The organism is Microbacterium sp. NPDC007973 (genome assembly GCF_042958465.1).
Classification (GTDB): Bacteria; Actinomycetota; Actinomycetes; order Actinomycetales; family Microbacteriaceae; genus Microbacterium; species Microbacterium galbum.
On the sequence record NZ_JBIBJJ010000001.1, the window covers coordinates 1 to 111,113 of the forward strand.

At 70.7% G+C, this 111,113-nt stretch carries 115 protein-coding genes (1 of these 115 running past the window's edge); 37 read left to right on the plus strand and 78 right to left on the minus strand.

Going from position 1 to position 111,113, the window contains the following annotated elements; all coding sequences use genetic code 11:
- Positions 1 to 536: 536 nt before the first annotated feature.
- Together ACFZA2_RS00005 and rpsA are read right to left on the minus strand one after the other, a co-directional pair.
- Positions 537 to 713 (minus strand): hypothetical protein, encoded by a 177-nt coding sequence (locus ACFZA2_RS00005; RefSeq protein WP_315992893.1) that lies wholly within the window; start codon positions 711 to 713, stop codon positions 537 to 539.
- 120 nt (positions 714 to 833) lie between these two features.
- Positions 834 to 2,288 carry a 30S ribosomal protein S1 gene (gene rpsA / locus ACFZA2_RS00010; RefSeq protein ID WP_315992894.1) on the minus strand — a complete coding sequence of 485 codons (1,455 nt, stop codon included), beginning with the start codon at positions 2,286 to 2,288 and terminating at the stop codon, positions 834 to 836.
- 537 nt (positions 2,289 to 2,825) lie between these two features.
- On the opposite strand from rpsA, the gene ACFZA2_RS00015 reads away from it, so the two are divergent.
- Positions 2,826 to 3,758, plus strand: coding sequence for a lytic transglycosylase domain-containing protein (locus ACFZA2_RS00015; RefSeq protein WP_391399005.1), 933 nt, complete (start codon positions 2,826 to 2,828; stop codon positions 3,756 to 3,758).
- A 28-nt stretch (positions 3,759 to 3,786) separates the two neighbouring features.
- Here ACFZA2_RS00015 and ACFZA2_RS00020 read toward each other — a convergent pair whose 3' ends face one another.
- The gene (locus ACFZA2_RS00020; protein WP_391399008.1) at positions 3,787 to 6,747 is read right to left on the minus strand and encodes a hypothetical protein; all 2,961 of its coding nucleotides are present in this window, start codon (positions 6,745 to 6,747) and stop codon (positions 3,787 to 3,789) included.
- A gap of 64 nt (positions 6,748 to 6,811) precedes the next feature.
- On the opposite strand from ACFZA2_RS00020, the gene ACFZA2_RS00025 reads away from it, so the two are divergent.
- Positions 6,812 to 7,930: a hypothetical protein gene (locus tag ACFZA2_RS00025; RefSeq protein ID WP_391399011.1), complete on the plus strand. Its 1,119-nt coding sequence runs from the start codon at positions 6,812 to 6,814 to the stop codon at positions 7,928 to 7,930.
- 9 nt (positions 7,931 to 7,939) lie between these two features.
- Here ACFZA2_RS00025 and ACFZA2_RS00030 read toward each other — a convergent pair whose 3' ends face one another.
- The 9 genes from ACFZA2_RS00030 to ACFZA2_RS00070 all read right to left on the minus strand — a co-directional run bounded on the left by ACFZA2_RS00030 (position 7,940) and on the right by ACFZA2_RS00070 (position 16,679).
- Positions 7,940 to 9,637 carry an ABC1 kinase family protein gene (locus tag ACFZA2_RS00030; RefSeq protein ID WP_391399014.1) on the minus strand — a complete coding sequence of 566 codons (1,698 nt, stop codon included), beginning with the start codon at positions 9,635 to 9,637 and terminating at the stop codon, positions 7,940 to 7,942.
- 53 nt (positions 9,638 to 9,690) lie between these two features.
- Positions 9,691 to 10,269, minus strand: a complete 579-nt coding sequence (locus ACFZA2_RS00035; protein ID WP_315992899.1) for a PadR family transcriptional regulator — start codon at positions 10,267 to 10,269, stop codon at positions 9,691 to 9,693.
- A gap of 90 nt (positions 10,270 to 10,359) precedes the next feature.
- The gene (locus ACFZA2_RS00040) at positions 10,360 to 11,268 is read right to left on the minus strand and encodes a phospholipase (RefSeq protein WP_391399016.1); all 909 of its coding nucleotides are present in this window, start codon (positions 11,266 to 11,268) and stop codon (positions 10,360 to 10,362) included.
- Positions 11,269 to 11,681: 413 nt separating this feature from the next.
- Complete coding sequence (gene pgi, locus ACFZA2_RS00045; protein WP_391399019.1) at positions 11,682 to 13,361, minus strand: glucose-6-phosphate isomerase; 1,680 nt, start codon at positions 13,359 to 13,361, stop codon at positions 11,682 to 11,684.
- 63 nt (positions 13,362 to 13,424) lie between these two features.
- Entirely contained in the window at positions 13,425 to 14,141 is a 717-nt protein-coding gene (locus ACFZA2_RS00050; protein WP_391399022.1) for an NUDIX hydrolase, read from the minus strand.
- Between the two features lie 9 nt (positions 14,142 to 14,150).
- On the minus strand, positions 14,151 to 14,639 hold the full coding sequence (locus ACFZA2_RS00055; RefSeq protein WP_391399025.1) for a Sec-independent protein translocase TatB: 489 nt from the start codon (positions 14,637 to 14,639) through the stop codon (positions 14,151 to 14,153).
- Positions 14,627 to 15,445 (minus strand): twin-arginine translocase subunit TatC, encoded by an 819-nt coding sequence (gene tatC / locus ACFZA2_RS00060; RefSeq protein WP_391399028.1) that lies wholly within the window; start codon positions 15,443 to 15,445, stop codon positions 14,627 to 14,629. The genes ACFZA2_RS00055 and tatC overlap by 13 nt, the downstream gene beginning before the upstream one ends.
- Positions 15,442 to 15,678, minus strand: a complete 237-nt coding sequence (locus ACFZA2_RS00065; RefSeq protein ID WP_391399031.1) for a twin-arginine translocase TatA/TatE family subunit — start codon at positions 15,676 to 15,678, stop codon at positions 15,442 to 15,444. The genes tatC and ACFZA2_RS00065 overlap by 4 nt, the downstream gene beginning before the upstream one ends.
- A gap of 17 nt (positions 15,679 to 15,695) precedes the next feature.
- Positions 15,696 to 16,679, minus strand: a complete 984-nt coding sequence (locus ACFZA2_RS00070; protein ID WP_391399034.1) for a 3,4-dioxygenase subunit beta — start codon at positions 16,677 to 16,679, stop codon at positions 15,696 to 15,698.
- 167 nt (positions 16,680 to 16,846) lie between these two features.
- Here ACFZA2_RS00070 and ACFZA2_RS00075 point away from each other — a divergent pair, with 167 nt between their 5' ends.
- From ACFZA2_RS00075 to ACFZA2_RS00085, 3 genes are read left to right on the plus strand one after another with little or no spacing between them, the layout of a single operon-like run.
- Positions 16,847 to 17,158, plus strand: coding sequence for a hypothetical protein (locus tag ACFZA2_RS00075; protein ID WP_315992908.1), 312 nt, complete (start codon positions 16,847 to 16,849; stop codon positions 17,156 to 17,158).
- Positions 17,122 to 17,835 carry a response regulator transcription factor gene (locus tag ACFZA2_RS00080; protein WP_391399037.1) on the plus strand — a complete coding sequence of 238 codons (714 nt, stop codon included), beginning with the start codon at positions 17,122 to 17,124 and terminating at the stop codon, positions 17,833 to 17,835. Before ACFZA2_RS00075 ends, ACFZA2_RS00080 begins: the two co-directional genes overlap by 37 nt.
- Positions 17,832 to 18,800, plus strand: a complete 969-nt coding sequence (locus tag ACFZA2_RS00085) for a sensor histidine kinase (protein WP_391399040.1) — start codon at positions 17,832 to 17,834, stop codon at positions 18,798 to 18,800. Before ACFZA2_RS00080 ends, ACFZA2_RS00085 begins: the two co-directional genes overlap by 4 nt.
- A gap of 9 nt (positions 18,801 to 18,809) precedes the next feature.
- Here ACFZA2_RS00085 and ACFZA2_RS00090 read toward each other — a convergent pair whose 3' ends face one another.
- From ACFZA2_RS00090 to ACFZA2_RS00120, 7 genes are all read right to left on the minus strand, one after another.
- On the minus strand, positions 18,810 to 19,562 hold the full coding sequence (locus ACFZA2_RS00090; protein WP_391399043.1) for an FAD:protein FMN transferase: 753 nt from the start codon (positions 19,560 to 19,562) through the stop codon (positions 18,810 to 18,812).
- A 32-nt stretch (positions 19,563 to 19,594) separates the two neighbouring features.
- Entirely contained in the window at positions 19,595 to 20,146 is a 552-nt protein-coding gene (locus ACFZA2_RS00095; protein ID WP_391399046.1) for an FMN-binding protein, read from the minus strand.
- A 10-nt stretch (positions 20,147 to 20,156) separates the two neighbouring features.
- Complete coding sequence (locus ACFZA2_RS00100) at positions 20,157 to 21,581, minus strand: ferric reductase-like transmembrane domain-containing protein (protein ID WP_391399048.1); 1,425 nt, start codon at positions 21,579 to 21,581, stop codon at positions 20,157 to 20,159.
- A gap of 201 nt (positions 21,582 to 21,782) precedes the next feature.
- Entirely contained in the window at positions 21,783 to 22,442 is a 660-nt protein-coding gene (locus ACFZA2_RS00105) for an NAD(P)-dependent oxidoreductase (RefSeq protein WP_391399051.1), read from the minus strand.
- On the minus strand, positions 22,439 to 23,143 hold the full coding sequence (locus ACFZA2_RS00110; protein ID WP_391399054.1) for a DsbA family protein: 705 nt from the start codon (positions 23,141 to 23,143) through the stop codon (positions 22,439 to 22,441). The genes ACFZA2_RS00105 and ACFZA2_RS00110 overlap by 4 nt, the downstream gene beginning before the upstream one ends.
- A 128-nt stretch (positions 23,144 to 23,271) precedes the next feature.
- Complete coding sequence (locus ACFZA2_RS00115) at positions 23,272 to 23,700, minus strand: winged helix-turn-helix transcriptional regulator (protein ID WP_391399057.1); 429 nt, start codon at positions 23,698 to 23,700, stop codon at positions 23,272 to 23,274.
- Between the two features lie 93 nt (positions 23,701 to 23,793).
- Entirely contained in the window at positions 23,794 to 24,621 is an 828-nt protein-coding gene (locus ACFZA2_RS00120; protein ID WP_391399060.1) for an SDR family NAD(P)-dependent oxidoreductase, read from the minus strand.
- Between the two features lie 191 nt (positions 24,622 to 24,812).
- Here ACFZA2_RS00120 and msrB point away from each other — a divergent pair, with 191 nt between their 5' ends.
- The 3 genes from msrB to ACFZA2_RS00135 all read left to right on the plus strand — a co-directional run bounded on the left by msrB (position 24,813) and on the right by ACFZA2_RS00135 (position 27,296).
- The gene (msrB, locus tag ACFZA2_RS00125; RefSeq protein ID WP_391399062.1) at positions 24,813 to 25,271 is read left to right on the plus strand and encodes a peptide-methionine (R)-S-oxide reductase MsrB; all 459 of its coding nucleotides are present in this window, start codon (positions 24,813 to 24,815) and stop codon (positions 25,269 to 25,271) included.
- A 44-nt stretch (positions 25,272 to 25,315) separates the two neighbouring features.
- Positions 25,316 to 25,870: a peptide-methionine (S)-S-oxide reductase MsrA gene (msrA, locus tag ACFZA2_RS00130; protein WP_315992919.1), complete on the plus strand. Its 555-nt coding sequence runs from the start codon at positions 25,316 to 25,318 to the stop codon at positions 25,868 to 25,870.
- A 190-nt stretch (positions 25,871 to 26,060) separates the two neighbouring features.
- Positions 26,061 to 27,296 (plus strand): NAD(P)/FAD-dependent oxidoreductase, encoded by a 1,236-nt coding sequence (locus ACFZA2_RS00135; protein WP_391399065.1) that lies wholly within the window; start codon positions 26,061 to 26,063, stop codon positions 27,294 to 27,296.
- A gap of 49 nt (positions 27,297 to 27,345) precedes the next feature.
- On the opposite strand, the gene ACFZA2_RS00140 is transcribed toward ACFZA2_RS00135, so the two are convergent.
- Genes ACFZA2_RS00140 through ACFZA2_RS00150 form a run of 3 tightly spaced genes read right to left on the minus strand, consistent with a single transcriptional unit; the run spans position 27,346 to position 29,541 of the window.
- Positions 27,346 to 27,846, minus strand: a complete 501-nt coding sequence (locus tag ACFZA2_RS00140) for a GNAT family N-acetyltransferase (RefSeq protein WP_391399069.1) — start codon at positions 27,844 to 27,846, stop codon at positions 27,346 to 27,348.
- Entirely contained in the window at positions 27,843 to 28,796 is a 954-nt protein-coding gene (locus ACFZA2_RS00145; RefSeq protein ID WP_391399073.1) for a dipeptidase, read from the minus strand. Before ACFZA2_RS00145 ends, ACFZA2_RS00140 begins: the two co-directional genes overlap by 4 nt.
- Before the next feature lies 1 nt (position 28,797).
- A complete protein-coding gene (locus ACFZA2_RS00150; RefSeq protein WP_391399075.1) occupies positions 28,798 to 29,541 on the minus strand; it encodes a sulfurtransferase in 744 nt (247 codons plus the stop codon).
- Positions 29,542 to 29,658: 117 nt separating this feature from the next.
- Between ACFZA2_RS00150 and ACFZA2_RS00155 the strand changes: the two genes are divergently transcribed.
- From ACFZA2_RS00155 to ACFZA2_RS00165, 3 genes are read left to right on the plus strand one after another with little or no spacing between them, the layout of a single operon-like run.
- Positions 29,659 to 30,432 carry a glycosyltransferase family 2 protein gene (locus ACFZA2_RS00155; protein WP_391399078.1) on the plus strand — a complete coding sequence of 258 codons (774 nt, stop codon included), beginning with the start codon at positions 29,659 to 29,661 and terminating at the stop codon, positions 30,430 to 30,432.
- A complete protein-coding gene (locus ACFZA2_RS00160; RefSeq protein WP_391399081.1) occupies positions 30,432 to 31,265 on the plus strand; it encodes an endonuclease/exonuclease/phosphatase family protein in 834 nt (277 codons plus the stop codon). The genes ACFZA2_RS00155 and ACFZA2_RS00160 overlap by 1 nt, the downstream gene beginning before the upstream one ends.
- Positions 31,262 to 31,891: a hypothetical protein gene (locus ACFZA2_RS00165; protein WP_391399084.1), complete on the plus strand. Its 630-nt coding sequence runs from the start codon at positions 31,262 to 31,264 to the stop codon at positions 31,889 to 31,891. Before ACFZA2_RS00160 ends, ACFZA2_RS00165 begins: the two co-directional genes overlap by 4 nt.
- A gap of 82 nt (positions 31,892 to 31,973) precedes the next feature.
- Here ACFZA2_RS00165 and ACFZA2_RS00170 read toward each other — a convergent pair whose 3' ends face one another.
- Positions 31,974 to 33,503, minus strand: coding sequence for a catalase (locus ACFZA2_RS00170; RefSeq protein ID WP_391399087.1), 1,530 nt, complete (start codon positions 33,501 to 33,503; stop codon positions 31,974 to 31,976).
- 182 nt (positions 33,504 to 33,685) lie between these two features.
- On the opposite strand from ACFZA2_RS00170, the gene ACFZA2_RS00175 reads away from it, so the two are divergent.
- Entirely contained in the window at positions 33,686 to 33,901 is a 216-nt protein-coding gene (locus ACFZA2_RS00175; RefSeq protein WP_315992928.1) for a DUF2945 domain-containing protein, read from the plus strand.
- 172 nt (positions 33,902 to 34,073) lie between these two features.
- Here ACFZA2_RS00175 and ACFZA2_RS00180 read toward each other — a convergent pair whose 3' ends face one another.
- Entirely contained in the window at positions 34,074 to 35,513 is a 1,440-nt protein-coding gene (locus ACFZA2_RS00180; protein ID WP_391399091.1) for a cryptochrome/photolyase family protein, read from the minus strand.
- Positions 35,510 to 35,665 (minus strand): DUF2256 domain-containing protein, encoded by a 156-nt coding sequence (locus ACFZA2_RS00185; protein ID WP_315992930.1) that lies wholly within the window; start codon positions 35,663 to 35,665, stop codon positions 35,510 to 35,512. Before ACFZA2_RS00185 ends, ACFZA2_RS00180 begins: the two co-directional genes overlap by 4 nt.
- Positions 35,666 to 35,776: 111 nt before the next feature.
- On the opposite strand from ACFZA2_RS00185, the gene ACFZA2_RS00190 reads away from it, so the two are divergent.
- The gene (locus tag ACFZA2_RS00190) at positions 35,777 to 35,905 is read left to right on the plus strand and encodes a hypothetical protein (RefSeq protein WP_315992931.1); all 129 of its coding nucleotides are present in this window, start codon (positions 35,777 to 35,779) and stop codon (positions 35,903 to 35,905) included.
- A gap of 67 nt (positions 35,906 to 35,972) precedes the next feature.
- Here the strand turns inward: ACFZA2_RS00190 and ACFZA2_RS00195 are convergent, their stop codons facing one another.
- The gene (locus ACFZA2_RS00195) at positions 35,973 to 36,464 is read right to left on the minus strand and encodes a pyridoxamine 5'-phosphate oxidase family protein (RefSeq protein ID WP_363392363.1); all 492 of its coding nucleotides are present in this window, start codon (positions 36,462 to 36,464) and stop codon (positions 35,973 to 35,975) included.
- Between the two features lie 52 nt (positions 36,465 to 36,516).
- Positions 36,517 to 36,867, minus strand: a complete 351-nt coding sequence (locus ACFZA2_RS00200; RefSeq protein ID WP_391399096.1) for a biopolymer transporter Tol — start codon at positions 36,865 to 36,867, stop codon at positions 36,517 to 36,519.
- Between the two features lie 229 nt (positions 36,868 to 37,096).
- Here ACFZA2_RS00200 and ACFZA2_RS00205 point away from each other — a divergent pair, with 229 nt between their 5' ends.
- The 3 genes from ACFZA2_RS00205 to ACFZA2_RS00215 all read left to right on the plus strand — a co-directional run bounded on the left by ACFZA2_RS00205 (position 37,097) and on the right by ACFZA2_RS00215 (position 38,962).
- Entirely contained in the window at positions 37,097 to 37,381 is a 285-nt protein-coding gene (locus ACFZA2_RS00205; protein WP_391399099.1) for a hypothetical protein, read from the plus strand.
- Between the two features lie 16 nt (positions 37,382 to 37,397).
- A complete protein-coding gene (locus ACFZA2_RS00210; protein ID WP_013583139.1) occupies positions 37,398 to 37,601 on the plus strand; it encodes a cold-shock protein in 204 nt (67 codons plus the stop codon).
- Between the two features lie 245 nt (positions 37,602 to 37,846).
- On the plus strand, positions 37,847 to 38,962 hold the full coding sequence (locus tag ACFZA2_RS00215; protein ID WP_391401454.1) for a fatty acid desaturase family protein: 1,116 nt from the start codon (positions 37,847 to 37,849) through the stop codon (positions 38,960 to 38,962).
- Between the two features lie 143 nt (positions 38,963 to 39,105).
- Here the strand turns inward: ACFZA2_RS00215 and ACFZA2_RS00220 are convergent, their stop codons facing one another.
- Together ACFZA2_RS00220 and ACFZA2_RS00225 are read right to left on the minus strand one after the other, a co-directional pair.
- Positions 39,106 to 39,708, minus strand: coding sequence for a M15 family metallopeptidase (locus ACFZA2_RS00220; protein WP_391399102.1), 603 nt, complete (start codon positions 39,706 to 39,708; stop codon positions 39,106 to 39,108).
- A gap of 84 nt (positions 39,709 to 39,792) precedes the next feature.
- Complete coding sequence (locus ACFZA2_RS00225) at positions 39,793 to 40,296, minus strand: metallophosphoesterase family protein (protein WP_315992936.1); 504 nt, start codon at positions 40,294 to 40,296, stop codon at positions 39,793 to 39,795.
- A gap of 57 nt (positions 40,297 to 40,353) precedes the next feature.
- Between ACFZA2_RS00225 and ACFZA2_RS00230 the strand changes: the two genes are divergently transcribed.
- Positions 40,354 to 41,022 carry a response regulator transcription factor gene (locus tag ACFZA2_RS00230; RefSeq protein WP_315992937.1) on the plus strand — a complete coding sequence of 223 codons (669 nt, stop codon included), beginning with the start codon at positions 40,354 to 40,356 and terminating at the stop codon, positions 41,020 to 41,022.
- Positions 41,015 to 42,097: a sensor histidine kinase gene (locus tag ACFZA2_RS00235; protein ID WP_391399107.1), complete on the plus strand. Its 1,083-nt coding sequence runs from the start codon at positions 41,015 to 41,017 to the stop codon at positions 42,095 to 42,097. The genes ACFZA2_RS00230 and ACFZA2_RS00235 overlap by 8 nt, the downstream gene beginning before the upstream one ends.
- 23 nt (positions 42,098 to 42,120) lie before the next feature.
- On the opposite strand, the gene ACFZA2_RS00240 is transcribed toward ACFZA2_RS00235, so the two are convergent.
- Positions 42,121 to 42,546 (minus strand): VanZ family protein, encoded by a 426-nt coding sequence (locus tag ACFZA2_RS00240; protein ID WP_391399110.1) that lies wholly within the window; start codon positions 42,544 to 42,546, stop codon positions 42,121 to 42,123.
- Between the two features lie 113 nt (positions 42,547 to 42,659).
- Here ACFZA2_RS00240 and ACFZA2_RS00245 point away from each other — a divergent pair, with 113 nt between their 5' ends.
- Entirely contained in the window at positions 42,660 to 43,061 is a 402-nt protein-coding gene (locus ACFZA2_RS00245; RefSeq protein WP_391399112.1) for a DUF3054 domain-containing protein, read from the plus strand.
- A gap of 87 nt (positions 43,062 to 43,148) precedes the next feature.
- Here the strand turns inward: ACFZA2_RS00245 and ACFZA2_RS00250 are convergent, their stop codons facing one another.
- Entirely contained in the window at positions 43,149 to 43,670 is a 522-nt protein-coding gene (locus tag ACFZA2_RS00250) for a glycine cleavage system protein R (RefSeq protein ID WP_391399115.1), read from the minus strand.
- A gap of 63 nt (positions 43,671 to 43,733) precedes the next feature.
- On the opposite strand from ACFZA2_RS00250, the gene ACFZA2_RS00255 reads away from it, so the two are divergent.
- A complete protein-coding gene (locus tag ACFZA2_RS00255; protein ID WP_391399118.1) occupies positions 43,734 to 44,012 on the plus strand; it encodes a DUF6412 domain-containing protein in 279 nt (92 codons plus the stop codon).
- 187 nt (positions 44,013 to 44,199) lie between these two features.
- Entirely contained in the window at positions 44,200 to 44,889 is a 690-nt protein-coding gene (locus ACFZA2_RS00260) for a YidC/Oxa1 family membrane protein insertase (protein ID WP_391399121.1), read from the plus strand.
- Positions 44,890 to 44,908: 19 nt separating this feature from the next.
- On the opposite strand, the gene ACFZA2_RS00265 is transcribed toward ACFZA2_RS00260, so the two are convergent.
- The 3 genes from ACFZA2_RS00265 to ACFZA2_RS00275 form a co-directional block, all read right to left on the minus strand.
- On the minus strand, positions 44,909 to 46,147 hold the full coding sequence (locus ACFZA2_RS00265; RefSeq protein WP_391399124.1) for an MFS transporter: 1,239 nt from the start codon (positions 46,145 to 46,147) through the stop codon (positions 44,909 to 44,911).
- Positions 46,148 to 46,262: 115 nt separating this feature from the next.
- The gene (locus ACFZA2_RS00270; RefSeq protein WP_315992945.1) at positions 46,263 to 46,478 is read right to left on the minus strand and encodes an SCO4848 family membrane protein; all 216 of its coding nucleotides are present in this window, start codon (positions 46,476 to 46,478) and stop codon (positions 46,263 to 46,265) included.
- Between the two features lie 43 nt (positions 46,479 to 46,521).
- Positions 46,522 to 46,863, minus strand: a complete 342-nt coding sequence (locus ACFZA2_RS00275) for a TraR/DksA C4-type zinc finger protein (protein ID WP_315992946.1) — start codon at positions 46,861 to 46,863, stop codon at positions 46,522 to 46,524.
- Between the two features lie 52 nt (positions 46,864 to 46,915).
- Between ACFZA2_RS00275 and ACFZA2_RS00280 the strand changes: the two genes are divergently transcribed.
- Entirely contained in the window at positions 46,916 to 47,260 is a 345-nt protein-coding gene (locus ACFZA2_RS00280; RefSeq protein WP_363392379.1) for a DUF2834 domain-containing protein, read from the plus strand.
- Between the two features lie 71 nt (positions 47,261 to 47,331).
- Here the strand turns inward: ACFZA2_RS00280 and ACFZA2_RS00285 are convergent, their stop codons facing one another.
- Complete coding sequence (locus ACFZA2_RS00285) at positions 47,332 to 48,192, minus strand: SDR family oxidoreductase (protein ID WP_391399128.1); 861 nt, start codon at positions 48,190 to 48,192, stop codon at positions 47,332 to 47,334.
- 93 nt (positions 48,193 to 48,285) lie between these two features.
- Here ACFZA2_RS00285 and ACFZA2_RS00290 point away from each other — a divergent pair, with 93 nt between their 5' ends.
- From ACFZA2_RS00290 to ACFZA2_RS00300, 3 genes are all read left to right on the plus strand, one after another.
- Positions 48,286 to 48,654 (plus strand): winged helix-turn-helix transcriptional regulator, encoded by a 369-nt coding sequence (locus ACFZA2_RS00290; protein ID WP_391399131.1) that lies wholly within the window; start codon positions 48,286 to 48,288, stop codon positions 48,652 to 48,654.
- Between the two features lie 3 nt (positions 48,655 to 48,657).
- Positions 48,658 to 49,713 carry an aromatic acid exporter family protein gene (locus ACFZA2_RS00295; RefSeq protein ID WP_391399134.1) on the plus strand — a complete coding sequence of 352 codons (1,056 nt, stop codon included), beginning with the start codon at positions 48,658 to 48,660 and terminating at the stop codon, positions 49,711 to 49,713.
- A 90-nt stretch (positions 49,714 to 49,803) separates the two neighbouring features.
- Positions 49,804 to 50,451 carry an LON peptidase substrate-binding domain-containing protein gene (locus ACFZA2_RS00300; RefSeq protein WP_315992951.1) on the plus strand — a complete coding sequence of 216 codons (648 nt, stop codon included), beginning with the start codon at positions 49,804 to 49,806 and terminating at the stop codon, positions 50,449 to 50,451.
- 87 nt (positions 50,452 to 50,538) lie between these two features.
- On the opposite strand, the gene ACFZA2_RS00305 is transcribed toward ACFZA2_RS00300, so the two are convergent.
- From ACFZA2_RS00305 to ACFZA2_RS00320, 4 genes are all read right to left on the minus strand, one after another.
- Entirely contained in the window at positions 50,539 to 51,315 is a 777-nt protein-coding gene (locus ACFZA2_RS00305; RefSeq protein ID WP_391399138.1) for an isocitrate lyase/phosphoenolpyruvate mutase family protein, read from the minus strand.
- Complete coding sequence (locus tag ACFZA2_RS00310; protein ID WP_391399141.1) at positions 51,312 to 51,977, minus strand: SDR family oxidoreductase; 666 nt, start codon at positions 51,975 to 51,977, stop codon at positions 51,312 to 51,314. The genes ACFZA2_RS00305 and ACFZA2_RS00310 overlap by 4 nt, the downstream gene beginning before the upstream one ends.
- Before the next feature lies 1 nt (position 51,978).
- The gene (locus ACFZA2_RS00315; RefSeq protein ID WP_391399144.1) at positions 51,979 to 52,362 is read right to left on the minus strand and encodes a PPOX class F420-dependent oxidoreductase; all 384 of its coding nucleotides are present in this window, start codon (positions 52,360 to 52,362) and stop codon (positions 51,979 to 51,981) included.
- Between the two features lie 86 nt (positions 52,363 to 52,448).
- Positions 52,449 to 52,847 (minus strand): YchJ family protein, encoded by a 399-nt coding sequence (locus tag ACFZA2_RS00320; RefSeq protein WP_391399146.1) that lies wholly within the window; start codon positions 52,845 to 52,847, stop codon positions 52,449 to 52,451.
- A gap of 94 nt (positions 52,848 to 52,941) precedes the next feature.
- Between ACFZA2_RS00320 and ACFZA2_RS00325 the strand changes: the two genes are divergently transcribed.
- Positions 52,942 to 53,853, plus strand: coding sequence for a 5'-3' exonuclease H3TH domain-containing protein (locus ACFZA2_RS00325; RefSeq protein ID WP_391399149.1), 912 nt, complete (start codon positions 52,942 to 52,944; stop codon positions 53,851 to 53,853).
- A gap of 1 nt (position 53,854) precedes the next feature.
- Here the strand turns inward: ACFZA2_RS00325 and ACFZA2_RS00330 are convergent, their stop codons facing one another.
- Both ACFZA2_RS00330 and trpD read right to left on the minus strand, forming a co-directional pair.
- Positions 53,855 to 54,847, minus strand: coding sequence for a PHP domain-containing protein (locus ACFZA2_RS00330; protein ID WP_391399151.1), 993 nt, complete (start codon positions 54,845 to 54,847; stop codon positions 53,855 to 53,857).
- A 3-nt stretch (positions 54,848 to 54,850) separates the two neighbouring features.
- Positions 54,851 to 55,912 (minus strand): anthranilate phosphoribosyltransferase, encoded by a 1,062-nt coding sequence (trpD, locus tag ACFZA2_RS00335; RefSeq protein WP_391399154.1) that lies wholly within the window; start codon positions 55,910 to 55,912, stop codon positions 54,851 to 54,853.
- Between the two features lie 133 nt (positions 55,913 to 56,045).
- Here trpD and ACFZA2_RS00340 point away from each other — a divergent pair, with 133 nt between their 5' ends.
- The 6 genes from ACFZA2_RS00340 (at position 56,046) to ACFZA2_RS00365 (ending at position 62,304) form a co-directional block, all read left to right on the plus strand.
- The gene (locus tag ACFZA2_RS00340) at positions 56,046 to 56,717 is read left to right on the plus strand and encodes a heme-copper oxidase subunit III (protein ID WP_391399157.1); all 672 of its coding nucleotides are present in this window, start codon (positions 56,046 to 56,048) and stop codon (positions 56,715 to 56,717) included.
- A 14-nt stretch (positions 56,718 to 56,731) separates the two neighbouring features.
- Complete coding sequence (locus ACFZA2_RS00345) at positions 56,732 to 57,544, plus strand: c-type cytochrome (RefSeq protein WP_298875568.1); 813 nt, start codon at positions 56,732 to 56,734, stop codon at positions 57,542 to 57,544.
- Between the two features lie 44 nt (positions 57,545 to 57,588).
- Positions 57,589 to 58,647 carry a ubiquinol-cytochrome c reductase iron-sulfur subunit gene (locus tag ACFZA2_RS00350; RefSeq protein ID WP_076674933.1) on the plus strand — a complete coding sequence of 353 codons (1,059 nt, stop codon included), beginning with the start codon at positions 57,589 to 57,591 and terminating at the stop codon, positions 58,645 to 58,647.
- Positions 58,644 to 60,488, plus strand: coding sequence for a cytochrome bc complex cytochrome b subunit (locus tag ACFZA2_RS00355; protein WP_391399162.1), 1,845 nt, complete (start codon positions 58,644 to 58,646; stop codon positions 60,486 to 60,488). The genes ACFZA2_RS00350 and ACFZA2_RS00355 overlap by 4 nt, the downstream gene beginning before the upstream one ends.
- 252 nt (positions 60,489 to 60,740) lie before the next feature.
- Positions 60,741 to 61,148, plus strand: a complete 408-nt coding sequence (locus tag ACFZA2_RS00360) for a rhodanese-like domain-containing protein (protein ID WP_391399164.1) — start codon at positions 60,741 to 60,743, stop codon at positions 61,146 to 61,148.
- A 187-nt stretch (positions 61,149 to 61,335) separates the two neighbouring features.
- Entirely contained in the window at positions 61,336 to 62,304 is a 969-nt protein-coding gene (locus tag ACFZA2_RS00365; protein WP_391399167.1) for an alpha/beta fold hydrolase, read from the plus strand.
- Between the two features lie 51 nt (positions 62,305 to 62,355).
- On the opposite strand, the gene ACFZA2_RS00370 is transcribed toward ACFZA2_RS00365, so the two are convergent.
- The 6 genes from ACFZA2_RS00370 to ACFZA2_RS00395 form a co-directional block, all read right to left on the minus strand.
- Positions 62,356 to 63,147 (minus strand): protein phosphatase 2C domain-containing protein, encoded by a 792-nt coding sequence (locus ACFZA2_RS00370; RefSeq protein WP_315992964.1) that lies wholly within the window; start codon positions 63,145 to 63,147, stop codon positions 62,356 to 62,358.
- Between the two features lie 4 nt (positions 63,148 to 63,151).
- Positions 63,152 to 63,568, minus strand: coding sequence for a cytochrome c oxidase subunit 4 (locus ACFZA2_RS00375; protein WP_315992965.1), 417 nt, complete (start codon positions 63,566 to 63,568; stop codon positions 63,152 to 63,154).
- Positions 63,569 to 63,571: 3 nt separating this feature from the next.
- The gene (ctaD, locus tag ACFZA2_RS00380) at positions 63,572 to 65,335 is read right to left on the minus strand and encodes a cytochrome c oxidase subunit I (protein WP_315992966.1); all 1,764 of its coding nucleotides are present in this window, start codon (positions 65,333 to 65,335) and stop codon (positions 63,572 to 63,574) included.
- 2 nt (positions 65,336 to 65,337) lie between these two features.
- Positions 65,338 to 66,216, minus strand: a complete 879-nt coding sequence (gene coxB, locus ACFZA2_RS00385; RefSeq protein WP_315992967.1) for a cytochrome c oxidase subunit II — start codon at positions 66,214 to 66,216, stop codon at positions 65,338 to 65,340.
- 166 nt (positions 66,217 to 66,382) lie between these two features.
- Entirely contained in the window at positions 66,383 to 66,748 is a 366-nt protein-coding gene (gene erpA, locus ACFZA2_RS00390; protein ID WP_056227791.1) for an iron-sulfur cluster insertion protein ErpA, read from the minus strand.
- A 71-nt stretch (positions 66,749 to 66,819) separates the two neighbouring features.
- A complete protein-coding gene (locus tag ACFZA2_RS00395) occupies positions 66,820 to 68,214 on the minus strand; it encodes a dipeptidase (RefSeq protein WP_391399174.1) in 1,395 nt (464 codons plus the stop codon).
- A 46-nt stretch (positions 68,215 to 68,260) separates the two neighbouring features.
- On the opposite strand from ACFZA2_RS00395, the gene ACFZA2_RS00400 reads away from it, so the two are divergent.
- The gene (locus tag ACFZA2_RS00400; RefSeq protein WP_298875542.1) at positions 68,261 to 68,833 is read left to right on the plus strand and encodes a DUF3043 domain-containing protein; all 573 of its coding nucleotides are present in this window, start codon (positions 68,261 to 68,263) and stop codon (positions 68,831 to 68,833) included.
- A 400-nt stretch (positions 68,834 to 69,233) separates the two neighbouring features.
- Here ACFZA2_RS00400 and ACFZA2_RS00405 read toward each other — a convergent pair whose 3' ends face one another.
- From ACFZA2_RS00405 to ACFZA2_RS00520, 24 genes are all read right to left on the minus strand, one after another.
- A complete protein-coding gene (locus ACFZA2_RS00405; RefSeq protein ID WP_391399177.1) occupies positions 69,234 to 70,259 on the minus strand; it encodes a quinone-dependent dihydroorotate dehydrogenase in 1,026 nt (341 codons plus the stop codon).
- A gap of 10 nt (positions 70,260 to 70,269) precedes the next feature.
- Entirely contained in the window at positions 70,270 to 70,755 is a 486-nt protein-coding gene (gene nrdR / locus ACFZA2_RS00410) for a transcriptional regulator NrdR (RefSeq protein ID WP_391399180.1), read from the minus strand.
- A 10-nt stretch (positions 70,756 to 70,765) separates the two neighbouring features.
- Positions 70,766 to 72,067: a histidinol dehydrogenase gene (gene hisD / locus ACFZA2_RS00415; protein ID WP_391399183.1), complete on the minus strand. Its 1,302-nt coding sequence runs from the start codon at positions 72,065 to 72,067 to the stop codon at positions 70,766 to 70,768.
- 166 nt (positions 72,068 to 72,233) lie between these two features.
- Positions 72,234 to 73,475, minus strand: coding sequence for a hypothetical protein (locus tag ACFZA2_RS00420; protein WP_391399186.1), 1,242 nt, complete (start codon positions 73,473 to 73,475; stop codon positions 72,234 to 72,236).
- A gap of 108 nt (positions 73,476 to 73,583) precedes the next feature.
- Positions 73,584 to 77,048: a DNA polymerase III subunit alpha gene (gene dnaE, locus ACFZA2_RS00425; protein WP_391401457.1), complete on the minus strand. Its 3,465-nt coding sequence runs from the start codon at positions 77,046 to 77,048 to the stop codon at positions 73,584 to 73,586.
- A 283-nt stretch (positions 77,049 to 77,331) separates the two neighbouring features.
- Positions 77,332 to 78,255, minus strand: coding sequence for an RluA family pseudouridine synthase (locus ACFZA2_RS00430; RefSeq protein ID WP_391399188.1), 924 nt, complete (start codon positions 78,253 to 78,255; stop codon positions 77,332 to 77,334).
- A gap of 1 nt (position 78,256) precedes the next feature.
- The gene (gene lspA / locus ACFZA2_RS00435) at positions 78,257 to 78,841 is read right to left on the minus strand and encodes a signal peptidase II (protein WP_391399191.1); all 585 of its coding nucleotides are present in this window, start codon (positions 78,839 to 78,841) and stop codon (positions 78,257 to 78,259) included.
- 13 nt (positions 78,842 to 78,854) lie between these two features.
- Positions 78,855 to 79,475 (minus strand): DivIVA domain-containing protein, encoded by a 621-nt coding sequence (locus ACFZA2_RS00440; RefSeq protein WP_391399194.1) that lies wholly within the window; start codon positions 79,473 to 79,475, stop codon positions 78,855 to 78,857.
- A gap of 133 nt (positions 79,476 to 79,608) precedes the next feature.
- A complete protein-coding gene (locus tag ACFZA2_RS00445) occupies positions 79,609 to 79,911 on the minus strand; it encodes a YggT family protein (RefSeq protein WP_391399197.1) in 303 nt (100 codons plus the stop codon).
- Positions 79,912 to 79,917: 6 nt separating this feature from the next.
- Positions 79,918 to 80,391 carry a cell division protein SepF gene (locus ACFZA2_RS00450; RefSeq protein WP_363392409.1) on the minus strand — a complete coding sequence of 158 codons (474 nt, stop codon included), beginning with the start codon at positions 80,389 to 80,391 and terminating at the stop codon, positions 79,918 to 79,920.
- A gap of 31 nt (positions 80,392 to 80,422) precedes the next feature.
- The gene (locus ACFZA2_RS00455; protein WP_315992978.1) at positions 80,423 to 81,106 is read right to left on the minus strand and encodes a YggS family pyridoxal phosphate-dependent enzyme; all 684 of its coding nucleotides are present in this window, start codon (positions 81,104 to 81,106) and stop codon (positions 80,423 to 80,425) included.
- A 67-nt stretch (positions 81,107 to 81,173) separates the two neighbouring features.
- On the minus strand, positions 81,174 to 82,361 hold the full coding sequence (ftsZ, locus tag ACFZA2_RS00460) for a cell division protein FtsZ (protein ID WP_391399202.1): 1,188 nt from the start codon (positions 82,359 to 82,361) through the stop codon (positions 81,174 to 81,176).
- A 151-nt stretch (positions 82,362 to 82,512) separates the two neighbouring features.
- Positions 82,513 to 83,547: an FtsQ-type POTRA domain-containing protein gene (locus ACFZA2_RS00465; protein ID WP_391399205.1), complete on the minus strand. Its 1,035-nt coding sequence runs from the start codon at positions 83,545 to 83,547 to the stop codon at positions 82,513 to 82,515.
- 2 nt (positions 83,548 to 83,549) lie between these two features.
- Positions 83,550 to 84,962, minus strand: coding sequence for a UDP-N-acetylmuramate--L-alanine ligase (gene murC, locus ACFZA2_RS00470; protein WP_391399208.1), 1,413 nt, complete (start codon positions 84,960 to 84,962; stop codon positions 83,550 to 83,552).
- 157 nt (positions 84,963 to 85,119) lie between these two features.
- Positions 85,120 to 86,193: a glycosyltransferase gene (locus ACFZA2_RS00475; RefSeq protein WP_391399210.1), complete on the minus strand. Its 1,074-nt coding sequence runs from the start codon at positions 86,191 to 86,193 to the stop codon at positions 85,120 to 85,122.
- A 96-nt stretch (positions 86,194 to 86,289) separates the two neighbouring features.
- Positions 86,290 to 87,546 (minus strand): putative lipid II flippase FtsW, encoded by a 1,257-nt coding sequence (gene ftsW, locus ACFZA2_RS00480; protein WP_391399213.1) that lies wholly within the window; start codon positions 87,544 to 87,546, stop codon positions 86,290 to 86,292.
- An 11-nt stretch (positions 87,547 to 87,557) separates the two neighbouring features.
- Entirely contained in the window at positions 87,558 to 89,078 is a 1,521-nt protein-coding gene (murD, locus tag ACFZA2_RS00485) for a UDP-N-acetylmuramoyl-L-alanine--D-glutamate ligase (RefSeq protein ID WP_391399216.1), read from the minus strand.
- Positions 89,075 to 90,181, minus strand: coding sequence for a phospho-N-acetylmuramoyl-pentapeptide-transferase (mraY, locus tag ACFZA2_RS00490; protein WP_315992983.1), 1,107 nt, complete (start codon positions 90,179 to 90,181; stop codon positions 89,075 to 89,077). The genes murD and mraY overlap by 4 nt, the downstream gene beginning before the upstream one ends.
- Entirely contained in the window at positions 90,178 to 91,590 is a 1,413-nt protein-coding gene (murF, locus tag ACFZA2_RS00495) for a UDP-N-acetylmuramoyl-tripeptide--D-alanyl-D-alanine ligase (RefSeq protein WP_391399219.1), read from the minus strand. The genes mraY and murF overlap by 4 nt, the downstream gene beginning before the upstream one ends.
- Before the next feature lie 64 nt (positions 91,591 to 91,654).
- Positions 91,655 to 93,457, minus strand: a complete 1,803-nt coding sequence (locus ACFZA2_RS00500; RefSeq protein ID WP_391399222.1) for a peptidoglycan D,D-transpeptidase FtsI family protein — start codon at positions 93,455 to 93,457, stop codon at positions 91,655 to 91,657.
- Positions 93,458 to 93,462: 5 nt separating this feature from the next.
- Positions 93,463 to 94,077: a hypothetical protein gene (locus ACFZA2_RS00505; protein WP_391399225.1), complete on the minus strand. Its 615-nt coding sequence runs from the start codon at positions 94,075 to 94,077 to the stop codon at positions 93,463 to 93,465.
- Entirely contained in the window at positions 94,074 to 95,027 is a 954-nt protein-coding gene (gene rsmH / locus ACFZA2_RS00510) for a 16S rRNA (cytosine(1402)-N(4))-methyltransferase RsmH (RefSeq protein WP_391399228.1), read from the minus strand. Before rsmH ends, ACFZA2_RS00505 begins: the two co-directional genes overlap by 4 nt.
- A 99-nt stretch (positions 95,028 to 95,126) precedes the next feature.
- Entirely contained in the window at positions 95,127 to 95,558 is a 432-nt protein-coding gene (mraZ, locus tag ACFZA2_RS00515; RefSeq protein WP_391401459.1) for a division/cell wall cluster transcriptional repressor MraZ, read from the minus strand.
- 441 nt (positions 95,559 to 95,999) lie between these two features.
- A complete protein-coding gene (locus ACFZA2_RS00520) occupies positions 96,000 to 96,380 on the minus strand; it encodes a DUF3040 domain-containing protein (protein WP_391399231.1) in 381 nt (126 codons plus the stop codon).
- 64 nt (positions 96,381 to 96,444) lie between these two features.
- Here ACFZA2_RS00520 and ACFZA2_RS00525 point away from each other — a divergent pair, with 64 nt between their 5' ends.
- Positions 96,445 to 97,524 carry a polyprenyl synthetase family protein gene (locus ACFZA2_RS00525; protein WP_391399233.1) on the plus strand — a complete coding sequence of 360 codons (1,080 nt, stop codon included), beginning with the start codon at positions 96,445 to 96,447 and terminating at the stop codon, positions 97,522 to 97,524.
- Between the two features lie 84 nt (positions 97,525 to 97,608).
- Here the strand turns inward: ACFZA2_RS00525 and ACFZA2_RS00530 are convergent, their stop codons facing one another.
- Entirely contained in the window at positions 97,609 to 97,953 is a 345-nt protein-coding gene (locus ACFZA2_RS00530) for an Rv2175c family DNA-binding protein (protein WP_391399236.1), read from the minus strand.
- Positions 97,954 to 98,099: 146 nt separating this feature from the next.
- On the opposite strand from ACFZA2_RS00530, the gene ACFZA2_RS00535 reads away from it, so the two are divergent.
- Entirely contained in the window at positions 98,100 to 99,128 is a 1,029-nt protein-coding gene (locus ACFZA2_RS00535) for a LysM peptidoglycan-binding domain-containing protein (protein ID WP_391399239.1), read from the plus strand.
- A gap of 54 nt (positions 99,129 to 99,182) precedes the next feature.
- Positions 99,183 to 101,135: a Stk1 family PASTA domain-containing Ser/Thr kinase gene (pknB, locus tag ACFZA2_RS00540; protein ID WP_391399242.1), complete on the plus strand. Its 1,953-nt coding sequence runs from the start codon at positions 99,183 to 99,185 to the stop codon at positions 101,133 to 101,135.
- A gap of 265 nt (positions 101,136 to 101,400) precedes the next feature.
- Here pknB and ACFZA2_RS00545 read toward each other — a convergent pair whose 3' ends face one another.
- The 3 genes from ACFZA2_RS00545 to ACFZA2_RS00555 are packed head-to-tail and all read right to left on the minus strand — an operon-like array spanning position 101,401 to position 104,399.
- A complete protein-coding gene (locus ACFZA2_RS00545; RefSeq protein WP_391399245.1) occupies positions 101,401 to 102,738 on the minus strand; it encodes a class II 3-deoxy-7-phosphoheptulonate synthase in 1,338 nt (445 codons plus the stop codon).
- A 9-nt stretch (positions 102,739 to 102,747) separates the two neighbouring features.
- The gene (locus ACFZA2_RS00550; protein ID WP_076674869.1) at positions 102,748 to 103,461 is read right to left on the minus strand and encodes a 1-acyl-sn-glycerol-3-phosphate acyltransferase; all 714 of its coding nucleotides are present in this window, start codon (positions 103,459 to 103,461) and stop codon (positions 102,748 to 102,750) included.
- 2 nt (positions 103,462 to 103,463) lie between these two features.
- A complete protein-coding gene (locus tag ACFZA2_RS00555) occupies positions 103,464 to 104,399 on the minus strand; it encodes an ROK family glucokinase (protein ID WP_391399249.1) in 936 nt (311 codons plus the stop codon).
- Between the two features lie 153 nt (positions 104,400 to 104,552).
- On the opposite strand from ACFZA2_RS00555, the gene ACFZA2_RS00560 reads away from it, so the two are divergent.
- Positions 104,553 to 106,379, plus strand: coding sequence for an AMP-dependent synthetase/ligase (locus ACFZA2_RS00560; RefSeq protein ID WP_315992994.1), 1,827 nt, complete (start codon positions 104,553 to 104,555; stop codon positions 106,377 to 106,379).
- A gap of 147 nt (positions 106,380 to 106,526) precedes the next feature.
- On the opposite strand, the gene def is transcribed toward ACFZA2_RS00560, so the two are convergent.
- The 3 genes in view from def to ACFZA2_RS00575 are tightly spaced (at most 46 nt apart) and all read right to left on the minus strand, a layout consistent with a single transcriptional unit that may run on beyond the window.
- The gene (def, locus tag ACFZA2_RS00565; RefSeq protein WP_315992995.1) at positions 106,527 to 107,018 is read right to left on the minus strand and encodes a peptide deformylase; all 492 of its coding nucleotides are present in this window, start codon (positions 107,016 to 107,018) and stop codon (positions 106,527 to 106,529) included.
- Positions 107,015 to 109,567: a hypothetical protein gene (locus tag ACFZA2_RS00570; protein ID WP_391399254.1), complete on the minus strand. Its 2,553-nt coding sequence runs from the start codon at positions 109,565 to 109,567 to the stop codon at positions 107,015 to 107,017. Before ACFZA2_RS00570 ends, def begins: the two co-directional genes overlap by 4 nt.
- Before the next feature lie 46 nt (positions 109,568 to 109,613).
- Positions 109,614 to 111,113, minus strand: partial view of a pyruvate carboxylase gene (locus ACFZA2_RS00575; protein ID WP_391399257.1) — the end only. 1,908 nt of this gene lie beyond the right edge of the window; 1,500 of the gene's 3,408 nt are visible here — the last part of the coding sequence; the start codon falls outside the window, past its right edge; its stop codon occupies positions 109,614 to 109,616.

The window sequence follows — 111,113 nt, forward strand, 5'->3', positions numbered from 1 at the left end:
GAAACTGACCAAAGAGAAACATCATTACTGACGTATCCATACGCCAACCCCCGAAGAGGCTGGTCTTTGATCCAAAGGAATTTCTCGCAATCCAACAAAAGTCAGATCGACGAGGAATAAATTGGCATTTGACAAGTGCACGCTGTTGAGTTCTCAAGGAACGGACGCACCCACAGAAACGATCTCCCGACCTACCCGTGAGGCAGTTCACTACCTTCACTGACCCCGAACTCCGGAACCACAGTGGGACCTCACGAAGAGATCAACCTCGGGCGCCGGCTCGCGGGCCAGAACCAAAATCCTACACCATCCAGCGGAGGATTTGGGATGTTCACCACTTGAGAGGACGCGGGGCCTTTCGGCCGCTCCGCTCTCCCCTGTGGGGCGAACAAGTAATAAGTTACGCCGGATCGACCACTCCGTCGAATCGACACCCCGCCCCGGGCGTGTCGTTGCCGATTTTTCCCTCGACCATCAGGAAAAACCCGGAGATGCGCCCGGACTTCGGGCCGGAGGTGATCGAGGGTGTCCCGCGATCACGCAGCGAGATGCAGGACGGCCGGCGCGCCCGCGGCAGCATCCATCGAACCGCCGGTGAACTCGATGCCGCCGAAGAACATCGCGCCGATGACGAGAGCGAACACGAACAAGATCGCGAGGAAAAGCACGGCGACGCCGGCGAGCGTGATCAAGAGCGGGAGTCGAGAAGCCATGACCCCATCCTGCCGTCGGCGGGACCATCGTGCCCGGGGCTTGCGGACGGCCCGGAAAGATCCCCGCAATGACCGAAGGCCGGCACCCCAGAGGGGTACCGGCCTTCGATGCGGGACCGATCAGCGACCGGAGAGCTTCTCGCGAAGCGCAGCCAGCGACTCGTCGTCGGCGAGGGTGCCCTGGGCGGGCGACTCCGACGAGAAGGACCCACCGAACGAACCGGAGTCCGTCGGGTTGGCAGCCTCGGCCTCGATGGCCTTCGCGACAGCGGCCTTGTGGGCCTCCCAGCGACCCTGGGCAGCGGCGTACTCCTGCTCCCACTGCTCGCGCTGAGCGTCGAAGCCCTCGAGCCAGGCACCCGACTCGGGGTCGAAGCCCTCGGGGTACTTGTACTCGCCGCGCTCGTCGTACTCGGTGGCCATGCCGTACAGCGCGGGGTCGAACTCGGTGCCGTTGGGGTCGACCGACTCGTTGGCCTGCTTGAGCGACAGCGAGATGCGGCGACGCTCGAGGTCGATGTCGATGATCTTGACGAAGACCTCTTCGCCGACCGACACGACCTGCTCGGCGAGCTCGACGTGCTTGCCCGACAGCTCGGAGATGTGCACGAGGCCCTCGATGCCGTCGGCCACGCGGACGAACGCACCGAACGGAACGAGCTTGGTGACCTTGCCCGGCGCGATCTGACCGATCGCGTGGGTACGGGCGAACACCTGCCACGGGTCTTCCTGCGTCGCCTTGAGCGAGAGCGACACGCGCTCACGGTCGAGGTCGACCTCGAGGATCTCGACGGTGACTTCCTGGCCCACCTCGACGACCTCGGAGGCGTGCTCGATGTGCTTCCAGGAGAGCTCGGAGACGTGGACGAGGCCGTCGACGCCGCCCAGGTCGACGAACGCACCGAAGTTGACGATCGACGAGACCGTGCCCTTGCGGACCTGGCCCTTGTGCAGGTTGTTGAGGAACGTGGTGCGCGACTCGGACTGCGTCTGCTCGAGCAGGGCGCGGCGCGAGAGCACGACGTTGTTGCGGTTCTTATCGAGCTCGAGGATCTTGGCCTCGATCTCCTGGCCGAGGTACGGCGTCAGGTCGCGGACGCGACGCAGCTCGATGAGCGACGCCGGGAGGAAGCCGCGGAGGCCGATGTCGACGATGAGACCACCCTTGACGACCTCGATCACGGAACCGGTGACGACACCGTCGTTCTCCTTGATCTTCTCGACGTCGCCCCACGCGCGCTCGTACTGCGCACGCTTCTTGGACAGGATGAGGCGGCCTTCCTTGTCCTCCTTCTGGAGGACGAGGGCCTCGACGTGGTCGCCCACGTTGACGACCTCGTTGGGGTCGACGTCGTGCTTGATCGAGAGCTCGCGGGAGGGGATGACGCCTTCGGTCTTGTATCCGACGTCGAGGAGGACCTCGTCGCGGTCGATCTTGACCACGGTGCCCTCGATGAGGTCGCCGTCGTTGAAGAACTTGAGCGTCTTCTCGACAGCGGCCAGGAAGTCTTCGGCCGAGCCGATGTCGTTGATCGCGACCTGCTTGGTAGCGGGAGCGGTCGTTGCGGTAGTCATGTAGTGGGTTGTCCTAGTTGGGTGGGTGTCGGGCTCCGACTCCTGCGCCCGTCGGTCCGGCGGACCGGGGCCGTCGGCATCCGCACGCCCGAGGGCGAACGCATGCCACGAGTCGAAGCGAAGCGGATTTGTTCGTGCGATGTCACGGGTCCGCCCGAAGAATCGGGTGAAGCCCCACGAGTGACACTCCAGTCTAGCGCACGCTCCCGCCACCGCGGAGACGGCCTCGGCGCCGCACGTATTCGACGTCGCCCATCGAGGCTTCCGGAGCGCCGCGTGACGACCCGGCGGAGGGGAAGGACATCGGCGATTCGCCTCGGATCGGCGCTTTTCGCGGGGGCATCGGAGGGTTTGCGCCCAGGTGCCGTCCAGATTGGCGTGCCAGGCTCCCGGTTTCGTGCCCGCCGAACGCGGGTCGGACGGTGACACCCGCACCGCCCTCCCTCACGTGAAACCGGTTCTATGCGCTCTGATTCGACGTCCCTCTCCAATCGTCGCTCCCGTCGCCAAGCCGCCCGCCGCTCCCGCCGTCGTCCTGTGACGACCGCGGGCGCTCTGGTGCTCGGCGTCGTGGCGGCCGCGGCTCTCACCGGCACGGTGCCCGCCGCCACGGCCTCTCCCGCCGATCTGTCGACCGCGACCTTCTCGCTCGCGTCGACGACCACCCCCACCGCTCTTTCTGCCGCCCGAGGACCGGAAGCCCAGGAGGCACGCGCCGCGACCACCGCCGCGACCGCCTCGATGCAGGCCGTCACGTCGGTGCAGAACGACATCGCCGCGTCGGGTCTGGACATCGGCCAGCCCGCCGACGTCGACACTGCCGCGCTCGAGAAGGCGACCGAGCGTCTCGAGGCGGCATCCGCTCTTCCCGACACCTTCCTGCCGAACCTCTCCGACGACGTGACCGCGGCGACCACCGCCGTCGACCAGCGCGTCGCCGAGCTGCGCGGCGGCCTCGACGCCGCCGTGGCGAAGAAGGCCGAAGAGGAGGCCGCCGAGAAGGCCCGCCAGGAGGCCGAGGCGGCTGCTGCGGCGAAGGCCGCCGCAGAGAAGGCCGCGGCCGAGGAGGCCGCCTCGAACAGCGGCAGCGGCTCCGGCAGCGGGAGCAGCGGCGGCGGCTCGTCGTGGACTCCCCCGGCGTCCGGCGGCGGCTCGGGCGACAACAGCCCGGGCGGTGCTCAGGCGACCGCGCGCGGCATGCTCGCCGGCTACGGCTGGGGTGACGACCAGTTCTCGTGCCTCGTCTCGCTGTGGAACAAGGAGTCGGGCTGGAACTACCAGGCCTACAACTCCGGAAGCGGCGCCTTCGGTATCCCCCAGGCTCTGCCCGGAAGCAAGATGTCGTCCGCCGGTGCCGACTGGGCCTCCAACGCGGGTACGCAGATCGCGTGGGGTCTCGGCTACATCTCGGGTCGCTACGGCAGCCCGTGCGGCGCCTGGGGCCACTCGCAGTCGGTCGGCTGGTACTGAGCTGACCGGTGACCGGCTCGCGAACCGGTCACCGCCACTGCCACATCGAGCGCGTCGCGCCGGAGAACCCTCCGGCGCGGCGCGCTTCGCTCATCAGCGCGAGGTTCTCGGGGCCGGAGAACTCGTGCAGCACCGCCGGTCCGACGTGCACCTGCCAGGCACCGTGGAACCGCACAGCGTCGTCGCGACGGCGGCCGATGGCATCCGGGACCGAGAGGAACTGGCGCGCTCGGCCCCGGCCCGCGTGCTCCAGGACCCGGCGCACCCACCACGGCCCTCCCCCGCGGTCGATCTCCAGAACGAAACGGGGCGAGCGGACGGGTCCGCACAGCTGCTCGACGGCGTCGGCGAAGGTGCGCTGATCATCGAGTCCGGCCCGCGGCATCCGGACCTCGACGCGGATCCCGTCGCCGCCTGCACCCGTGACCTCGACCGTCGGTGAGGTGGGGCGGGCGGCGACCCTGCCGCTCTCGGACAGCGCGGTCCACACCACCCTCGCGATGCGCATGAGGGTGGCCGGGGCGTCGCGGCTCTGCCGTCGCGTGCGACGCCAGGCACGGCCGAACGAGACGGACAGGAGCACCCCCGTCACGGCCGCGACCGCGGCGAGCGGAGCACCCACCGCCGTCGGCAGGAAGAACGCCAGGACGACGACGGCGGCCGGCAGCACCACGGAGCCTCCGAGCCAGCGGCCCAGCACGCGAGTGGCGTCGACGGAGGTCGAGAAGGCCGGAGCGCGATGCGGGCGTTCGACGACCACAGCGGCCTCCTCCGTGTCCGCGTAGGGGGTGCCGACGCACCACGCGGCGCGGGTGTCGGCGCGTGGAGGGACGCCGGCGAGGGCATCGACGGCACGCACGGACGAGCCGGGGTCCTTCGCGAGGACGGCGTCGAGAGCCGCGCGACGATCGCGATCGAGCGCCGCACCGAGACCGCGCACGACGGAGCCGGGACGATCGGCGTCGAGACCCCAGAGACGGGCGTGCTTGCGACGGAGGCGGGCGGCATCCGGTTGCGCGGAGAGAGAGGACGTGGGCGGCAGGATCGCGGTCACGGTCCAGTTGTGGGCCACCTTCTCCGGCCACTGCGGGTCGAGGCGCAAGGTGCGTCCGCGCAGCTGCTGCGTCGCGGACGCCGTCGCCACCGCGGTGAGGTCGACGAGCGTGTTGACCGCGGGGCAGTCCCAGCCTTCGCCGAAGAGTCCGCGCGTTCCCACCACCACCTCGATCTGTCCCGCGGCGAGCAGGCGCGACGCCGCGCCGGTGACCCCGGTTCCCGTCGTCCCGCGCACCTCGACGGCGGACGGGTCGTCGGCGCAGGGGATGGTCTCGAGCTCGGCGCCGAGCTCACGGGCGAGGGCGAGAAGGATGACGGGCGCGTGGCGGGTGGAGACGCGCACGGTCGAGGACGTGATGAGGACCGCCCGCAACGCGGCGGTGGCGGCATCCGTCGAGAGGACGGAGAAGGTGCGCACCGCTCCGGCGGACCCGAGCAGGCCGCCGTGCACGTTCCCGTGCGTGACGAAGTCGGTCACGACGAGGGCGCGCAGACGGTCGCCGAGCTGCGCACGCTCGACGGCGAGGATGTCGCAGGCGCCGCGATCCTTGGCGAGAGACGAGGCCAGCACGGTGTCGATGGGGTCGCGGGTGCGCCGCACGCCGCGGTCGGTGAGGGCGTAACCGAAATCGGCGAGGAGGCGGCGCAGACGTCTCCAGTCGGCCTGACGATCGGGGTCGGGAAGTACCCGATCGAGGGCGTAGCGGCCGAGCAGACGCACGGTCTCGTCGGTGGTGGGTGACCGACGGGCCACCGCGGGGAGCCTCGCCACCAGGGGATCGTCGGGGGCGATCATCGAGAACATCGCCGCGGCGGCTTCGGCTCGCGCGAAGTCCGCCGAGAACGCCTCGGCCAGGCCCTTGTCGATCCGAGCGAGGTCGGCGCCCACGGACGTCGAGGTGCGGACATCACGCGGCGGGGACGGCGGAGCCAGCGGATCGGCGATGGGGGCGGTGGCAGCGGCGGGCGGCTGCAGCGCGTCGCGGAGGTATGCGCGTCCCGCTCCGACCGCGAACGTCGTGCGCAGCGCCTCGTCGAGGGCCGCGGCGTGCGCGGAGAGGAAGGCGCGTTCCTCGTCGGTCGGCTCGACCGCGTGCACCAGCTCGCGATAGGGAGCGAGATCGCCCTCGCGCACGACCGCGGGCACGGGCACCTCGAGGTCTACCTCTCCGAGGAGGGACACGTAGTTGTCGTACTCGTTCGCGTCGTCGGGTGACGGCAGCGTCGCCGTCAGGCCCACCACGAGCGGCTCCCGGCCCTCCGCACGGATCCGGGCGACGAGAGCCGCCACGACGAGAGCCCAGTGGTCGAGCAGGTGGTGGCACTCGTCGAGGACGATCGTCTCGACACCGGCCTCGACGAGGCGGTCCATGAGGTCACGGGCGCGCGGGTGCAGCGCCGACGTGAGGGCGGCGGCATCCTGTCGGGCGAGCGTGCGCCGCACGGACCGTGACCGAGAGCGGATGCCACGCCGGTACGCCGCGGGATTCTTCTCGTTCAGGGCGTGGAGCCAGTCGTGCGCCTGATCGGGCGTGCGCTCGTCGCCGACGAGTTCGTCGGCCCACCGGGCGCGGGCGAGGGCGGTGAACGGCTGGGCGGTGTCGAGCACGCTCACCGCCTGATACGTCAGGGCGGTGAGGTCGGCGGGCCGGAACGGGTCGTCGGAGACGGTCGCGTCGTCGTGGGCGAGTCCCCGGGCGGCCGCGACCCACTGGGCGCGGATGGCCGTGGTGGGCGCGAACACCACCGCGGGGCGACCGCGACGTGCGGCGAGAAGGAGCCCCAGAAGCGTCTTCCCGGCTCCGGGAGGGGCGACCAGATGGACGGGCCCGCCGGAATCCACGTCCACACGGTCGAGGGCGTCCGCCTGGTAGGCGCGCAGCGTACCGTCGAAGCGCCACGCCGACAGAGGACGGCGCGGTTCGGTCGACACCGCGCCAGTCTAGGGAGGCGTCCGGCGCTCACCGGCGGACCGACACCCCCGGAAAGGACGACGCGTGGATCTTCGCTGGCTGGACGCGCCCGCCGAGGAGGTCGCCGCCGCGCTCGCGGTCGCGGGCGACCGCCCACGTCCGTCGTGGGTGCCGACGCGCCGTCAGGTGCTGCTGCATGTCAACAACGCCCTCGTGCTGTGGTTCGCCTCGATCGCGCTCGTCAGCATCGGCGTGCAGGTGGACGGCGTGCAGGACGGCCGGGTCACCGGGAACGACGTCGTCGCCTTCGTCGTGGTGCTCGGCGTACTCGTGGTATGGCTCGTCGGGGCGTTCTTGCTCTGGCGCTGGGCGCAGCGGCCGGTCGCGACGCGCACGCGACTGCGCCATGCGCGGCGGGACCTCACCGCCCTTGCGAACGGCTTCCTCCCCCGCCCGAGCGCGGCCGCCACGTTCTCGTCGCTCGTCACGGACCACAGCGTGGGTGTGCGCGAACATCCGCGTTTCGCCAGCGGCGACACCGAGTTCGGGACCGTGCGCGCCCGCGCGTCCCGTGCCCGGGCCTGGCAGTACGTGAGTGTGCGCCTCGCCTCGGCCGTGCCCCACCTCGTCCTCGATTCCCGGACGAACGGGCGCGGCGGTGAGCTGCCGGCATCCATCGACCGCGGCCAGCGTCTGCGACTCGAGGGGGACTTCGACCGCTCGTTTCACACCTACGCGCCGTCGGGGTACGGACCCGATGCGCTCTATGTGCTGACGCCGGACGTGATGGCGGCGCTGGTGGACCACTCCCCCGGGTTCGATGTCGAGATGCGCGACGACCGCCTCGTCTTCTTCCGTGGGGCCGACGCCGACTACACGACCGCCGCGGACTGGGAACGGGTGGATGCCGTGCTCCGCCACGTCGTCCCGCGGATCGCCGCGCACGCCGAGCGCTACGTCGACGAGCGCGTGAGTGGCCAGGGGGCCGTGGAGCGCGTCGCCCGCACGCGGGATGCCGACGCGTGGCGCCCGCCGCATCCGCTCATCGCCGCGGACGGTCGGAGACTGCAGGCCCGGACCCCGCAGACGGGACTCGGCCCCGTCGTGGCGCGGCTCGCCTGGTTCGTCTTCCGCGGCGCGCTCTACCTGGTTCCGCTGGTCTTCGCCTTCGCCGGATTCATGTCGATCGTCGACGGTCGATGACCGCCCGGCTCACAGGCCGTTGCGACGGGCGACGACGCCCGCGAGCAGCGCGTGCGAGAGCGGGGCGATCGAGGCGATCATCAGGAGCGTGCCGAACACGGCCTGCTCGGCCTGCAACAGGATGCCGCCGATCAGCAGGCCGGTGAACAGCACGGCCGACACCACCCGGCGCACCATGCGTTCGAGCTCGCGGACACGACGTTCGATGCGGGGCGTCTGCACCGACACGGACCCGTCCTCGAAACGCTCGATAAGGTTGTCGACACGGCGCGGGAGACGCGCGGTGACTGCGGCGACCGCTCCCACCTCGCGCACGAACGCCTGCACGGTGTTCCCGCTCTCCTCGCGGATCAGGCGCTGGGCGTAGGGCTCGACGGCATCCCAGATGTTGAAGGCGGGGTCGAGGGCGCTGCACATGCCGCTGGTGAGCGACATGGCGCGCACGATCAGCAGGAAGTTCTCGGGGAGCTGGAAGGGCAGCGCGCGCACGACATCGCCGAACTCGATCGCGAAAGCGCGGAACTCCCGGGGGTCGACCTCCTGCAGTTCGGCGAAGCCCATGCCGCCGAACCGCGAGAACAGCTGCGTCATGGCGCGCTCGAGCTGCACGGTGTCGGCGGAGGGCAGCAGCACGCCGACGTCGCGGATGCCGTCCACCAGCCCCTTGCCGTCGCGCGAGGCCGCGGCGATGAGCACGCGACGAAGGCCGCGGCGCAGACCCGGGGGCACCTCGCCCATCATCCCGAAATCGATGAAGGTGAAGCGCCAGGCCGGTGTGCCGGCGGCGGTCGTGCCCCCGGTCGGAGTGACGAACACGTTGCCCGGGTGGGGATCGGCGTGGAAGAAACCGTCGTCGAAGAGCTGGTCGAACATGACGGCGGCGAAGCGGGCGGCGACCTCGACGGGGTCGATCCCCGCGGCGCGGAGCGCATCGACGTCGTTGATCTTGATGGCGGTGACGTCCTGCAGGGTGAGGACGCGCCGCGTCGTGCGCTCCCATACGACCTCCGGCACCGCGACCCCCTCTTCGCCACCGAAATCCGCGGCGAAGCGCTCGGAATTGGCCGCCTCGTGCAGGTAGTCGATCTCCTCGAGGCTCGTCACCGCGAACTCCTCGACGAGCGAGGGCATGTCGACGCGGTCCCGCACGAGGGAGACTTTGCTGAGCCAGATGCCGACCTTGCGCAGGGCACGCAGGTCGACGTCGACGATGCGGTCGATCCCGGGCCGCTGGATCTTCAGGACCACGGCTCGCAGGCCGGTCTCGTCCGCGAGGGAGTCGGTCAGGACAGCACGATGGGCCTGACCGAGCGACGCCGCCGCGAGGGGACGCTCGTCGACCGAGGCGAAGGCGCGCTCCAGCGGCATCCCGAGCTCAGCTTCGGAGCGAGCGCGCATCTGCGCGAACGGGACCGCGGGCACCTCGTCTTGCAGGCCCTCGAGCTCCCTCGTGATCTCGGGGGGCAGGACGTCGAGGCGCGACGACATGAACTGGCCGACCTTGATCATGAGGCCGCCGAGATCGACCGCGAGCACGTGAAAGCGCTGCGCGATGCGCTGGAGCCGACGGGTGCGGCCCCGGGCGGAGATCCACCCGAGGCCGAACCGCGGCAGGAACAGCTCGTACCACCACGCCTGGACGAGATAGCGCGCGGCGAACCGCGTGATGCGGCGGTAGCGGGCCTTCATGAGGGCGTCGTCGGTCATCGATCCTCCTGGATGCCGACGTGCGCCCCGCACGCGTCGAGCTCGGGCAAGCCTCAGCCCTGGGCGAGGATGGAGTAGAGCTTACGACGGGCCTCGTCGAGGATCTCGACCGCTTGCGCGACCTGCTCCTTGTCACCCGTGCGCGCGACCTGCGCCGCTGCCTGGGCGAGCTCGACGCCCGCCTTGGGCAGCGCCGTCATGCGACCGCTGTCGCGCGAGGTCGCGGACTCCCAGGGCGCGGTGCGCTCGGTCGTCTCGTCTCCCGCGGCCGCGCGGCCCTCGGGCGTGAGCGAATAGGTCTTGCGCCCGTTCGACTCCTCGGACTGCACGAGGCCCTCGTCGGTGAGCAGCTGCAGGGTGGGGTACACCGAGCCGGGGCTCGGCTTCCACGATCCGCCGCTGCGGTCCTCGATCTCGCGGATGATCTGGTAGCCGTGCATCGGCTGCTCGAGCAGCAACGACAGCACCGCGGAGCGCACGTCGCCCTTGTTCATGCGCGGCGACGAGCTGGTCTTCTGCTCGAACTGCGTCCGCAGCTGCTCGAGACCCTCGAGGATGTTGGACATCGGCCACCCGGGGGTGTTGTTGCCGCCGCGTCCGCCGAACGCGTCTCCCAGGAATGAACCACTCATGACGACCTCCTTCGCGCGGACCCGATCTGAGTCAGCGATACATAACGATATATCGCTGAGGGGTCGCGCGGGCGGCCGCGGAGGAGATTCTCAGTACCAGTTCACGGACTGCGAGTGGCTCCACGCGCTGCAGGGGGTGCCGTAGCCGCGCGAGATGTAGTCGAGCCCCCACGCGATCTGGGTCGCCGCATTGGTCTGCCAATCGGAGCCGAAGCTCGCCATCTTGCTGCCGGGCAGGGCCTGCGGGATGCCGGTGGCTCCACCGTCGTCGTTGTAGGCCTGGTAGTTCCAGCCCGACTCCTTGGTCCACAGCGACGACAGGCACGAGAACTGGTCGCTCCCCCACCCGTACTTCTCCGCGGCGAGCTGCGCGGCGTACGCCTTGGCGCCATCCGGCGTGTTCACTCGAGCGAGGGCCTCGGCGGCCTCCTGCTGCCGCTGCGCCTCCGCGGCGGCAGCGGCTTCGGCCTGGCGCTGCGCCTCGGCAGCCGCGTCGGCGGCGGCCTTTTCAGCCTTGGCCTGGTCGAGGCTCGTGCGCACCTCGGCGACTCGCGCGGTGACGCGGTCGGCCTCGGTCTGGGCGTTCTGACTGAGCGCGGGAACGAGGAGCACGGGGAGGAGATCGCGGGAACCGAGGCGGTCGACGGCGTCGCTGAGCGCTGCGGTGTCGACGGTGGCGTCACCGATCGACAGGGGCAGACCGGTTGCGGCGACGTCGGCCTGCACCGCGTCGGCGTCGGTCAGAGCCGCCTGCGCGTCGCCGAGAGCCGTGTCGGCGCCGACGGTCACGGCATCCAGCGTCGGGGCCGACGAGACCGGCAGGGCGGAACCGGGCGACGCGAAGGATGCGGCCGAGGCATCCGGCAGCGACACGGGAGCGGCGACCGCGAGTCCGGTCGTGGCGACGAGGCCGAGAGCAAGGCCGGCGCAGGTGGCGGCGGTGACGAGGGTGCGACGGGCGCGGTTGACGTGGACGAGCTTCAGATCGGAACGCAGCAAGGAAGGAACTTTCGTCGGGGGCACGCTCGTCGGGATCGAGCGCGGGCTCGTGTCGTCGGGTCGACACAAGTCCCCGAGTGTGGGGGCCGGTTCTGAGCGTTATCTCTTCGTTACCTGAATGGACCGTGGGAGCGCGGGTTCTCCCGACGAGCCGCCGGCGCCCGCGGACGCGACAGGATGAACCCCGCTGAGGCGGAGGCGCGCCGTGGCCCGCTTTGTGACGCTGATCGGGGGTATTTCCGGAAGCCTCGAGCCGCCGAGCGCGTAGAAGCACGACGTCACCGACCGGCCTGCATCAATCCGCCAGCGGGCCGCCGGAGAAATCGCGAAAAACTTCCCGAACGGCCCGCTCTTGCGGAGTGAACTGCTGCCGTCGGCCGGGCGCGGGCCCGCACGGCCGCGCCGGGCGCGCGTCAGCTGCGGTGGGCGCGGTAGTAGTCGAGCAGCGAGCGCGTCGATGCGTCCTGTGCGGCGAGGGCGTCGTCGTCGCCTTCGATCGCCGGCGCGATCTGCAGGGCGAGCTGCTTGCCGAGCTCGACGCCCCACTGGTCGAACGAGTTGATGCCCCAGATCGTGCCTTGCGTGAAGACGATGTGCTCGTACAGCGCGATCAGCTGCCCCAGCACGGAGGGCGTCAGGGCGGGGGCGAAGATCGAGGTCGTGGGTCGGTTGCCCGGGAAGGTGCGTGCGGCCACGAGCGCACCGGTGGTGCCCTCGGCCTCGACCTCTTCGGCCGTCTTGCCGAAGGCCAAAGCCTTGGTCTGGGCCAGGAAGTTCGCGAGGAACAGCCCGTGCACGTCGCGTCCGTCGTCGGCGAGGGGGTACGCCGGGTTGACGAAGGCGATGAAGTCGGCGGGGATCAGACGCGTTCCCTGGTGGATCAACTGATAGAACGCGTGCTGACCGTTGGTACCCGGCTCACCCCAGAACACCTCGCCGGTGTCGGTGGTGACCGGCGAGCCGTCCCAGCGCACGGACTTGCCGTTCGACTCCATCGTGAGCTGCTGCAGGTACGCCGCGAAGCGGTGGAGCTGCTGCGCGTAGGGAAGCACGGCGTGCGACTGCGCGCCGAGGAAGTTCGTGTACCAGACGTTGAGCAGGCCCATGAGGACCGGGACGTTCTCGGCGAGGGGCGTGGATGCCACGTGCTCGTCGACGAGGTGGAACCCGGCGAGGAGCTCGCGGAAGGTGTCGGGGCCGAGGGCGATCGCGAGCGACAGACCGATGGCCGAATCAACGGAGTAGCGCCCGCCCACCCAGTCCCAGAATCCGAAGGCGTTGGCGGGGTCGATGCCGAAGGCGGCGACCTTGTCGAGAGCGGTGGACACCGCGACGAAGTGGTGCGCCACGGCGTCGGTGCGGGCGGCATCCGTGTCGTGGATCGCGCCGGACGCCGCGAGCGTCTCCCAGAGCCAGTCGCGCGCCAGGCGCGCGTTGGTGAGCGTCTCGAGGGTGGTGAACGTCTTGCTCGCCACGATGAACAGCGTCGTCTCGGGGTCGAGGTCGGCGGTCTTCTGGGCGATGTCGGTGGGGTCGATGTTGGACACGAAGCGGGCGTGGATGCCGGCGTCGGCGTACGGGAGCAGGGCCTCGTAGACCATGACCGGGCCGAGGTCGCTGCCACCGATGCCGATGTTGACCACGTGCGTGACCTTCTTGCCGGTGACGCCGCGCCACTCACCCGAGCGGACGCGGTCGGCGAAAGCGCCGAGGCGGTCGAGCACCTCGTGCACATCGTGGTCGACCTGCTGGCCGTCGACGACCAGGGCGGGCTCGGCCCTTGCAGGGCGGCGGAGGGCCGTGTGCAGCACGGCGCGGTCTTCGCTGGTGTTGAGGTGCGCCCCGCGCAGCATGTCGGCGAAGCGCTCGCGCACGCCGGTCTCGTCAGCCAGCGACAGGAGGGCGTCGAGCACCTCGGCGGTGACGAGGTTCTTCGACAGGTCGACGTGCAGATCGCCCATCGTGCGCGACAGGGTACGGGCTCGGTCGTCGTCGGCGGCGAACCAGCCGCGCAGGTCGGGCTGGAACTCGTCGCGCAGGGCGGAGAGGCGGGACCAGGCGGCGGTGGTGGTGGGGTCGATAGGCGCAGTCACGGATCCCACGCTAGCGACCCGCGCGGCCCCGCACAGCGAGGATGACGAATGCCGGGGAAGGCGCTACGACGCGGCGGGGTGGGGAGGAGGGGTGAGGCTCACGGTCGGCAGCGCGATCTCGCGCGCGGCATCCCAGGTCTCGGTCCATCCGAGACGGTCGAACAGCCCGTCCAGCAGCATCGCGGTGAACCCCCACACGATCTGCGGGCCCCCCGCGGTGTCGACGGCGAATGCGGGGCCGCGCCATTCCCGCCCGTCACGACGGATCACCGTCGAGCCCCGCCGCGCCGGGTCGAGGAGATCGGCGACGGGAGCACGGAAGACCGCGGCGGATTCCGCCCGATCGACCGCGTGCACGGGAGTCGGCCGCGCCCACCAGGCGAGCACCGGGGTCACCTCGTGCCGGGAGAACGCGAGGGGGACGGGCGGAAGCGTGCCCAGCACCTGCACGCCCGCCGGGTCGAGTCCGGTCTCCTCGCGCGCTTCGCGCAGCGATGCGCTCACGGCATCCTCATCGTCCGGGTCGACGCGGCCTCCGGGGAAGGCGACCTGGCCCGGGTGGGCGCGAAGGGTGCTCGCACGGGCGAGGAGGAGCACGTCGAGGTCGCTCGGCACATGAGCGGCCCGACGTCTGCTCGGGATGCCGTCGAGCACCCCGAACAGGATGAGCACGGCGGCGGCCCGGACCTCCCCCTCGACCGGCGACGCGCGCAGAGCCGGGGAGATGTCGCCGAGACCACGTGCGAGGAGGTCTTCGAGCTGGGCGCGGGGCGAGGGCATGCGTCGAGGCTATGCCGTGACGGGGGCGCCCGCTGTCGCGTCCTCCGCCGCGGACGTTGCAGGGTCGCTTTCGGAGGGGACGGCGACCTCGATCCAGCGCGGGTGCGCCGAGGTCCCGACCCGGACGCGCCGCATCGGCACGCTCGCCGGCGCGACGACGGGGTCGAGGGACGCCGTGTCTGCGGCATCCGAATTCGTCGTGATGACCGACGCCGTGGCACCGGCCGGGACGGTTGCCTCGACCGACGGCGCCGCGAGCGCCTCGGCGACGATGCGGCGGGGGTCGTACCGACGCGGATCCAGGGCGCGCCACTGCGGGGCGTCGACGGGGACGCCGATCTCCTCGGCCGCGCGCACGCGGGCGGCATCCACCGTTCGACGCAGGTCCCTCACCAGGGCCGCCGCGCGGCCGACGACGACGGGGAGGCGCTGCGGGCCCAGGACGACCGCGGCGATGAGGCCCACGAGCACGAGCTTCTCGAACGTCAGACCGAACACGTCGGTTCCTCTTCCCTCGTGGAGGCCGTCCCGCGGGCGAGCCTCCGGTCGTGCAGGGCGGCGATGAGCAGCGCGGTCGCGTACAGCGCGGACATCGGGACGGCGACGAGGAACATCGACAGCACGTCGGCGGATGGCGTGGCCATCGCGCTGAACAGCACGATCGCGACCAGGGCGTACCGCCAGCTGCGGACCAGGGTGACGGCGGACAGGAGGCCGGCGAGGTTCAGCACCACCAGCACGACGGGCAGCACGAAGGCGACGCCGGTGGCGACCATGATCTTCAGGACGAAGTCGACGTAGGCGCCGGCGTCGAGGATCGTGGAGTCCTCGCTCGCGGCGAATCCCGTGAGTACCGACACCATGTGCGGGAACAGCAGCACCCCTGTGGCGCACCCGGCGGCGAACAGCGGCACCGCGGCTCCGACCGATCCGAGCACGTAGCGCCGCTCGCGACGGGTGAGCCCCGGCAGCACGAACGCGAACACCTGGTACAGCCAGACGGGGCTGGCGAGCACGACGCCCGTCACCAACGCGGACCGCAGGCGCAGGTCGAACGCCCCCGTGACGCTGTCGAAGTTGAGGCTCGCGTCACGCTCGGCGGCGATCTGCGCGATCGGGGCACGGAGCAGCTCCATCAGGGGGTCGTAGAGGAACCAGCCGACGAGGGCCCCGATCGCGACGGCGACCACCGCCCGCATCGCGCGGCGGGTGGCCTCGTCGAGGTGGGCGGCGACGGGCATGGGCGCCGACCGCGGCGCCTCGGGTCGAGGCGCCGCAGCGGCGGGGGCGGCGACGGTGGTCATGTCGTGCTCGGCGGGGAGCTGACGGGCACGGCCGTGGTCAGCGGGATACGGTCGTCGGCCCGGTCGGCCGGGACGGCACCGGTGTCGGCCCCGGAGTCGCCGACCTCGGTCTTGAGGATGCGCACGGACTGCCCGAGGCTGCGGGCGAGGGCCGGCAGCTTCGCGGCGCCGAAGATGAGCACGATGACGGCGAGCACGATGAGGGCGTGCCAGCCGGTGAGGTTCTGCAGCATGGGAGGGTCCTTCCGGGTCAGCGGCCGCCGGGCATGGCGCCCGCGGTCGGGGTGGTGGTGGTGTCGACGCGGACGCCGAGCGAGACGGTCCAGCCGGTCGCGTTGTCGCCCGAGGTCGTGGCGAGCTCGAGCACTCCCCCGTCGTCGCCGAAGACGTTGTCGCTGTCGAGCGAGACACGGGAGAGGTTGGATGCCGAGGACGGGTACGTGGCGGTGTCGGCGTAGACCGTCTCGCAGGTGGCCTGCGGCAGGGCGACCTGCGAGGTGGCGATGGCGTTGGATGCATCGGTGATGGCATCCACGTTCGGATAGACCTCGAAGTGGATGTGGGGCCAGCGACCGTCGTAGCAGCCGGGGAAGATCGAGGTGAAGGAGACGACGCCGTCGTCACCGACCACCTGCACCCCGCGGAGATAGGTCTCGTTCTCGATGCCGGAGGAGTACATCGAGTAGTTCCCCTCGGTGTCGCAGTGCCAGACGTACACGGCGGCTCCGGCGAAGGGCACATCGCCGCCCGCGGTATCGAAGATCGTGAGGTTCAGCGTCATGGGGACGCCGGTGGCCGTGGCTCCGCCGTCGAGGCTGGAGCGCAGATCGCTGCGCACGATCCCGGACTGCTCGAGCACGTCGACGCCGTTCGAGCCGTCGCCGGGGTAGGGCCCGGCGGTCTCGTCGGGGATCTCTCCAGCGGGCAGTGCCGCAGCGGTCGTCGTCGCGGATGCGGAGGGCGTGGGGGTCGCCGACGGGGTCGTGGTCGCCGTCGGCGTCGCCGTGGGCGTCGCGGTCGTCGCCGTGGACCCGGTCGCCGCCGGCGTGCACGCGGCGAGAGTCGCCGCCCCCGCGCCCAGCACGACCAGCCCCAGGATGCCGCGCCGGGAGACGAGCGTGCGGATGTCGAACGGCGCTCCCTGGTCGACGACGGGCTCGTCGGCCCGGTCGAGCAACCGCCCCTCGTAGGTCGGGCCCTCGGGGGTCATCTGGGTCTCGGGGATCCTGCTCACGGTCGCCTCCCGGCTCTCGGTGGGTGTGTCGTCGGATCGAGGATGCGCGGGGCACCCTGCGCGGGCCCTGCGCATTCCTATGAGCCTGCTTTGCGTCGATCGACGCCTTCGATCCACCGGCCCGCCGCCCGCGACGGCGTGTCAGGATGAAGGTCGGGAGGACCGTGATGACGCCGCAGCTGCACGCCGTGACCCTCGTCGTGAACATGCCGATCACCAAGATCGACGCCCTCGACGCCATCGCCTTCGCGGCGGACGGGAACGTCGAGGATGCCGGTACCGCACGGCCGCGCGTGTGGCTCGCCCCGCACGCGTGGGCCGAGGTCGAGATCCCCAAGTTCGCCGACCCGCCACCGTTCGCGATCGACGTCTACTCCGACACCTCGGGCGCGATCGCGTGGGCGCAGGCACGCCGACTGCACGCCGCGCTCGAGCGCTTCGGATGGACCGTGCACCCGCCCGTGGCCGGGGCGCGGTGACCACGGCTGCTCCCGCGCCGCGCGCGCGGCTGCTCTACGTCGAGGACGACGCCGAGATCGCGGCCATGACGCTCGAGGTGCTGCGTGAGGTCTACGACGTCACCCATGAGAGCGACGGGCTCGCCGGCCGCGAGCGCGCGCTGCGCGACCGTTTCGACGTCGTCGTGCTCGACCGGCGCCTTCCCGGCTGCGACGGGGCCGAGATCGTGCGCTCCCTGCGCGCCGCGCACATCACGACGCCGGTGCTCATGCTGACGGCCCTGGGCGCGGTGTCCGACCGGGTGGACGGCCTGGATGCCGGCGCGAACGACTACCTGCTCAAGCCCTTCGACTTCGACGAACTGCTCGCGCGGCTCCGCGCGCTCCTTCGCGCCTTCCGGGCGGAGGGACGTCGGCGCGAGGTGTCCGACTGGACCTACCTCCCCGATACCGGCGTCGCGTACGGCCCGAGCGGGGCGCGCGTGGCCCTGACGGCGACCGAGAACGCCGTCCTCGACCTGCTCAGCCGCAGCCCCGATCACGTCTTCTCGCGCGAGGAGATCGCGGGCGCCGTGTTCAGTTCGCCCGATGCGGTGACCACCGTCGACACCTACGTCCATTACGTGCGCCGCAAGACCGCCACGGAGGTCATCGAGACGGTGCGTGGACGCGGCTACCGCGCGGGGACCGCTCGGTGAGCGCGGAGGACGACCGTCGGGTCGTCCGACGCGCCGCCCTGCGCGTCGGGGCGCTCGTGGCCGGGGCCTCCGTCGTCGCGATCGCGGGGGGCGTCGGCATCCTGGTCTGGGTGCTCGTGTCGGGCGCGCGCGAGGAGGGGGGTGGGCACCGCCCGGGGTTCGGGCCCCCCGGCGGCGACCGCTTCGTCGTCGATCTCGACGACGTGCTGCCGCGGGTCATCGGGCTCGGACTGGTGGGGGTCGTGGTGCTCGGGCTCGTGGGCTGGGCCGCCGCGCGCTGGTCGGTGGGTCCGCTCGACGACGCGCTCCGCCGCCAGCGCGCCTTCGTGTCGGACGCGAGTCACGAGTTGCGCACCCCGCTCACCGCGTTGACCAGTCGTATCCAGATCGTCCAGCGGCGCCTGCAGCGCGCCGAACCCGCCGACGAGCCGGTCGCGCAGCTGCGTCGTGATGCGCAGGTGCTCGACGACGTGCTCACCGACATGCTGCTCACCGCCGAAGGGGCGGCCCAGACCGGCACCTCTTCGATCGCGGCCAGCGTGCGCGCGGCCGTCGCCGGCCTCGATGCGCTCGCCGACGACGCAGGGGTGAATGTGCGCACCGGCGCCCTCGCCGATGTCGTCGTCGCCGTCCCCGCGGTCACGGTGGTGCGCATGTGCACCGCGCTGCTCGACAACGCCGTCGGTCACACGCCCGCCGCCGGGACGGTGACGGTCACGGCCCGCGACGAGGGCGACGACGTCGTGATCCGGGTGGCCGACGAGGGGCACGGGATCGCGGATGCCGACCTCCCCCGCATCTTCGAACGCTTCGCGCGCGGCGCCGAGTCGGGCCGGCGTCGCGGCTTCGGTCTCGGGCTCTCGCTGGTGCGCGAGGCCGCGGCGCGCGCCGGCGGACGGATCGAGGTGGAGAGCACGTCACCGGCGGGCACGGTGTTCGCGCTGCGTCTGCCGCGCGCCCGCTGAGAAGCGCGGTCAGCCCGCCACGGCGGAGCGGAACGCCGTCACCTCGACGCCGCCCGCGAAGCGTCTGACGTCACCGTGCTCCCACACCACCCCGGATGCCACGGGTGCCGCCGGCATCCATGCGAAGTCGTCGACGCCGGCGATCGCCGCGACCGTCGCCCACGCGTCGGCGGTGGCGAGGTCGTCCGCCAGCACCGTCGCGCTGACCGGGCCCGCGCGGCGCTCGCCGGTGCGCGGATCGACGAGGTGGGCTCCGCGCTCGGCGGTGCCCGAGGTCGCAACGGCCCCGTCGACGATCTCGACCGTCGCGAGCAGGACGCCCGCGTGCACGGGGTGGGCGATTCCGACCGTCCACGCGTGGTCGCTCCCGGGGGCCGTGCGCAGGCGCATGTCTCCCCCGACGTTGAGGCCGACCGCTTCGACGACCCCGTCCGCGAGCAGTTCGTCGAACGCCGCGGCCGCGGCATCCACCGACCACCCCTTCACATACCCGGTCGGATCGAACCAGCCCTGCCAGTGCGCGTCGAAACGACCGCCCGACGCGAGGCGCAGATCGCGGCATCGCTCCGCGACCTCGGCGACCCGCGCATCGAGCTCGCCGAGTTCGAGGCCCTCGTCGCGCAGGCGCGAGACGTCGGAGTCCACGCGATAGGTCGAGAACACGCGCTCGTCGTCGCGCAGGCGGGCGAGGGCCGCGGCGATCGCCGTCTCGACGGCGACGGTGCGGGCGCCCTTGACCGCCAGCGAGGCGACGGTCCCCATCACGGGCTCGGTCACCGTGAACGCCGGCGCCGTCACGATCGGGCCTGGTCGAGGGCGGACTGCAGCGAGGTGCGGTACCCGGTGCTCGTATACGTGGCACCGGAGACCATGTCGACCTGCGCGCTCTGCGCCTGGATCGTCTCCTGCATCAAGGTGGGCAGCGCGCGCGAGTTGATCTGCTGGTCGCGTCCGTTCGACGAGGGGTACTCGGGCACCTGCACGTCGGTGATCGAGCCGCCCGACACCGTGATCTGCACCTGCACGGGTCCGTACCGGGTGTTCGCGGACGAGCCGGTGTACGTGCCGTCGCGGAGTCCGCGGGAGGTGGTCTGACCGGCCGCGCCGGACGGCGAGGACCCGGATGCCGAGGAGCTCGACGACGACGACGCGGACGGAGTCAGGGAGCTCGACGACGACGACGACGCGGACGGGGTCGGGGCGGGGGCGGCCGCCGTCGTTCCCGTGGACACGGGAGCGACGTCCGACAGCGCGCCGGCAGAATCCGGGGCGACCGAGGTGCGGTAGCTGAGGAGCAGCACGAGGCCCGTCACCGTGGCCATGACGGCGTAGACGATTCGTTTCATCGGGTCCTCCTCAGACGGTGAAGGCTTCGAGATGGATCTGAGCCGACGGGACGCCGGCACGGCGGAGGTCGGTGCGCACGGCGTCCATCCAGAGTCGGGGGCCGCAGAGATAGACGTCGGTGTCGGCGGGACGAGGAGCCACGTACCGCACGAGATCGGCACCCGCCCACGCAGCGTGCGACTGCGGGAGCCACGGCGAGGCGGTGGCCGCGCGCGGGCCGGGCAGCGCCGCGTGCCGAAGGCCCCGCTCCCGCTCGAGGCGCTGGATCGCGTCGACGCGGAGCGCGTCGCCCGCGGTATGGTCGCGCACGAGCAGCGTCGCCTCGCCGGGGGCCCAGCGGGCCTCCTGGAGCAGGGCGACGAGCGGGGCGACGCCCGCCCCGGCGCCGATCATCAGCAGCTCGCGCCCGCGCCGCTCGTCGGTCGTGAGCGTGCCGTAGGGCCCCTCGATCAGCACGCGCGTGCCGGGACGCAGGGCGGCGAGTCGGTGCGTGCCGTCGCCCACCAGGCGGGCGGAGATCACGAGCTCGCGGCCGTCGGGGGCCGCGGCGAGCGAGAAGGGGTGCCCGCGCGTCCAGCCGTATCCGTCGAGGAAGCGCCAGACGAAGAACTGCCCGCCCCGGGCGTTCAACGCCCCGAGCCGGCGGCCCGTCAGGCGCACCGACACCCCGCGGTCGCCGTCGCGTTCGACGGCGCTCACCCGGATGCCGTGACGGAGCGACCGGGTCAACGGCATCCCGAGCCGGAACACGATCACCGCGGCGGCCGTGAGAGCCCACATCGTCCACCAGTACACGGTCGCGACGGGGTTGGCGGTGAAGTCCGCGCCCGTCCACAGCATGTGCGGGATCGCGAGGCCGACCCCGAGGTAGCCGTAGAGATGCAGCAGATGCCACGACTCGTACCGCAGACGACGGCGGGCCCTGCGCACCGAGGTCACCACGACGAGCAGCAGCAGGCCGGTGCCCGCGGTCGCCAACAGCATGCCCGGGTAGTCCCACACGAACTCCCACGCCTGCACCAGCGGGTTGAGCCCCGCCGAGACCGCGTACCCGAGGATCTGCAGGGCGATGTGCGCGGTGAACAGAGCGAACGACCAGAAGCCGACGATCCGGTGCATGCGGGTGATCCCGTCACGACCGAAGCCGCGCTCGAACAGCGGCACGCGCGCCATGAGAAGCACCTGGTAGAAGAGGAGGTTGGCGGATGCCAGGCCCGCTGCCCGGCCGAGGGCGTTGAGGGTGTCGCCTCCCCCCGCGAGCAGCGCCTGCACCTCGCCGCCGGCGACCCACACCGCCACCACGATCAGGCTCGTCGCCCACACGACCGTGACGGCTGCGAGGTTCCAGGCGGCCCGGTTGCTCGTGCGCGGCCGTACCGCGCGGCGCGTGGGCACGGCTGCGGGCGGGGCGGTGAGGACGGGTGCTGCGGTCATGCGCTCAGCGTGCCCGCGCGCTCCCCAGACGGCTCCAAGAAAGCGGGCGGGTGGGCGGATGCATAGGTATTACGTAGGTTCAGCGTCGGTACCCGGCGCCAGGGCGCGGCGGGCTCTCTCGTGAGAGGAGCGCGCGGGAGGCTTCCACCCGAGGCGCGACGGGGACGGCCGGGCGGAGAAGCAGCGCCGACGAGAGCAGGATCAGCGGTCGTTCCAGATCAGCGGCGCCTGTCGGAGCCAGGTGTCGTCTTCGAGGGAGTCGAGGAGGAAGCGGGCGACGTCGGCGCGGCTGATGCTGAACCCCGGCTTCTCCGTGCCTACGAGCGCGGCGCGCGCGGTTCCGCGGGAGGGCGCGTCGGAGAGGGCGACCGAGCGGGCCATCACCCATTCCACGTCGGACGCGCGGACCACCGCATCGACGCCGTGGTGATCGGTGTACCCGTGGCGGATTCCGGAGGTCTTGATGAGCCCCTTCATCAGGGGGTTCAACGCGGGCCAGGAGTCGCCGGCGCCCTGCGTGGAGGCGACGGCGATCCGGCGGATGCCGTTCTCCGTCATGACCGTGAGGGTGTCGCGGGTCGCGTCGGTCATGAACGCGGGCGGGCTGACGGGTGTGGCCCAGGGGTTGTCGCTGGCGCGCGAGTTGTTCAACGCGCTGACCACCGCGTCGACGCCTTCCGCGGCGCGGCGGATGTCGTCGATGCGAGCGGGCGTTCCGGCGACGAGCTCGACGCCATCGGGTGCCACGACGGCGTCGGGGTTGCGAACGAGCGCGCGAACGCGATGACCGCGTTCGACTGCCTGGGACAGGACATGGACGCCGGTGCGTCCGCTGCCGCCGAGAACGAGGAGGGTGGTCATGGGCGTTCCGTTCCCGTCGGCGGCGTCGGTTCTGAAGGGGCGGAGGCGATGGTCTGCGCGAGGGCCTGCGCGTAGCCATTCACGGACTGAGCCCCGGACGCGGCCCGTCGACGGTCGAAGACCGCGAACGGCACACCCTGCACGCCCAGACGCCGGCCCTCCTCGATGTCTTCACGGACCGCATCGGCGTACTCGTCTCCGGCGAGCACCTCGCGGACCCGGTCTGCGGAGAGGCCCACCTCGGCGCCGGCCGCCGAGAGAGCATCCGCGGCGAACGGGTTGAGGTCGCCCGCGAAGAACCGGTCCTGCACGAGCGAGAAGAACTCGAGACCGACGCCCTGGTCCTGCGCGGCCTGGTAGACGCGGTGGAAGTCGAAGGTGTTCGCGTTCAATCGGTCGACCGAGAACGGCAGTCCCTCGCTCTGTGCGAGAGCCTGGATGTGCCGCTCCGCCTGGACGACGATCTGCGCGTCGCCGCCGTGCGAGCGGATGAAAGCGCTCTCGATCGTCTCAGGGGTCGTCGGGGCACCCGGGTTCAGCTCGAAGGAGCGCAGACGCAGCTCGAATCGGTCTCCGTCGGTGCGCCCGGCGATCGCCTCCTGGAGCCGGTGCTTGCCGACGTAGCACCAGGGGCACCCCAGGTCGCTCCAGACCTCGATCACGACGGGTCGGGACGTCTCAGACGGGCTGTCATCAGTCATGTCGCTTACCTCACTTGTAGTGCGTAGCAACATCATCCGACTGTGGAAGATCGTTCACAAAAGGCACTTTCGCGTGCCCGACGAAGGCGCAGGTGCGCGTGCGAGACCGGCGTGGCCCCGCCGCCGCCTCAGCCGACGGAGGCTGACGTCTCGGCGCGAGAGCCGGCTCGGCCCACACCGATCCGCTCGTGCACGGCTCTGTTCGCCGCCACCGTCGCGTGGTTCTCCACCGCCCACTGCGAGAGTTGCAGGACGGCTTGCTGCAAAGACCTGCCCAGAGGGGTCACCCGATACTCGACCCTCGGTGGGACTTCCGCGTAGGCCCGTCGCTCCACGAGCCCGTCGCGTTCGAGCGCCTTCAGGGTGACCGTCAGCATGCGCTGCGAGACGCCCGGGATGCTCGCCATCAGATCGGAGTAGCGCAGCGTCCGTTCACCGAGGGTGCTGAGCACCAGGACGGTCCACTTGTCGCCGATGCGATCCAGTACTTCCCTGATGAAGGCGCTGTCCTCGGGCCACATGGCGCAGGGACCCACCGCTTTCCTCTCCGTGGCCATCTCCCGCCTCCTCAACCGACTCACCGTAGCAAGCGGGTGCCCACGCAGGCTTCCGCCTCCCGATCCCCCGGCACACTGGCCCGGGTTCTCGCGTCAGCCGGCGAGATCCGCGAGCGCCGCGCTGCGCTCCCACAGCTGCTTCGCGAGCGCGGGGTCGTCGGCGAGACGGTTGGTCGACGCCGGCTTGTTGTTCGCGTAGAAGCCGCCCGGCTCCCAGTCGACGCCGGGCTTGCCGAGTGCGAGCCAGGTCAACCGCGCCCCGCCCACCGACGTCGAGGTCATCAGGCGCTGCGCCAACGGCCCGCCGTACAGGAACTTCCACGGGCCATTGCTGGAGGCCCCGAAGTTCGACGCGATCACCCCGGGGTGGAAGGCCACCGCCGACAGGCCCTGATCGCCGAACCGGCGGTTCAGCTCCTTGGTGAACAGGACGTTCGCGAGCTTGGCGTTGCCATAGGCGTTCGTGGAGGAGTAGCGGCGAGCGCCCTGCAGGTCGTCGATGTCGAAGCGCGGGAAGAGCTTCGCCGCGGCGCTGGAGGTCTGGATCACCGAGGCGTCGGAGTCGATGAGGCGCTCGAGCAGCAGGTTCGTCAGCAGGAACGGTGCGAGGTGGTTCACCTGGAACGTCGTCTCGTATCCGTCCGTGGTGAGCGTGCGCTCGCCGAACACGCCCCCGGCGTTGTTGGCGAGCACGTCGATGCGCGGGTACCGCTCGAGGAGGGATGCCGCGAGCTCGCGCACCTGGGCCAGATCGCTGAAGTCGGCCACGAACGAGTCCACGCCGAGCGTCCGCGCGACGCGCGCGGTCTTGTCGGGATTGCGCCCCACCACCACGACCTCCTCGCCGAGCTGCGCGAGCTGCTTCGCGGAGGCGGCGCCGATGCCGTCGCTCGCGCCGGTGATGACGATGGTGCGGGTCATGGGTGCCTCCTGGGTCGTGATGCAGCCACGCTAACGGCGGCCTCGACGTCGACGGCGGGGCTTGCCCCCGGCATCCGGAGTCGTCACAGAACTCACAGGCCGCTCCCAGCCCGGCGGGACCAAATCCGGCACGGTCGACGTTCTCTTCTGTGACGGCCGACACCGGTCGCCATGACGAAGGGACACGAACCGTGAGCACGGAGTACCGGAAGACGTCGGAGGCGCTGAGCCGCCTCACCGACCGCCAGTTCGCCGTCACGCAGGACGACGCGACCGAACCGCCGTTCCGCAACGAGTACTGGGACAACCACGAGGACGGCATCTACGTCGACGTCGTGTCGGGGCAGCCCCTGTTCTCCTCGACCGACAAGTTCGAGAGCGGCTCGGGGTGGCCGAGCTTCACCCGGCCCATCGACGAGACCGCCGTCGTGGAGAAGACCGACCGCAGCCTGTGGATGACACGCACCGAGGTGCGCTCGGCCGGCGCCGACAGTCACCTCGGGCATCTGTTCGATGACGGCCCGCGCGATGCCGGCGGCCTGAGATACTGCATGAACTCGGCCGCTCTGCGCTTCGTCCCCGTCGCGGAGCTCGAGGCGCAGGGCTACGGCGCCTACCTCCCCCTGTTCCGCGAGAGCCGGGCCTCATGAACCTCTTCACCCTCTTCACCCGTGACCGCAAAAGGAGCACCAGCATGACCAGCGGACCTTCCGACACCGGCGAGATCACCCGCCGCCCCGGCACCGAGACCGCCGTCCTCGCGGGCGGCTGCTTCTGGGGCGTCGAAGACCTCATCCGTCGCCAGCCGGGCGTTCTCGACACGCGCGTCGGCTACACCGGCGGGCAGAACGACCACGCGACCTATCGCAACCACCCCGGCCACGCCGAGGCGGTCGAGATCGTCTTCGACCCCGCGAAGACCACGTACCGCGACATCCTGGCGTTCTTCTTCCAGATCCACGACCCGTCGACCCTGAACCGCCAGGGCAACGACATCGGTACGAGCTACCGCTCGGCGATCTTCCCGCTCTCGTCCGAGCAGGAGAAGGTCGCGCGCGACACGATCGCCGATGTCGACGCCTCGGGGATCTGGCCGGCGAAGGTGGTCACCACGATCGAGCCGGAGGCGCCCTTCTGGGAGGCCGAGCCCGAGCACCAGGACTACCTGATCCGCATCCCGAACGGCTACACGTGCCACTTCGTGCGCCCCGGCTGGGTGCTGCCCAAGCGCGAGGAAGCCTCCGCGTAACGAATCGAGAGGGCCCGGAGGCCACGGCATCCGGGCCCTTTCGCGTCCCCCGCGATGGCCTGCAGGCCGTCGAGCGTCAGGGACACGCCGCACGCCCTCACGCGATGCGGCGCGTTCCGGACACTCGAGGATCCGTCGCCGCGCGCGCAAGCCCGACGGCCGTGACGACGGCGCTTCGTAGGCTCTCGGCATGAGCGAGTACGACGTCATCGTGGTCGGTGCGGGCCTCGCGGGGCTGCGCGCGGCGACCCGCCTCGCCGAGGCCGGACGCGACGTCGTCGTGCTCGAGGCCGGGGACGCCGTGGGAGGGCGGGAGCGCACCGACGTCGTCGACGGGTTCCGCCTCGACCTCGGCTTCCACGTGCTGAACCCCGCCTATCCCGCGATCCGGCGTTGGGTCGACGTCGACGCGCTGGCGCTGCGGCGTTTCCCCGTGGCGGTCGGCGTGCGGCTCGACGACCGGGTGGCGCGGCTCGCGCACCCGCTGCGGCATCCGTCGTCGGTGGCCGAGACGCTGGCGAGCGGACTCGTGCGGCCGACGGATGTCCTCGCCCTGGCTCGGTGGGCGGGTCCGACCGTCCTGACCGCCCGGGCGGCGAAGACCGGCGACGACCGCGCTCTCGCCGAGGCGTGGGACCGGGCGGGCCTGCGCGGACCCCTGCGGGAGGCCGTGCTCGAACCCTTCCTGGCCGGCGTGCTCGCCGACGACCGGCAGGAGACCTCCGACGCGTTCGTCCGCCTGCTCATCCGCAGCTTCGCGCTCGGGCGCCCGGGCGTTCCCGCCGCGGGCATCGGCGCCCTCCCCGCGCAGCTCGCCGACGCCGCCCGGCGAGCGGGAGCCGGCATCCGCCTGTCGCACCGCGTGGTCTCGACCCGGCGGCGAGCGCACGGCTGGCACGTGGGCATCGAGGGTCAGGATGCCGTGACCGCCCGCGCCGTGATCCTCGCCACCGGTCTCGACCCGGCCGTGGACGTGCCGCTCCCCGCGCCGCGGGGCCTGCAGACGTGGTGGTTCGCCGCCGACGAGGCACCGACGACCGACGGCGCGCTGCGGGTTGACGGCCGTCGTCGCGGCCCGGTGGTGAACACCGCGGTGATGACGAACACCGCCCCGACCTACGCGCCGCGGGGGCAGCACCTCATCCAGGCGACGTGCGTGTTGCCCTCCGACGCGTCGGAGAGCGGCATCCGTCGCCAGCTCGCCGAGATCTGGGATGCCGACACCCGCCTCTGGCGCCTGCTGCGTCGCGACGACATCGCCCGAGCCCTCCCCGTGCAGGATCCACCGCTGCGACGGCGTCGTCCCGTGCGCCTCGGCGACGGCCGTTACGTCGCCGGGGATCACCGCGACACGGCGTCGATCCAGGGGGCGCTCGTGTCGGGTCAGCGGGCCGCGGAGGCGGTACGGGCCGACCTCGGGCGGTGAACCGGCGTGGCCCCGGTCAGCCGGGGCACGGTTCGACGTGGACGCTGCGTCATCCCCGCTGAGCCAGCGTCTGCAGCGCTTCGCCGGTCACCCGGCGCGTCGTCCACTCCTCCATCGCCTCGGCGCCGAGGGCACGGTAGAAGCCGATGGCCGGCTCGTTCCAGTCCAGCACCGTCCATTCCAGGCGCGAATACCCGCGCCGCACGCACTCTTCGGCGAGCGCCGAGAGCAGAGCGACCCCGTAGCCGTGCGAGCGGTACTGCTCGTGCACGTAGAGGTCCTCGAGCCAGATGCCGTGCCTGCCCGTCCACGTGGAGTAGGTGAGGAACCAGATCGCGATAGCGCGGACATCGTCGTCGGGGCCCGCCACGACGAACGCGAACGCGCGCGGCTCGTCGCCGAACAGCGTCGCGGTGATCATCGCGGCGGTGTTCTCGACGGCATCCGGCTCCTTCTCGTAGTCGGCGAGGGCCTGGATGCAGGCGAGGATGCCGTCCTCGTCACCGGGTCGCGCACGGCGCAGCACGGCGTCGTCGGGGAATGCGGTCATGCGTGAGCCTCCCAGCTCTCGAGGGCGACGCGGCGGAAGTTCCCGCCGAGCACCGCGGCGATGTCGGCGTCGGCCCAGCCGCGCGCCGCGAGGGCGCCGCCGAGCCGAACGAAGGTCTCCGGCGGCATCCATTCGACCGGTCCCCACGCGGTGTAGCTGGCGTCGTAGAGCTCGGGGCTCGTCGCCAGCACGTCGCGGAAGGTCTCCCAGTCGAACGAGAAGTCCGTGCTGACGCCCACGTGCGCGATACCGACGACTCCGACGGCGTATTCGATGTGGCGCACCATCGCCTCGAGCGTCGGAGTGTTGGGCCCGAGGAAGATGCCGACGCCGGTCACGCCCACCACTCCCCCGGTGTCGGCGACGGCGCGGGCCTGATCGTCGGTGATGTTGCGCGGGTGATCCCACACGGCACGCAGGTTGGAGTGGCTGAAGACGACCGGTCGGGTCGACACCGCGCACATGTCGAAGGTGGTGCGCGCCCCCACGTGCGAGCCGTCGGGCACCATGCCGCGAACGTTCATCTCGGCGACGAGATCGCGACCCCACGCGGTGAGGCCGTCGTCGACCGCGTCGAGGCACCCGCCGCCGGCGGCGTTGGCGTGGTTGTAGACCGGCCCGAGGGTGCGCACTCCCAGGGCCGTGAGAGAGGCCACCGCGCCGAGGTCTCCCCCGAGGGGGGCGACGTCTTCGAGGTCGAACACCACCGCGGTGTCCCCGGCGGCGGCGATGCGGTCGACGTCCTCGATGGATGCCGCCAGCGCGAGCCCCTCGATCGCCTCGACTTGCGCACGGAAGGAGTGAAGGACGGATGCCGCGACCTCGGGGCCGTGCGGCGCGAAGCCGACGTTCAGCGACACCAGTCCGCCCCCGCCGCCGCGATAGCGGTGCAGCTCGGTCAGGTCGGCGGTCTCGACGAGCTCGGCGCACGCATGCTGGTCCCAGATCACGTCAGGCCCCCACCCGCGCGGCGAGCGCGGGGTCGAGCGCCTCGCGCTCGTCGAACACGAAGCAGTCGCCGCTCCAGTGCGCCGCGCCCTGCGCGTCGAACCACCCGAGGATGCCGCCGTCGAGCTGGTACGCCTCGACGCCCTCGTCCCGCAGGTACAGCGCCGCCTTCTCGCAGCGGATGCCGCCGGTGCAGAAGCTCACGACCGTCTTGCCGACGAGCTCGTCGCGGTGCGCGCTCGCGGCAGCCGGGAACTGGGTGAACCGGTCGATGCGCCAGTCCAGCGCCCCGGCGAAGGTGCCGTGGTCGACCTCGAAAGCGTTGCGCGTGTCGACGAGCACCACCTCGCGTCCGTCGTCGTCGCTGCCACGGTCGAGCCACCGGCGCAGGGTCTCCGGGCTCACGGCGGGTGCCCGGCCGTCCTGCGGGCGCACCTCGGGGCGATCCATGCGGATGATCTCGCGCTTCACCTTCACCCGCAGCGCGCCGAAGGGCACGGCATCCGACCAGCTCTCCTTCGTCTGCAGGGCCGCGAAACGCGCATCGGTCCGGAGATCGTCGACGAAACCGCGCACCTCGTCGGCGGACCCCGCCAGGAAGAGGTTGATCCCCTCCTCGGCCAGCAGGATCGTCCCGCGCAGCCCCCGCGCCCCGGCCTGCTCGCGCAGTGCCTCCCGGAGGGCTGCCGGGTCGTCGAGCGGCGTGAACAGGTACGCCGACACGTTCAGGGTGGATGCGGATGCCATGACCTCCACCCTACGAAAGCCCGCACGTGCGCGTGTCATCGTGCGACGCCGGCGTCAAGCCGGGAAACGCCCCGCGTCGATCGCCTAGCGTGGGAGGACTCGTCCCCGGGAGGAAGCGTGCCCCTTGGCCCCGTGCCGTCGACCGTGACCGTCTCCGTGGTCATCCCCGTCCGCGACGACTCCGCGCACCTCCGGCGGTGCCTGGGAGCGCTCGCCGCGCAGACCCTCGCCCCCGACGAGATCGTCGTCGTCGACAACGACTCCCGCGACGACAGCGCCGCCGTCGCGCGCGGCGCGGGGGCGCGCGTGGTCTTCTGCGGCGAGCGCGGCATCCCTGCCGCTGCGGCCGCGGGCTACGACGCCGCGCGGGGCGACCTCATCCTCCGGCTCGACGCCGACAGCATCCCCGAAGCGACCTGGGTGGCGAGCATGGTCGAGGCGCTGAACGACACGGGCGTGGATGCCGTCACCGGCGGTGCCGTGTTCCATGACGGCCCGGCTGCCGGGCGCGTGGCGATGGCCCGGGCCTTCCTCGGCACCTACACCGCCTTCGCCGTTCCCGCCCTCGGTCACGCGCCCCTCTGGGGGTCGAACATGGCGTTCCGGCGGCGGGCGTGGGAGGACGTGCGAGCCGAGGTGCACCTCGACCCCGAGCTGCACGACGACCTCGACTTGGCGTACCACCTCGGCGAGCGGCACCGCATCCGCCACGTCTCGGGGCATCACATGCGCGTGTCGTCGCGGACCGTCGAGCCGGGGCGGTTCGCGCGGTGCTTCCGCCGCGGCGCGGGCACGGTGTTCGCGCACTGGCCGCGGGACTTCCCGGTCGCCCGGTGGGTGCGGGTGGCCCGCCGGCGTGCCGTGCGACCTCTGCCTGAGGGGGCGCGCTGATGGCCGGCATCCTGTTCCCCGACGTCGAGGCTCCCGACCTGCACGTGATGAGCTTCAACATCCGCCGACGCTTCGACCGCATCACCTGGCCGCCCGCCGACCGCTGGCCGATGCGCAAGCAGCGGTTGCGCACGTTCCTCGGCGCGAACCGTCCGCACCTCCTCGGCTCGCAGGAGGCGATGCCCGACCAGGCGCAGTGGGTGCAGGACTCCCTGGGCTCGAGCTACGGGCGCCTCGGTCTCGGGCGCGGCAAGGACCGCGGCGGCGAGGGCACTCCCCTGTTCTACGACCGCGACCGCATCGGGGTGGAGGATTGGCGCCAGGTCGCCCTCTCCGACACCCCCGAGGTGCCCGGATCGACCGGGTGGGGCAACACGATCCCGCGTATCGCCGTGATCGCGCAGCTGCGCGACCTCGCCACCGGCGCGGGCTTCACCTTCGTCAACACCCACTTCGACGCCTTCTCGCGGCGCGCGCGGCGGCGGTCGGCGGCCTGGCTGCACGACCTGGTCGCCGCCGAGGCGGGACCGTTGCTGTTCACGGCCGACGTGAACGCCCACGTGCGCTCGGGCGAGCTCGCCGGCATGTTCGCCGACGGACTGCTCGTCGACACCTGGTCGTACGCCCCCGCGCGGCGGTCGGCCGAGTGGGGCACGTTCAACAACTACGCGACCCCGCGGGTCGGCGCTCGGCGCATCGACGCGCTGCTGGCCACCCCCGAGGTCGGGGTGCGCGCCGTGGGCATCGACCCCCGCCCCACCGGGACGCAGTGGCCGAGCGACCACCTCCCCGTGCAGGCCGTGGTGCGCATCCCCGTCGGGAGCACACGGTGACCGCTCACCGCGCGCCGTCCGAAGAGCAGCGGATGCCGCTGCTCTCGGCGATGTACGCCAACCTCAAGCGCCCGCCGCGCAGCGTCACCGACTGGCTCGCCGACGCGGTGCGCGCGGCGGCGATCGTGATCGTGATCGTCTCGCTGTTCGCCCTGCCGTTCACGGACTTCGCCGTGCTGTCGATGTCGCTGCCGGCGGTGATGCTGTCGCGCATGATCGGCCTGCGCTCCGGACTCGACCTCGTCACGTGCGTCACCGTGTTCGTCGCGGCCGGCAGCAACGTCATCGACCTGTACCGTGCGTGGACGGGATGGGATCTGATCGTCCACGCCGTGTGCACGGGAGTGCTGGCCGCCGTCGCGCTCGTGCTCCTCGACGACGCTCGGGTGATCGAGCCGACCGGCCGACGCCGAACGCCGATCCTCGTCGCCACGACGGCGGGGCTCGCGCTCAGCGCCGTGTGGGAGATGGTCGAGTGGTTCGGCTACCGCTTCATCACCGACGCCATCTTCGTCACGTACGACGACACCATCGGCGACATGATCGCGGGGGGCGCGGGAGCGCTGATCGCCGGAGTGCTGGCCTCCCGCTGGCGCCTCACGCGCACGGATCGCGCCGCTCTCTGACGCCCCGCCCCGGCGGGACCGCACGGACGCCAACGCGCCGGCCCCCGAGGGGACCGGCGCGTTCGCCGTCGACGGTACCGACTCAGATGGTGCCGGCGACGTCCGTTCCCACGAGGTCGCCGTCGGGGTTCGGCTCGCTCAGCTGCTCGCCGGGAGCGGTCGAGTCCTCGAGCGGCGGAAGGCCCGCCTCGACGCGCGATCCGGTCTCGGCATCCACGTTCTTCCAGTACTGCACGGCACGATCGCGGACGTCCTTGCGGGTCACTCCCCCGACGTGCCCGACAATCGTCTCGACAAGGCGGTCGCGCTCCTCGGCCGACATGACTTCGCGCACGAGGGCACCCGCCTGACCCCAGTCGTCGTCCTCGGGGTGCAGCGTCGCCGCCGACCGCACGAGTTCGCCGTCGCTGTGCCAGCCGCCGTCGCCGGCGCGTCGCGGGTCGGCCGCGGGTCCGCCCACCGAGTTCGGCGCGTAGACGGGCACCTCGGGCGGGTTGTACTCGTAGCGCATCGCGCCCTCCTTCGAGTACGAATGCACCTCGGTGTGCGGACGGTTCACCGGCAGCTGCTGGTAGTTGGTGCCGACGCGGTAGCGGTGCGCGTCGGCGTAGCTGAAGATGCGCGCCTGCAGCATCTTGTCGGGGCTGCCGTCGATGCCGGGCACGAAGTTCGACGGCTCGAAGGCCGCCTGCTCGATCTCGGCGAAGTAGTTGCCCGGGTTGCGGTTCAGCTCCATCGTGCCGACCTCGATCTCGGGGTAGTCGCTGTGCGGCCACACCTTGGTCAGGTCGAACGGGTTGAAGCGGTAGGTCTTGGCATCCTCGTAGGGCATGATCTGCACCTTCAGCGTCCACGTGGGGAACTCGCCCCGCTCGATCGCCGCGTACAGGTCGCGGATGTGGAAGTCGGCGTCCTGGCCCGCGATCTGATCCGCCTCGTCTTGCGTGAGCGTCTTGTGGCCGAGGTCGGTGTGGAAGTGGTACTTCACCCAGAACCGTTCGCCGTCGGCATTGATCCACTGGTAGGTGTGCGAGCCGTAGCCGTTCATGTGCCGCCAGGACGCCGGGATGCCGCGGTCGCCCATGAGCCACGTGACCTGGTGGGCGCTCTCGGGTGAGAGCGTCCAGAAATCCCACTGCATGGTGTTGTCGCGCAGGTGGCTGCCGGGGAGGCGCTTCTGCGACCGGATGAAGTCGGGGAACTTGATGCCGTCCTTGACGAAGAAGACGGGGGTGTTGTTGCCGACGAGGTCGTAATTGCCCTCGGTCGTGTAGAACTTCAGCGAGAAACCGCGGGGGTCGCGCCACGTGTCGGGGCTGCCCTGCTCGCCGGCGACCGACGAGAAGCGCGCCAGCATCTCGGTCTCGACGCCGGGCTGGAACAACGCAGCCCGGGTGTAGGCCGAGACGTCGCCGGTCGTGCGGAAGGTGCCGAACGCTCCGCCGCCCTTTGCGTGCACGACGCGCTCGGGGACACGCTCGCGATTGAACTGCGCGAGCTTCTCGATCAGGTAGTGGTCGGTCAGCGCGATCGAGCCATCGGCTCCGACGCTCTGCGAATGCTCGTCACTGGCGACGGGTGCGCCGCCGTTCGTGGTGGTCGGCTCGGTCATGGCTCTCCTCACGTCGTGGGCCGCGAAACGAAAGGCCCACGCCGACGCTACGCACCCCCTCCGACATCGAGGGGGTGTTGCGCTTCGCGCGCGAAGCACCTACTGTCCGGGGGCTGTCAATCCCCCGCGGACGTCGCCGCGGCCTCGAAACCATGGCCCCACACGAACCGAAGGGACATGACATGTCGAAGGATCTGTCGAAGGGCGATCGCGTCAGCTGGGACACCCCGCAGGGCAAGACCCAGGGCGAGGTCGTCGAGAAGAAGACGAAGGACTTCCAGCACGACGGCCAGAAGTTCACGGCGTCCGAGGACGACCCGGCCTACATCGTGAAGTCGGAGAAGTCGGGCTCGACCGCGGCGCACAAGGGCTCGTCGCTGAACAAGCTCAAGAGCTGATCGCGCGGTCGCGACGGCGGGCTCAGCGACCACCCCGGTCCTGAGCCCGCCGAAGGGCCGCGGCAGAGGTCCCTGAGCCTGTCGAAGGGACCGGGCCCGACACGGCACCCGGTGGCTCCGACAGGCTCAGCCACCTCCGCTCCGCGAGCCCGTCGAGGACCGGCACCCCTCGCTACTGCTTCGCGTCGCGCCGCTTCCTCATCTGCGCCAGCGCGAGCCCCAGCCGGTGGTTGCCGGCCAGCACGTCTTCGTGCCGCTCGAGGAAGTCCCAGTACGCCTCGGTGAACGCCGAGTCCTTGGCATCCTGCGCCGACGGCCACCACGAGCCCATCTTCTGCAGGTACGCCCCGCCCGAGACGTAGGGCTTGGTGGCGACGAACCCGCCGTCGGCGAATTGGCTCATGCCCATGACGTTGGGCACCATCACCCAGTCGTACGCGTCAACGAACAGCGCGAGGAACCACGCGTTCACCTGCCGCGGCGCGTAGCCTTGGAGCAGGAACCAGTTGCCCAGCACCATCAGCCGCTCGATGTGGTGCGCATACCCCCACCGGTGCACGCGCTCCAGCACCGTGCGCACCGGGATCGGCAGGTCCTTCGGCATCCGCTCCCCCGAATACCAGTACTTCTGGATCCGCTGCTCGAGGTGCAGCGCGTTCACGTGCTCGAGCTTCGGGTGTGCCCGGTACATGCCGCGCATGTACTCGCGCCATCCGATCACCTGGCGGATGAACCCCTCGACGGATGCCAACGGGGCGTCCGTGCGGGTGGCTGCGGCGACCACCTCCTCGACCGTCAGAAGCCCGATGTTCAGCATCGGCGAGATGATCGCGTGGAAGAGGAACGGCTCGTCGGCCTTCATCGCGTCCTCGTAGCGGCCGAAGTCGTGCAGTCGCTCGGCGACGAAGACGTCGAGCCAGTCGCGGGAGTCCTCGGGCGTCACGGGGAGCCAGAACTCCTCCGCCGCGCCCGGGTGCTCGGGGAAGAGTTCGTCGACCTCCGCGATCACCGCGCGGGTGAGCTCGTCATGCTCGAGTTGCGGCAGGGGCGGGATCTCGACGCCCTTCTTCGGCAGGGCCTTACGGTTGTCGGCATCGAAGTTCCAGCGACGCCCCGCGGGCTTCCCGCCGTCCATCAGGATGCCGGTGCGCCGGCGCTGCCAGTGGTAGAAGTCCTCCATGAGCGGCGTGGGGTGTTCCGCGAACCAGCCGTCCACGTCCTCCTCGGGCGTGAGGAAGAGCCCGTCCGGGAGCACGTCCGTGTCGACGTCGTGGTCGGCGCAGATCCGCGCGATGCGCTCGTCGACGGGACGGTTCGGGTCGCTCATCCAGGTCAACCGCGACACGTGGTGCTTCTTCAGCAGGCGTTCGAGGCCCGCCTTGAACGTCAGGTCATCGTCGAGGGTGATGCGCCGCACGGTCCGGCCCTCGGCCTCCAGCCGCGCCGCGGTGTGCCGCATGGCCGACACCAGCAGCACGATCTTGTGCCGGTGGTACGGCAGCTTCGCGAACCGCGGTGCCGACTCGATGAAGAAGAACTCCTCGACCTCGTCGTCGACGTACGCCGGGTGCTCGGCGAACTGCTGGGTCGCCAGGATCAGCGCGGCCTTCATGCGCTGCGCCTCTGAGCTGCGGCCTTCGACCGGCATCCGCGCGAGCAGTACAGCACCTGGTCCCACTGATCGCGTCCGCTCCAGCGCTTGCGGTCGCTGAACGGGCGGCCGCAATACGCGCAGGGCTTGGAACGCACTTCGGGTCGTGACATGCCGTCATCGTCGCAAAGCGCCGGGGCCCGACTCGGGGGCTTGCGCTCTCACGATGAACCGTTGCGCGCAAGGCCCGTGCGCCTGGATCGGACGAGTGGTCGGGTGCCGTCATGGACACCTTCGCCGAACGCACCCCCGACACCGCCGACGAGCCCGACGAGCTCGAGACCGCCGACGCTCCGTCGGTTCCCACGACCGACGACGACGACACCCCCGTCGACAACCCCTCCGGCGGCTGAGGCCGCCTCTCCCCGCACCCGCGGGTCGGGGCGGTGCCGGTGGATCGGCACCGCCCCGGTCGGGTCGTCAGTCGGTCAGGTCGAACGTCTCGTTCTCGCCGCCGCGCGGGCGGTCACCCGTCACCTTCGACGTCACGAGCGCGATCGCCGTCGCGATGCGCCCACCCGCGCTGCCCCAGTACTCCCCCGTCAAGGTCGAGACCTTCAGCAGCGTCACGCCCGGCGCTTCGGGGCCGTCCGGGAACCACGCCTCGACGCTCGTCGACCACAGCTCCTTGAGCTTGGCGAGGTCGTCGACGACCTCGGCCTCCCCCGCGAGCGACAGCCACGTGCCGTCGGTGCTGAACGACAACCCCACCTTCGGGTCCCGACGCACGTGCTCGACGGCGGAGGCGTGCGTCCCGACGATGAACCAGAGGTCTCCGTCGGACTCGGTCTCCTGCACGGTGAGAGGGTGAGCGTGCAGGTCGCCGTTCTCGGCCCGCGTGGTGACCATGGCGAAGCGGAACTTCTTCAGCAGTTCGTTGAGCTTCTCCAGCTCGGAAACAGTGGATGACATGACTCTCCCTCGATCGTGGAGGTCCCAGCCCAGCGGTTCGATCCTCGACGCGCTACGTGTTGACGGCAGGCGCACCGTCTGCTCTCGGAGGGGCGAGGCGGTCGAGCTCGGCCAGAGCCTCGCGCGCCCGCGACAGCCGCGCCGCGACCTCGTCGTCCCACCAGGTCGGCCCCCGTTCGCCCAAGCCGGCCTTGGCCAGCCCCACGCGACGGCGGGCGTCGGCCGTGGCGTCGTCATCGCCGTCGCGTTTCGCCACGCGCACCGCGGCACGCGCCCTCCCCAGGTGGGAGCGCAGGGCCGCAGCGAGATCCTCCGGAAGCGACGGGTCCGTCCGACGCCACCGCCTGCCGTCGATGACCAGCCAGCGCTCGTCGTCGGACGCGGCCGGATCGGTGGATGCCATGCCCCCAGTGCAGCGCACCGCGCCGGCCGCCGAAACTTCCCGGGCGCCGTTCGGGCATCCGTGCTAGCGTGAAGGTATTCGTTCTGGGACTTGCTTCATCGACGCCCGCCTCATCGCTGAGATGCCGGGCGCACGGCGCCGAGCCGTTTCCGACAGCACTCCCTCCCTCACCCATCGCGTGCCTCGCTCGACGGCCTCGGTCCTCGCGTCGCACTCGCGGAAAGTTCCCGTGTCTCTGCTTCACCCCTCGCCACTGTCGTGGCGCCAGGCCGACCTCGACGTCTACGTCGCGACGGCCGGATCCGACTACGCCGGTTTCGTCGGCGCGGCCACCTCGGGCTACGAAGCCCAAGGTCCGCTCGGCGAGAACCTCGGCGTCCATGCGTCCGTCGGCGCGGCTCAGGCCGCGGTCGATGGGCACCGCGTCCGCGTCACCGATTCGGTGCCGCGGCGTCCCCGTCCGCTCCGCACGCGTCGGAGCGGCACCCACGGCCGCACCTGCGGCCCAACATGAATAAAGGAAGAACACGATGGCCACTGGCACCGTGAAATGGTTCAACTCCGAAAAGGGCTACGGCTTCATCGCTCCCGATGACGGCTCGGCCGACCTGTTCGCGCACTTCAGCGCGATCCAGGGCAACGGCTTCAAGGAGCTCACCGAGGCCCAGAAGGTCGAGTTCGACGCTGAGCAGGGCCCCAAGGGCATGCAGGCGGCGAACATCCGCCCCCTCTGAGCTCCGCTCCTCCGCGCGAAAGCCGGGCGCGTCGCCGACGCGACGCCCCGGCTTTCGTCGTTCCCGGGCAAGCGGTGGCCCGGCCGTCACGGGCGCACTCGCACGCGCGGATGTTTCCGTTTCCCGTGAGGCTCCTGCACATGTGGATGTATTCCGGGGCCTTTATACGGCGACCCGTAATGTGAACCACGGGTCGGGAAGCCGTCGGCCCGACTCCCGCAGAACGCACACCCGAGGAGCAGCAGATCGCTACCCCCGTCGCCGAGTCCCGCCTCGGCCCCGTACGTCAGACCTATTCCGGAACCAAGGAATTCCCCCCGATCACCAAGGCCTACACGGAGCTGTCGCAGGTCGTCCGCGAGAGCGGGCTGCTCGTCCGCACCCCGCGGTTCTACGCGGGTGTCGCCGCGGCGATCGTGCTCGGTTTCGCCGGGTGCATCACCGGGTTCATCCTCCTCGGCGACAGCTGGTTCCAGCTCATCATCGCCGCGGTCCTCGGCATCCTGTTCACGCAGGTCGCCTTCCTCGCGCACGAGGCCGCCCACCGGCAGATCTTCGCCTCCGGCCCCGCCAACGACCGCCTCGGCCTCTTCATCGGCAACGGCATCGTCGGCATGAGCCGCTCGTGGTGGGCATCGAAGCACACCCGGCATCACGCCAACCCGAACCGCGTCGGCAAAGACCCCGACATCGAGATCGACACGATCTCGTTCCTCGACGTCGACGCCGCCAAGGCGCGCGGCGTGCAGCGCTGGATCACGCAGCGCCAGGGCTATCTCTTCTTCCCGCTGCTGGCCTTCGAGGGCATCAATCTCTACGTCCTGGCGCTCCGCCACCTGCTCTCGCGCGGCGAGAACAAGGACCGCTGGAAGGAGCTCGGCCTGCTCGCCCTGCGCCACACGATCTTCATCGCCCCGATCTTCGTCTTCCTGCCGGTGGGCCTCGCGTTCGCGTTCTTCGGCGTCTCGGTCGCCGTATTCGGCATCTACATGGGCGCGTCCTTCGCGCCCAACCACAAGGGGATGCCGGTCATCGAGCCCGGCGCGAAGCTCGACTTCTTCAGCAAGCAGGTGCGCACCTCGCGCAACGTCTCTGGCGGCTGGTGGGCCACGTGGCTCATGGGCGGCCTCAACTACCAGATCGAGCACCACCTGTTCCCGAACATGCCGCGCCCGCACCTCAGCCGCGCCCGCGTCATCGTGCGCGAGCACTGCGCGACGCTGGACGTGCCCTACGTCGAGACGACGCTGTTCCAGTCCTACGGGATCGTCATCCGCTACCTCAACCGGGTGGGCCTCGCTGCCCGCGACCCGTTCGAATGCCCGATGACCTCGGCGGCGCGCCACCTCAACGCGGAGTGATCCCCGTCGAACGACGGCGCCGTGTCCTCCAGGGCGCGGCGCCGTCGTGATCCGCGGCCGGGCTTGTTCGAGAGCGCGGTGAGCGAGGGCGGTGAGAAGGCCAACCCCTCGACGCACGCGGGTGCACCTTCGGGCGGGCGCCGTCACCCGCGCGCATCCGCGAGCGGCGGCGGACACTCGCCGCCGTCCGTCGTCGCCCGTTCGAAATGCCACCTCTCGTTCGCATAGGTCTGGCAGAGGCCCCATTCGCGGCCGTGCTCGATGATCCACAGCTGGGCGTCCAGCGATCCGATGTCGACCGCGTGCCCGGTCACGTGGCTGGACTGCTCGGGAGTCGCGACGAATTCGCGAGCCACCTCCTCGCTGCCGTAGGTGCGGATCGCCTCCTGCAGGAGCCAGCGCTGATAGGCCTCACTTCGCCATCCGCTGGTGATGTCGAACGAGATCCCGTCGTCGTCGGCCACCTCCGCCGCGGCCCGCAACGCCTCGAGAAGCTCGGCGTCGAGGCGTCCCACTGCCGGACGCCCGTCATCGGCCGGCGTCAGCCGCTCGGCATCCGGGATCATGCCGTCGGCCTCGGTCGGCGGGAACGGAACCGCAGCGCTGATCCCGGCGACGAACGACGACGCGGTCATCGACGACAGGACGACGAGGGCGACGATGAGCACGACGATCGCCCCGCCGGCGCCGACGAGCAGCACGAGGAGGCGACGACGGACGGGGCGTGGAGACCGGGACGAACGCATGCCGCCAGTCGATCGCGACGACCGTTGCCGGGGCGTATGCCGCCGGGCATACGACGGCGATAGTCCCGTCCGGACCGGTCACGGTCAGTCGCGCGAGACCTCGTGCAGGAGGACATCGCGGACGGCGCCGTCCGACAGCGTCGCCGTCATGACCGTGCACGCCGGTTGGCGGCGCCGATCGGTGGGCGAGCCGGGGTTGAGCAGCCGCAGTCCCGCGGGGGTCAGCGAGTCCCACGGGATATGGCTGTGCCCGAACACGAGTACGTCCGTGTCGGGGTAGGCGGCATCCATCCGCTTCTCCCGCCCCGCGGCGGCGCCCGTCTCGTGCACCACGGCGAGGCGCACCCCGTCGATCTCGGCACGGGCCACCTCGGGCAGGCGCGTCCGCAGGCCGTCCCCGTCGTTGTTGCCCCAGACCCCCAGCACGGGTCCGATCGCCGACAGATCGTCGAGCACGCTCTCCTCGACCCAGTCGCCGGCGTGCACGATGAGATCGGCCCGGGATGCCATCCGCCGCACCGCCGTGGGGAGAGCCCGGGCCCTCTTCGGCACGTGCGTGTCGGCGAGGAGCAGAAGTCGCGTCGGCATGCGTCCACGCTACCGACGCATACGTCGGCGATATCCCCGCCCGCCTACGATGACGGGATGCGCGTGCTGATCGTCGAGGACGAACCCTTCCTCGCCGAGGCGATCCGCGACGGCCTCCGGCTCGAGGCGATCGCCGCGGATATCGCCGGCGACGGCGACACCGCTCTCGAACTGCTCGGCTACACCGCGTACGACGTCGTGGTGCTCGACCGCGACATCCCGGGCCCGAACGGCGACGAGATCGCGCGGGACCTGGCTGCTCGCGCAACCGCGCCCCGCGTCCTGATGCTGACCGCGGCCGACCGCCTCGACGACAAGGCGTCGGGGTTCGAGAGCGGCGCCGACGACTACCTGACCAAACCCTTCGTGCTGCGCGAGCTCGTGCTGCGCCTCCGGGCTCTCGCCCGACGCCCTGCGGCCTCCGCCCCACCGGTGCTCGACCAGGACGGCATCCGCCTCGACCCGTTCCGCCGCGAGGTATACCGCGACGGTCGATACGTCTCGCTGACGCGGAAGCAGTTCGCGGTGCTGGAGGTGCTGATGACCGCGAGGGGCGGGGTCGTCAGCGCCGAGGCGCTGCTGGAGCGCGCGTGGGACGAGAACGCCGACCCGTTCACGAACGCCGTGCGCATCACCATCTCCACGCTCCGCAAGCGCCTCGGCGAGCCCTGGCTCATTCAGACGGTTCCGGGCGTCGGCTACCGCATGGGTCCGCTCGATGGGTGAGCGCGCACCCGGCCTGTCGGTGCGCGTCAAGCTCACGCTGAGCTACGCCGCGTTCGTCGTGATCGTCGGTGTCGCCGTCTTCTCGCTCGGATTCCTCGTGCTGCGCTTCCTGCCGGAGGGGAACCTCTTCTCCGACAGCGGCGCGTTCACCCCCGCGCGCGGAGACTTGACGGAGGCCTTCGTGCGATACGCCTGGTACACGGTGGCGGGCCTCGCTGTCGTCGGCCTCGGCGGCGGGTGGGTCGTGTCGGGCATCATGCTGCGGCCTCTCACCCGCATCACCGACACCGCCCGCGCCGTGCAGGGCGGCGATCTGGAACGGCGCGTCGCCCAGCCCGGCCGACGCGACGAGCTCACCGATCTGGCCGACACCTTCGACGCGATGCTCGAACGTGTCGGCGAGACCCTCCGCGAGCAGAAGCGGTTCGCCGCGAACGCGTCGCACGAGCTGCGCACGCCCCACGCGACGATGCGCACCCTGCTGGAGGTGGCGCGTGCCGATCCGGCCGGGGTCGACATCGACACGCTCCTCGACCGGCTCGACACCACCAACGAACGTGCGATCCGACTCACCGAAGCGCTGCTCCTGCTGTCGCGCGCCGGCAGCACGACGCCTCTGCCGCGCGGCTCCGTCGATGTCGGCTCCGTCGTCGGGGCGGCCGTCGTCGAGGCGCAGCCCAGCGCTCACGACGCCGGTGTCGCGCTGACGGCGCAGACCGCCTCGGAGGTGACGGCCCATGGCGACGAGACGCTCCTCGCCCAAGCGGTGACCAACCTCGTGCGCAACGCCGTCGTGCACAACGCCCCGGGCGGCTGGGTGCGCGTGGGCGTGCACAGCGATGCCGCCGAGGTGTTCGTGGACGTCGCCAACACCGGGGCTGCGCTCACGGACGCCCTCGTCGCCACGCTCCCGGAGCCGTTCGTGCGCGGCGCCGGCCGGACGCGCGGGCGTGGGGACGGCACGGGGCTGGGCCTCGCGATCGTCGCCTCGGTCGCGCGTGCGCATGACGGAGTGCTCGAACTCTGGCCGCGCGAGGGCGGGGGCCTTCACGCGCGGCTTCGTCTGCCGCGCTGATCGCGGCGCGAGCGGCGCGCGCGTCACCGACGTGCGAGCAGCCGGCCCCCGACGACCACGACCGTTCCGATCAGTGCTCCGGCGGTGTTGGCCACGACATCGCTCGAGTCCGGCACGCGCCCGGGGACGACGGTCTGCGCGATCTCGATCGTGGCCGACACCGCCGCCCCCAGGACCACGGATGCCGGCGCCCACCGCAGCGGGAGCAGCAGCGCGACCGCCGCACCGAGGGGGATGAAGAATCCGACGTTCAAGGCCACGTCGATCCCCCCGCCGAAGAGCGCCTCGGTCCACACCGGCGGGAGCCGGTCGAGCACATCGAGGGCGAGGGAGCGCGCCGGCCACGCGATCGAGCGCGGCGCGAGCGTGAGCGCGGCCGTCACGGCCAAGACCCCCGTGGCGCCCAGCACGCGGGCGGGGGTGAGCAGCGGTGCGCGGCGATCTGTCATGAGAACCTCCGGGTCGACGAAGCACCAGCCCATCGCGCGGCGTGTTGCCCCGGCGTCTGCGGGAGTCGATACGTCGTCGATAGGCGGGCCCGCGAGAGGGCGAGAATGGAGGCGTGCCATCGACCCGCCGCTCCCCCGCCGCCCTCGCTCTCCTCGTGGACGCCATCCTCGTGACCGTCTTCGCCGCCATCGGGCGGGCGACCCATGACGGCGACGTGCTCGGGCCGTTCGGTTCGGGGCTCGCGACGACGGTCTGGCCCTTCCTCGTCGCCCTCCTCGTCGGCTGGCTGGTGTCACGGGCGTGGCGCGGCCCGGTCGCGCTCGTCCGCACGGGGCTGCCCGTCTGGGCCGTCACGGTGATCCTCGGCATGGTGCTGCGTGCCGTCAGCGGTCAGGGCGTCGCGATGGCGTTCGTCATCGTCGCGGCCGTCACGCTCGCGCTGTTCCTGCTCGGGTGGCGCGGGATCGCGCGCCTCATCGGACGGGGACGACGGACCGCGACGCGACCGCTCTGAGCCCCACCCGGTCGCTTCGCGTCGGCGCCCCGGTCCTGGCACCCGACATCCGGAACGTACGCGCCACCGGGATGCCGCACCGAGAGGTCAGGCTTCGTCGGACAGGGTGACGTCGACCTGGATCTCCGTCGCCAACCTCTCCAGCTCCGCCACCAGGTCGTCGATGACGACGGTCGCAGCGAGCGTCGCCGTGATCGAGGCCTCGAACAGGCGTCCGCCGGCCATCGCGGCATCCGTCGTCTGCGTCGACATGCGTTCGATACTCGCGCCCTGCGCGCTCAGTGCGGTCGACAGCTCGCGCACGATACCGGGGCGGTCGTTTCCGACCACGTCGAACGTCACCGTGCGCGCGGCCGCGGCTGAGGCGGCGGCGGCAGCTCCGGCGTGCACCGTGACGGCGAGCGTTCCGGCCAGCCCCTCGAGAGCGGCACGCAGGGCGTCGGCGCCGTCGGCGGCGATCGAGACCTCGACGATGCCGGCGAAAGCTCCCGCCAGTTCGGCGAGCTCGCTGTTCTCCCAGTTGCCGCCGTGGGCGTCCACGATGTCGGCGACGGAGGACACGAGCCCGGCGCGATCGTCGCCGACGATGGTGAGGACGAGGGTGGTCATGGCGACAGCGTAGCGAGCGGCCCGCTGCTACCGTGGGACCACGAGACTTCCGGGGGTGAGCGTGTGATCGCATCGATGATCGCCGCGCTCAACCTCGTGCTCGCCTCCGCCGAGCTGGCAGTGACACCCGGAGGGGGGACACCGCTGCTGGCGGTCGTCCTGGCCGCGGCGGTCGTCGTCACCGCCGTGATCGTGCTCGTCGTCCTCCCGGCGCTCCTGGCCGCCACGGCGCCGCCGAGTCCCCGGCCCGCCGATCCCTCGGCACCGATCGCCCAGAGCGATCCCGATGCCGCCGGCCACCCGCGCCCGCGGGCGCCGGGGCGCACGATCCGCGTCGCCTGATCCCGACCGCCCTGCCGCGTCCCGCGGCATCCTCCGGCGTTCTCCGCGGACTGCGACGCCGGTCGCCCGCGCCCGCCCGGCTCCTGCCGTCGACCGCGCCCCGCGACCGATCCCCGCCGTGATCGACGCACCGATTGGACGCCCCGTGGACCTCTTCGCCCTTCCTCCCCTCGCTTTCCTCCTCGACATGACCACCCGCGCTCTGCTCGCGCTCGCCGCCGTCTTCGACCCGCTCGTGCCGGGCGCCGCCGCCGCCCTCGCGGTCGTCGCCGTGACCGTGATCGTGCGGATGCTCCTCATCCCCGTGGGCGTGTCGCAGGCGCGCGCCGAGCAGACACGCGCGCGCCTCGCCCCGCAGCTGCGCGCCCTGCAGGAGCGGTGGCGGAAGAACCCGGAACGTCTGCAGAGTGAGACGATGCAGCTCTACCGCGACGAGGGTGCCTCCCCGTTCGGCGGCTGCCTGCCCCTGCTCGCGCAGGCTCCGGTGGTGGGGCTGCTGTACGCGGTGTTCCTGCATCCCGTCGTCGGCGGACACGCGAACCTCCTCCTCGCGCACGACCTCTGGGGTGTCCCCCTCGGACGCAGCCTGGTCTCCGCCCTCTCGACGGGAACGGTGGATGCCGCCACGGCCACCGTGATCGGCGGGATCGTCGTCGTGATCGCCGGGGTCGCCGAGCTCACCCGACGCCTGCTCCGGCCCGCGGTCGACCCCTCCGCGCCGGCCTGGACGGGCGCGATGGTCGGCGCGCTGCAGTTCACCACGGCTGTGGTGGCGGTGTTCGTGCCTCTGGCCGCCGGCCTCTATCTCGCGGTGACCACCGTGTGGACGCTCGCGCAGAGGCTGATCCTGCGCCGTCGCTACCCGCTCCCGGCGTGAGGTCCGGGCGGACGCGGGCTCACACGGTGAGCGGGGCGGCGTCCCACCGCGGCGCAGACGACGCATTGACCGCCGCCATGGCGAGCACGAGCAGCGCCGCGCCCGCGGGGAGAAGCATCGCCGTGGCCACCGAGACGTCCTCGGCGATCGCGCCGGTCACCGCCGACGACACCGCTTGGGCGAGGGTCAGCGCGGAGGCGAGCAGGGTCATGGTCGAGGCGGTTCGTCCGCGCGGGGAGCGGTGACCGGCGAGGCTGAACAGCGTCACGAGCGAGGGCCCGACGCCGATGCCCATGAGGCACAGCACGATCGTGACGGTGACCACGGATCCGCCGACCGTGTACGCCCCCGCGGACGCGGTGAGGATCGCCGCGAACAGCACCAGGCGCCAGCGCAGCGCGAAGCGCGCGGGCAGGGCCGCGACGGCCAGGGCCAAGACGGCCGAGCCGACGCCCATCACGCCGTAGAGCAGCGCCCCCGCCTCGGGTGCGCCCTGGGCCTCCATGAACGCGGTCAGCGAGGTCAGCGTGGAACCGAAGAACAGTCCGACGCCGAAGACGGCCGCGATCAGCACGAGCATGCGGGGGTGCAGCACGTCACGGAAGGGCGCCATCTCCTCGCGCTCCGACCGTTCGGGTACGGCCCGTCCGGTCGGGTGCAGCGCGAACGCGGTGACGAAGACGAAGCTCAGCACCGCGGCGCCGATGATGGGCGCCCAGGGGGCGACGAGCGCGGCGAGGACGCCGACGACGAAGGGGCCGATGACGAAGGCGGTCTCGTCTGCGGCCGACTCGTACGCCATCGCACGCGAGAAGGTGCGCTCACGGCGCTCGGGGCGCACCCGGTCGCCGATGAGGGCCATCACGCGGCTCCGCGACATCGCGGCGGTCTGCGGGCCGGTGAGACCGATCGCCGTCGCGACGATGAGCAGCAGCGCCTCACCGGGGGCCGATGCCACCACGAGCGGGAAGAGCGCGAGCAGGATGCCGTTGGCCACCCCCACCGGGACGAGCACGCGCCGCTGGCCGTGACGGTCGGCGAGGTCGCCGAGCACGGGGCCCGCGACGACGACGCCGAGGCCGACGGCGGCGGAGGTGAGCCCGCCGAGCGCCACGGAGCCGCGCAGGGCGACGACGAGGGCGAGGACGCCGACGGTCATCATCGCGAACGGCAGTCGAGCGACGAACGCGACCGGGAAGTACCAGAATCCGGTGTGGTGGATCAACGGTCGGTCGACGACGGGGGCGGGGTGGTGCATGAGGATCTCCGGGGCGTGGGGCAGTGCCGCCTTGCCGGTCCGGTAGGTAGATGCACGAGGTGCGGCGGGCGAACCCGCGCGGCCAGTCTACCGAAAGGCCTCAACCGGGGCCCGGTCAGCTCACGATCGCGGCGATCGCGGCGAGCACGGACGCGAGGGCGAGCACGAGGGCGACCGCGATGAGCACGGTGTGCACGATGAGGAACGCCGTCGGCTTGCCCGCGGCATCCCGCGCCCGGGGGTCCTTCGCGATGCGCGGGTAGAAGCGCGGCCAGACGACGGCGTTGAAGACGGCGTTGGCGAACAGCAGCACGATCAGCAGGGGTTCCACACGTCGAGCCTAGGCGCCCCCGTCCGCCCGTCGCGCCGCGCGACTACCGCGCGCAGTCGATGCACCGCCGCGCGAACGGCCGCGCCTCCAGGCGGGCGTCCGCGATGGGCCGGCCGCACCGCTCGCACACCCCGAAGGTCCCGGATGCCACGCGCTCGCGCGCAGCGCGGATCTCGGCGCGTTCGGCCTCGGCTCCGCGACGCAGCGCGTCGACCTGGGCCCACTCCCCCGACAGCGTCGATCCCTCGGGGTCGTGCTCATCGTCGGCTGTTGCGTCGGCGCGGTCGTGACGAAGACTCTCCTCGTCGTCGTGCAGGCGGGAGAGGCGGTGAGCGATCTCCCGCTCCCGTTCCTCCAGCACGCGCCGTGCGGTGTCGGCATCCATGCCTCGACGCTAGCCCCCTCCGCCGACACCGGCGCTGGGGCAGGATCGCGACATGAGCGAAATCCGACGCCACTGGTCGCCGACCGCGGTCGCGTTCCTCGTCCTGTCCGTCGCCGGTCTGGTCGGCACCTGGACCTTCAACGCCTTCGCCATCGTGCAGATGCGCGACTTCATCGGGGATCTCGTCACGAGCGGACCCGCGGTGTCGTCGATCACGATCGACCTGCTCGTCGTGGCGATCGCCGGGAGCGTCTTCGTGATCGTCGAGGCGCGGCGGCTCGGCATGCGCTTCGCGTGGCTGTACATCGTGCTCTCCGGCGTGACGGCGTTCGCCTTCACGTTCCCGCTCTTCCTGGCGATGCGCCAGCGCCGCCTGACCGCCCTCGAGAACGCGTGAACCGCCGAGAACCGTCGCCTCCACAGGCGCAGAAGCGACGAATCCCGGCGACTCACGCGAGGGACGAGGGGCTAGCGGGCGGCGAGGCCCTCGCGGAGTCCGTCGACCAGCGGGGTGGTCGGGCGACCGATCAGCTCCGACAGCGTGCCGTCGGTCTGCGAGAGCGCACCGCGCGCGATGGCGTCGTCGATCCCCGCGACGAACGCCGCCGTCCCGGCATCCAGGCCCGCCGCCTGCAGGCCGGCCTCCAGCTGCTCGAGCGTCACCGCCGTGTACGTCACCGGACGGCCGAGCACCTCGCTCGCGGCCGCGGCGAGGTCGTCGTAGGTCCACGCCACATCTCCGCCGACCTCGAGGGTGCGTCCGGCGAGCTCGTCGGTGGTCAGGGCGATCGCCGCCGCCGCCGCGTAGTCGCGACGGCTCGCGCTGGCGACACGCGCGTCGCCGACGGCCGCGACGATCTCGCCGGTGTCGGACGCGCGGGCCACGGCATCCAGGTAGTTCTCGGTATACCAGTTGTGACGCAGGACCGTCGCCGACAGGCCCGACGCGGCGATCGCCTCCTCGGTGGCCTTGTGATCGGCGCCGAGCGCGTAATCGACCTGGTCGACGCGCGGAGCGCTGGTGTAGACGAGGCGCTCCACGCCGGCCGCGCGCGCCGCGTCGATGACATTGCGGTGCCCGGTCACGCGGTCGGCGTCGGTCCCGGAGATCAGCAGCACGCGGTCGACGCCCGCGAAGGCTGCGGCGAGGGTCTCGGGGCGGGAGTAGTCGAGCTCGACGACGCCGACGCCGCGCGCGGCGAGGTCGTCCACCTTCGCGGGCGTGCGGACGCCGGCGACGATGTCGGATGCCGCGACGCCGCGCTCGAGGAGAGCGTCGACGACGAGACGGCCGAGGTGTCCGGAGGCGGCGGTGACGAGGAGAGTCATGGGAGTGTCCTTTCGATCGGTACGCCTCGTGCAACGGCGGCCGCGCGCCTGCATTCCGGAATGCAGGTACCCACTTTCCGGTTAGGTACTCACATGAGCGTCAGTCTTGCCGATCTGCGCGGCCGCAACCCAGAAATCTTCACCGACGGCTGCCCCACCCGCACCGTGCTCGATCACGTGATGGGCAAGTGGGGCATCCTCGTGCTGCTGGCGCTGTCCGACGGCACGCAGCGCTGGGGCGTCCTCCGCCGCAACATCTCCGGGATCAGCGAGAAGATGCTGGCCAGCACCCTCAAGACGCTCGAGGGCGACGGACTCGTGCAACGCACGGCCTACCCCGAGGTCCCGCCCCGCGTCGAGTACGCCCTCACGCCGCGCGGACGCGATCTCATGACGCGCGTGATCCCCCTCATGGAGTGGGTCGCCGACAACGCCGAAGACATCGTGGCGCGGAAGGACTGACCCGTGCGCATCCCCGACCTGCGCACGGTGCGCGGCAGTCTCACCGTCCGCGCGCCGCGGCGTGTCCCCCTGCTCCAAGTGGCGAAGTCCGCGCTCGCCATCGTGGCGGCGTGGCTCCTGGCGGGCTGGCTCGTGCAGGGTCCGCCCCCGATCTTCGCCGCGATCGCGGCGCTCCTCGTGGTCCAGCCGAGCATCAACCAGTCGTTCACCCGCGCCGTCGAACGCAGCGTCGGCGTCATCGTCGGCGTCCTCATCGCCGCCCTCCTCGGCCTCGCCTTCGGGTCGCAGCCGTGGGTGGCGCTCCTCTCGGCGGGGGTGGCGCTGGCCGTCGCCTGGGCCGCCCGGATCTCGCCGGGCGCGACGAACCAGATCGCGATCAGCGCCCTCCTCGTGCTCGCCCTCGGCACCGCGACCCCGAACTACGCCCTCGACCGCGTCCTCGAGACCCTCATCGGCGCCGCCATCGGCATCGTCGTCAACACCGTCCTCGTCCCGCCCGTGCTCGTACCCGCGGCCCGCGAGAAGGTCGACGTCCTCGGACGCGAGCTGGCCGCGGCCCTCGAGCGCCTCGCCGACGCCCTCGAGACGCCGCAGACCCCGGCATCCCTCGAGGGGCTCCTGCTCGAGGCGCGGTTGCTGCGCCCCGTCCGGGATGCCGCCGCCGATGCGATCCGCGAGGGAGCCGACTCGCTGGCCCTGAACCCCCGCAGCAACCGGCACCGCGCGGAGCTCGCGCAGATGGGTGCGCTGCTGGATCGCTTCACGCCGGTGGTGACGCAGACCGTCGGCATGACGCGCGCCGTCTACGACGGTTACGAGAGCTCCATCGTCGACGAGCCGGCGGTCCGCGCGATCGCGGAGCAGTTGCACCGGGCCGCGCACGACGTGCGGTTGGCATTCGCCCTCGACGCGGGGCCCGAGCGGGCGGTCGGCACCGAGCCCGCGCTCACCCGCCCCCTGCAGATCCAGACGCCCTCGACCCTGCACTGGGTGCTCACGGGGTCGCTCCTGATGGATCTGCACCGCGTGCATGAGACCCTCCGTGAGACCGAGGACTGAGCCGGACGGCATCCCTGTCCTCTCCGCAAGCCTCCTGAGGATCGGCGCCGTGGCGACCCCGTCGTCCCCCGGCGCTGGTTGACTGGGGCCATGGGTACCGCGATGTTCCCCCTCGGAGCCGTCCTCTTCCCGCACACGCCCCTCGCGCTGCGGATCTTCGAGGAGCGGTATCTCGTCATGCTGGGGCGCCTGCTCGACGAGACCGACCCCGCCTTCGGCGTGGTGCTCATCGAGCGCGGCTCCGAGACCGGCGGCGGCGACCAGCGTTTCGCCCTCGGCACGATGGCGCAGCTCAGCCATGTGGTCCCCCAGGCGGGGCAGATGCAGATCGTGGCGCGCGGGACCGAGCGCTTCGAGATCGTCGAGTGGCTCGACGACGCGCCCTATCCGCGCGCCGACGTCCGCGCCCTCCCCGACCTCGAGTGGAACGACGCGCTGATGCCGCTGCTCGAGGAGGCCGAGCGCATCGTGCGGCGCGTGCTCGGCCGCGCCCAGCAGTATGGTGGCACGCGCTGGGATCCCGAGGTCGAGCTGTCGGAGGAGCCGCTCCCCCGCGCCTGGCAGGTCGCCGCGATCGCGCCGCTGGGTGAACTCGACCAGATGGAGCTCCTGCGCTCCGAGACCCTGGGCGGGCTGCTCCGGGCGACCATCGACCTCACCCTCGCGGCCGAGCCGCTCCTGAACGACCCGGTGCCCGACGGGGTCATCGTCGTCGACGAGGACGACGACGAGGTCTGACATCGGCGGTCGCCCCGCGGATGCCGACCACGACGCGAGGGAGTCCGGAACACCGCCGACGCGGCATCCCGGACTCCGGTGCGGCGGTCAGTTCAGTTCGCGGACCGTCGACGGGATGACGCCGTCGGCGTAGAGGTCGATCGCGAGATCCTGGAGCGCCGTCAGCGCGACGCGCTGGGTCTGCGGGCCGTACGAGATGCGGGCGACGCCCAGCGCCTCGTACTCGGCGGCCGTGAGGTTGCCCGGGACCCCGATGACGCTCAGCTTCCGCTCCCCGAGACCCTCGACCAGGCGCCGGGTGGTGTCGGCGTCGAGCTTCCCGGGCACGAACACCGAGGTGGCACCCGCCGCGAGGAACGCGCGGCCGCGCTCGACGGCATCCGCGATCTTGTCGTCGAGCGGCCGATCCGCACCCTTCAGGAACACGTCGGTGCGGGCGTTGAGCGCGAAGGGGACGCCCTCCGCCTCACCGGCGGCGATCACCGCTTCGACGGCGGCGACGGCCTCGGCGAGCGGCTTCACCCGGTCCTCGACGTTGGCGCCCACGACGCCGACGCCGATCGCCCGGCGCGTCGTCTCGCCCGGATCGCCGAAGCCGGCGTCGAGGTCCGCGCTGACGGGCACGTCGACGGCGGCGACGATGCGTCCGACCATGTCGAGCATGAGCTCGACGGGGATGTTCTCGCCGTCCTCGTAGCCGAAGGTCGCCGCGATCGAATGACCCGCTGTCGCGAGCGCCTTCGTCTCGGGAAGCGCCGCGACGGCCCGCGCCGACACGACGTCCCAGACGTTGACGACGCGGAGGATCTCGGGGGCGGCGTGCAGCCCGACGAGGGTCTGCGCGCGGTCGGCGACGGCGGTCATGCGTCGCTCCCTGCGTGCTCGGCGACGATGGCCTCGGCGATGAGCGTGTCCCCGGCGCCGAAGCGGAGGAAGCGCCCGATGGTCGCCGGCTGCACGAGCACGGCGGCGGCCACGGCCGCGACGTCGGCGCGCGAGACCTCGCCCTTGCCCTGCGGTGCGGTGGTGATGCGTCCCGTCGGCGGGTCGAGGGTGAGCGTGCCCGGGCCGAGGATGGTCCAGTCCAGCTCGCTCGCCCGCAGGTGGTCGTCGGCCGCGAGCTTCGCGTCGGCGTAGGCGTAGAACGAGTCGTCGGGGTCGATCCCGTGATCGGGCGTCGAACCGATCCACGACACCATCACGAACCGTCGCACGCCCGCCTTCGCCGCGGCGTCGACCGCGCGCTGCGCGGCGTCGCGATCGACGGCGTAGGTGCGCTCGGCGCTGCCGCCGCCGGCCCCGGCGGACCACACGATCGCGTCGGCGCCCTCGAAGGCTGCGGCCATCTCGTCGGTGTCGGCGTTCTCCACGTCGAGCACGAGGGGCGTCCCGCCCGCCTGTTCGATGTCGCCGGCCTGGTCGGGATTGCGGATGACGGAGGTGGCCTCGTCGCCGCGGTCGGCGAGCAGCCGTGCCAGGTGCAGGGCCACCTTCCCGTGCCCTCCGATGATCACGATGCGTTCCATGTCACTGTCCTCCTACGTTGTCGATCGACATCTTCAAGATCACGCGGTCGGCGCGATCGGGCGGCGCCTCCTGCTGCGCGTTGCCGTAGCGCATGCCGAGGAAGACGTAGAACGCGCCCTCGGGGTCGGGCTCCGCCTCGATGAGGCGACCGCGCACCTCGATGTAGCGGTACGGGCGCTCGGGGTCGAAGACCATGAGGCTCATCGACGGATTGCGCTGCAGGTTGCGGTACTTCTGGCGCGTCACGGTGTGCGTGAACAGCAGGTGTTCACCGTCGTAGGCGAACCACATCGGGTTCACCTGCACCGTCCCGTCCGGACGGACGGTGCCGAGACTGCCGTAGTTCGGGTTCTCGAGCAGGTCGCGTTGCGCGTCGGGGATCATGCGTGTCCTTTCGCCGAGGATCCGGAATCGACCCTATTCAGCAGCACCGACACGCCCGCGCGGGGTTGACGCCCCGCGTGACGCCGTCACGCCACGTCGCCGTCGACGTACACCCACCGTCCGCCCCGCCGCACGAAGCGGCTCCGCTCGACCAGCTCTCCGTCCCGGCCGGCCTGCCGCCAGCGCGCGCGGAAGGCCACCACCGCGGCATCCCCGTCCTCCGCCGCGTCCTCGATGGTCAGTCCGGTCCACACCGTGCCGTCGTCGACGTCGATGTGGTCGGGACGGGTACGGGGATGCCACGACCGGGCGAGGTGCGCCTCGTCGCCGAGCGCGAAGGCGGAGTAGCGCGAGCGCATGAGCCGCTCCGCGCTCGGGGCGGGGGCACCGTCGAGGATCGGCGCACAGCAGTCGCCGAACACCCCGCCCCCGCACGGACACGGCGCCTGCGCCTGCGGACGAGTGGATGCCGACCCGAAAGACATCCCGCCACTCTAGGTCTCGTCCCCGTTCCCCCGCCGCCGTCGAGCCCTCCCGCGCCGATCGCCCCCGAGCACCTCCCGTGCCAGGATCGAGACCGTGACCGACCGCATCATGCTCCTCGACACCGCGTCGCTGTACTTCCGCGCCTTCTACGGCGTGCCCGACAAGGTGAAGGCCGCCGACGGCTCGTCGGTCAACGCCGTCCGGGGCGTGCTCGACATGATCGCCAAGCTCGTCACCACCTACCGCCCCACGCGCCTCGTCGCCTGCTGGGACGACGACTGGCGACCCGCGTGGCGCGTCGACCTGCTCCCGAGCTACAAGGCGCACCGCGTCGTCGAGGCGGTGCCGTCCGGGCCCGACGTGGAAGAGGTCCCCGATCCGCTCGAGGCCCAGATCCCCCTCATCCGGGAAACGCTGGCCGCGCTCGGCATCCCCGTCGTCGGCGCTCCCGAGCACGAGGCCGACGACGTCATCGGGACCCTCGCCACCCGGGCCGACGCGCCCGTCGACGTCGTGACCGGCGATCGCGATCTCTTCCAGCTGATCGACGACGCCCGCGGCATCCGCATCATCTACACCGCCCGCGGCATGAGCAACCTCGAGATCGTCGACGACTCCGCGGTGCTCGGCAGGTACGGCGTGCACGCCGCGCAGTACGCCGACTTCGCGGTCCTCCGGGGCGACCCCTCCGACGGCCTTCCCGGTGTGGCCGGCATCGGCGAGAAGTCCGCGGCCTCGCTCCTCGCAGCCCACGGCTCCCTCGACGCCATCCGCGCAGCCGTCGAGGACGGAACCGCGGGCACCCCCGCGCAGCGTTCGAAGATCGCCGCCGCCGCCGACTACCTCGCCGTCGCCCCGACCGTCGTGCGCGTCGCGCGCGATCTGCCGCTCGCTCCCTTCGACGACGCACTCGGGCCCGTGGACGAGGACGCCGCGACGGCGCTCGCCGAGAAGTGGAACCTGGGCTCGTCGATGACCCGCGCCCTCGCCGCCCTGCCCCGCTGAGTCAGCGCTTCCTCTCGAGCCACTCCCGCAGTCGCGGCAGCGGCCACGTCGTCACGATTCGCTCGACCGGCACCCCGAGGGCCTCGGCACGCGCCGCCCCGTAGTCGAGCAACGACAGCTGGCCGGGAGCATGGGCGTCGGAGTCGATCGAGAACAGGCACCCCGCCGCGATCGCCTGGGAAAGCATCTCGTCGGGCGGATCCTGCCGCTCGGGCCGCGAGTTGATCTCGACCGCGACGCCCGATTCCGCGCACGCCGCGAACACCGCCTCGGCGTCGAACTCCGATGGCGGGCGCGTCCCCCGCGCCCCCTCGACGAGCCTGCCGGTCACGTGCCCCAGCACGTCGACCCGAGGATCCCGCGCCGCCGCCACCAGACGCGTCGTCATGAGCCGACGCTCCATGCGCAGTTTGGAATGAGCGGATGCCACGACCACGTCGAGCGCGTGCAGCAGCTCGTCCTCCTGGTCGAGGCTCCCGTCGTCCAGGATGTCGACCTCGATCCCGGTGAGCAGCGTGAACCCCTCACCACGGTGACCCCGCACGATCTCCATCTGCGCCCGCAGGCGCTCCGGCGACAGACCGTTCGCGACGGTCAGCCGCGGAGAGTGGTCGGTGAGCGCGAGGTACTCGTGCCCCAACCCGCGGGCCGCGTCCACCATCGCCTCGATCGGGGTCAGCCCGTCCGACCACTCGCTGTGGCTGTGCAGATCGCCGCGCAGCAGCGGGCGCACCGTGTCGCCCCCTATCGCCGCCGTCTCCTCACGCAGCTTCGACAGTCGCTCGGGCACCTCGCCGGCCAGGGCCTGCTGGATGACGGCGAACGTGGAGTCGCCGATGCCCGGGCGCCGCCGCAGTGCCGGGTCGCGCAGCTGCTCCACGGACAGACCCTCGATCGCGGCGGCCGCCGCGCGGAACGCCTTCGACTTGTACCGCGACGACCTCTCCCGCTCGAGCAGGTACGCGATCTCGGTGAGCGCGTCGAGCGGATCCATGCCCTACTCCGCCAGGTCCTTCGACGCCTGCACCCAGTCGTCGAGCTTCGCGGAGGCGCGACCGTCGTCGATCGCCGCCGCCGCATCGGCCATCGCCTCGGCGAGGCGCTCGAGGATCGGACGCTGCACCTGGGCCGCATCCTGGAACAGACGGAACGACACGAGCCCCGCCGCGGCGTTCAACAGCACGATGTCGCGGACCGATCCGGTCTCTCCGCCGAGCACCCGCCGCACCACCGCGGCGTTGTGATCGGGCGACCCGCCCAGCAGGTCGTCGATGTCGGCCAGAGGGAGGCCGAGATCCCGCGGGTCGAGATCGTGCTCGTGCACGTCGCCGCGGCTGATCTCCCACACCCGGCTGTGGCCGGTGGTCGTCAGTTCGTCGAGGCCGTCGTCGCCGCGGAAGACGAGGGCGGTGGCCCCCCGCGTCCGGAAGACGCCGGTGATGAGCGGCACCCGGTCGAGGTGCGCGACGCCCACGGCATTGGCCTCGGCTCGGGCCGGGTTGCACAGGGGCCCCAGGAAGTTGAAGACCGTGGGCACGCCGAGCTCGGAGCGCGTCGCCGCGGCGTGACGGAAGCCGGGGTGGAACGCCGAGGCGAACGCGAACGTGATGCCCGTGCGCTCCAGCGTCTCGGCCACCTTCTCGGGCGCGAGCGTCAGGGCGATGCCCAGCGACGACAGCACGTCGCTCGACCCCGACGCCGAACTCGCGGCACGGTTCCCGTGCTTCACGACGGGGACTCCGGATGCCGCCGCCACCACGGCCGCCATCGTCGACACGTTCACGGTGCCGTAGCGGTCTCCCCCGGTACCGACGATGTCGAGCACCTCGGCCCGTACCGGCAGCGGTACAGCGGCCTCCAGGATGGCGTCTCGGAATCCGACGATCTCCTCGACCGTCTCGCCCTTCGCCCGCAGCGCCATCAGGAATCCCGCGAGCTGAGAGGGCGTCGCCTCGCCGGCCATGACCTGCCGCATGGCCCACGTGGACTCCGACACACTGAGGTCGGCACCCGCGAGCAACGAGGAGAGCAGATCGGGCCAAGTGAAGCGTTCCGCCATGCCATGATCCTTTCACACGCGTGTCGCTCGCCCTCACGGCGGCCCACGGCCGTGGAACCGCCTCCGCACCGGGGATTCCTTGCGGATTCTGAGGCTTCCCTAAGTCTCGACGATGGAATATCCCAGGGTGGGGATGGGAATATCGGCCCTTCGGATCGCGCATAATGGAACGGTGACGACCTCAGCGACGTATTCCCAGGCTGTGCGTGCCGTGAAGCGGCCCGACCCGGTCGCCGTGGGCACCATCGTGTGGCTGGGCAGCGAGGTCATGTTCTTCGCCGGCCTGTTCGCGATCTACTTCACCCTGCGCAGCACCTCCGCGCCCCTCTGGGCCGAAGAGACGCAGCTGCTCAACGTCCCCTTCGCGACCGTCAACACGATCATCCTCGTGCTGTCCTCGGTCACGTGCCAGATGGGCGTGTTCGCTGCGGAGCGGTATCAGCCGTACCGCACGGGCAAGCCCACGGGCTTCCTCAAGTGGGGAATGGTGGAGTGGTTCTACCTCACCTTCATCCTCGGCGCGGTCTTCGTGTCGGGTCAGGTGTGGGAGTACGCGACGCTGGTGGCGGAGGGCATGCCCATCAGTGCCAACCCCTACGCCTCGGCCTTCTACCTCACCACCGGCTTCCACGCCCTGCACGTGACGGGTGGCCTCATCGCCTTCCTTCTCGTGATCGGTCGCGCCTACGCCGTGAAGAACTTCGGCCGGAAAGAGATGACCACCTCGATCGTCGTGTCCTACTACTGGCACTTCGTCGACGTCGTCTGGATCGCCCTGTTCTTCGTCATCTACTTCCTCAAGTAAGAGAGCTGCACCACATGGCACGCGAGAAGAAGACTCGTCGGGCATCCGGTCGCCGGAGCCCCCTGGCCGCTGCCGCGCTGATCGGCATCGGCCTCCTCCTGACCGGAGGCGTCTACGCCGGCGCGTCGGCCGCTATGGCCGCGACGTCGACCGTCCCCGAGAGCGAGGTGAACTCGGCGACCGCGGTCGACGAGGGTCAGAAGCTCTTCCAGGCGAACTGCGCCACCTGTCACGGTCTCGACCTCCAGGGCAGCCAGCAGGGTCCGTCCCTGTTCGGCGTCGGCGAGCTGTCGGTCCACTTCCAGGTCTCGACCGGTCGCATGCCGCTGCAGGCCCAGGGCCCGCAGGCTCCCGTGAAGCCGCCGCAGTTCACCGAGGAGCAGATCAACGCGATCGCCGCCTACGTGCAGTCGGCCGCTCCCGGCCCCGAGTACCCCTCGGCCGACCTCGTCGACGGCGAGGGCGATCTGTCGCACGGTGCCGAACTGTTCCGCATCAACTGCGCCATGTGCCACAACGTCGCCGGCGCCGGTGGCGCGCTGACCGAAGGCAAGTGGGCGCCCGACCTCCACACGGTCACGCCCGTCAACATGTACGCCGCCATGGTCACCGGGCCGCAGAACATGCCGGTCTTCAACGACCTCAACCTCACCCCCGAAGACAAGCGCGACGTCATCTCCTACCTGATGTACCTCCAGAAGAACGACTCCCCGGGTGGCTACGCCCTCGGCTCGCTCGGTCCGGTCTCTGAGGGTCTGTTCATCTGGATCTTCGGTATCGGGGCGCTCATCGCCCTGACCGTGTGGATCACGGCGAAGTCCAACTGACCGTCGTCTTCAGCATTACGTAAACGCACGAGGAGCACAGCACTATGGCACACGCGGACGACGCACTCGAGCACGAGAGGGCTTCCTGGAAGCCCGGCTCGGGGCTCGCCGTCGCGGTTCCCGACGCCGTACAGAACCCCGGCCTTCCCGGTCACCGTCAGCGCATGACGGACCAGGACCCGGCGACGATGAAGCGCGCGGTCCGCACGGTCTACACGCTGTTCTACTTCTCGGTCGCGGCGAGCATCTGGGCGAGCATCGCCTACATGATCTTCCCGATCGAGTCGGGCGCGCTGATCGACATCCGCTACAACAACCTCTTCATCGGACTCGGCATCGCCTTCGCGCTGCTGGCGATCGGCATCGGCACCATCCACTGGGGCAAGTCGGTCATGTCCGACAAGGAGTACATCGAAGACCGTCACGCCACGCGTGGGCGCGACCAGGTTCGCGAAGGTGCGATCAACGTCTTCGCCGAGGCCGACAAGGACTCCGGTTTCGGCCGTCGCGAGATCATCCGCAACTCGATGTTCGCCGCCCTGGCCGCCTCGGTCATCCCGGGAATCACGCTGTTCCGTGGTCTGGCTCCGCAGGACGTCGACCCGGTGACCGCTCTGAGCCACACGATGTGGAAAGAGGGAATGCGCCTCTCGCACGACCCCTCGGGCCGTCCGATCCGCGCCGCCGACGTCACCCTCGGCTCCGCTTTCCATGTCATCCCCGAGGAGCTCGCGGGCCTCGGCCACGACGAGGGCTACCTCGAAGAGAAGGCCAAGGCGATCGTCCTGCTCATGCGCATGCAGCCGGAGCAGCTGAACCCCGAGACCAATAACCTGGACTGGTCGTACGACGGCATCGTCGCGTACTCCAAGGTCTGCACGCACGTCGGCTGCCCCGTGGCGCTGTACGAGCAGCAGACCCACCACCTCCTGTGCCCCTGCCACCAGTCGCAGTTCGACGTCGCCAACGGTGCGGCCGTCATCTTCGGCCCGGCCGCCCGTCCCCTGCCGCAGCTCCCCATCACCGTCGACGCCGAGGGCTACCTCGTCGCTCAGAGTGACTTCCACGAGCCCGTCGGCCCCAGCTTCTGGGAGCGCTCATGAGCACCGGTACCCACCCCACCGAGAACGTCACGACCGAACCGGCCGTGTACTCCGGGCCGCCTCAGGCCCCGGCCGGCCGCGAGGGCAAGCCGCTCGGCGGCAAGTTCGTCGGCGCCGCCGCCAACTATCTCGACGAGCGCACAAGCATGTCGGGCATCGTCAAGGAGCTCGGCCGCAAGGTCTTCCCCGACCACTGGTCGTTCATGCTCGGTGAGATCGCGCTGTGGAGCTTCGTCGTCGTCCTGCTCTCGGGCACGTTCCTGACGTTCTTCTTCCAGGCGTCCATGGTCGAGACGCACTACAACGGCGCCTACGAGCCCATGCGCGGCATCGCGATGTCGGCCGCGATGGAGTCGGCGCTGCACATCTCGTTCGACCTGCGCGGTGGTCTCCTGGTCCGCCAGATCCACCACTGGGCCGCGCTCGTGTTCGTGGCCGGTATCGGCGTGCACATGCTGCGCGTCTTCTTCACCGGTGCGTTCCGCAAGCCCCGCGAGCTCAACTGGGTCGTCGGCTTCATCCTCTTCATCCTCGCGATGGCCGAGGGCTTCACCGGATACTCGCTCCCCGACGACCTGCTCTCGGGTAACGGTCTCCGCATCATCGACGGCATGATCAAGGGTCTGCCGATCATCGGAACGTGGACCTCGTTCCTGCTCTTCGGCGGCGAGTTCCCCGGAACCGCGATCGTCGGACGCCTGTACACGCTGCACATCCTGCTGCTGCCCGCGATCCTCGTGGCCCTGCTCGCCGTGCACCTGATGCTGATGATCATCAACAAGCACACGCAGTTCGCCGGGCCCGCCCGAACGAACAGTAATGTCGTGGGCTACCCGATGCTCCCGGTCTACGCCTCCAAGATGGGCGGATTCTTCTTCATCACGTTCGGCGTGATCGTCTTGATCGCCGCCCTCGTGACGATCAACCCCATCTGGAACTACGGTCCGTACGACCCGTCCCCCGTGTCCGCCGGTACCCAGCCCGACTGGTACATCGGCTTCGCCGACGGTGCCCTGCGTCTGGTCCCGCCGCACCTCGAGTTCGTGCTCTGGGGCCACACCTGGTCGTGGAACATCATCTTCCCGGTGGCCGTGCTCGGTCTGTTCATCGTTCTGGTCCTGGTCTACCCCTTCATCGAGGCGTGGGTCACGGGAGACAAGCGCGAGCACCACATCGCCCAGCGCCCGCGCAACGCCGCGACGCGCACGGCGATCGGCGCCGCGGGTGTCACGTTCTACGCCGTGATGTGGGCAGCTGCCTCGTCCGACATCATCGCGACGCACTTCCACCTCACGATGGAGGGCGTCATCCACACCCTCCAGGCACTGCTGATCCTTGGACCGGTGCTCGCCTACTTCGTCACGAAGCGCATCTGCATCGCGCTCCAGAAGAAGGACCGTGAGATCGCGCTGCACGGCTACGAGTCGGGACGCATCGTCCGCCTCCCCGGTGGCGAGTACATCGAGGTCCACCAGCCGGTCGACGAGTACGAGCGCTGGAAGCTGGTCGACAACGAGACCTACGAGCCTCTGGTGGTCCGCCCGAACGACAAGGGTCAGATCCCCTGGCACGAGAACGTGCGTGCGTCGGTCTCGCGGTGGTTCTTCGAGGACCGCCTTGCTCCCCTCACGCAGACCGAGATCGACGCGGCGGTGGCTCACCAGCACCACGAGCTCGACCACATCGCGCACGAGGAGGCCGACGAGATCGCCGGCGCCAACGCTCGCGCCGACGAGGACGGTCGCCCTCACAATGAGGTCGGCGGTCGCGTCGAGGTCGAGATCCCGGCCCCCAAGGGCCTCGAGGAGCGCAACCGTCCGAACGACGGCAAGAGCGAGTAACCACTCCTCCCTGACGGAACCCCCGGTGCCACGGCGCCGGGGGTTCCGTCTTTTGTTCCGTCGTCCCTCCGCAGGAGGCTCGCGTCCGCGCGACGATCGAGAGGCGCTCACTCGGGGTTCACCGGACGCCGCCTGCCCCGCCGCTTTCCTGGGCGCTTCGCGGATGAGCGATCGGTCTCCTGGCAGGAAGACGACCACGCCTGGCATCCGAACCTCTCCCCCACCGCGTGGACGCGGTCCTACGGTGGAGCCATGACCGACGCCCTCGACTATTTCCGTCACCGCCTCACCCACGAAACGGACCCCTCGGATGTCTACGCCGCGCAGAAGGCCGGGGACCGCTTCGTTCTCGTCGACGTGCGCGCGGAAGACGCGTGGACCCAGGGACGTATCATCGGTGCCGTCCACATGCCCTACCGCGACATCGCCGCGCGAGCGCCCCGGGAGATCGACCGCGACGTCGAGGTCGTCGTCTATTGCTGGAGCCCGGGATGCAACGCCGGGCAGAAGGGCGCCCTCGCGTTCGCGGAGCTCGGCTACCGCGTCCGCGAGATGATCGGTGGGTACGAGTACTGGGTGCGCGAGGGACAGCCGGTGGAGAACGACCACGGACCGCTCGAGCGCGTCTTCGACCCCACGGTGATGGTCGTAGGCACGTGACGCCGGGACGCTCCTGACGGCCGTACGCAGTTGTCGATCGCCCGACGTGGCCGGCGGATGGACGGGACGGTGGCCGGCGTATCGCGAGATGGGTGACTCGCGCCTCGCGCGTCGATTCGCCCGCGATCGCGCGCCCCGCGGGGCGACGATGACTCCGACCGCACGGGATCTCCCGTAGGCTGCGTCGATGCAGCATCCGCCTCTCGACCCGTTCGCGTCCGGATACCTCGACAGACCCGACGGCGCACGCCTCTACTGGGAGGTGTCGGGCAACCCTTCCGGCCGACCCGCGCTCTACCTGCACGGCGGTCCCGGCGGTGGTCTCGGCAAGGGTGGGTATCGCCGACGCTTCGACCCCCGACTCCACCTCATCATCGGACTGGATCAGCGCGGATGCGAACGCAGCACGCCCTGGGCGTCGGACGATCTCGCCACTCTGGAGACGCAGACGATGACGCACCTCCTCGACGATCTCGAAGCCCTGCGCGAGCACCTCGCCGTGGACCGCTGGCTGCTCCACGGCGTCTCGTGGGGGTCGACGCTCGCGCTCGCCTACGCGCTCGAATATCCCCAGCGCGTCAGCGAAGTGGTCAACCTCGCGGTGACGAGCGGTGGTCGGTGGGAGATCGACTGGATCACCGACGGGATGCAACCCGTCTTCCCCGAGGCCCACGCTCGCCTGCGCGAGCCCCTTCGCGCCGACGAGCGCACGATCGAGGGGTACGCGCGTCTGCTGCGCGATCCCGACCCCGCGGTCCGTCGCGACGCCGGCGACCGGTGGGACCAGTGGGAGGCGACCCACATGTCACTCGGCCCCCTGGCGGGCCCGGGCCCCTTCCTGCACGACGACCCCCATCAACGACGGAACTTCGCCACTCTCGTCACGCACTATTGGGCGCGCGACTGCTTCTTGCCCGGTGATCGTGCCGTGCTCGCCCGCATCGGGGAGCTGGCCGGCATCCCCGGGGTCCTCGTGCACGGGCGGCGCGATATCAGCGGGCCGGCACTCACGGCATGGCGATTGCACCGATCCTGGCCGGGAAGCCGACTCGAGATCGTGGAGGAAGACGGCCACGGGGGCCCTCGCAGCGCGCAGATCGCCCAGGAGGCCATGGATGCGTTCGCGCGCGAGGACGCGCGCTCAGACGGGCGCTGACGCGAAGCAGGCCACCTTCGCGGAGGAGACGGTCGACGACCGCGTGAGGGGTCAGGCGGTTTCCACGTCTTCCGCGAACCAGCGAGCTGCCGACCCGAAGAAGATCGGTTCCCCGCCGTCGGTCTCATCGTCGTCCACGACGTCGCACACCACCACCGTGACGTTGTCGCGCGTCCCTGCCTCCAGCGCGAGGGCGACTGCCGCCGCCGCTGCGGAGCGGGCGTCGGGCGCCTCGGCGATGAGCCGGGCGACATCGGCCTCCGGGACGTAGTCCGTGAGACCGTCGCTGCAGAGAACCCACCGGTCGCCGAGGATCGGGGGCCGTTCCGCCACCGATACGACGTCCCCCTCGGCGCCGCCGAGCGAGGCGGTGATGATGTTACGGCGCGGGTGCGCCGCGGCAGCCTCGGGAGGGATGATCCCATGGTCGACGAGCGCCTGAACGTAGGAGTCGTCCCGGGTCTCTCGCGTGAACTCTCCGTCGCGAAGGAGGTAAGCGCGGGAATCACCGGTGTGCGCCAGCAGCAACTCACCGCTGACGCTGAGGAAGATGCCGGTGAACGTCGTTGCCATCCCCTCGAGCGCGGGATCGCGTTCGACGTGGGCGCGGATGTCCCAATTGGCTTCACGGATGCGAACCAGGAGGCCGTCGGCATCCAGCCCGCCCCCGCTCGTCGCCACGAGGCGATGGACGAGGGCGGCGGATGCGAGGTCTCCGGACGGACCACCGCCGACGCCATCGGCGACAGCCGCCCCCCAGGACGCCGCGAAGGCGGCGTCCTGGTTGGTGGGTCGATGGGCGCCGGCGTCGGAGACGGCAGCCGCTCTCAGACGGACGGGCACAGGGTCAGCGCGCGAAGTACCCGCGGTAGTACTCGTACACCCAGCCGACGATCGCGACGACGAACACCGCGAAACCGACGGGGACGAGCCAGCTGCCCACGGCGAGGCCGATCACGGCGATCGCCGCGGAGGCCGCGAGGACGATGGGCCACCAGGACCACGGGCTGAACTCGCCCATCTCGGGGTCGCCGTCGTCGATGTCGGCCGTGAGGATGTCCTCCGGGAGGTCACCGCGCTGCGCCTTCATGACACGGCCGATGTAGAAGGCGATCATCGAGGACATGAGACCGAGGAACGCCAGGGCGACCGTTCCCACCCACTCGACACCGCCGTGCTGGAGCAGGCTCCACACCGTGTAGACCGCCGCGATGACGAACGAGAACACCGCGATGATCCACCAGAGATTGACGTTGGTACGCATGTGTTACTTGACCTCTCCGGCAGCTGCGTCGACGACGGGCGTATCGGGAGCGTCCTTGACCGGACCCACACCGACCGGGATGCCGGCCTCGGGGTGATTCAGGTCGAAGGCAGGACGCTCGCTGCGGATGCGCGGGATCGAGGTGAAGTTGTGTCGCGGCGGCGGGCACGACGTGGCCCACTCGAGCGATGCGCCGTAGCCCCAGGGGTCGTCGACGGTTACTCGAGGCGCCTTGCGAGCCGTGATCCACACATTGAGCAGGAACGGGATCATCGACGCGCCGAGGATCATCGATCCCACGGTCGACAGCTGGTTCTCCCACGTCCACCCGTCGGCCGCGGCATAGTCCGCGTAGCGGCGAGCCATGCCGTCGACACCCAGCCAGTGCTGGATCAGGAAGGTCATGTGGAAGCCGACGAACAGCATCCAGAAGTGCACCATGCCGAGACGCTCGTTGAGCATCTTGCCGGTCCACTTGGGCCACCAGAAGTAGAAGCCGGCGAACATCGCGAACACGACCGTGCCGAAGACGACGTAGTGGAAGTGCGCGACCACGAAGTACGAGTCGGACAGGTGGAAGTCCAGCGGCGGCGAAGCGAGGATCACGCCGGTGAGACCACCGAAGACGAACGACACCAGGAAGCCGAGAGCGAAGACCATCGGCGTTTCGAAGGTGACCGAGCCGCGCCACAGCGTTCCGATCCAGTTGAAGATCTTCACGCCCGTCGGAACCGCGATGAGCATCGTCATCAGGGCGAAGAACGGCAGCAGCACACCGCCGGTGACGTACATGTGGTGCGCCCACACGGCGACCGACAGAGCGGCGATCGCGATGGTCGCGTATACGAGCGTCTTGTAACCGAAGATCGGCTTGCGGCTGAAGACCGGGAAGATCTCCGAGACGATGCCGAAGAACGGCAGCGCGATGATGTACACCTCGGGGTGACCGAAGAACCAGAACAGGTGCTGCCAGAGCAGGACACCGCCGTTCTCGGGGCTGTAGATGTGCGCACCGAGCACGCGGTCGGCAGCCGCCGCGAAGATCGCCGCCGCGAGGACGGGGAACGCCAGCAGGATCAGGATGCTCGTGATCAGCGTGTTCCACGAGAAGATCGGCATGCGCCACATGGTCATGCCCGGGGCACGCATCGTGAGCACGGTCGTGATGAAGTTCACCGCTCCGAGGATCGTGCCGAAACCGCTGATGCCGAGGCCGAGCATCCAGAGATTGCCGCCGACACCGGGCGAGAAGCTCGCATTCGCGAGGGGCTGGTAGGCGAACCAGCCGAAGCCGGCTGCACCCTGCGGGGTGAGGAAGCCGGACACCGCGATGGTGGAGCCGAAGAGGAAGAGCCAGAACGCGAATGCGTTCAGACGCGGGAACGCCACGTCGGGGGCGCCGATCTGCAGCGGCAGCAGCGCATTCGCGAAGCCCGCGAACAGCGGCGTCGCGAACATCAGCAGCATGATCGTGCCGTGCATGGTGAAGAGCTGGTTGTACTGCTCTTTGGTCGGGATGATCTGCATCCCGGGCTCGAACAGCTCGGCGCGGATGATGAGCGCCATCACTCCACCGAGCATGAAGAAGATCACCGAGGCGATCAGATACATGTACCCGATGGTCTTGTGGTCGGTGGAGGTGATCCACTTGACGACCAGGTTGCCCTTCTGCTCCACACGCGTGGTGCTGAGCAGTGCGGCTTGACGCGGCGGGAGAGTCGTCGGGCGCGAGGGCCCGGTCCCCTGGAGCGGAAGCGTCGTGGCCATGATCACTCGTTCCCTTCGACGCCGGTGGTCAGGTTCTGCAGACGCGACAGGTCGCTGATGTCGCCCACGTCGCCGGCGCGGCGCAGGGAGTCCAGGTAGTCGGTGTACTCGGCCTCGCTGACGACCTTGACGTTGAAGAGCATCGCGGAGTGGTACTCACCGCAGAGCTCCGCGCACTTGCCTTCGTAGGTGCCTTCACGGGTGGGCGTGAACGACCACTCGTTGTCGCGGCCGATGTACATGTCTTTCTTGTAGAGGAAGTCGATGATCCAGAACGAGTGGATGACGTCGCGCGAGCGAAGGTCGATCTTGACTGTCTTGTTCACCGGCAGGTAGAGCGTCGGCACGTCGTCGAGGTCGTAGCCGTCGGAGGTGGCCTTCGCCTGAACACCCATCGAGTACACGGCGTCGGAGTTGTCTTCCTTCTCGCCGTTGTACTGGAAGTCCCACGCCCACTGCTTGCCGTAGGCCGTGATCGACACGTCGGGGTCGTCGTACTGCGTCTCGAGCGTGTTCTGGTCGCGCGCCGTGAAGGCGAAGAAGCCGACGACCAGGATGAGCGGGACGATCGTGTAGAAGATCTCGATCGGCATGTTGTACCGCAGCTGGACGGGCAGTCCCGACTGACCGCGACGACGGCGGTAGGCGATGACCGACCACAGCATCAGACCCCAGGTGACGACACCCACGGCGAGGAGCACGATCCACGAGTTGACCCACAGGCCGGCGACCATGTCGGTGTGGTTCGTCGCGGCCGGGCCGTCATCGACGAAGCCGGGCAGGAATCCGTGCAGCTGGGACGTGGTGCAGCCCGAGAGGAGTGCGACGGACGCGATCCCGAGAGGGAGCGCGGCCCAGCGAAGGCGACGTTTGGAGGGCACAATGCACCTTTCCGGGTCGTGGATGAAGCTTTGACAGTCTACGGCAACCTCTCACCGTTCTCTGGCCATTCGTCCAGTGCCGAGACATCGGAAACCCCCGGGTTCCACGGTGCGATCCGTGGCCCCGGGGGTCCGTGACGCCGATGTCGGAGGACGTCGACCGAGCTCAGTGGAAGCTGTCGCCGCAGGCGCAGGAACCCTGCGCGTTGGGGTTGTCGATCGTGAAGCCCTGCTCCGAGATCGTGTCCTTGAAGTCGATGTTCGCGCCGTCGAGGTACGGCACGCTCATGTCGTCGACGATGACTTCGACGCCGTCGAAATCGACGACCTTGTCGCCGTCGAGGTAGCGCTCGTCGAAGTACAGCTGGTAGATGAGGCCGGAGCAGCCGCCGGGCTGGACGGCGACGCGCAGGCGCAGGTCGTCGCGACCCTCCTGCGACAGCAGGCTCTTCACCTTGTCGGAGGCGGCGGCGGTCAGGCCGACGCCGTGCTCGCGGGTCTCGGCGGAGGACGACAGAGTGGTGTCGGTCATGGCGATGCCCTTCGGTTGATCGGTCGCGGGGACGAAATGAGTCTACGCCCGTCCCGTCCCCGCGGCCCCGATCAGACGGTCCGTTCGTTCAGGCGCGCCAGCAGCAGCGCTTCCGAGACCAGTGCGTTGCGGAACGTGTCGAGGTGAAGCGACTCGTTCGGGCTGTGCGCGCGGGCGTGCGGGTCTTCGACGCCCGTGACGAGGATCTGCGCCGCGGGGAACTCGCGGACGAGATCGGAGATGAAGGGGATGGATCCGCCGATCCCGACATCGACCGACTCGACGCCGTAGCCGTCGGCGAACGCGGCGCGCGCCTCCTCGACGGCCCATCCCCCGGTGTCCACGAGGAAGGAGTCGCCGCAATCGACGTCGCTGAACTCGAGCTGCGCTCCGAACGGCGCGTGAGCGCGGAGGTGCGCCTGAACCGCGGCGAAGGCCTCTTCGGCATCCTGACCGGGGGCGACCCGCGCGCTGATGACCACACTCGTCTGCGGCGCGAGGGTGTTCGAGGCCGCCTCGACGGGGGTCGCATCCCACCCGGTGATCGTGATCGACGGCTTGTTCCAGATGCGGCTCAGGATCGAGTCGCGTCCGATGGGGCTGACGCCCTCCAGCAGGCCGGACTCGGCACGCAGGGTTGCCTCGTCGTAGTCGGGTGTCGCGGCGTCACGCGTGGCGAGGCCCTCGACGGCGACGGCGCCGTCGTCGTCCCACAGGGTGGCGAGCAGCTTCACGGTGGCGAGCATGGCGTCGGGAACCGCGCCGCCCATCATCCCGGAGTGGGAGGCGTGGGCGAGGGTGCGCACGGTCAGCGTGAAACGCGCGTTGCCGCGCAGCGACACCGTCAGGCCGGGCGTGCGCTCGTCCCAGTTCCCCGAGTCCGCGACCACGATGACGTCGGAGCGCAGGGTCTCGGCGTTGTCGGCGAGGAACTGGCCGAACGAGCGCGACCCGTACTCCTCTTCCCCCTCGATGAACACGGCGAGGCCGAGGTCGAGGTCGTCGCCGAGCACCTCGGAGACGGCGCGGATGGCGCCGACGTGCGCCATGATGCCGGCCTTGTCGTCGGCGGCGCCGCGTCCGTACAGGCGCCCGTCGCGCAGCGTCGGCTCGAAGGGCGGCGAGTCCCACAGCGCCTCGTCGCCGGGAGGCTGCACGTCGTGGTGGGCGTAGAGCAGAATCGTCGGTCGACCGTTGCGGGCGGCGCGTGAGGCGAGCACAGCCGGCTGCCCGACTTCATCGGTGCCGGGGATCGCGGCGCGGGTGACGGCAACGGAATCGAACACTCCGGTGCCCTCGAGAAGGGCGGCGACCGCATCGGCGCTCTTCACCAGAGCGCTCTGATCGAAGGCCGGCCAGGCGATCGACGGGATGCGGACGAGGGAGCCGAGATCGGCCAGGGCGGAGGGGATGCCGGCATCGGCTGCTTTTTGCACAGCCTCCTGCCGGGACAGGTCGAGGGTCATGCGGGTAATCTTAAGTCTCCCGACCAGCGAATCACCGAGGTTTCCCGTGGCCAAGTCCCCCGCCCCCGCCCCCAACGACACCCCCGTCGACTCGACGGCGCTCGGATCGGGCAAGGGCCGCGCGACGCCCTCGCGCGCCGAGCAGGAGGCCGCGCGCAAGCGCCCCCTGGTCCCCGACACCAAAGAGGCGAAAGCCCGCGCACGAGCCGAATTGGCCGCGCAGCGCGAGAAGGCCCGCATCGGCATGGCGGCCGGCGAGGAGCGCTACCTGCCGGTCCGCGACCGCGGACCTCAGCGCCGATTCGCACGTGACTTCGTGGATGCCGGCTGGCACCTCGGCGAAGGCGTCATGCCGTTCATGGTGCTCGTGATCGTCGCGACGCTGATTCCCGTGCAGTTCTTCCAGTACTGGTCGTTCGTCGCGCTGTGGATCTTCATCCTCTTCGTCATCGGCGACATGATCATCACCTCGATCCGGGTCAAGCGCGCCGCGAAGGAGAAGTTCGGCGAGAGCCGTCTCGAGAAGGGCCTCGGGTGGTACGCGGCGATGCGCACCGTGCAGATGCGCTTCATGCGCCTGCCGAAGGCCCAGGTCAAGCGGGGTCAGTACCCCGCCTGATCCCCCGTTTCACGAAGCGGCGCGCCGGAAGGCGCGCCGCTTCGTCGTTGGTCGCGGAATCGCGGGTCATGCGCGGAAGGCGCACCCTTTCGCCGTCGAGTGTCCACGACACGCCGCCGGACGAGCGAGCACGCGGCGTGTTCTGGACACTCGGCGGGCTGCGAAAGCGGGCGAGGCGGCAGGCAGGGGCGCATGGCCGCCCCGTCGCTGCGTAGTGCCGTGCCGCACGTTCAGGACGGCGTGCCGCGCCACGCGCGTGTTCGCACGCGGCCGTCGATCCGGGAGCGCGGGGCGACCCGGTCAGGGGCACCGAGGACGCGGCATCCGGCGCGGGTCAGCGAGCGCGGGGCCCCCGCGGCGACCCGGTCAGCCGCACGGGAGACGCGGCATCCGGCGAGAGTCAGCGGGCGCGGGCGAGGCCGCGATTGATCTGACGCGCCCAGAGGGGACCGCGGTAGAGGAACGCCGTGTACCCCTGCACCAGCGTGGCCCCCGCGGCGAGGCGCTCGCGCACATCGTCGGCGGTGTCCACTCCCCCGGCCGAGATCACGACGAAGTCCGCCGGGACCGCCTCGCGCACCAGGCGGAGCACCTCGAGTGCTCGGCGCTTCAGGGGCGCACCGGAGAGCCCACCCGCGCCCGCAGCCTCGACCGTCGCGGCATCCGTCGTCAGTCCGGACCGCGCGATGGTGGTGTTGGTGGCGATGAGCCCCGCCAGTCCGGCGTCGACGGCGAGACGGGCGATGTCGCTCACCTCGTCGTCGTCGAGATCGGGGGCGATCTTGACGAGGAGCGGCGTGCCCCCCGCCGCCTCGCGCACGGCGGTCAGCAGCGGGCGGAGGGTCTCGACGGCCTGCAGCCCCCGGAGTCCGGGCGTGTTCGGTGACGAGACGTTGACGACGAGGTAATCGGCCAGCGGGGCGAGCAGACGGGCGCTGCGCACGTAATCGGTCGTGGCGTCCTCCACGGCCACGACCCGGCTCTTGCCGATGTTCACACCGATGACCGGACGGCGACGGGACCGGCGGAGCCGACGCAGACGTGCGGCCGCAGCGGCGGCGCCGTCGTTGTTGAACCCCATCCGGTTGATGACGGCGCGGTCCGCGACGAGGCGGAACAGACGCGGCTTGGGGTTGCCCGGCTGCGGCAGCGCGGTGACCGTGCCGACCTCGACGTGGCCGAAGCCGAGCGCGCCGAGTCCGCGGCCCATCGTGACGTTCTTGTCGAAGCCCGCGGCCACGCCGAACGGCGAATCGAAGGTCAGCCCCAGGGCCTGCACCCGCTGCTCGGGACGGGGCGCAGTGGCACGACGGACGACGGATGCCACGGGCTCCACCCCGGCGACGCGGATGACGAGCGCACCGAGATGGTGGGCGAACTCGGGATCGAGACGCGAGAGGACCGTGCGGAAGAGAAGGGGATACATCCCCGCCAGGCTACTGGACGACGTAGCGATCGTCGTTCGCGGGTCGGCCCGCGTGATCGGCGCGCAGCTGGGCGATCGCCGCGTCGAAATCGTCGAGCGAGTCGAAGGCCTGGTACACGCTCGCGAAGCGCAGATAGGCCACTTCGTCGAGCTCGCGCAGCGGCCCGAGGATCGACAGACCGATCTCGTTCGCCTCGATCTGCGACGACCCCGTCTGACGGATAGCTTCCTCCACCTGCTGCGCCAGCACAGCGAGATCGGCGTCGGTCACGGGGCGTCCCTGGCAGGCTTTGCGCACGCCGGACATGACCTTCTCGCGACTGAAGGGCTCGACCACTCCCGACCGCTTGATGACGTTCAGGCTCGCCGTCTCCACCGTCGAGAACCGGCCCCCGCATTTCGGGCACTGACGCCGACGGCGGATGCTCAGTCCGTCGTCGCTCGTGCGCGAGTCGATGACGCGGGAGTCGGGGTTGCGGCAGAAGGGGCAGTGCATGGGGTCTCCCTCAGTCGTCGAACCGCGCGGTCACGGCCTCGCCGTGAGCGGGGAGCGCCTCGGCGTCGGCGAGGGTCACGATGGCATCCCGGACGAGCGAGAGCGCCGCACGGTCGTACTCGATCACCTGCTGCGGGCGGAGGAACGTCGCCGCGGAGAGGCCCGCGCTGTATCGCGCCTGTCCCCCCGTCGGAAGCACGTGATTGCTGCCGGCGAGGTAGTCGCCCAGGCTCACCGGCGTGTAGGGACCGACGAAGACGGCTCCCGCGTTGACGAAGTCCTCGGGGCGTGGATCAGCCAGGTGCAGCTCGAGGTGCTCGGGCGCGTAGGCGTTGCTGAAGGCGGTGGCCTGCGCGATGTCGTCGACGAGCACGACGGCCGACTGCGGCCCGTGGAACGCCGCCGTGACGCGCTCGGTGTGGCGCGTCGAGGCGACGCGGGCGGGCAGAGCGGCTCGCACCGCCTCGGCCAGCTCGGGCGAGTCGGTCACGAGCACGGCCGACGCCTGTTCGTCGTGCTCCGCCTGGCTGACGAGGTCGGCCGCGACGAGGGCCGGAATGGCCGTCTCGTCGGCGACGACGAGGATCTCGGTGGCACCCGCCTCGGAATCGGTGCCCACCCGGCCCGCGACGGCGCGCTTGGCCGAGGCGACGAAGTTGTTCCCCGGACCGGTCACGACGTCGACCGGGTCGAGACCGATCTCGGCGACGCCGTGGGCGAACGCCCCGATGGCTCCCGCGCCGCCCATCGCGTAGACCTCGGTCACGCCGAGCAGACGGGCCGCGGCGAGGATGACGGGGTGAACGCGTCCGCCGAACTCGGCCTGCGGCGGGGAGGCGAGGGCGACCTCGCGCACGCCGGCGACCTGGGCCGGAACGGCGTTCATGACGACGCTCGAGGGGTAGACCGCCTTGCCGCCCGGCACGTAGAGGCCCACGCGGCGCACCGGCTGCCAACGCTGCGTGACTCGGGCGCCGTCGCCGAGCTCGGTCACGACCGGGCCCGGGACCTGAGCGGCGGATGCCGTGCGCACGCGCGCGATCGCCTCGTCGAGGGCGGCGCGGATCTGCGGGTCGAGGTCGCGCAGGGCCTCGTCGAGGTGCGCCATGGGCACGCGGATCGCGTGGTCGCTGACACGGTCGAAGCGCGCGGCCTGCTCGCGGAGAGCCTCCTCGCCCCGATGGGCCACGTCGGCGACCAGACGGGCGGCGGTGGCCAGGGCCTCGTCGCGCGCGGCGTCGGCGCGCGGGACGACGGCGAGGAGCTCGGCCGGCGAGAGGACGCGGCCGCGGAGATCGATCGTGCGGAGCATGGGCTCAAGGCTACCGGCCGACCAGGAGCCCTTTCGCGCAGTCCCCAGGGCTCGCAGCGCGCGCTCAGGCAGCCGGCCGGTGAGCCGGAAGAGGGATCCGATCCGCGAGCCGGATCGCGGACACAAGAGAGGGCGAGGGCCCGACGACCCCCACCCTCTCGCGACGTCAGCCTCGGGTCACGCCTGACACGTCGTGCAGATAGCCGATCCGGCCGTCATCGTGACGGACGACGAACGTCTCGCCGCGATCCTCGATCACGAGCGCCCACGCCGTCGGCCCGATCCGGAAGATCGGCGTGCCGTAGTCGTCGACGATCTCCCGCTCCTCGGGTGCCAGTGCCCAGAAAGCCTGCGCATGGTGGTGATCGTCGCGCACGGACCCGTGTCCGGCATCGTCGAGCGGCTCGTGGCCGGCTTGGCGTCCCGTGTCTTGTGCCGGAACGGCCCCCGTGTCGGCGTGCAACGGCGCGAAGATGTCGGTCGCCGTGTCGTCGCCATGCGAGGCGGGGAGCACGGAGGTCGCCGGCGCCGCATCGTGGTGCGGCAGGTCGGTGGACCCGGTGTAGCTGCCAGGAGCGGGCGCCTCGGCGTCGGCCTCGGAGGCGGCGGGTGCGGAGACGGGGCGCGGGGCCCGCGGCGCGCGCGGACGGGGGATGACCGGTCGGATGGGACGGGCGTTGCGGTGGGCGGCGATCTCCTCACGGCCGCGGAAATCCGCCGAGAACGGCGGGATCACGGGGGCGAAGACGGTGAGGACGACCCCGGCCAGGAGCACGACGGCCTCCACCCAGATCACCCAGGACCGCGTCCAGATCCCGGTCTGGTCGAAGACCGCCACGGTGTCCCATACCCACGAGACCCACACGAGGGCCGAAACCGTGAAGGCCACCGAGGCGAATTGGTCGATGCCGAGCGAGCCGACCCGACGGATGCCCTGCGGAGAGAGTCGACGCAGCACGATCAGGCCGACCGCGACGGTGGGGAGGGCCACCGCGGGAATCCACCACAGCCCGGACAACCACACGTTGCCGCCCCCGATGAGGACGCCCGACGGCGAATCCAGGATGTTCGTGCGGAAGAACGAGACGAAGAAGGCCACCACCCAGACGCCCAGCAGGGCGACCTCACGCACGGAGAACGGCCCGACGCCGTACGACGCGGACTCGGCGCGAGCGGGTGCGACCTGATCGGTGTCCGGACGGATCGGCGCGGAGGAGTGCTCGGGTGCCGACGGGGCGACCGGCGGGTGCTCGGCGGACGAGTCGCGTGCGGAGGTCGTTTCTGCGCCGATCGAGGCGGGAGTCCCGGCGTCGTCGGACGCCGATGACGCGACGGATGCGGTCGTCGGGTCGACGTGATCGCGGTCGGGGTCGGGCTGGGAGGTGTCGTGGGGATACTGATCGTTCACGGGGGTCCTTTCACCCAGGGCGCCGCAGCGCCCGGACATCGTAACCGGCGGGTCTTCAGCGTCTGCTGGGGTTGCGACGCTCCGGCATCTCGACCGGTCGTCGGGACGTCAGCCGAGGCAATTGGGCCCCAGGAGACCCTTGAGCTCGCCGAACAGGTCGGCGGTCACGCGAACCGGCATCGGCACTTCGAACACTTTCGCCGTGCCCCCCTTGTGCAGCTTCAGGAGCACCTCGGTCGAGCCGGAGTGGCGTCGGAGCATCTGCGCCAACTCACCCACCAGCGCCTCGTTGGCGCGCTGTTCGGGTACGACCAGCGTGAGCCCGCCCGACTCGTCGAGCCCCTCGAGATCGGGGGTGAAGGCGCTCTGGGCATGCAGGTTCAGGCCGTCGTCGCGTCGAGAGACGCGCCCGCGCACGACCAGGATCGAGTCGGCTTGGAGCACGGGGGCGAACTCGGCGTACGTCTTGCCCATGAACATCACCGTCACCTCGCCGTTGAAGTCCTCGACGGTGACCATGCCGTAAGGGTTTCCGCTCTGCTTCGCGACGCGGTGCTGGACGCTGGTGAGAAGACCCGCCACCGTGACCTGATCGCCGTCCTGCACGTCTTCGGACGCGAGGAGATCGTGGATCGATGTCGAGGCGTGCTTCGCGAGGGGCACCTCGAGGCCGGCGAGCGGGTGGTCGGAGACGTACAGACCGAGCATCTCGCGCTCGAAGGCGAGCTTGTCCTTCTTCGTCCACTCGGGCCTCTCGGGCACCTTGACGACCTGCTGGGGTTCGTCCCACAGCGAGTCGAAGTCGAAGCCGACCTCGCCGTTGGCCTCCCGGCGCTTGTCGAGCACGGCGCCCTCGCAGGCGTCCTCGTGCACCTCGACCAGAGCGCGGCGCGTGGAGCCGAGGGAGTCGAACGCGCCCGCTTTGATGAGCGACTCCACGGTGCGCTTGTTGGCGACGTGCATCGGGACCTTCGACAGGAAGTCGTGGAACGACGTGTACTTGGCATCCTGACGGGCGGCGACGATGCCGTCGACCACGTTGGTGCCCACGTTGCGCACCGCGCCGAGACCGAAGCGGATGTCCTCCCCGACGGCGGCGAAGAAGCGGATCGACTCGTTGACATCGGGCGGCAGGACCTTGATGCCCATGCGGCGGCACTCGTTGAGGTACACCGCCATCTTGTCTTTCGAGTCGCCGACGCTCGTCAACAGGGCGGCCATGTACTCGGCGGGATAGTGCGCCTTGAGGTAGGCCGTCCAGTACGACACGAGACCGTACGCCGCGGTGTGCGCCTTGTTGAAGGCGTAGTCGGCGAACGATTCGAGCACCTTCCACAGCGTCTGCTGCGCGACCTCGCCGAACCCGCGCTCGGTCATGCCGCCGAAGAAGATCTCTTTCTGCTTGTCGAGCTCGCTCTTCTTCTTCTTGCCCATCGCGCGGCGCAGCAGGTCGGCCTGACCGAGCGTGTACCCGGCGACGCGCTGGGCGACGGCCATCACCTGCTCCTGATAGACGATCAGACCGTAGGTGGTGTCGAGGATGTCGGCGAGGGGCTCTTCGAGCTCGGGGTGGATCGGCTCGATCTCCTGCTGCTTGTTCTTGCGCAGCGCGTAGTTGATGTGCGAGTTCACGCCCATCGGACCCGGGCGGTACAGGGCCAGCACGGCCGAGATGTCCTCGAAGTTGTCGGGCCGCATCAGACGCAGCAGCGAACGCATGGGCCCGCCGTCGAGCTGGAACACGCCCAGCGTGTCGCCGCGTGCGAGCAGTTCGTAGGATGCCGCATCGTCGAGATCGAGGTCTTCGAGCACGAGGGGATGCCCGCGGTTGGCTTCGATGTTGTCGAGGGCGTCGTTGATGATCGTGAGGTTGCGAAGCCCCAGGAAGTCCATCTTGATGAGGCCGAGCGACTCGCACGCCGGGTAATCGAACTGCGTGACGATCTGGCCGTCCTGCTCGCGGCGCATGATCGGGATGATGTCGATGAGCGGCTCGCTCGACATGATCACACCGGCCGCGTGCACGCCCCACTGGCGCTTCAGGTTCTCGAGTCCGAGCGCGGTGTCGAACACCGTCTTGGCCTCGGGATCCGTCTCGATGAGCGTGCGGAACTCGCTCGCCTCTTTGTAGCGCGGGTGCTCGGGGTTGAACATGCCGTCGAGCGGCATGTCCTTGCCCATGACGGCCGGCGGCATGGCCTTGGTCAGCTTGTCGCCCATGCTGAACGGGAATCCGAGCACGCGCCCGGCGTCTTTCAGGGCCTGCTTCGCCTTGATCGTCCCGTAGGTCACGATCTGCGCGACGCGCTCGTCGCCGTACTTCTCGGTGACGTACTGGATGACCTCGCCGCGGCGACGGTCGTCGAAGTCGACGTCGAAGTCGGGCATCGAGACGCGGTCGGGATTCAGGAAGCGCTCGAAGATGAGACCGTGCTGGAGCGGGTCGAGGTCGGTGATCTTCATCGCGTAGGCCACCATCGAGCCGGCCCCCGAACCGCGGCCCGGTCCGACGCGGATGCCGTTGTTCTTGGCCCAGTTGATGAAGTCGGCGACCACGAGGAAGTAGCCCGGGAACCCCATCTGAAGGATGACGTCCGTCTCGTACTCGGCCTGCTTGCGCACGGCATCCGGGATGCCACCGGGGTAGCGATCGTGGAGGCCGTTCTCGACCTCCTTGATCATCCAGCTGCCCTCGGTCTCCCCCGCGGGCACCGGGAAACGCGGCATGTAGTTGGCGGAGGTGTCGAACTCGACCTCGCACCGTTCGGCGATGAGGAGCGTGTTGTCGCACGCCTCGGGGTTGTCGCGGAAGACCTGGCGCATCTCGGCGGCGGACTTGACGTAGTAGCCGTCGCCGTCGAACTTGAAGCGTTTGGGGTCGTCGAGCGTCGATCCCGACTGCACGCAGAGCAGGGCGGCGTGGCTCGTCGCATCGTGCTGGTGCGTGTAGTGGAGGTCGTTCGTCCCGACGAGCGGGATGTCGAGCTCCTTGGAGATCTTGAGCAGATCGGACATGACACGGCGCTCGATCGAGAGACCGTGGTCCATGATCTCGGCGAAGTAGTTGTCTTTGCCGAAGATGTCTTGGAATTCCGCCGCGGCGGCCTTCGCCGCGTCGTACTGACCGAGCCGGAGGCGCGTCTGCACCTCGCCCGATGGGCAGCCGGTCGTGGCGATGAGGCCCTTGCTGTAGGTCTGCAGCAGCTCGCGGTCCATGCGGGGCTTGAAGTAATACCCCTCCATGCTCGCCCGCGACGACAGCCGGAACAGGTTGTGCATGCCCTCGGTGGTCTCGGACAGGAGGGTCATGTGCGTGTACGCGCCCGAACCGGAGACGTCGTCGCTCTGCTGCTCGGGGGTGCCCCACCGCACACGGGACTTGTCGGAACGGTGGGTTCCGGGCGTGACGTACGCCTCGATGCCGATGATCGGCTTGATGCCGGCGTCTTTCGCGGTCTTGTAGAACTCGTAGGCCGCGAACGTGTTGCCGTGATCGGTGACCGCGATGGCCGGCATGCCCTGCTTGACGGCTTCTTGGACCATCGGGCCGATGCGCGCTGCGCCGTCGAGCATCGAGTACTCGCTGTGCACGTGAAGGTGAGCGAAGGAGTCAGCTGCCACGCGTCGAGTCTACGTTCGGCCTCCGACATCGGCCCGGGATGTTCGGGGCGGACGCCCAGTCGACGGAGCCCTCCCGGGCGCGTCGCCGGCCGCGTGCGAGCGCGGGCGGCCGAGCAGGGCGACCGGACGTGTCTACGCGCGGGCGCGCCCCGCGTCGGCCGGGAGGCGGCACGAATCTCGCGAACGACGCCGGTTCCGCGTGCGGGAGGTTACCGCCGCGTGCCGTCGCGCCGGGTCAGATGCCGTCGCCGAGGATCTCGAGGGCCCGTGCCAGGTCGTCCGGGTAGGGCGACTCGAACTCGACCCACTCCCCCGTTCCGGGATGCGTGAAGGCCAGTCGGTGTGCGTGCAGCCACTGACGTGTGAGCCCCAGGCGGGCCGAGAGCGTCGGGTCGGCGCCGTACAGCGGGTCGCCGGCGCACGGGTGCCGGTGGGCGGCCATGTGCACGCGGATCTGGTGCGTGCGTCCGGTCTCGAGATGGATCTCGAGGAGCGAGGCGCGCGGGAAGGCCTCGAGCGTCTCGTAGTGCGTGACCGAGTCCTTGCCGTCGGGGGTCACGGCGAATTTCCACGAGTGGTGCGGGTGACGACCGATGGGCGCGTCGATGGTTCCGGCCAGAGGATCGGGATGCCCCTGGACGACGGCGTGGTAGATCTTGTCGACCTCGCGCTCCTTGAACGCGCTCTTCAGCAGCGTGTAGGCGCGCTCGGTCTTGGCCACGACCATGAGACCGCTCGTGCCGGCATCGAGACGGTGGACGACCCCCCGCCGCTCGGGCGGGCCGCTCGTGGCGATGCGGAAGCCCGCCGCGGCGAGGGCCCCGAGCACGGTGGGCCCTTCCCATCCGAGGGAGGGGTGGGCCGCCACGCCGGCCGGTTTGTCGACCACGACGATGTCGTCGTCGTCGTGCACGATGCCGAGGTCGGGGACGGCGACCGGCACGATCTCGGGATCGCGCCTGGGCTCCCACTCCACACTCAGCCACGAGCCGGCGCGGAGGCGGTCGGAGCGTCCGGCCGTCCGGCCGTCGACGCTCACGCCCCCGGCGTCGGCGACCTCGGCGGCGAAGGTGCGGGAGAATCCCAGCATCTTGGCGAGAGCCTGGTCGATGCGCGTTCCGTCGAGCCCGTCGGGGACGGGGAGGCTGCGAGACTCCATGTCAGCGCGCGCCGGGGCCGGACGGGGCGTCGACGTCCCCGGCGGCCGCCGCGTCGGCGGCGCGCGACGCGCGCGTCTCACGCGTGCCGTCGAGGCGGAGCCCGAACAGCACGAGGATCGCGACGGAGATCATCATCGACACGATGAAGACATCGGCGACGTTGTAGATCGCCGGCATCATCCAGGGCGTCGAGATGAAGTCGACGACGTGTCCGACCGGGAAGCCCGGCTCGCGGAGCAGGCGGTCGGTGAGATTGCCCAGCACCCCGCCGAGCAGTAGGCCGAGGACGACGGCCCACAGGCGCGAGCGCACGCGGCGGAGGGCGAGGAAGACGATGACAGCCGCGACGACCGCGAGAGCGATCGTGAACAGCCAGGTGACCCCTTCGCCGAGCGAGAACGCGGCGCCGGGGTTTCGGACGAGATAGAACTGCAGGGCGTCACCGAGCACCGGGACGACGCGCTCCGGAGGGAGGTTGTCGATGGCGACGGTCTTCGCCAACTGGTCGGCGGCCAGCACCACCACCGCGAGGATCGCGATGACGATGCCGGCCGCCGCCGGTCGCAGAGGAGGTCGACTGCGCAAAGAGTCTGTCGACTTACAGGCCGATCGCCGACACGGGCGTGGAGCCCGACGACGACGCGCTGGTGTCGAGGTCGCGGAGCTGACCCTCGATGTACGAACGCAGCTGCGAGCGGTAGTCGCGCTCGAAGTTGCGGAGCTCGGTGATACGGCCCTCGAGCGTCACGCGCTCCTTCTCGAGACGAGCGCGCTCCTCGCGGCCCTTCTGCTCGGCCTCGGCGACGATGGATGCCGCCTGCGCCTGCGCCTCGCCGATGAGCTGGTCGCGCTGGGCCTTGCCCTCGGCGACGTGCTCGTCGTGCAGACGCTGCGCGAGCTCGATGATGCCGGCGCTCTGCGCGGCCGGCTCGGCATCGGAGGTCACCGGGGCGGCGGGGGCCGGAGCGGGGGTCTCGACCGGAGCGGGCTCCTCGGCCTTGGGCTCCTCGGCGACGGGAGCGGCGACCGTGGCCGGAGCGGCCTCGCCGGACTCGAACGCGGCGAGCTTGGCCTTCAGCTCCTCGTTCTCGGCGATGGTCTTGCGCCACTCGACGACGATCTCGTCGAGGAAGTCGTCGACCTCGTCGGGGTCGAAGCCCTCCTTGAAGCGCACGTGCTGGAACTGCTTGGTGACGACGTCATCGGGGGTCAGTGCCATGGTGTTTCCTCTTTCGAGAGCTCTGATTCGGAACTGTTGGGGGTGTCGCACCGGGGCGTACCGCTTCGGAACAGCATAGCCGCCGCCCTCCGTCAGTGTCGAAGGGCACTGTCGAGAGGACGGCGGCGGGAGGTCACACGGCCGCGAGGGACCGCGTCACGCTCAGCAGCATGAAGCAGACGAACATGACGATCGCGAATCCGAAATCGATCGCGATCCCCCCGATGCGCAGGGGTGGGATGATGCGGCGGACCAGCTTGATGGGCGGATCCGTCACGGTGTAGACGATCTCAGCCAACACGAGGGTGGCACCGCGCGGACGCCACTCCCGGTTGAACATCGGGATGTACTCGAGCACGAGGCGCGCGAGCAGCAGCACGATGTAGATGAACAGCAGCGCGCTGAGGATGGAGCCGACCAGGCTCAGGACGGCCACGATCGCTTACTGGGACGCGAACGGCGCAGCCTCGGGGTCGGCCTGCGCGATCGCACCGTCGCCGGAGACGGCGATGTTCTCGGGCGAGAGCAGGAAGACCTTGCTCGTCACCCGCTCGATGCGACCGTACAGCCCGAGCGAGAGTCCGCTCGCGAAGTCGATCAGGCGACGCGCGTCGGCGTCGCTCATCTGCGACAGGTTGATGATGACCGGGATGCCCTCGCGGAAGTTCTCCGCGATCGTCTGGGCGTCGCGGTACTGCTTGGGGTGCACCGTCAGGATTTCGCTGACGGGACCGGCCGAGGGCTGACGCACCACGGCGGGGCGGTGCAGCGGGGTCACCGGCGCGGCCTTCTCGACGGGAGCGGCGGCGGGTGCCGTCTGCTTGCGCGCGATGGGCTGCGGCGCCGTCTCCTCGTAGGTCTCTTCCTCATCGGCGAGGCCCAGGTACACCATCGTCTTCTTCAGCGGGTTCGACATCGCATCCTCCGTTCGATCGTCTGGTCCGAGGCTAGTCGCGCACGGGCCTCGGGCCCGTGATTGCCGAGCCGATCCGCAGGTGTGTCGCGCCCATCGCGATCGCTTCCGGGAAATCGCCCGTCATCCCTGCCGAGATCCACGCGGCATCCGAGACGACGGTACGGACCGCGTCGGCCGACCGACGGAGCCGCTCGAAAGCGCGCGCGGGCTCCTCGTCGAGCGGAGCGACCGCCATGACCCCGCGCAGACGCAGGCTCGGCAGACCGGCCACGTGCGTCGCCAGCGCCTCCACCCCGGCGGGGGCGACCCCTCCCCGGCCGGTGTCGTCGGTGAGGTTCACCTGCAACAGCACGTCGAGCGGCGCGTCGCCGCCGGCCGCATCGAGCGCGTCGGCGATGCGGTCGCGATCGACCGAGTGCACGGCATCCGCCGCCGCCCGGACGGCGCGGGCCTTGTTCGTCTGCGCCTGCCCGATGAAGTGCCAGGTCAGATCGGGGATGCCGGACAGCTCCGCGCGCTTCGCGGTGAGCTCCTGCTGCCGGTTCTCGCCCACATCGCGCACCCCCAGGTCGTACAGGTCGACGACGAGGGATGCCGGGTGGAACTTCGTCACCACGATGCGGGTGATGCCGGCGGGATCGCGGTTCGCGGCCCGGGCTGCGTCGTGGATGCGCGCATCGACGGCGGCGAGCCGGTCGGCGAGGGCGGTGTCCATGGTGCTCCTTCGACGACGCGAGCGGGCCCGGTGGGGACCGGACCCGCTCGCGTTCGGGGACTGTCTCTTACTTCAGGAAGTCGGGCACGTCGAGGTCGTCGTCGGCGTAGCCGTTGTCGTAGGAGGTCTCGGGCACGCGCGCGGTCACCGGCGCGGGCTCCGGGCGACGCTCGGGAGCGCGCTCCGTGGCGGCCTTCTGCTCTTCGGCGGCGTCGAGGTCGCGGGCGACGTCGTCGGCGGGGATCACCGGGACGACGGGCGCCGAGGCCGGTCGCTGCGCGCCGACGGCGTCGATGCGCAGGGAGGGCTCTCCCCCGTCGAAGCCGGCCGCGATCACCGTGACGCGCACCTCGTCGCCGAGGGTGTCGTCGATGACTGTACCGAAGATGATGTTGGCCTCGGGGTGCGCGGCCTCCTTCACCAGTTGCGCGGCGTCGTTGATCTCGAAGATGCCGAGGTTCGATCCGCCCTGGATCGACAACAGCACGCCGTGGGCGCCTTCGATAGATGCCTCCAGCAGCGGCGATTCCACCGCGAGCTCGGCGGCCTTGATCGCCCTGTCGGCTCCCCTCGACGAGCCGATGCCCATGAGCGCGGAGCCGGCCCCCTGCATCACCGACTTGACGTCGGCGAAGTCGAGGTTGATGAGACCCGGGGTCGTGATGAGGTCGGTGATGCCCTGCACACCGGCGAGGAGCACCTGGTCGGCCGTGGCGAAGGCCTCGATCATCGAGATGCCGCGGTCGCTGATCTCGAGGAGACGGTCGTTGGGGACGACGATGAGGGTGTCGACCTCTTCCTTCAGGCGCTGAACACCGCCCTCGGCCTGGCTCTGGCGACGGCGACCCTCGAAGGAGAAGGGCTTCGTGACGACACCGATGGTCAGGGCGCCGATCGACTTCGCGATCTTGGCGACGACCGGGGCACCGCCGGTACCCGTTCCGCCACCCTCGCCCGCCGTGACGAAGACCATGTCGGCGCCGCGCAGGGCCTCTTCGATCTCTTCGGCGTGATCCTCGGCGGCGCGACGGCCGACCTCGGGATCCGCTCCCGCGCCCAGACCGCGCGTCAGCTCGCGGCCGACGTCGAGCTTGACGTCGGCGTCGCTCATGAGCAGCGCCTGTGCGTCGGTGTTGATCGCGATGAACTCCACGCCGCGCAGGCCGAGCTCGATCATGCGGTTGACGGCGTTGACGCCGCCCCCGCCCACACCGACGACCTTGATCACGGCGAGGTAGTTCTGGTTGTGGCTCATGCCGGCCTCCGTTTGTCCCCGAACCCGAAACTCTAAACCTCATGTTGAGGGTTAAAGAATTGCCCGGTATGCAATTCCTTAGCTCGAAGGTAGGTCGCGCCGGGGGCACCGTCGGGCCGACACGCGGCGTGTTCCGTTATCGCGTCGAATATCAGCGGACGACGCCGGCCTCGGGCGAGGTGACGTCGTACTCCTTGGCACGGTCGGGCGGACTCTGCGTCATCAGACGATCGAGCACGATCGCCTTCTCGGCAGACCGGTCGGCGCTCCCCCACACCACGCGCGACCCCGTCGCGCCGAGCGTGAGCGTGACGTCATCGGGGGTGGATGCCGAGACGCCGGTGACCTGTGCGCGCACGGCGTCCGGGAGCGCGCGCATGACGCGGCCGGCCGCGTGGAACGCCGCCGACCCGGTGCCGCCGCTGATCTCGAGCAGGGGCTGACCCCCCGGCGCGTCGGGGGTGGTCGACAGCGCCACGCCCGCGGCATCCACCACGGTGAAGCCGGCCGGGGTCTGCAGGGCGCCGATCGGCGTCCGCTCGACGACGTTGACGACGAGGTCGTGCGGCGGTCGCGCTTCGAGCGTGTACGACTCCACGAGCGGGAAGCGCACGAGGGCGGCCTTCACCGCACTGTCGTCGACCATCGCCAGCGGCGTTCCGACCTGGGCGTTCAGAGCCTCGGCGACCGTGGCGGCGTCGAGCTGCGAGGTTCCGACGACGTCGATGCGTTCGACGGCGAACAGCGGGCTGTAGGCCGCCCCGGCGGTGCCGAGCACCATCACGAGGAAGGCCGCGCCCACGCCGATCCAGACGCGGCGACGACGACGCTGCCGGACGGTGAAGCGTTTGACCTCGGCCGCCAGGGCGCGACGCCGGGCCCGCGAGGCCCGCCACACGTCGCGCAGGCTCGTGCCCTCGGCATCCGTCGCCGCTTCCTCGCGCGCGGACGTGCGGCCCGCATCCGGGATGTCGGCGGGGCGCACGAGCGGCAGTACCGGAGCGGTCTCGGTCGCGGGATCGGGATGCCGGGACTCCGGCGCGCGTTCCCCGACGACGGTCGACGGCGCACGGCGGTCGTCGCGATCCCCCTCGACCGGTTCCCGCGGGGCCCCGTCGTGGTTCCGGGCCGTGGCCGCGGCGCGCTCGGACTCCGGGGGCGGAGGCAGGGGCGAGGGCCGACGCACGCTCAGACCGCCGGTGCCGTCGTGGTCGTGCGCGACAGGGCGTCGAGCACCTGCGGGATGATCTGGTAGACGTTGCCGCAGCCGAGAGTGATGACGTAGTCGCCGGGCCGGGCGATCTCGGCGGTGTAGTCGGCGGCGGCCTGCCAGTCGGGCACGTAGTGCACGTGCGCGGGGTCGGCGAACGCTCCGCTGACGAGCTCCCCGGTCACCCCGGGTACGGGGTCCTCGCGCGCGCCGTACACGTCGAGCATGACCGTGTGGTCGGCGTGCGACTCCAGCACCTCGGCAAACTCGCGGAACATCTCCTGCGTGCGCGAGTACGTGTGCGGCTGCTGGATCGCGATCAGGCGTCCCTCCCCCACGACCGTGCGCGCGGCCGACAGCGCGGCCGCCACCTCGGTCGGGTGGTGGGCGTAATCGTCGTAGACGCTGACGCCGCGCTCGACGCCGTGGAGCTCGAAGCGGCGGACCGTGCCACCGAAGGCTTCGACCGCGCGCGCCGCGTCGGCGAGGGGGTGACCCAGCACGCGCAGCACGGCCACGGCGCCCGCGGCGTTCACGGCGTTGTGGGCGCCGGGGACGCGCAGGCGCACCTCAACGCTCTCGTCGCCGGCGGCCAGCGTGAAGGCGACGGGACCGTCCGTCCGGATGCCGCTGAGCCGTACGTCGGCGCTCTCGTCCTCGCCGAAGGTGACGACGTTCGCGTGCGTGATGCGCTCGCGGACGGCGCGCGCTCCGGGGTCGTCGGCCGAGATCACCACCGCCTCGCTCGCGGCATCCGCGAAACGGGCGAATGCGGCGTCGAAGGCGTCGCGCGAACCGTAGTGGTCGAGGTGGTCGGGATCGACGTTGGTGATGAGGGCGACGGAGGTGTCGTAGAGCTCGAACGTCCCGTCGGACTCGTCGGCCTCGATCACGACGAGGTCGTCGGAGCCGGTGCCGCTCGAGGCGCCGAGATCGGCGATCACGCCGCCGTTGACGAACGTCGGGTCGAGCTCGAGGGCGCGCAGGGCGGTCACGATCATGCCGGTCGAGGTGGTCTTGCCGTGGGCCCCGGCGACCGAGACGAGACGGCGCCCCCCGATCAGCCAGTGCAGCGCCTGGGAGCGGTGGATGACGTGCAGGCCGCGCTGCTTCGCGGTGACGAACTCGGGGTTCTCCGGCCAGATCGCCCCGGTGTGCACGACCGTGTCGGCGTCGCCGAGGTGCGCGGCGTCGTGACCGACGTGGACGGTGGCGCCGCGGGCGGCGAGGTCGCGCAGGGCGGCGCTGTCGGCCCGGTCGGAGCCGGAGACCCGGATGCCGCGGTCGAGGAACATGCGGGCGAGGCCGGACATGCCCGATCCCCCCACGCCGATGAAGTGCGCGGAGGTGATCGTCTCGGGGATGGGGAGGCTCAGGTCGGGTCTGATCATGGCGCTTGCGAGTTTACGTCGCCCTCCCTGCGCAACGGCCTCGCCGCGCTGGCGCGGACCCCGCTTCCGCACGGCCGGGGCGCCGTTGCCGCGGGGAGGAATGCCTCGGACGAGCGGCATCCCTCGTTCCCGTCGCGCCCGGCGCGAGACGCCGGGCTCAGCGGGCCAGGGCCTCGTCGATCATGGCGATGACGTTCTCGGTTCCCGTGCGGATACCGGTGCGCGCGGCCGCGTCGCGCATGGCGGTGCGCCGCGCGTCGTCGGCGAGCAGCGGCACGACCTCGGCGCGCACCCGGTCGGGGGTGAATTCCGCGTCGGGGATGAGCAGCGCCGCCCCGGCGCGCACGGACGCGGCGGCGTTGAGGCTCTGCTCGCCGTTGCCGACCGCGTAGGGCACGTAGACGGCGGGGATGCCGAGCGCGTTGATCTCGCTCACGGTCGCCGCACCCGAGCGCGACACGACGAGATCGGCGAGGGCGAACGCGAGATCCATGCGGTCGACGTACCGGACCACGGCGTAGCCCTCGGCACCCGGGTCGGCAAGGTCGGAGTTCTGTCCGGTGACGTGGAGCAGCTGCCACCCGGCGTCGAGCACATCGCGCCACGCGCCCTCGAACGCGGTGTTCAGCCGCAGCGCGCCGAGGGAGCCGCCGAAGACCAGCAGCGTCGGGCGGTCGGCGTCGAGGCCGAAGTGGGCGGCCGCCTCCGCGCGGAGGGCGGGAGCGTCGAGCTCGACGACCTCGCGACGCAGCGGCATCCCGACCTCGCGCGCCCCGCGGAGCGGCGTGCCGGCGAAGGCGACGCCCACTCCCGCCGCCGCACGGGCGCCCAGGACGTTGGCGAGTCCCGGCTTGGCGTTGGCTTCGTGCACGACGAAGGGCACCCGCTCGCGGCGCGCGGCGATGTACGCGGGCGCGGCCGCGTAGCCGCCGAAGCCGACGACCGCGTCGACGCCGCGCTGGCGGATCATGCGGCGCACGTCGGCGACCGCGCGAAGGAAGCGGGCGGGGAAGACCGCGGCAGCGCGGTCGGGCCGCCGTGGGAAGGGGACCTTCGCGATGGTAAGCAGCTCGTACCCGCGCAACGGGACCAGGCGCGACTCGAGGCCCTCGCGGGTTCCGAGCACGAGCACGTCCGAGGCGGCGTCGCGCGCGCGCAGACCGTCGGCGACCGCGAGGAGGGGGTTCACGTGCCCGGCGGTACCGCCGCCGGCGAGGAGGTAAGTCGTCACCGTACGACCCTAGCCAGGTCGGGGGCACCGCTTCGCCGCGACCCCTCGGGCCGGGTACCGACGGGGCCGGATCCTCGACGTGTCGTCGTGTGCCCCTCAGCCGCGGCGACCGGAACGTCGCGCGGGGGCGGCGCGGCGGTTCGAACGGGACTCCGCGACCTCGCGGTGGTCGGGGAGCGTGCGCGCGCACGACAGCAGCACACCGCACGCGATGAGCACCGACAGCAGAGACGTGCCACCCTGCGACATGAACGGCAGCGGGACGCCCAGCACCGGGAAGATGCGCAGCACCACGCCGATGTTCACCAGCGCCTGACCGACGATCCAGAGGGTGATCGCGCCGGCGACGATGCGCACGAAGCTGTCGTCGGTCCGTCGGATGATGCGGAAGGCGCCGACGGCGAAGACCGCGAACAGCACGAGCACCACGATGCAGCCGACGAGACCCAGCTCTTCGCCGATGATGGCGAAGATGTAGTCGTTGGCGGCCGCCGGGAGCCAGTCGTACTTCTCCTTCGAGTTGCCCAGACCGAGTCCCAGAAGACCCCCGCTGGCGAGCCCCCAGATCCCGTGCAGCGACTGATAGCACGAGGTGTAGTAGCAGGAGGCGTCGTCGGGGTTGAACAGGCTCATGATGCGGGCCATGCGGTTCTCGCTACCGACGGCCGACAGCAGCACCACCGCGATGGCCAGCACCGCCGGGACGATGAACATGCGCAGCTTGATACCGGCGAAGAACAGCGCCCCCAGCACCACGAGCACGAGGATCATCACCGTGCCGAGGTCCTTGCCGCCCAGCACGGTTCCGATCACGAGCACCGAGACGGGGACCACGGGGATGAAGACGTGCTTCCACGAGGTCAGCAGACGACGCTTGCGGTACAGCACCGCGCCCATCCACAGCGCGAGGGTCAGCTTGAGGAACTCGGCGGGCTGGAACTGGAAGCCGGCGATCTGCACCCAGTTGCGGTTGCCGTACGAGGCGATGCCGAGGCCCGGGACGTAGACGAGCAGCTGGAACATGGTCGCCAGGATCAGCGCGGGCCACGCGATCTTCTTCCAGAAGCTCATGCGCGCCCGGCTCAGCACGAACATCAGCGGGATGCCGACGACCGCGAACACGCCCTGCTTGATGACGTGGTCGAAGGGGCTCTGCCCGCCGTCGAGGGCGGAGGTGGCCGACAGGACCATCACCAGACCGAACCCCGTCAGCAGCAGGGCCGCGGAGGCGATCAACAGGAACTCGCTCGCGACCGGGCGGAACGCGCGTCCGAGGGAGACGCGCGCGATGAGACCGCTGCGCTCGGGCTGCTCGTCCGGCGTCTGCCGTGGAGGGGGTGCCGTCGTGGTCACGCGTGGTCCCCTCAGTCGGTCGGTCGAGATGCTCCGTCGTCGTGGCCGGCGATCCACGCCCGCACCGCGTCGGCGAACCGGTCGCCGCGGTCGGAGTAGGACGCGAATTGGTCGAAGGATGCCGCCGCGGGAGCCAGGAGAACCGTGTCTCCGTCCCGGGCCACACCCGCCGCCAGTTCGACGACCTGCGCCATGACGTCTTCAGTCTCGGCGTGGTCGACCTCGAACAGCGGCACCGCGGGGGCGTGTCGCGCGAACGCCGCGACGATGTCGCCGCGCTCGGTGCCGATCACGATCACGGCGCGCACGGATGCTCCGCGCGCGCGCACGAGATCGGACAGGTCCACGCCCTTGAGGAGCCCGCCGACGACCCACACGGCGCCGGGATAGGCGGCCAGCGACGAGGCCGCCGCGTGCGGGTTGGTCGCCTTGGAGTCGTCGACCCACGTCACGCCGGCGTGCGCGCCGACGACCTGGATGCGATGCGGGTCGAGACGGAAGCGTTCCAGGGTGTCGAAGATGTGCGCCGGAGTGACGCCGAGGGATCGGGCCAGGGCGGATGCCGCGAGGATGTTGGCGACCATGTGCGGCGCCGCGAGTCCCTGAGCCGCCAGGTCGGTGACGGTCGTGAGCTCGAGGGCCGAGGTCGCGCGCTCCTCGAGGAACGCCCGGTCCACCAGGATGCCGTCGACGACCCCGAGATCGCTCGGTCCCGGCACGCCGAGATCGAAGCCGATCGCACGGGCGCCCTCGACCACTTCGGCGTCTTCGACCATGCCGCGGGTGGCGAGGTCGGCCTTGTTGTACACGCAGGCCACCCGGGTGCGCGCGTAGACGCCGGCCTTGGCGTCGCGGTACGCGTCGGCGCCGCCGTGCCATTCGAGATGGTCGTCGGCGAGATTGAGGCACACCGCCGCGTGGGGCGAGAGCGCATCGGGGCCGGTCTGGAGGTTGAGGTACCAGAGCTGGTGACTGGAGAGCTCGACCACGAGCGCGTCGAAGCCGCCGGGGTCGCGCACGGCATCGAGCACCGGGGTGCCGATGTTGCCCACGGGAGCGGCGCGCAGACCCGCCGTGACCAGCATCTCGGCGGTCAGCCGCGTGGTGGTGGTCTTGCCGTTCGTGCCGGTGATGAGCACCCAGTCGGCCGGTCGCCCGTCGGCGCGGACGACCTTGTCGCGCACGCGCCACGCCAGCTCCACGTCGCCCCACAGGGCGATGCCCTGTTCCTGCGTCCAACGGATCAGGGGGTGGTGCGGCGGGAAGCCCGGGGAGGCGATGACCACCTCGGGCGCGAAGGCGCTCAGCTCGGCCGGGACCGCGTCGAGCGGCCCCTCGTGCAGGCGCACGCCCAGGACCGGCAGGAGGCGGCCGTACTCGGCATCCGCCCGTTCGGTCACCACGAGCACCTCGGCGCCCAACTCGGAGAGGGTGTCGGCGACCGAGAACCCCGTTACCGACAGGCCGAGCACGGCAACGCGCAGGCCCTTCCAGTCGGCGTGCCAGCTGGTGAGGGAGGAGAGGTCGGTCATACGCGTGCGAGCCATTCGACGTAGAAGAATCCGATGCCCGAGACGGCGAGGAGGCCGGCGATGATCCACATGCGCACGACGATGGTGACCTCGGGCCACCCCCGCATCTCGAGGTGATGGTGCAAGGGGCTCATGAGGAAGAGCCTCTTGCCCTTGGTGATCTTGAAGTAGGCCCGCTGGAGGATCACCGAGCCCGACGCGATCACGTAGACGCCCGCGATGAGCACGAGCAGCAGCTCGGTGCGGGTGAAGATCGCCAGCGCCGCGATGACGCCGCCGATGGCCATCGAGCCGCAGTCGCCCATGAAGACCTTGGCCTTCGGGGCGTTCCACCACAGGAATCCGACGAGCGCCCCCACGAAGGAGGCCGACACGATCGCGAGGTCGAACGGGTCGCGCACGGCGTAGCATCCGGCCTGCACGGTCGGATCGAGCACGTCGGCGCACATCTGCTTGTTCTGCCAGAAGGCCATGAGGCTGTACGCGCCGACGACGAAGATGCCCGAGCCCGCCGCGAGACCGTCGAGTCCATCGGCGACGTTGACCGAGTTGGATGCCGCGGTGCCGATGAGCGAGATCCACGCGAGGTACAGCAGCCAGCCGAGGACCGGGCCCAGCGCGAACAGCGAGAGCACCTGGATGTCGCGGAAAACGGAGATGTACTCGGACGCGGCCGTCTGACCGAACGTGTTCGGGAAGTTCAGCGCGACGATCGCGAAGGGCACCACGACCAGCACCTGGCCGAGGATCTTGCGCCACCCCGACAGGCCGAGGCTGTTCTGGTGGCGCACCTTCATGTAGTCGTCGATGAAGCCCACGACGCCGAAACCGAGCATGAGCCACAGCACGAGGAGCCCGGAGACGGTGGGCGGGTTGTTGCCGGCGTAGGAGCCGATGAAGTAGCCCACGATCGTGCCGGAGATGAAGATCGTGCCACCCATGGTGGGCGTGCCGCGTTTGGCCCCGTGCGAGGGGTTGTGCACGTTCTCCGGCGTGCGGATGACCTGCCCCCAGCCCCACTTGCGGAACCACCGCAGGAACACCGGGGTGAGGAAGAGGGTGAAGGCGAGCGAGATCGCCGCCGACGTCAGAAGTGATCTCACGCGAACAGCTCCCCGAGTCGATCGCCGAGGTGGCGCAGCCCCGCCGAGTTGGACGACTTCACCAGGACGCGGTCGCCGTCGCGCAGCTCGGTCGAGAGGTAGTCGTACGCGGCGTCGGCGTCGGTGAAGAAGACGGCCTCGCCGTCCCACGACCCCTGCGCGATCGCCTCGAGGTACATGCGGCGCGCCTCGGGACCGATGACGACGATCCGCTGGATGCGCAGGCGCACCGCGAGCAGACCGACCCGGTCGTGCTCCTCGTCGGCGTACTCCCCCAGCTCGCTCATCGCGCCGAGGACGGCGACGGTGCGTTCGTCGGGGCCGGTGATCTGCGCGAGGGTGCGCAGCGCCGCGGACATCGAGTCGGGGCTGGCGTTGTAGGCGTCGTTGATGATGCGCACCCGGTCGGAGCCCATCGGCTGCATGCGCCAGCGCTCCGCGATCTCGAGCGTCTCCACGCGCGCGATCGCGTCGGCCGCCGAGACGCCGAGGGCGGTGGCGGCGGCGATCGCGGCGAGGGCGTTCATGACGTGGTGCGCGCCGAGCACCCGCAGGGTGAGGGTGTGCGCCTGTCCGTCGACCACGAGATCGGCCCGGGTGCCGGAGGCCGTGACCTCGACGTCGAGGGCGCGCACGACGGCCCGCTCGCCACGGCCGAACCACCGGACGTCCTGCCCGCGCTCGCGCGCGATCGGCTCCATCGCCGCGACGCGCGGGTCGTCGGCGTTGAGCACGGCGAGCCCGCCCTCCCGGGTGGCCGTCACGAGCTCGCTCTTGGCGTGGAACGTCGACTCGATGCCACCGAATCCGCCCGCGTGGGCCATGCCGACCATGAGGACGACACCGATGTCGGGGGTCACCAGGCCCGCGAGCCGCGCGATCGCGCCGGGGGCGCTCGCGCCGAACTCGCTGACGAGGAAATGGGTGTCGTCCTCGACGCGCAGCATCGTCAGCGGAGCGCCGACCTCGTTGTTGAACGACGCGCGCGGTGCGACGGTGGGGCCCTCGTCCTCGAGGATGCGCGCGAGCATGTTCTTGGTCGTCGTCTTGCCGTTCGACCCGGTGATGCCCACGATCCTCAGAGCGCCGGCGGCACGGACCCGGGCGACGTTGTCGCGCGCGAGGGCGGCGAGGGCCTCGATGACGTCGTCGACGACGACCTGGCTCACCTCGTCGGCGAGCTCGCGTTCCACGATCGCCAGAGCGGCGCCCCTCTCGATCGCCGTACCGACGAAGAGGTGCCCGTCGGTCGTCTCCCCGGGCTTCGCGACGAAGACCCCGCCGGGCTCGATGAGGCGCGAATCGGTGTCGACCGGGCCCGAGACGGTCGTGTCGGGGGTGTCGTCGCGGCGGAGCACGAGACGCCCGCCGAGCACGCCGGCGAGGTGGGAGAGGCTGGTGGAGATCATTGCTGTGCGGACGCCCTTTCCGTGTCGCATTCGTTACCGAGACGAGACCGGCGTCGGCGGTGTCTCAGCCGAACTTGGGCAGTTCGGGGGTCGTGGTTCCCGACGGGATGACGCGGTAGGTCTTGAGAACCTGCGTCATCGCCTTCTGGAACGCGGGGGCGGTGGCCGCGGACGATTTTACCGTCCGCGGTTCGTCGAGGTTGACCGCGACCACGTACTGCGGGTCGTCGGCGGGGGCGAAACCGATCATCGTGGTGAAGTACGCGTCGGGCTTGTAGGCGCCGGTGTTCTCGTCGACCTTCTCGCCGGTTCCGGTCTTGATCGCGAGGCGATACCCCGGGATGGCGATCTTGCTCGCCAGCTCTCCCTGGGTGGCGACGTTCTCCAGCATGAGCCCGACCTGCTTCGCCGTCGCGGTGGAGATGACCTGCGTCCCCTCGGTGGAGGGGGTGTCGGTGACGGTGCCGTCGGCCGCGGTGCAGCCCTCCACCAGCGAGAGCGGGATCTTCACGCCGCCGTTCGCGATGGTCTGGTACGCCCCGACGAGCTGCGGAACGGTCACCGACAGCCCCTGACCGAAGGCGGTGTTGTAGAAGGTCTGCGTGTCCCAGTCCCCGACCGGGTGCAGGATGCCGGCCGACTCGCCGGGGAAGTCGATCGCGCTGAGCGAGCCCATGCCGAACTTCTGCAGGTAGTCGTAGCGCGTCTGCTTCGGGATCATCTCCGCGAACTTCGAGATGCCGACGTTCGAGGAGTCGATCAGCACCCCCGTCGGCGTGTAGGTGTTCGCGCCGTGCGAGAAGGCGTCGGACACGCGGGCGTCGCCGCCCAGCACCTCGCGCGAGGAGGCGGTGACGGTGGTCTCCGGGGTGTACGAGCCGCTGTCCAGGCCGATCGCCGTGGTGAGCGCCTTGAACGTCGACCCCGGCTCGAACGGGCTCGAGAACGCACGGCTCCCCCGGTCGTCCGCGGGGGTCGCGGTGGGGTCGTTGGGGTCGACCGAGGGGTACTCGGCGAGGGCGCGGATCTTGCCCGTCTTCGCTTCGACGACGGTGATCGTCCCGCGCAGCGACCCGGTGTTCTGCACCTGCTCCGCGATGAGCTGGCCGAGGTACCACTGCAGGTCGCGGTCGATCGTGAGCTTCAGGGTGCCGCCGTCCACGGCGGGCTGGGTGACGACCTCGGTGCCGGGCAGCACGACGCCGTCGCGGCTCTGCTGGAAGACGACCTTGCCGTTGGTGGAGGCGAGGCAGGCGTTGTCGGCGTTCTCGAGACCGGCGAGCGGTTGTCCGTCACTGCCGACGAAGCCCAGGAGGTTCCCGCCCACGGCACCGTCCGGGTAGACGCGCCCCGACTGCGGGGGGAAGCTCAGGAACGGCAGCTTGAGATCCGCGAGGGCGCGGTACTGCTCGGTCGAGACGTTCTTGGCGATCATCGCGTAGCGGGAGTCGGGGTTCTCGGCCACGGCGTCCGTGACGATCTTCTCGACCTCGGCGGCATCCTGTCCGGTGACGGCCGCGATCTGCGCGGCGAGCTCGGGCCAGCCGGTGGTGGTCCCCGAGTCGTCGTCGCTTCCGGCGTCGACGGTGGTGATGCCCTTCGCGGCGAGCATCGGGTCGACCTGCACGTCGTAGCGGTTGACCGCGGAGGCGAGCACGACGCCGTTCTCGTCGACGATCGACCCGCGGGAGGCGTACTCGACGCGCGAGTTCTCCAGCCCCATCGCGAGGGAGTCGCTCACGTGCGTCCGGGCGTTGACGACCTGGATGTCGACGAGGCGCACGACGAAGGCGACGAGCACGATCAGCACGATCGAGAGGGCGACGACGGTCCGACGCCGCGGGGACCGGGAGGTGGTGGTCGTCATGGCCTTCATCGTGTCGCGGGAGTCGGCAGACCGTCGCTGATCGACGGGGGTGTCGTCGATTCGGTCGTCGTGGTCATGGCGCCCGAGGAGGAGGAGGTCGCGGGCGTCGCCGCGGAGCCGGTCTCGGTCGTCGCCGCCGAGGGGTCGGTGACCAGCGGCACCCCGGCGATCAGGGCGTTGCGCACGGAGCCGCGACCCATGGCATCCACCGAGGAGGTCGAGTCGGCCGGCTTGCCCGAGCCGATGACGGCACCATCGCTCAGCCGCAAGTAGGTGGGCGATTCGTCGATGACCATGCCGAGCGCCGCCGCGTTGGCCGCGAGGTACTGGGGCGAGCTGAGGCCTGCGCTCTCGTCGTTCAGGATCTGCTTCTGGTACGTCAGGTCGCGCTGCTGCTGCGTGAGGGCGGCGATCTCGAACGAACTCTGCGTGGTAAGGATGCCGAGTCCCATCTGCACGAGCACGATCACCAGGGCGCCGGTCACCGCGATGACGCCGAACAGGCGGCGGGGCGCGCGCCGACGGGCCGTCGCGGGGACGACGGCGAGTCGCCTCTCACGGACGGGCGTCGGAAAGTCCGGATAGGCGGCCCGGGGGTCGATGGCCGGGGATGCGCTCATGCGTCCTCCTGGATCCTCTCGGCCGCGCGCAGGCGCACGGGGGTGGCACGGGGGTTGGCTTCGCGCTCGGCGTCGCCGGCGAGCTCGGCGCCGCGGACGAGCAGGCGGAACTTCGGGGCATGCTCGGGCAGCTCCACGGGCAGGCCACGCGGGGCGGTCGAGGTCGAGGCGTCGGCGAAGACGCGCTTGACGAGCCGGTCCTCGAGCGACTGGTACGACAGCACGACGATGCGCCCGCCGACCCCCAGCACGCTCAGGGCGGCCGGGATCGTGCGCTCGAGCACGGCGAGTTCGGCGTTGACCTCGATGCGCAGCGCCTGGAAGACGCGCTTCGCGGGGTGACGCTCGCGCAGGACGGCCGCGGGGGTCGCCGCCTGCAGCACGTCGACGAGCTGGCCGGAGCGCTCGAGCGGGGCGACGGCGCGCGCCGCGATGATCGCCCGTGCGTAGCGTCCGGCGAGCTTCTCCTCGCCGTAGCGCTCGAAGATGCGGCGCAGATCGCCCTCGCCGTAGCTGGCGAGCACGTCGGCCGCGGTGACGCCCTGGGTCTGGTCCATGCGCATGTCGAGCGGTGCGTCCTGCGCGTAGGCGAAGCCGCGATCGGCCACGTCGAGCTGCAGCGACGACACCCCGAGGTCGAACAGGATGCCGTCGACCTTTTCGACGCCGGAGGCGGCCACGGCCTCGGCGATCCCGTCGTACACCGTGTGCACGAGGGTGACGCGGTCGCCGAAGCGCGCGAGCCGCTCCCCCGCGATGCGCAGGGCGTCGGTGTCGCGGTCGAGGCCGATCAGGCGTGCGTTCGGGAAGCGGTCGAGGAACGCCTCGGAGTGCCCGCCCATGCCGAGCGTTCCGTCGACGAAGACGGAGCCGGGCTTCTGCAGGGCGGGACCGAGCAGCTCAGCGCAGCGCTCGAGGAGGACGGGGGTGTGGATGTCGCGGATGTTCATGATGATCGGGGCCGATCCTTCGGCTCTGATCCCCACCCGCATCGACCTGGCACCGGGGAAGTGTGACAGGGCGTGCGGCTGGGCATCACAGCCGGAGGGTCAGAACAGTCCCGGGATCACCTCCTGCTCCATCTCGGCGTACGTCTCCTCGTTGCTCTCGGCGTAGGAGTTCCACGCCTGCGCGTCCCAGATCTCCGCGTGCGCTCCGACACCCGTGACGACGAGCTCGCGCCCGAGACCGGCGTAGGTGCGCAGCGCCGGGGGGACGGTGATGCGGTTCTGGCTGTCGGGCTTCTCGGCGCTGGCCCCCGAGAGGAACATGCGCAGGAAGTCGCGGGCCTGCTTGTTGCTGAGCGGCGCCTCGCGGATCCGCTCGTGCACGCGCTCGAACTCCTCGGTGCTGAACACGTAGAGGCAGCGGTCCTGCCCCCGGGTGATCACCACTCCGGCCCCGAGATCGTCACGGAACTTCGCGGGCAGGATGACGCGCCCCTTGTCGTCGAGCTTGGGAGTGTGCGTGCCGAGCAGCATTCGGGCGTCCACCCCCTTCGTCCGGCCTGCGAAGTTTCCCCCACTTTACTCCACCGCCCTCCACTTCGCCATCGAAAAGAGGGGTCTTCTGGGCGAGGGCTCCCTTGTGTACTGTGTGCACCGCTCGGCCCGACCCGGGCGGAGCCGCGGGATTCCGCTTCACGCGTCGCGTGCGCGGTCGTCGGTGGAGGGAAAGGGAGGGATGCCGCCCGCCCCGCGTTGAGGCGGGCGCGCCGGGGCGGGAACGGCCGACGCGGCCACCGAGACTGCATCTGGCTGACAAGTCGGCGACACTCTGCAGCCGAGATGTCAGCGAACTGCAGTCTCACCGCGAAGGGGCGAGCGGCGGGGGCGGGGCGAGGCGACGCTCGCGGAGCGCGGACGCACGAAAAAAAAGCACCGGCTCCGAGGAGCCGGTGCTTTTACAAACGGTGCAGGGGTTTACGGGCCTTCGCGACGGCGGTCCCAGCGGTCGTTCATGCGATCCATGAACGACGAGCCAGCGGCGCGAGGGGCACGGGCTCGGGGCGCCGACTTCGAGAGAGGGGCGGAACCTCGCGTCGGAGTGACGGCGAAGATGACACCGCCCACCATCAGGAGGAAGCCGAGGACGCCGACCGCGATGCCGAGGAAGCCCGTGTTGAAGCCGATCGACACACCCACCACGAGAGCGCCGAGGCCGGCGAGCACGAGGATCGAGCCGAGGACGATGTTGCGGTAGCTGAGGGCGCGACTGGGAGCGGAGACGACATCTGTGTCGTTACTCATGAGATGGCGCTCCATCTCATCAAGCAGGCGCTGCTCCTGTTCGGAGAGTGGCATGCATCCCCCTCTATGGTGTGGTGCGGACGATTCTACGTGCGGCGTGGATCACTAGGCTAGGCCCGTGACGACCTCCCTGGAACCGATCGAAGCTGTTTCCCAGCGACTCGACAAGTTCCTCTCCGAACAGCTATCGTACGCCTCCGCCCTGGGTCCGGAGGCCGAGACGCTCACCCGTTCCGGGGCGTCGGCGCTGCGCGGCGGCAAGCGGCTGCGGGCACGGTTCTGCCTGACCGGATGGCACTCCGTCGCGGGCGGCGAGCGACGCTTCGACGCCGCCGCGCTCGCGGTGGCGACAGCGCTCGAGATCTTCCACGCCGCCGCCCTCGTGCACGACGATCTGGTCGACAACTCCGACACGCGCCGCGGGCAGCCGGCCGCGCACCGCGCCCTGCAGAACAGCCACCGCGAAGCCGGGTGGACGGGTGACTCCGACGCCTTCGGTCGATCCGGCGCGATCCTGCTGGGCGACCTGCTCGTCGCGTGGAGCGACGACCTGCTCGAAGAGGGCCTCGCCACCGCCCCGACCGCCGCCGCGACCCGACGCGCCTACGCGCAGATGCGTCGCGACGTCACGATCGGCCAGTTCCTCGACGTGGCCGAAGAATCCGCCTACACCGTCTACCCCGACGACACCCACGCCGACCGCGCGCTGCGGGTCGCCTCGTACAAGTCGGCGCGGTACAGCATCCAGCAACCCCTGCAGATCGGCGCGGCCCTCGCGGGTGCCGACGAGGCGCAGCTGAGCGCCCTGGGCCGTTTCGGCCACGACGTGGGGATGGCCTTCCAGCTGCGCGACGACGTGCTCGGAGTGTTCGGCGACACCGCCGAGACCGGCAAGCCGGTCGGCGACGACCTGCGCGAGGGCAAGCGCACCGTCCTGGTCGCCTACGCCCGCGAACGCCTCTCGGCCGAGGACCGTCGAGACGTCGATGCACTGCTCGGAGATCCGGCCCTGGATGCCGAGCAGGTTCGCATCCTGCAGCGCACCATCGTCGATACCGGCGCACTCGCGCGCACCGAGGAGCTCATCGCCGACTACGCCAGACGAGCGGATGACGCCCTCGCCGACGCGCCGCTGGGCACCGAGGCGGTCGGGGAATTGCGCGCGCTCGCGACGGCCGCCACCCACCGCACGGCCTGAGCCGGGGCTCGGACCGCGCGAGGACGCACGGCTCGACGGGGCGGCGCGAACCCGCCGGTCGACTCAGCGCGCACCCGGAGGCGATCAGGCGAGGGTCGCGGCGACCCGCCGCACCTCGCTCTTGCGACCGGCCAGGAGCGCCTCGATGGGCGCCATTCCGATGGTCTCCTCGGGGGTGAGGAGCCAGTCGATGGTCTCGTCGGGGTCGAAGCCCGCGTCGTGCAGGACGATGATCGTGCCGCGCAGAGCCGGCAGCGGACGCCCCTCGGCGATGAACACCGCGGGGACCTTGAACACGCCGTCGCGGCGCGAGCCCACGAGGTAGTCCTCGTCGATGAGCCGGCGCACGCGCCCCAGGGACTCGTCGAGGAGTTCCACCAGATCGGGGATCGTCAGCCAGTCGGTCGGGTAACGGGAGGTGTCGGTCACTTTGCCATGATCTCATCCCGCGCGGTGGAACCCGCTCGATGGGGCCTCGCGCTGCCGGTTCACATCCGTCAGACGCACCTCGTGCGTTGACATCCGTCACAGCCCGTGTCACCGTGGCGGGCAGTCGGAAGAACGGATCCCCCACCATGCGACGACTCACGCTGTCCTCCCTGCCCGCTCGACGCACGAGCGCCTGGCCCACCGCCGCGGTGTGGCCCGCCGCCGTCGCCGGGACCATCGCCCTCACCCTGACGGGAGAGAACGCGGCGCACGCCGCTCCTCCGTCTTCGGCGCTCACCGTCGCCCCGCCCGCGCCGCGCGTCGTCGGACCGATCGCTCCGCTCGCCGCCGCGGTCAGCGCGTCGACGTACACGGTCCAGCCCGGCGACACCGTGTGGGCGATCGCCCGGGCGCACGGTCTCGACCCCGCCGCGGTGAGCGCGGTGAACGGCCTCGGCGCCGACGCGATGATCCGCCCCGGCCAGGTGCTCGCCCTCACGACCGCCCCCGCCCCGGCCGCGCCGGCCCCGCCCGTGGCCCCAGCCGTGACGACGCACGAGGTGCGCCCCGGCGACACCGTGTCGGCCATCGCCCGCGCGAGCGGAGTGTCGGTCGACGCCGTCCTCTCGGCGAACGGCCTTACCCGCGCGTCGATCATCTACCCGGGCGATGTGCTGCAAATCCCCTCCGCCGCGGCCGCTCCCGCCGCGGCTCCGGCCCCCGCCCCGACCCCGGCCCCGGCCTCCGTCGGTCCCGCGGCCGCTGTCGAGCTGGATGCCGAGCAGAGCGAGAACGCGCGCCTCATCATCCGCGTCGGACGGGAACTCGGGGTCTCCGACCGCGGCATCCTGATCGCCCTCGGCACCGCGATGCAGGAGTCCTGGCTGCGCAACCTCGATTGGGGCGACCGCGACTCCCTCGGTCTCTTCCAGCAGCGCCCCAGCACCGGGTGGGGCACCGCCGAGCAGATCCTCGACCGGGAGCGCTCGACACGGGTGTTCTACGGCGGCGCGAGCGACCCCAATGGCACGGCGACGCGGGGCCTGCTCGACATCCCGAGATGGGAGTCCCTGGCGTACGCCGACGCCGCGCAGGCGGTGCAGATCTCGGCCTACCCCGATCGCTACGCGCGATGGGAACAGCCGGCGACCGTCTGGCTCGCCGTTCTCGGATGAGGTCGGGGTGAGCCGCTCCCGGGGCTCACAGGGGGCCGTCCGTAGACTCGTCGTGTGAGCACGAGTCAGCAGGCAGACCCGCTGATCGGCCGTCTCGTCGACGGCCGGTACCGGGTGCGCGCGCGTATCGCGCGTGGCGGCATGGCGACCGTGTACGTCGCCACCGATCTGCGTCTGGAGCGGCGGGTCGCCCTGAAGGTCATGCACGGCCACCTCAGCGACGACACCGTGTTCCAAAGCCGGTTCATCCAGGAGGCCCGCTCGGCTGCGCGTCTGGCGGATCCCCACGTCGTCAACGTCTTCGACCAGGGCCAGGACGGCGAGATGGCCTACCTCGTCATGGAGTACCTGCCCGGCATCACGCTGCGCGAGCTCCTGCGCGAGCACCGCCGCCTCACCGTGGATCAGACGCTGACCATCATGGATGCCATCCTGTCGGGGCTCGCGGCCGCTCACCGCGCCGGCATCGTCCACCGCGACGTCAAACCCGAGAACGTGCTCCTCGCCGAAGACGGACGCATCAAGATCGGCGACTTCGGCCTCGCGCGTGCGACCACGGCCAACACCGCCAGCGGCGCCCAGCTCATGGGGACCATCGCGTACCTCGCTCCGGAGCTCGTCACGCGGGGCACCGCCGATGCCCGCAGCGACATCTATTCGCTCGGCATCATGCTGTACGAGATGCTCGCCGGAGAGCAGCCGTACAAGGGCGAACAGCCGATGCAGATCGCGTACCAGCACGCCACCGACTCGGTGCCGCGCCCGAGCGCGAAGAACCCCGCGGTGCCCGAGCAGCTCGACGAGCTCGTCCTGTGGGCGACCGAACGCGAGCCCGACGACCGTCCGCTCGATGCGGGGACGATGCTCGAGCGCCTGCGCGCCATCGAGAAGGATCTCGGCCTGGCCCCTCAGGTCGCCCGGGCCGTCTCGGTCGGCACGGCGGGCGCCGCCTCCCCCGCCGAGTCTCGTGAACTCACCAAGGTGCTTCCGCAGACGGCAGCCGTCCCGTCGGCCACGGTCGACGAGCCCGACAACGCCGCCCGCCTCCGCGCGCGCACGCGTCGCCGCACCGCGCGCGGCGTCTGGATCCTCCTCCTCGTCCTGCTCCTGGCCGGCGGGGCCGGACTCACGGGCTGGTACTTCGGGTCCGGCCCCGGCTCGCTGGTCGGCGTCCCCGACGTCTCGGGACGCAGCTACGACGAGGCGCAGGCGCTCCTCGCCCAGGAGCAGTTGCAGGCGCAGCGGCAGGACGTGAACGATCGCGAGATCCCGGCCGGAACCACCGTCGGGTCCGACCCCGCCCCCGGCGAACGGCTCGACAAGAACACCGTCGTGACCGTGCTGGTCTCCATCGGACCCGCCACCCATCAGATCCCCGCGCTCGGCGGTCGCACCGCCGACGAGGTGCGCGCCGTCTTCGAGGCCGCCTTCGTCGGGGTCGGCGACGACCCCGCGCGCGAATTCACCGACTCGGCGGACGGCACCGTCCTGAGCGCGTCGATCGTTCCCCGTTCCGGCGGCGACGCCTTCGCGTGCACCGACGGCTGCACGGTCTACGAGGGAGACGCAGCCACGCTCGTCGTCTCGCTCGGTCCGATCCCCGACGTCACGGGCGAGACGCAGTCCGCCGCCGAGCGCTCCCTCGACGGCGTGGGACTGTCGACCTCCGTCTCGGAGGAATACAGCAACAGCGTGGCCTCCGGGGTCGTGATCGGCATCGGCGACCGCGACGGCGGCGGCAACTGGCGCCCCGGCGACACCGTGCCGTTGCGCGTGTCGATCGGCCCCAAGCCCGTCGAGATCCCCGGCAACATCGTCGGTATGTCCATCCGCGACGCGGTCGCCGCACTCGATGCGCTCGGGTTCGAGGTCAACGCCGGCATCGACGACGGCACCCTGCCCCTCGGCTTCAAGTACTGGGACATCTACAAGGTGCGGGCGACCAACCCCAAGGCCGGAACGACCGCGCCGCAGGGCTCGACGATCACGCTGACGCCGACGCTGTAGATCATCCGGCGGCGTCCGGACGGTGGTCAGTGGCTCACGGCGCCGGCAGCGGCGCCGCGCGGCGCCCGCGCCCGGTGCAGGGGCACCCGCACCCGGCATCCGACATCCGACATCCGACATCCGACATCCGACATCCAGCATCCGGCATCCGACATCCGACATCCGACATCCGACATCCGGCATCCCGGCATCCGGCATCCGACACCCGGAGACGACGATGCCCCCGACCGCACGGGTCGGGGGCATCTCGCAGGCGGCACGCGGGTCAGCGCTTCTCGAGCTCCTCCGCCACGAGGAAGGCCAGCTCCAGGCTCTGACGGTGGTTCAGACGCGGGTCGCACAGGCTCTCGTAGCGCGTCGCGAGGGTCGCCTCGTCGATCTGCTCGGAGCCGCCCAGGCATTCGGTGACGTCGTCGCCGGTGAGTTCGACGTGGATGCCGCCGGGGTGCGTGCCCACCGAGCGGTGCGCCTCGAAGAACCCGCGCACCTCGTCGACGACGTCGTCGAAGCGACGCGTCTTGTAGCCGGTGGGCGTGGTGATGCCGTTGCCGTGCATGGGATCGGTGACCCATAGCGGGGTGGCGCCGGAGTCGCGGACGGCCTCCAGGAGCGGGGGCAGGGCATCGCGGATCTTGCCCGCACCCATGCGCGTGATGAACGTCAGGCGCCCCGGCTCGCGCTCGGGGTCGAGCTTGTCGATCAGCGCGAGCGCCGTCTCGGCCGTGGTGGTGGGGCCGAGCTTGACGCCGATGGGGTTGCGGATCTTCGAGAAGTAGTCGACGTGCGCGCCGTCGAGCTCGCGCGTGCGCTCGCCGATCCACTGGAAGTGCGACGAGGTGTTGTAGGGCAGGCTGGTGCGCGAGTCGATCCGGGTCATGGGGCGCTCGTAGTCCATCAGCAGGCCCTCGTGGCCGGTGTAGAACTCCACGCGCGTCAGCTCGTCGAAGTCGGCACCGGCCGCCTCCATGAACTTGATCGCCCGGTCAATCTCGGTCGCCATGCTCTCGTAGGCCTGGTTGGCGGGGGTGGAGGCGAAGCCCTTGTTCCAGCTGTGCACCTCGCGGAGGTCGGCGAAGCCGCCCTGCGTGAAGGCCCGGATGAGGTTCAGGGTCGACGCGGCCGTGTGGTAGCCCTTGAGCAGGCGCGCGGGATCGGCCTTGCGGGACTCCTCGGTGAAGTCGTAGCCGTTGACGATGTCGCCGCGGTAGGCCGGCAGCGTCACGTCGCCGCGCGTCTCGGTGTCGCTCGAGCGGGGCTTGGCGAACTGCCCGGCCATGCGGCCCATCTTGACGACGGGCATCGACGCGCCGTAGGTGAGCACGACGGCCATCTGGAGCACGGTCTTGATGCGATTGCGGATCTGCTCGGCGGTCGCGCCGGCGAACGTCTCGGCGCAGTCACCGCCCTGGAGCAGGAACGCCTGGCCTGCGGCGGCACGCGCGAGACGATCGCGCAGGATGTCGACCTCGCCGGCGAAGACCAGCGGCGGGAGGGTCGCGAGCTCTGCGGATGCCGCGGCCACCGCGCCCTCGTCATACCACTGGGGCTGCTGCTTGATGGGCAGGGATCGCCAGTGGTCGAGGTCGTGGAGCTGCTGATTCACCCCTGAAGTCTAGTGGCGCGACGACGGCGCCTTCGCCGCCTGTGCACTGGCCAGCCGGTCCTTCACGGTGGAGGCGTAGACGTCCTCGTAGCGCTGCTCGCCGAGGCGCTGCAGGGCCACCATGATCTCGTCGGTGACCGAGCGCAGGACGTACCGGTCGCCCTCCATGCCCTCGAAACGGGAGAAGTCGAGCGGCTCGCCGATGACGATCCCCACACGTCCCACGCGCGGCAGTCGCTGACCGATCGGCATCACCGCGCCGGTGTCGACCATGACCACGGGGACCACCGGCACGCGCGCCTCGAGCGCCATGCGCGCGATGCCCGTGCGTCCGCGGTACAGCGTGCCGTCGGGGCTGCGGGTGCCCTCCGGGTAGATCCCGAGCAGCTCACCGCGCCCGAGGACGCCGAGGCCCGTGTTCAGCGACGCCTCCGACGCCTTCCCTCCCGACCGGTCGATGGGCAACTGGCCGGTCGCCTGAAAGAACATCCGCGTGGCCCAACCCTTGAGGCCCTTGCCGGTGAAGTAGTCGCTCTTGGCGAGGAACGCCATGCGGCGGTCGATCATGAGCGGCAGGAAGATCGAATCTGAGAACGACAGGTGGTTGCTGGCGAGGATCGCCGCACCCTCCGCCGGGATGTTGCGCCGGCCCACCATCCATGGGCGGAACACGGCCTTGATGACCGGTCCGATGACCACGTACTTCATGAGCCAGTAGAACATCGTCAGCGCTCCTTCCCGGCGAGGTCGGCGACCCCGATGAGACCGGCGTCGTTGCCCAGGCGCGCGATCGCGAACTCGGCGACCGGACGTTCACCGTACCCCGGCAGCGACGTCTCGTACGCGAGCTTCACCGGTTCGAGCAGGTCGGCGCCCAGCTGCGCCACTCCCCCGCCGATCACGAAGACCTCGGGATCGAGCACGGCCTGGAAACCGCCGCACGCCTCGCCGAGAGCGGTCGCGACGCGGCGGAGCGCCTCGACCGCCCCGGGGTCGCCGGCCAGCACGAGGCGAGAGACGGCGGGTCCGGGAATGGCGCCCCTCTCCGCGCGGACGGCCGCCAACGCGGCGCCGATACCGCCCTCGTCGGCGATCGTGTTGGCCTCGCGCTGCAGCGCGCGTCCCGAGGCGTACTGCTCGAGGCATCCGTTCTGTCCGCAGCCGCACGGGTGGCCGCCCCGGACGAAGCGCAGGTGGCCGAGTTCGGCGCCGATGCCGTGGCCGCCGCGGAACAGTTCGCCGTCGGTGACGACGGCCCCGCCGACGCCGGTACCCATGGTCAGCATGACCATGTCGCGGACGCCCTGGCCGGCGCCGAAGCGGTACTCGCCCCAGCCGGCGGCGTTCGCGTCGTTCTCGATGGTGACGGGGGCGTCGAGGCGCTGCTCGAGACGGGCTCGCAGGGGTTCGTCGCGCCAGTCGATGTTGGGGGCGTAGATGACGGTGCTGCGGTCCCGGCTGATGAAGCCGGCCGCCGCGACGCCGATCGCGTGGATCTCGTGCGCGCGGCGCAGGTGATCGGCCATGTCGACCACGGCATCCACGAGGGCCGAGGGGTCGATGGGGGTGTCGACGCGGAGCTTCTCGATGATGGTGCCGTCGGCGTCGACGACGCCTCCGGCGATCTTCGTTCCCCCGATATCGATGCCGACGTTGCGCACCGCGCTCCCTTCCGGGCCCACCGAGAGGGCGGCCCGGAGCAGTCTAGCCAAGGCGGGCGGCGCGCGAACGACGTCTCGCTCCGGGGGCGGCGCAGGCCGTGCGGATAGACTGATGGACCGCTCGACGTTCTTTCCGGTGCCGAAGGAGTTACCGTGATCCAGTTCGACCTCCCCCCTGTCGTCCCCGCCGATCCCGACGCCAACGCGTCGGATCTGCTCGCCGACCGCGTCCGTGCGACGCCTGATCGTCCCCTGTTCGCCGTGCCCGAGGCCGGGGGATGGCGCGACGTCTCGGCGGTCGAGTTCGAGCGCCAGGTCATCGCCCTGGCGAAGGGCTTCATCGCCGCCGGCGTCCAGCCGGGAGAGAAGGTCGGCTTCATCGCCCGCACCACCTACGACTGGACGCTCGTCGACTTCGCGCTCTTCTATGCCGGGGCCGTCATGGTGCCGGTGTACGAGACGAGCTCCCCCTCGCAGATCTCGTGGATCCTGTCGGACTCCGGCGCCATCGCGGTCGTCGTGGAGTCCGCGGAGCACTCCGACCGCCTTGACGAGGTGCGCAGCGACCTTCCGCTCGTCCGCGAGGTGTGGGCGATGCACACGGGCGCCCTCGACGCGCTCGTCGCGGGCGGCACGCACATCACCGACGAAGAGGTCGAGCGCCGCCGCCACCTCGCGAAGGCCTCCGACATCGCGACCCTCATCTACACGTCGGGGTCGACGGGACGCCCCAAGGGCTGCGTCCTCGTGCACAGCAACTTCGTCGAGCTCGCCCGCAACTCCGCCAAGGCCCTGCACGAGGTCGTCGAGACGCCGGGCGCCTCGACGCTGCTGTTCATCACCACGGCCCACGTCTTCGCGCGTTTCATCTCGCTGCTGAACGTGCACGCGGGGGTGAAGACCGGGCACCAGCCCGACACCAAGCAGCTGCTGCCCGCCCTCGGCACCTTCCAGCCGACCTTCCTGCTCGCCGTGCCCCGGGTCTTCGAGAAGGTCTACAACTCCGCCGAGCAGAAGGCCGAGGCCGGCGGCAAGGGCAAGATCTTCCGCGCCGCGGCCGACGTCGCGATCGAGCACTCGCAGCGGCTTCAGGAGGGGAAGAAGATCTCCCTCCCCCTCAAGCTGAAGTTCGCGCTCTTCGACAAGCTGGTCTACTCCAAGCTCCGGGATGCCATGGGCGGACGCGTGGTCTACGCGGTGTCGGGATCGGCCCCGCTCGGACCGCGCCTGGGGCACTTCTTCCGCAGCCTCGGCGTCGTGATCCTCGAGGGCTACGGACTCACCGAGACGACGGCCCCGGCCACGGTCAACCTCGCGACGAAGTCGAAGATCGGCACGGTCGGTCCGGTGCTCCCCGGTGTCGGGGTGCGCCTGGCCGATGACGGCGAGATCCAGGTGCGCGGCATCAACGTCTTCCGCGAGTACTGGCAGAACCCGGATGCCACGGCGGAGGCCTTCGACGGCGAATGGTTCAAGACCGGCGACATCGGCGCCTTCGACGCCGACGGCTTCCTCGCGATCACGGGTCGCAAGAAGGAGATCATCGTCACGGCCGGCGGCAAGAACGTCGCTCCGGCCGCCCTCGAGGATCCCATCCGCGCGAACCCGATCGTGGGCCAGGTCGTGGTCGTCGGCGACCACAAGCCGTTCATCGCCGCCCTCGTCACCCTGGATCCCGAGATGCTCCCGACGTGGCTCGCCAACAACGGCCTGCCCGCCGACATGTCGCTGCAGGACGCGAGCACGAACGAGAAGGTGCGCGCCGAGGTGCAGGGCGCGATCGACCGCGCGAACACCCGCGTGTCGCGCGCGGAGTCGATCCGCAAGTTCACGATCCTGCCCACGGAGTGGACCGAGGCGAGCGGCCACCTGACGCCCAAGATGAGCATCAAGCGCAACGTCATCGTCGCCGACTTCGCCGACGCGATCGAGGACATCTACGCCGTGCCGGTGAACACGACCAACGTCTCGCTCCCCTGAGACCCGGAATGCCGAACGGCCCGGCCCCCTCGGGGGCCGGGCCGTTCCGCTGCGCCGAGAAAAGGGGATGCCGTGGGAACAGGGGAATCCGCGACGAAGGGACGTGACCTCGCGCCGTCCCCTGTTCTCATGCCAGGGTCGAGCGGGTCAGAACCAGTCGCTCTCGCGCACCTGACGCATCGCCTCGCGGCGGGTCTCGGCGGGCAGCCGCGACAGGTAGAGCATCCCGTCGAGGTGATCGGTCTCGTGCTGCAGCGCCTGTGCGAGCAGCCCTTCGCCCTCGAGCACGACCTCCCGGCCGTCGAGGTCGATGCCGACGACCTTCGCCCACGGGTAACGGATGGCGTCGTGCCACAGACCGGGCACCGAGAGGCATCCCTCCCCCACCGGCTGGGGCTCGCCACGCGTCTCCACGAGGACGGGATTGATGACGTACCCGATGTCGCCGTCGATGTTGTAGCTGAACGCGCGCAGACCGACCCCGATCTGCGGCGCCGCGACTCCCGCGCGCCCGGGCAGCTCGACCGTGTCGAGCAGGTCTTGGACGAGGGCGCGCACACCGTCGTCGATCTCGTCGATCGGAGCGCTCGTGGCGCGCAAGACCGGGTCGCCGAACAAGCGGATCGGACGGACGCTCATGCGGAGGCCACCGGAGCGCGGAGGCCCTCGACGACGGCGGCGGCGAGCTCGCGCGCGGCCTGGCGCGTGCCGGGCTGCAGATCGCGGAACGTGATGGCGCTGCCCGCCGCGATCCGCGCGTCGTACGGCATGCGGATGACGGTGCGCACGCGCGACCGGAAGTGCGACTCGAGCTCGCTCTCGCGCACCAGCGGCGCACCGGGACGGGAGTTGTTGAGCACCACGACCGCGTCGCGCACGCGCGCCGCGTAGCCGTTGGTCTCGAGCCACGTCAGCGTCTCGGACGCCAGTCTCGCCTCGTCGACGGAGAGTCCCGCCACGATCACGAGGGTGTCGGCGAGCTCGAGCGTGGCCCCCATGACGGAGTGGACGATGCCGGTCCCCGTGTCGGTGAGCACGATCGAGTAGTAATGCGCGGCGACGTCGGCGACCTGACGGTAGTCGTCGTCACTGAAGGCCTCCGACTGACGCGGATCCGCATCGGATGCCAGCACGTCGAGGCGGGTGGCATCCCGGGCGACGATCGACGAGACGTCGTTGTAGCCGGCCATCTCGTCGTGCGCGCGCACGAGGTCGCGCACGGTGCGGCCGTTGGGGCGGCCGACGCGGTCGGCGAGCGTCCCGCGGTCGGGGTTCGCGTCGACGGCGATGATGCGATCGTCGCGCGCGTCGGCGAGGGCCATGCCGAGGAGCGAGGTGACGGTGGTCTTGCCGACCCCGCCCTTGCGCGAGAGCACGGGCACGAAGCGCGCCCCGCCCGCGAGAGGGGCCGAGATGCGGCGGTCCAGCTCCTTGCGCTGCCGGGCGCGGCGCCCGTCGCCGAGGTTGATGCGGTGCCGCGATGCCGAGTACACCAGCTGCTGCCACAGGCCCTCGGGCTCCGGACGGCTGATCTGCTTCGGGTCGAGCAGGCGGTCGGCCGTGAGCAGGTCGGCGCTCTCGCGGGAGTCGTCGATCTGACCGATGCGCTTGGACGTCAGCGCGACCTCGGGCGCCGGCGTGCGCACGCGCTCCATGGCGTGGGCGCGATCCACCCGCGCGGCCTCCTCGGCGGTGCGGGCGGCGTCATCGGCCTGGTGCGCCTGACGGCGGGTGAGCGGCACGGTGCCGATGACCCCCGTCGCGGCGCGCTCGGCGCGCGTGGTCGGGACGCTGCCGGTGGAAACGGCACCGGTCGCCGGCGACGCCGCCGCTGGGACCGCCGCCGCCGCTGGGACCGTCGGAGCCGGCACGGTGGTCGCACCGGTCTGCGGCCGGGTGCCGTCGGTCGGAGCGGATGACGGCTCCTCGGCGATGCGTGCGGTGAGCAGCACCGCGTCATCGGTCGCCCGCGCGTGGTCGTCGCTCTCGGAGGCGGAGCCCGCGTGCGATGCGTCCTCGTCGTCGTCGATCGCGGCCTCCACGACCTCGTCGTCGGTCTCGTCGGCCGAGGCGGAGACACCGGTCTCCGGGACCCACGGAGCGTGGGTCAGCGGCTCGGCGGAGGCATCGACCGCCCCCTCCTCGATCGGCTCCTCGTCGAGGGGCTCCTCGTCGAAGGGCTGCTCGTCGAAGGGCTCCTCATCGAAGGGCTCCGCGGCATCCGCCTCGTACAGCTCGACGTCGTCGACGACCTCCACGTCGTGCAGGTCGTCGGAGGAGGCCGCGTCCTCCGGCGCCTCGTCGGGGGTCGCGCCGACCTCGGAGATCGCATCATCAGGCGCCGGGGCGTCGGGCCCCGGAACTCTCTCGAGCGACTCGTGCGCGGTGACCGGGTGCTCGTCGAGCGACCGCTCGTCCGCGGAAGCCCGGGGCGTGGTCGCGTCGACGTCCGCCGCTTCGACACCGGCATCGTCCGTCACCGATGCCTCCGCGTCGACGTCGTCGACGTCGTCGTGCGCGGGGGCGCCATCGAGATCGTCCTGACGGTCGTCGCCGTATTCGGCCCGTTCGACGTCGCCCTCGTCGTCGGAGGCGTCGTGATGGGACGCCTCGCCGTCCGCCTCGTGCTCCACCGCGTCGCGCTCGGGTGCACCCTCGTCGACGGGGCCCGCTCCCTCGTGCTGCGCGGGCACGGCATCCTGATCGTTGTCGCGCGCATCGTCGCCCGCCCCGTCGGCAGCCGGAGCCTCGTACGGGCCTTCGGAGTCGTCGCCCACGACCTCGGCGTCGTGCACGTCGTCATCGGCCGATCCGGCGTCCTGGTGCGGTTCGTCTCCCTGCGCGCCGTCGTGGTGCGCGTCGTCGGGGTGCGGTTCGAGGATGATCTCGTCCGTCGCGAGCTCGTCCACCTCGGCGGCGACCTCGTCGTCGTCGGTCTCGGAAGCGAGCTGGCGAGGTGCGGAGGAATCGTCCAGCGCGGCGAGGTCGGCGTCATCGAAGGGGATCTCGTCCTCGATCACGTCGTCGTCGAGATCGTCGTCGTCACTGGTCGCCGGCAGGTCGACACTGACCTGCGCGGTGTATCCACCGAGGATCGTGATGCTGGCCGTGTCGAGGTTCCCGCTCTCGTCGAGCACGCCGTGCTCGGCGTTCTCGTCGGGGTTCGCGTCGGTGCGGTCGGGGGTCACTGCAGTCTCCAAACGGGAAGAGGGCGCGAAAGCGCCCCCTCCCAGGCTACTGCGCGGGGCGGATCACCAGCAAAAGATCCCCCGCCTCCACCTGCTGCGTGGTACCGATCGCGACACGGTCGACCACTCCCTCGACCGATGCCGTGATCGCCGCCTCCATCTTCATCGCCTCGATCGACGCGACCGCCTGACCCGCCTGCACCCGATCGCCGGGGGCGGCCTTCATCGTCACCACACCCGAGAAGGGCGCGGCCACCTGGCCGGGCTTCGACGTATCCGCCTTCTCCGCCTGCCGCGCCTCGACGTCGATCGATCGGTCGCGTACGAAGACCGGACGCAGTTGGCCGTTCAGCGTCGTCATGACGGTGCGCATGCCCTTGTCGTCGGCGTCGCCCACCGCCTCGAGCCCCACGAAGAGCTGCACCCCGCGCTCGATCTCGACGGTGTGCTCCCCGCCCGGGCGCAAGCCGTACAGATAATCGGCGGTGTCGAGCACGCTCAGGTCGCCGAAGCGCTCGCGCATCTCCAGGAAGGTGCGCGTCGGCGCGGGGAACAGCAGGTGGTTCAGGCGCGCACGCCGCTCGGCGAACTCCCCCGCCAGCGCCGCGGTGTCGCCGTCGGTGAGCGGGGTGGCCCCCGTCTTGGCATCCCGCCCGGCCAGCACCTTCGACCGGAACGGCTCGGGCCACCCACCCGGAAGGTCGCCGAGCTCACCGGCCATGAACGACACGACCGAGTCGGGCACGTCGTACTTCTCCGGGTTGCGCTCGAAGTCGGCCGGGTCGGCCTTGACCGCGGCGAGGTGCAGGGCCAGGTCGCCCACGACTTTCGACGACGGCGTCACCTTGGGCACACGGCCCAGGATGCGATCGGCCGCCGCGTACATGTCCTCGATCAGCTCGAAGTCGTCCGCCAGGCCGAGCGCGATGGCCTGCTGACGGAGGTTCGACAGCTGCCCTCCCGGGATCTCGTGCCGGTAGACCCGTCCGGTGGGGCCGGCGAGACCCGACTCGAACGGGCGGTACAGATGACGCACCGCCTCCCAGTACGGCTCGAGGTCGCTCACGGCAGCGAGATCGAGACCCGTGTCGCGCTCGGTGTGCGCGAGGGCGGCCACCAGAGCCGACAGCGACGGCTGGCTCGTCGTTCCCGCCATCGGCGCGGCGGCCGCGTCCACGGCATCCGCTCCGGCCGCCGAGGCGGCGAGCAGAGTCGCGAGCTGTCCGCCCGCGGTGTCGTGCGTGTGCACGTGCACCGGGAGGTCGAAGCGCTCGCGCAGAGCCGTGACGAGCTTCGTCGCGGCGGCGGGACGCAGCAGTCCCGCCATGTCCTTGATCGCGAGGATGTGCGCGCCCGCCTCGACGATCTGCTCGGCGAGGCCGAGGTAGTAGTCGAGCGTGTACAGACGCTCCGCGGGGTCGAGGAGGTCGCCCGTGTAGCAGAGCGCGACCTCGGCGACGGCGGTGCCGGTCGAGAGGACGGCGTCGATCGCGGGCCGCATCTGCGAGACGTCGTTGAGCGCGTCGAAGATCCGGAAGATGTCGAC

Coding starts and splice junctions, on each gene's coding strand:
- ACFZA2_RS00005 (WP_315992893.1), bottom strand. CDS start 713: ATGGCTTCTCGACTCCCGCTCTTGATCACGCTCGCCGGCGTCGCCGTG.
- rpsA (WP_315992894.1), bottom strand. CDS start 2,288: ATGACTACCGCAACGACCGCTCCCGCTACCAAGCAGGTCGCGATCAAC.
- ACFZA2_RS00030 (WP_391399014.1), bottom strand. CDS start 9,637: ATGACCGACGACGCCCTCATGAAGGCCCGCTACCGCCGCATCACGCGG.
- ACFZA2_RS00035 (WP_315992899.1), bottom strand. CDS start 10,269: ATGAGTGGTTCATTCCTGGGAGACGCGTTCGGCGGACGCGGCGGCAAC.
- ACFZA2_RS00050 (WP_391399022.1), bottom strand. CDS start 14,141: ATGCCCTCGCCCCGCGCCCAGCTCGAAGACCTCCTCGCACGTGGTCTC.
- tatC (WP_391399028.1), bottom strand. CDS start 15,445: ATGACCACCGTCGCCGCCCCCGCCGCTGCGGCGCCTCGACCCGAGGCG.
- ACFZA2_RS00065 (WP_391399031.1), bottom strand. CDS start 15,678: ATGCTGCAGAACCTCACCGGCTGGCACGCCCTCATCGTGCTCGCCGTC.
- ACFZA2_RS00075 (WP_315992908.1), top strand. CDS start 16,847: ATGACGCCGCAGCTGCACGCCGTGACCCTCGTCGTGAACATGCCGATC.
- ACFZA2_RS00080 (WP_391399037.1), top strand. CDS start 17,122: ATGGACCGTGCACCCGCCCGTGGCCGGGGCGCGGTGACCACGGCTGCT.
- ACFZA2_RS00090 (WP_391399043.1), bottom strand. CDS start 19,562: ATGGGGACCGTCGCCTCGCTGGCGGTCAAGGGCGCCCGCACCGTCGCC.
- ACFZA2_RS00095 (WP_391399046.1), bottom strand. CDS start 20,146: ATGAAACGAATCGTCTACGCCGTCATGGCCACGGTGACGGGCCTCGTG.
- ACFZA2_RS00100 (WP_391399048.1), bottom strand. CDS start 21,581: ATGACCGCAGCACCCGTCCTCACCGCCCCGCCCGCAGCCGTGCCCACG.
- ACFZA2_RS00105 (WP_391399051.1), bottom strand. CDS start 22,442: ATGACCACCCTCCTCGTTCTCGGCGGCAGCGGACGCACCGGCGTCCAT.
- ACFZA2_RS00110 (WP_391399054.1), bottom strand. CDS start 23,143: ATGACTGATGACAGCCCGTCTGAGACGTCCCGACCCGTCGTGATCGAG.
- ACFZA2_RS00115 (WP_391399057.1), bottom strand. CDS start 23,700: ATGGCCACGGAGAGGAAAGCGGTGGGTCCCTGCGCCATGTGGCCCGAG.
- ACFZA2_RS00120 (WP_391399060.1), bottom strand. CDS start 24,621: ATGACCCGCACCATCGTCATCACCGGCGCGAGCGACGGCATCGGCGCC.
- msrA (WP_315992919.1), top strand. CDS start 25,316: ATGACCAGCGGACCTTCCGACACCGGCGAGATCACCCGCCGCCCCGGC.
- ACFZA2_RS00135 (WP_391399065.1), top strand. CDS start 26,061: ATGAGCGAGTACGACGTCATCGTGGTCGGTGCGGGCCTCGCGGGGCTG.
- ACFZA2_RS00140 (WP_391399069.1), bottom strand. CDS start 27,846: ATGACCGCATTCCCCGACGACGCCGTGCTGCGCCGTGCGCGACCCGGT.
- ACFZA2_RS00150 (WP_391399075.1), bottom strand. CDS start 29,541: ATGGCATCCGCATCCACCCTGAACGTGTCGGCGTACCTGTTCACGCCG.
- ACFZA2_RS00160 (WP_391399081.1), top strand. CDS start 30,432: ATGGCCGGCATCCTGTTCCCCGACGTCGAGGCTCCCGACCTGCACGTG.
- ACFZA2_RS00170 (WP_391399087.1), bottom strand. CDS start 33,503: ATGACCGAGCCGACCACCACGAACGGCGGCGCACCCGTCGCCAGTGAC.
- ACFZA2_RS00175 (WP_315992928.1), top strand. CDS start 33,686: ATGTCGAAGGATCTGTCGAAGGGCGATCGCGTCAGCTGGGACACCCCG.
- ACFZA2_RS00180 (WP_391399091.1), bottom strand. CDS start 35,513: ATGAAGGCCGCGCTGATCCTGGCGACCCAGCAGTTCGCCGAGCACCCG.
- ACFZA2_RS00185 (WP_315992930.1), bottom strand. CDS start 35,665: ATGTCACGACCCGAAGTGCGTTCCAAGCCCTGCGCGTATTGCGGCCGC.
- ACFZA2_RS00190 (WP_315992931.1), top strand. CDS start 35,777: ATGGACACCTTCGCCGAACGCACCCCCGACACCGCCGACGAGCCCGAC.
- ACFZA2_RS00195 (WP_363392363.1), bottom strand. CDS start 36,464: ATGTCATCCACTGTTTCCGAGCTGGAGAAGCTCAACGAACTGCTGAAG.
- ACFZA2_RS00200 (WP_391399096.1), bottom strand. CDS start 36,867: ATGGCATCCACCGATCCGGCCGCGTCCGACGACGAGCGCTGGCTGGTC.
- ACFZA2_RS00210 (WP_013583139.1), top strand. CDS start 37,398: ATGGCCACTGGCACCGTGAAATGGTTCAACTCCGAAAAGGGCTACGGC.
- ACFZA2_RS00220 (WP_391399102.1), bottom strand. CDS start 39,708: ATGCGTTCGTCCCGGTCTCCACGCCCCGTCCGTCGTCGCCTCCTCGTG.
- ACFZA2_RS00225 (WP_315992936.1), bottom strand. CDS start 40,296: ATGCCGACGCGACTTCTGCTCCTCGCCGACACGCACGTGCCGAAGAGG.
- ACFZA2_RS00230 (WP_315992937.1), top strand. CDS start 40,354: ATGCGCGTGCTGATCGTCGAGGACGAACCCTTCCTCGCCGAGGCGATC.
- ACFZA2_RS00235 (WP_391399107.1), top strand. CDS start 41,015: ATGGGTGAGCGCGCACCCGGCCTGTCGGTGCGCGTCAAGCTCACGCTG.
- ACFZA2_RS00240 (WP_391399110.1), bottom strand. CDS start 42,546: ATGACAGATCGCCGCGCACCGCTGCTCACCCCCGCCCGCGTGCTGGGC.
- ACFZA2_RS00250 (WP_391399115.1), bottom strand. CDS start 43,670: ATGACCACCCTCGTCCTCACCATCGTCGGCGACGATCGCGCCGGGCTC.
- ACFZA2_RS00260 (WP_391399121.1), top strand. CDS start 44,200: ATGACCACCCGCGCTCTGCTCGCGCTCGCCGCCGTCTTCGACCCGCTC.
- ACFZA2_RS00265 (WP_391399124.1), bottom strand. CDS start 46,147: ATGCACCACCCCGCCCCCGTCGTCGACCGACCGTTGATCCACCACACC.
- ACFZA2_RS00275 (WP_315992946.1), bottom strand. CDS start 46,863: ATGGATGCCGACACCGCACGGCGCGTGCTGGAGGAACGGGAGCGGGAG.
- ACFZA2_RS00280 (WP_363392379.1), top strand. CDS start 46,916: ATGAGCGAAATCCGACGCCACTGGTCGCCGACCGCGGTCGCGTTCCTC.
- ACFZA2_RS00285 (WP_391399128.1), bottom strand. CDS start 48,192: ATGACTCTCCTCGTCACCGCCGCCTCCGGACACCTCGGCCGTCTCGTC.
- ACFZA2_RS00290 (WP_391399131.1), top strand. CDS start 48,286: ATGAGCGTCAGTCTTGCCGATCTGCGCGGCCGCAACCCAGAAATCTTC.
- ACFZA2_RS00300 (WP_315992951.1), top strand. CDS start 49,804: ATGGGTACCGCGATGTTCCCCCTCGGAGCCGTCCTCTTCCCGCACACG.
- ACFZA2_RS00305 (WP_391399138.1), bottom strand. CDS start 51,315: ATGACCGCCGTCGCCGACCGCGCGCAGACCCTCGTCGGGCTGCACGCC.
- ACFZA2_RS00310 (WP_391399141.1), bottom strand. CDS start 51,977: ATGGAACGCATCGTGATCATCGGAGGGCACGGGAAGGTGGCCCTGCAC.
- ACFZA2_RS00315 (WP_391399144.1), bottom strand. CDS start 52,362: ATGATCCCCGACGCGCAACGCGACCTGCTCGAGAACCCGAACTACGGC.
- ACFZA2_RS00320 (WP_391399146.1), bottom strand. CDS start 52,847: ATGTCTTTCGGGTCGGCATCCACTCGTCCGCAGGCGCAGGCGCCGTGT.
- ACFZA2_RS00330 (WP_391399151.1), bottom strand. CDS start 54,847: ATGGATCCGCTCGACGCGCTCACCGAGATCGCGTACCTGCTCGAGCGG.
- trpD (WP_391399154.1), bottom strand. CDS start 55,912: ATGGCGGAACGCTTCACTTGGCCCGATCTGCTCTCCTCGTTGCTCGCG.
- ACFZA2_RS00340 (WP_391399157.1), top strand. CDS start 56,046: ATGGGAATATCGGCCCTTCGGATCGCGCATAATGGAACGGTGACGACC.
- ACFZA2_RS00345 (WP_298875568.1), top strand. CDS start 56,732: ATGGCACGCGAGAAGAAGACTCGTCGGGCATCCGGTCGCCGGAGCCCC.
- ACFZA2_RS00350 (WP_076674933.1), top strand. CDS start 57,589: ATGGCACACGCGGACGACGCACTCGAGCACGAGAGGGCTTCCTGGAAG.
- ACFZA2_RS00355 (WP_391399162.1), top strand. CDS start 58,644: ATGAGCACCGGTACCCACCCCACCGAGAACGTCACGACCGAACCGGCC.
- ACFZA2_RS00360 (WP_391399164.1), top strand. CDS start 60,741: ATGACCGACGCCCTCGACTATTTCCGTCACCGCCTCACCCACGAAACG.
- ACFZA2_RS00365 (WP_391399167.1), top strand. CDS start 61,336: ATGCAGCATCCGCCTCTCGACCCGTTCGCGTCCGGATACCTCGACAGA.
- ACFZA2_RS00375 (WP_315992965.1), bottom strand. CDS start 63,568: ATGCGTACCAACGTCAATCTCTGGTGGATCATCGCGGTGTTCTCGTTC.
- ctaD (WP_315992966.1), bottom strand. CDS start 65,335: ATGGCCACGACGCTTCCGCTCCAGGGGACCGGGCCCTCGCGCCCGACG.
- erpA (WP_056227791.1), bottom strand. CDS start 66,748: ATGACCGACACCACTCTGTCGTCCTCCGCCGAGACCCGCGAGCACGGC.
- ACFZA2_RS00395 (WP_391399174.1), bottom strand. CDS start 68,214: ATGACCCTCGACCTGTCCCGGCAGGAGGCTGTGCAAAAAGCAGCCGAT.
- ACFZA2_RS00405 (WP_391399177.1), bottom strand. CDS start 70,259: ATGTATCCCCTTCTCTTCCGCACGGTCCTCTCGCGTCTCGATCCCGAG.
- nrdR (WP_391399180.1), bottom strand. CDS start 70,755: ATGCACTGCCCCTTCTGCCGCAACCCCGACTCCCGCGTCATCGACTCG.
- hisD (WP_391399183.1), bottom strand. CDS start 72,067: ATGCTCCGCACGATCGATCTCCGCGGCCGCGTCCTCTCGCCGGCCGAG.
- dnaE (WP_391401457.1), bottom strand. CDS start 77,048: ATGCTCGACGGCGCAGCGCGCATCGGCCCGATGGTCCAAGAAGCCGTC.
- ACFZA2_RS00430 (WP_391399188.1), bottom strand. CDS start 78,255: ATGGAGTCTCGCAGCCTCCCCGTCCCCGACGGGCTCGACGGAACGCGC.
- ACFZA2_RS00440 (WP_391399194.1), bottom strand. CDS start 79,475: ATGGCACTGACCCCCGATGACGTCGTCACCAAGCAGTTCCAGCACGTG.
- ACFZA2_RS00450 (WP_363392409.1), bottom strand. CDS start 80,391: ATGTCGAACCCGCTGAAGAAGACGATGGTGTACCTGGGCCTCGCCGAT.
- ACFZA2_RS00455 (WP_315992978.1), bottom strand. CDS start 81,106: ATGGACACCGCCCTCGCCGACCGGCTCGCCGCCGTCGATGCGCGCATC.
- ftsZ (WP_391399202.1), bottom strand. CDS start 82,361: ATGAGCCACAACCAGAACTACCTCGCCGTGATCAAGGTCGTCGGTGTG.
- murC (WP_391399208.1), bottom strand. CDS start 84,962: ATGATCAGACCCGACCTGAGCCTCCCCATCCCCGAGACGATCACCTCC.
- murD (WP_391399216.1), bottom strand. CDS start 89,078: ATGACCGACCTCTCCTCCCTCACCAGCTGGCACGCCGACTGGAAGGGC.
- murF (WP_391399219.1), bottom strand. CDS start 91,590: ATGATCTCCACCAGCCTCTCCCACCTCGCCGGCGTGCTCGGCGGGCGT.
- ACFZA2_RS00500 (WP_391399222.1), bottom strand. CDS start 93,457: ATGACGACCACCACCTCCCGGTCCCCGCGGCGTCGGACCGTCGTCGCC.
- ACFZA2_RS00505 (WP_391399225.1), bottom strand. CDS start 94,077: ATGAGCGCATCCCCGGCCATCGACCCCCGGGCCGCCTATCCGGACTTT.
- rsmH (WP_391399228.1), bottom strand. CDS start 95,027: ATGAACATCCGCGACATCCACACCCCCGTCCTCCTCGAGCGCTGCGCT.
- mraZ (WP_391401459.1), bottom strand. CDS start 95,558: ATGCTGCTCGGCACGCACACTCCCAAGCTCGACGACAAGGGGCGCGTC.
- ACFZA2_RS00520 (WP_391399231.1), bottom strand. CDS start 96,380: ATGCCACTCTCCGAACAGGAGCAGCGCCTGCTTGATGAGATGGAGCGC.
- ACFZA2_RS00535 (WP_391399239.1), top strand. CDS start 98,100: ATGCGACGACTCACGCTGTCCTCCCTGCCCGCTCGACGCACGAGCGCC.
- ACFZA2_RS00550 (WP_076674869.1), bottom strand. CDS start 103,461: ATGTTCTACTGGCTCATGAAGTACGTGGTCATCGGACCGGTCATCAAG.
- def (WP_315992995.1), bottom strand. CDS start 107,018: ATGAGCGTCCGTCCGATCCGCTTGTTCGGCGACCCGGTCTTGCGCGCC.